96 protein-coding genes and 4 tRNA genes (2 of these 100 only partly in view) are annotated in these 114,064 nt (G+C 62.7%); 45 read left to right on the plus strand and 55 right to left on the minus strand.

Translation table 11 applies throughout. From position 1 onward, the window contains the following. On the minus strand, positions 1-463 hold the start of the coding sequence (locus ACQZAB_RS03070) for an AraC family transcriptional regulator (protein WP_428386973.1). 542 nt of this gene lie to the left of the window's left edge; 463 of the gene's 1,005 nt are visible here — the first part of the coding sequence; its start codon is at positions 461-463; its stop codon lies off the left edge, out of view. Between the two features lie 174 nt (positions 464-637). Here ACQZAB_RS03070 and ACQZAB_RS03075 point away from each other — a divergent pair, with 174 nt between their 5' ends. Together ACQZAB_RS03075 and ACQZAB_RS03080 are read left to right on the plus strand one after the other, a co-directional pair. Further along, positions 638-1,486 carry an NmrA family transcriptional regulator gene (locus ACQZAB_RS03075; protein ID WP_428386974.1) on the plus strand — a complete coding sequence of 283 codons (849 nt, stop codon included), beginning with the start codon at positions 638-640 and terminating at the stop codon, positions 1,484-1,486. Continuing rightward, positions 1,483-1,968, plus strand: coding sequence for a DUF1772 domain-containing protein (locus ACQZAB_RS03080; protein WP_428386975.1), 486 nt, complete (start codon positions 1,483-1,485; stop codon positions 1,966-1,968). Before ACQZAB_RS03075 ends, ACQZAB_RS03080 begins: the two co-directional genes overlap by 4 nt. A gap of 108 nt (positions 1,969-2,076) precedes the next feature. On the opposite strand, the gene ACQZAB_RS03085 is transcribed toward ACQZAB_RS03080, so the two are convergent. The 4 genes from ACQZAB_RS03085 to ACQZAB_RS03100 all read right to left on the minus strand — a co-directional run bounded on the left by ACQZAB_RS03085 (position 2,077) and on the right by ACQZAB_RS03100 (position 6,086). Then, positions 2,077-3,129, minus strand: a complete 1,053-nt coding sequence (locus ACQZAB_RS03085; protein ID WP_428386976.1) for a KpsF/GutQ family sugar-phosphate isomerase — start codon at positions 3,127-3,129, stop codon at positions 2,077-2,079. Between the two features lie 87 nt (positions 3,130-3,216). After that, on the minus strand, positions 3,217-3,759 hold the full coding sequence (gene nusB, locus ACQZAB_RS03090; protein WP_428386978.1) for a transcription antitermination factor NusB: 543 nt from the start codon (positions 3,757-3,759) through the stop codon (positions 3,217-3,219). 29 nt (positions 3,760-3,788) lie between these two features. After that, positions 3,789-4,274, minus strand: a complete 486-nt coding sequence (ribH, locus tag ACQZAB_RS03095) for a 6,7-dimethyl-8-ribityllumazine synthase (protein WP_428386980.1) — start codon at positions 4,272-4,274, stop codon at positions 3,789-3,791. Positions 4,275-4,385: 111 nt separating this feature from the next. After that, entirely contained in the window at positions 4,386-6,086 is a 1,701-nt protein-coding gene (locus ACQZAB_RS03100) for a methyl-accepting chemotaxis protein (RefSeq protein ID WP_428386981.1), read from the minus strand. Positions 6,087-6,399: 313 nt separating this feature from the next. Between ACQZAB_RS03100 and mdh the strand changes: the two genes are divergently transcribed. Both mdh and ACQZAB_RS03110 read left to right on the plus strand, forming a co-directional pair. Further along, on the plus strand, positions 6,400-7,353 hold the full coding sequence (gene mdh / locus ACQZAB_RS03105) for a malate dehydrogenase (RefSeq protein ID WP_428386982.1): 954 nt from the start codon (positions 6,400-6,402) through the stop codon (positions 7,351-7,353). A 430-nt stretch (positions 7,354-7,783) separates the two neighbouring features. Further along, positions 7,784-9,640: a hypothetical protein gene (locus tag ACQZAB_RS03110; protein ID WP_428386984.1), complete on the plus strand. Its 1,857-nt coding sequence runs from the start codon at positions 7,784-7,786 to the stop codon at positions 9,638-9,640. Between the two features lie 231 nt (positions 9,641-9,871). Here ACQZAB_RS03110 and ACQZAB_RS03115 read toward each other — a convergent pair whose 3' ends face one another. Beyond that, positions 9,872-10,363 carry a CbiX/SirB N-terminal domain-containing protein gene (locus ACQZAB_RS03115; RefSeq protein ID WP_428386985.1) on the minus strand — a complete coding sequence of 164 codons (492 nt, stop codon included), beginning with the start codon at positions 10,361-10,363 and terminating at the stop codon, positions 9,872-9,874. Positions 10,364-10,958: 595 nt separating this feature from the next. Between ACQZAB_RS03115 and ACQZAB_RS03120 the strand changes: the two genes are divergently transcribed. Together ACQZAB_RS03120 and ACQZAB_RS03125 are read left to right on the plus strand one after the other, a co-directional pair. Next, a complete protein-coding gene (locus tag ACQZAB_RS03120; RefSeq protein WP_428386987.1) occupies positions 10,959-11,735 on the plus strand; it encodes a hypothetical protein in 777 nt (258 codons plus the stop codon). Positions 11,736-12,189: 454 nt separating this feature from the next. Further along, positions 12,190-13,284 carry a 3-isopropylmalate dehydrogenase gene (locus tag ACQZAB_RS03125; protein WP_428386988.1) on the plus strand — a complete coding sequence of 365 codons (1,095 nt, stop codon included), beginning with the start codon at positions 12,190-12,192 and terminating at the stop codon, positions 13,282-13,284. A gap of 82 nt (positions 13,285-13,366) precedes the next feature. Here ACQZAB_RS03125 and ACQZAB_RS03130 read toward each other — a convergent pair whose 3' ends face one another. Then, a complete protein-coding gene (locus ACQZAB_RS03130; RefSeq protein ID WP_428386990.1) occupies positions 13,367-14,587 on the minus strand; it encodes a glycosyltransferase in 1,221 nt (406 codons plus the stop codon). A gap of 104 nt (positions 14,588-14,691) precedes the next feature. On the opposite strand from ACQZAB_RS03130, the gene ACQZAB_RS03135 reads away from it, so the two are divergent. Continuing rightward, positions 14,692-15,048: a hypothetical protein gene (locus ACQZAB_RS03135; protein WP_428386991.1), complete on the plus strand. Its 357-nt coding sequence runs from the start codon at positions 14,692-14,694 to the stop codon at positions 15,046-15,048. Positions 15,049-15,139: 91 nt separating this feature from the next. Here ACQZAB_RS03135 and ACQZAB_RS03140 read toward each other — a convergent pair whose 3' ends face one another. Then, on the minus strand, positions 15,140-15,577 hold the full coding sequence (locus tag ACQZAB_RS03140; protein ID WP_428386992.1) for a CBS domain-containing protein: 438 nt from the start codon (positions 15,575-15,577) through the stop codon (positions 15,140-15,142). A gap of 343 nt (positions 15,578-15,920) precedes the next feature. After that, the gene (gene nrdR / locus ACQZAB_RS03145) at positions 15,921-16,415 is read right to left on the minus strand and encodes a transcriptional regulator NrdR (protein WP_428386993.1); all 495 of its coding nucleotides are present in this window, start codon (positions 16,413-16,415) and stop codon (positions 15,921-15,923) included. A gap of 65 nt (positions 16,416-16,480) precedes the next feature. On the opposite strand from nrdR, the gene ACQZAB_RS03150 reads away from it, so the two are divergent. Further along, positions 16,481-17,362: a TIGR00282 family metallophosphoesterase gene (locus tag ACQZAB_RS03150; protein WP_428386995.1), complete on the plus strand. Its 882-nt coding sequence runs from the start codon at positions 16,481-16,483 to the stop codon at positions 17,360-17,362. A gap of 28 nt (positions 17,363-17,390) precedes the next feature. On the opposite strand, the gene ACQZAB_RS03155 is transcribed toward ACQZAB_RS03150, so the two are convergent. Continuing rightward, positions 17,391-19,244 carry a GH39 family glycosyl hydrolase gene (locus ACQZAB_RS03155; RefSeq protein WP_428386997.1) on the minus strand — a complete coding sequence of 618 codons (1,854 nt, stop codon included), beginning with the start codon at positions 19,242-19,244 and terminating at the stop codon, positions 17,391-17,393. Between the two features lie 158 nt (positions 19,245-19,402). Between ACQZAB_RS03155 and ACQZAB_RS03160 the strand changes: the two genes are divergently transcribed. Then, positions 19,403-20,452, plus strand: a complete 1,050-nt coding sequence (locus ACQZAB_RS03160; RefSeq protein ID WP_428386999.1) for a diguanylate cyclase — start codon at positions 19,403-19,405, stop codon at positions 20,450-20,452. 205 nt (positions 20,453-20,657) lie between these two features. Here ACQZAB_RS03160 and ACQZAB_RS03165 read toward each other — a convergent pair whose 3' ends face one another. Continuing rightward, positions 20,658-21,539, minus strand: a complete 882-nt coding sequence (locus ACQZAB_RS03165) for a formyltetrahydrofolate deformylase (RefSeq protein WP_428387001.1) — start codon at positions 21,537-21,539, stop codon at positions 20,658-20,660. Between the two features lie 162 nt (positions 21,540-21,701). Here ACQZAB_RS03165 and lpdA point away from each other — a divergent pair, with 162 nt between their 5' ends. Further along, positions 21,702-23,147 (plus strand): dihydrolipoyl dehydrogenase, encoded by a 1,446-nt coding sequence (lpdA, locus tag ACQZAB_RS03170; protein WP_428387002.1) that lies wholly within the window; start codon positions 21,702-21,704, stop codon positions 23,145-23,147. Between the two features lie 77 nt (positions 23,148-23,224). On the opposite strand, the gene ACQZAB_RS03175 is transcribed toward lpdA, so the two are convergent. The 3 genes from ACQZAB_RS03175 to ACQZAB_RS03185 form a co-directional block, all read right to left on the minus strand. Further along, on the minus strand, positions 23,225-24,256 hold the full coding sequence (locus ACQZAB_RS03175) for a type II secretion system protein (protein ID WP_428387004.1): 1,032 nt from the start codon (positions 24,254-24,256) through the stop codon (positions 23,225-23,227). 266 nt (positions 24,257-24,522) lie between these two features. Further along, positions 24,523-25,506, minus strand: a complete 984-nt coding sequence (locus ACQZAB_RS03180) for a type II secretion system protein (RefSeq protein ID WP_428387006.1) — start codon at positions 25,504-25,506, stop codon at positions 24,523-24,525. Between the two features lie 732 nt (positions 25,507-26,238). Continuing rightward, positions 26,239-27,357, minus strand: a complete 1,119-nt coding sequence (locus tag ACQZAB_RS03185) for a tyrosine recombinase (RefSeq protein WP_428387008.1) — start codon at positions 27,355-27,357, stop codon at positions 26,239-26,241. 229 nt (positions 27,358-27,586) lie between these two features. On the opposite strand from ACQZAB_RS03185, the gene ACQZAB_RS03190 reads away from it, so the two are divergent. Beyond that, a tRNA-Met gene (locus ACQZAB_RS03190) sits at positions 27,587-27,660 on the plus strand. Between the two features lie 112 nt (positions 27,661-27,772). On the opposite strand, the gene ACQZAB_RS03195 is transcribed toward ACQZAB_RS03190, so the two are convergent. From ACQZAB_RS03195 to ACQZAB_RS03235, 9 genes are all read right to left on the minus strand, one after another. Further along, complete coding sequence (locus tag ACQZAB_RS03195; protein WP_428387010.1) at positions 27,773-28,840, minus strand: family 16 glycosylhydrolase; 1,068 nt, start codon at positions 28,838-28,840, stop codon at positions 27,773-27,775. Then, complete coding sequence (locus tag ACQZAB_RS03200; RefSeq protein ID WP_428387011.1) at positions 28,837-30,840, minus strand: alkaline phosphatase family protein; 2,004 nt, start codon at positions 30,838-30,840, stop codon at positions 28,837-28,839. Before ACQZAB_RS03200 ends, ACQZAB_RS03195 begins: the two co-directional genes overlap by 4 nt. Before the next feature lie 42 nt (positions 30,841-30,882). Beyond that, a complete protein-coding gene (locus tag ACQZAB_RS03205) occupies positions 30,883-32,028 on the minus strand; it encodes a PEP-CTERM sorting domain-containing protein (RefSeq protein ID WP_428387013.1) in 1,146 nt (381 codons plus the stop codon). 107 nt (positions 32,029-32,135) lie between these two features. Continuing rightward, positions 32,136-32,747, minus strand: a complete 612-nt coding sequence (locus tag ACQZAB_RS03210) for a PEP-CTERM sorting domain-containing protein (protein ID WP_428387015.1) — start codon at positions 32,745-32,747, stop codon at positions 32,136-32,138. Between the two features lie 158 nt (positions 32,748-32,905). After that, a complete protein-coding gene (locus tag ACQZAB_RS03215; RefSeq protein ID WP_428387017.1) occupies positions 32,906-35,629 on the minus strand; it encodes a GH36-type glycosyl hydrolase domain-containing protein in 2,724 nt (907 codons plus the stop codon). Positions 35,630-35,650: 21 nt separating this feature from the next. Next, a complete protein-coding gene (locus ACQZAB_RS03220) occupies positions 35,651-36,793 on the minus strand; it encodes an ROK family protein (protein ID WP_428387019.1) in 1,143 nt (380 codons plus the stop codon). Between the two features lie 20 nt (positions 36,794-36,813). Then, positions 36,814-37,590 (minus strand): prepilin-type N-terminal cleavage/methylation domain-containing protein, encoded by a 777-nt coding sequence (locus ACQZAB_RS03225; RefSeq protein ID WP_428387020.1) that lies wholly within the window; start codon positions 37,588-37,590, stop codon positions 36,814-36,816. Positions 37,591-37,852: 262 nt separating this feature from the next. After that, a complete protein-coding gene (locus ACQZAB_RS03230; RefSeq protein WP_428387022.1) occupies positions 37,853-39,400 on the minus strand; it encodes a beta-N-acetylhexosaminidase in 1,548 nt (515 codons plus the stop codon). A gap of 10 nt (positions 39,401-39,410) precedes the next feature. Beyond that, on the minus strand, positions 39,411-40,559 hold the full coding sequence (locus tag ACQZAB_RS03235; RefSeq protein ID WP_428387024.1) for an ROK family protein: 1,149 nt from the start codon (positions 40,557-40,559) through the stop codon (positions 39,411-39,413). 294 nt (positions 40,560-40,853) lie between these two features. Between ACQZAB_RS03235 and ACQZAB_RS03240 the strand changes: the two genes are divergently transcribed. From ACQZAB_RS03240 to ACQZAB_RS03285, 10 genes are all read left to right on the plus strand, one after another. Beyond that, on the plus strand, positions 40,854-41,837 hold the full coding sequence (locus tag ACQZAB_RS03240) for a hypothetical protein (RefSeq protein WP_428387026.1): 984 nt from the start codon (positions 40,854-40,856) through the stop codon (positions 41,835-41,837). An 87-nt stretch (positions 41,838-41,924) separates the two neighbouring features. Beyond that, entirely contained in the window at positions 41,925-43,358 is a 1,434-nt protein-coding gene (locus tag ACQZAB_RS03245) for a family 20 glycosylhydrolase (RefSeq protein WP_428387027.1), read from the plus strand. Further along, positions 43,355-45,454, plus strand: coding sequence for a sodium:solute symporter family protein (locus tag ACQZAB_RS03250; protein ID WP_428387028.1), 2,100 nt, complete (start codon positions 43,355-43,357; stop codon positions 45,452-45,454). Before ACQZAB_RS03245 ends, ACQZAB_RS03250 begins: the two co-directional genes overlap by 4 nt. Beyond that, complete coding sequence (locus tag ACQZAB_RS03255; protein WP_428387030.1) at positions 45,435-46,187, plus strand: glucosamine-6-phosphate deaminase; 753 nt, start codon at positions 45,435-45,437, stop codon at positions 46,185-46,187. The genes ACQZAB_RS03250 and ACQZAB_RS03255 overlap by 20 nt, the downstream gene beginning before the upstream one ends. Beyond that, positions 46,184-47,116, plus strand: a complete 933-nt coding sequence (locus ACQZAB_RS03260) for an N-acetylglucosamine-6-phosphate deacetylase (RefSeq protein ID WP_428387031.1) — start codon at positions 46,184-46,186, stop codon at positions 47,114-47,116. The genes ACQZAB_RS03255 and ACQZAB_RS03260 overlap by 4 nt, the downstream gene beginning before the upstream one ends. A gap of 25 nt (positions 47,117-47,141) precedes the next feature. Continuing rightward, on the plus strand, positions 47,142-47,630 hold the full coding sequence (gene dut, locus ACQZAB_RS03265; protein WP_428387033.1) for a dUTP diphosphatase: 489 nt from the start codon (positions 47,142-47,144) through the stop codon (positions 47,628-47,630). 1 nt (position 47,631) lies between these two features. Next, a complete protein-coding gene (locus ACQZAB_RS03270; protein WP_428387035.1) occupies positions 47,632-47,979 on the plus strand; it encodes a hypothetical protein in 348 nt (115 codons plus the stop codon). A 133-nt stretch (positions 47,980-48,112) separates the two neighbouring features. Beyond that, positions 48,113-48,520, plus strand: coding sequence for a hypothetical protein (locus ACQZAB_RS03275; protein WP_428387037.1), 408 nt, complete (start codon positions 48,113-48,115; stop codon positions 48,518-48,520). 90 nt (positions 48,521-48,610) lie between these two features. After that, the gene (locus ACQZAB_RS03280) at positions 48,611-51,385 is read left to right on the plus strand and encodes a DNA translocase FtsK 4TM domain-containing protein (RefSeq protein ID WP_428387038.1); all 2,775 of its coding nucleotides are present in this window, start codon (positions 48,611-48,613) and stop codon (positions 51,383-51,385) included. 48 nt (positions 51,386-51,433) lie between these two features. Next, on the plus strand, positions 51,434-52,018 hold the full coding sequence (locus ACQZAB_RS03285; protein ID WP_428387040.1) for a hypothetical protein: 585 nt from the start codon (positions 51,434-51,436) through the stop codon (positions 52,016-52,018). Between the two features lie 14 nt (positions 52,019-52,032). Here ACQZAB_RS03285 and ACQZAB_RS03290 read toward each other — a convergent pair whose 3' ends face one another. The 7 genes from ACQZAB_RS03290 to hemC all read right to left on the minus strand — a co-directional run bounded on the left by ACQZAB_RS03290 (position 52,033) and on the right by hemC (position 57,296). Then, positions 52,033-52,659 carry a hypothetical protein gene (locus ACQZAB_RS03290; protein ID WP_428387042.1) on the minus strand — a complete coding sequence of 209 codons (627 nt, stop codon included), beginning with the start codon at positions 52,657-52,659 and terminating at the stop codon, positions 52,033-52,035. Further along, complete coding sequence (locus ACQZAB_RS03295; protein WP_428387044.1) at positions 52,656-53,210, minus strand: GbsR/MarR family transcriptional regulator; 555 nt, start codon at positions 53,208-53,210, stop codon at positions 52,656-52,658. Before ACQZAB_RS03295 ends, ACQZAB_RS03290 begins: the two co-directional genes overlap by 4 nt. A gap of 143 nt (positions 53,211-53,353) precedes the next feature. Continuing rightward, the gene (locus ACQZAB_RS03300) at positions 53,354-54,049 is read right to left on the minus strand and encodes a PDZ domain-containing protein (protein ID WP_428387046.1); all 696 of its coding nucleotides are present in this window, start codon (positions 54,047-54,049) and stop codon (positions 53,354-53,356) included. Positions 54,050-54,068: 19 nt separating this feature from the next. Beyond that, positions 54,069-54,962 (minus strand): YicC/YloC family endoribonuclease, encoded by an 894-nt coding sequence (locus ACQZAB_RS03305; RefSeq protein ID WP_428387048.1) that lies wholly within the window; start codon positions 54,960-54,962, stop codon positions 54,069-54,071. Next, complete coding sequence (secG, locus tag ACQZAB_RS03310) at positions 54,959-55,342, minus strand: preprotein translocase subunit SecG (RefSeq protein ID WP_428387050.1); 384 nt, start codon at positions 55,340-55,342, stop codon at positions 54,959-54,961. The genes ACQZAB_RS03305 and secG overlap by 4 nt, the downstream gene beginning before the upstream one ends. A gap of 104 nt (positions 55,343-55,446) precedes the next feature. After that, positions 55,447-56,214, minus strand: a complete 768-nt coding sequence (gene tpiA, locus ACQZAB_RS03315) for a triose-phosphate isomerase (protein ID WP_428387052.1) — start codon at positions 56,212-56,214, stop codon at positions 55,447-55,449. A 110-nt stretch (positions 56,215-56,324) separates the two neighbouring features. Further along, on the minus strand, positions 56,325-57,296 hold the full coding sequence (gene hemC / locus ACQZAB_RS03320; RefSeq protein ID WP_428387054.1) for a hydroxymethylbilane synthase: 972 nt from the start codon (positions 57,294-57,296) through the stop codon (positions 56,325-56,327). A 119-nt stretch (positions 57,297-57,415) separates the two neighbouring features. Between hemC and ACQZAB_RS03325 the strand changes: the two genes are divergently transcribed. Further along, complete coding sequence (locus ACQZAB_RS03325) at positions 57,416-57,631, plus strand: CDGSH iron-sulfur domain-containing protein (RefSeq protein WP_428387056.1); 216 nt, start codon at positions 57,416-57,418, stop codon at positions 57,629-57,631. A gap of 70 nt (positions 57,632-57,701) precedes the next feature. On the opposite strand, the gene dnaE is transcribed toward ACQZAB_RS03325, so the two are convergent. Both dnaE and ACQZAB_RS03335 read right to left on the minus strand, forming a co-directional pair. Then, positions 57,702-61,649, minus strand: coding sequence for a DNA polymerase III subunit alpha (dnaE, locus tag ACQZAB_RS03330; protein ID WP_428387057.1), 3,948 nt, complete (start codon positions 61,647-61,649; stop codon positions 57,702-57,704). 80 nt (positions 61,650-61,729) lie between these two features. Beyond that, on the minus strand, positions 61,730-62,680 hold the full coding sequence (locus ACQZAB_RS03335) for a DNA-methyltransferase (protein WP_428387059.1): 951 nt from the start codon (positions 62,678-62,680) through the stop codon (positions 61,730-61,732). A 165-nt stretch (positions 62,681-62,845) separates the two neighbouring features. On the opposite strand from ACQZAB_RS03335, the gene ACQZAB_RS03340 reads away from it, so the two are divergent. Continuing rightward, entirely contained in the window at positions 62,846-63,103 is a 258-nt protein-coding gene (locus ACQZAB_RS03340; RefSeq protein WP_428387061.1) for a 4Fe-4S dicluster domain-containing protein, read from the plus strand. Between the two features lie 94 nt (positions 63,104-63,197). Beyond that, positions 63,198-64,145 (plus strand): NAD(P)-dependent oxidoreductase, encoded by a 948-nt coding sequence (locus ACQZAB_RS03345; RefSeq protein ID WP_428387063.1) that lies wholly within the window; start codon positions 63,198-63,200, stop codon positions 64,143-64,145. Here ACQZAB_RS03345 and ACQZAB_RS03350 read toward each other — a convergent pair. The 6 genes from ACQZAB_RS03350 to ACQZAB_RS03375 all read right to left on the minus strand — a co-directional run bounded on the left by ACQZAB_RS03350 (position 64,124) and on the right by ACQZAB_RS03375 (position 69,891). Continuing rightward, positions 64,124-65,179, minus strand: coding sequence for a hypothetical protein (locus ACQZAB_RS03350; RefSeq protein ID WP_428387065.1), 1,056 nt, complete (start codon positions 65,177-65,179; stop codon positions 64,124-64,126). The genes ACQZAB_RS03345 and ACQZAB_RS03350 overlap by 22 nt on opposite strands. After that, a complete protein-coding gene (locus ACQZAB_RS03355; RefSeq protein ID WP_428387066.1) occupies positions 65,176-66,219 on the minus strand; it encodes a hypothetical protein in 1,044 nt (347 codons plus the stop codon). Before ACQZAB_RS03355 ends, ACQZAB_RS03350 begins: the two co-directional genes overlap by 4 nt. Beyond that, positions 66,216-66,983, minus strand: a complete 768-nt coding sequence (locus tag ACQZAB_RS03360; protein WP_428387067.1) for an ATP-binding cassette domain-containing protein — start codon at positions 66,981-66,983, stop codon at positions 66,216-66,218. The genes ACQZAB_RS03355 and ACQZAB_RS03360 overlap by 4 nt, the downstream gene beginning before the upstream one ends. Further along, on the minus strand, positions 66,983-67,720 hold the full coding sequence (locus ACQZAB_RS03365; RefSeq protein WP_428387069.1) for an ABC transporter permease: 738 nt from the start codon (positions 67,718-67,720) through the stop codon (positions 66,983-66,985). The genes ACQZAB_RS03360 and ACQZAB_RS03365 overlap by 1 nt, the downstream gene beginning before the upstream one ends. Positions 67,721-67,846: 126 nt before the next feature. Beyond that, on the minus strand, positions 67,847-69,574 hold the full coding sequence (locus ACQZAB_RS03370; RefSeq protein ID WP_428387071.1) for a mechanosensitive ion channel family protein: 1,728 nt from the start codon (positions 69,572-69,574) through the stop codon (positions 67,847-67,849). After that, the gene (locus tag ACQZAB_RS03375) at positions 69,571-69,891 is read right to left on the minus strand and encodes a hypothetical protein (protein ID WP_428387073.1); all 321 of its coding nucleotides are present in this window, start codon (positions 69,889-69,891) and stop codon (positions 69,571-69,573) included. Before ACQZAB_RS03375 ends, ACQZAB_RS03370 begins: the two co-directional genes overlap by 4 nt. A gap of 119 nt (positions 69,892-70,010) precedes the next feature. Here ACQZAB_RS03375 and ACQZAB_RS03380 point away from each other — a divergent pair, with 119 nt between their 5' ends. Together ACQZAB_RS03380 and ACQZAB_RS03385 are read left to right on the plus strand one after the other, a co-directional pair. Further along, positions 70,011-70,922 (plus strand): HDOD domain-containing protein, encoded by a 912-nt coding sequence (locus tag ACQZAB_RS03380; RefSeq protein ID WP_428387075.1) that lies wholly within the window; start codon positions 70,011-70,013, stop codon positions 70,920-70,922. A gap of 79 nt (positions 70,923-71,001) precedes the next feature. Beyond that, a complete protein-coding gene (locus ACQZAB_RS03385) occupies positions 71,002-71,238 on the plus strand; it encodes a hypothetical protein (RefSeq protein ID WP_428387076.1) in 237 nt (78 codons plus the stop codon). A gap of 81 nt (positions 71,239-71,319) precedes the next feature. Here the strand turns inward: ACQZAB_RS03385 and ACQZAB_RS03390 are convergent, their stop codons facing one another. The 5 genes from ACQZAB_RS03390 to ACQZAB_RS03410 all read right to left on the minus strand — a co-directional run bounded on the left by ACQZAB_RS03390 (position 71,320) and on the right by ACQZAB_RS03410 (position 75,793). Further along, positions 71,320-72,117 (minus strand): hypothetical protein, encoded by a 798-nt coding sequence (locus tag ACQZAB_RS03390; protein ID WP_428387078.1) that lies wholly within the window; start codon positions 72,115-72,117, stop codon positions 71,320-71,322. Positions 72,118-72,320: 203 nt separating this feature from the next. Beyond that, positions 72,321-73,130 carry a hypothetical protein gene (locus ACQZAB_RS03395; protein WP_428387079.1) on the minus strand — a complete coding sequence of 270 codons (810 nt, stop codon included), beginning with the start codon at positions 73,128-73,130 and terminating at the stop codon, positions 72,321-72,323. 96 nt (positions 73,131-73,226) lie between these two features. Further along, positions 73,227-73,427 (minus strand): hypothetical protein, encoded by a 201-nt coding sequence (locus ACQZAB_RS03400; protein WP_428387080.1) that lies wholly within the window; start codon positions 73,425-73,427, stop codon positions 73,227-73,229. A 16-nt stretch (positions 73,428-73,443) separates the two neighbouring features. Further along, positions 73,444-74,685, minus strand: coding sequence for an argininosuccinate synthase (locus tag ACQZAB_RS03405; protein ID WP_428387081.1), 1,242 nt, complete (start codon positions 74,683-74,685; stop codon positions 73,444-73,446). 91 nt (positions 74,686-74,776) lie between these two features. Continuing rightward, a complete protein-coding gene (locus tag ACQZAB_RS03410; protein WP_428387083.1) occupies positions 74,777-75,793 on the minus strand; it encodes a sigma-70 family RNA polymerase sigma factor in 1,017 nt (338 codons plus the stop codon). Between the two features lie 217 nt (positions 75,794-76,010). Here ACQZAB_RS03410 and ACQZAB_RS03415 point away from each other — a divergent pair, with 217 nt between their 5' ends. The 5 genes from ACQZAB_RS03415 to ACQZAB_RS03435 all read left to right on the plus strand — a co-directional run bounded on the left by ACQZAB_RS03415 (position 76,011) and on the right by ACQZAB_RS03435 (position 79,971). Beyond that, entirely contained in the window at positions 76,011-76,925 is a 915-nt protein-coding gene (locus ACQZAB_RS03415; RefSeq protein ID WP_428387084.1) for an excisionase family DNA-binding protein, read from the plus strand. A 101-nt stretch (positions 76,926-77,026) separates the two neighbouring features. Next, positions 77,027-78,139 carry a M42 family metallopeptidase gene (locus ACQZAB_RS03420; RefSeq protein ID WP_428387086.1) on the plus strand — a complete coding sequence of 371 codons (1,113 nt, stop codon included), beginning with the start codon at positions 77,027-77,029 and terminating at the stop codon, positions 78,137-78,139. A 28-nt stretch (positions 78,140-78,167) separates the two neighbouring features. Then, entirely contained in the window at positions 78,168-79,484 is a 1,317-nt protein-coding gene (locus ACQZAB_RS03425; protein WP_428387088.1) for an alpha-amylase family glycosyl hydrolase, read from the plus strand. Positions 79,485-79,531: 47 nt separating this feature from the next. Then, positions 79,532-79,605, plus strand: a tRNA-Pro gene (locus ACQZAB_RS03430). A gap of 123 nt (positions 79,606-79,728) precedes the next feature. After that, positions 79,729-79,971, plus strand: coding sequence for a GIY-YIG nuclease family protein (locus ACQZAB_RS03435; protein WP_428387090.1), 243 nt, complete (start codon positions 79,729-79,731; stop codon positions 79,969-79,971). A gap of 12 nt (positions 79,972-79,983) precedes the next feature. Here the strand turns inward: ACQZAB_RS03435 and ACQZAB_RS03440 are convergent, their stop codons facing one another. Further along, positions 79,984-83,010, minus strand: a complete 3,027-nt coding sequence (locus tag ACQZAB_RS03440; RefSeq protein WP_428387092.1) for an LEPR-XLL domain-containing protein — start codon at positions 83,008-83,010, stop codon at positions 79,984-79,986. Positions 83,011-83,245: 235 nt separating this feature from the next. Here ACQZAB_RS03440 and ACQZAB_RS03445 point away from each other — a divergent pair, with 235 nt between their 5' ends. The 3 genes from ACQZAB_RS03445 to ggt all read left to right on the plus strand — a co-directional run bounded on the left by ACQZAB_RS03445 (position 83,246) and on the right by ggt (position 88,327). Further along, positions 83,246-84,733 carry a UbiA family prenyltransferase gene (locus ACQZAB_RS03445; protein ID WP_428387094.1) on the plus strand — a complete coding sequence of 496 codons (1,488 nt, stop codon included), beginning with the start codon at positions 83,246-83,248 and terminating at the stop codon, positions 84,731-84,733. A gap of 107 nt (positions 84,734-84,840) precedes the next feature. After that, positions 84,841-86,595, plus strand: coding sequence for a Na+/H+ antiporter NhaC family protein (locus ACQZAB_RS03450; RefSeq protein WP_428387096.1), 1,755 nt, complete (start codon positions 84,841-84,843; stop codon positions 86,593-86,595). A gap of 22 nt (positions 86,596-86,617) precedes the next feature. Further along, positions 86,618-88,327, plus strand: a complete 1,710-nt coding sequence (gene ggt / locus ACQZAB_RS03455; protein ID WP_428390129.1) for a gamma-glutamyltransferase — start codon at positions 86,618-86,620, stop codon at positions 88,325-88,327. Positions 88,328-88,369: 42 nt separating this feature from the next. Here the strand turns inward: ggt and ACQZAB_RS03460 are convergent, their stop codons facing one another. From ACQZAB_RS03460 to ACQZAB_RS03470, 3 genes are all read right to left on the minus strand, one after another. Then, positions 88,370-89,992: an alkaline phosphatase gene (locus ACQZAB_RS03460; protein ID WP_428387098.1), complete on the minus strand. Its 1,623-nt coding sequence runs from the start codon at positions 89,990-89,992 to the stop codon at positions 88,370-88,372. 137 nt (positions 89,993-90,129) lie between these two features. Then, on the minus strand, positions 90,130-90,852 hold the full coding sequence (locus ACQZAB_RS03465) for a hypothetical protein (protein ID WP_428387100.1): 723 nt from the start codon (positions 90,850-90,852) through the stop codon (positions 90,130-90,132). 101 nt (positions 90,853-90,953) lie between these two features. Continuing rightward, positions 90,954-93,749: an autotransporter-associated beta strand repeat-containing protein gene (locus ACQZAB_RS03470; protein WP_428387102.1), complete on the minus strand. Its 2,796-nt coding sequence runs from the start codon at positions 93,747-93,749 to the stop codon at positions 90,954-90,956. Positions 93,750-94,130: 381 nt separating this feature from the next. On the opposite strand from ACQZAB_RS03470, the gene ACQZAB_RS03475 reads away from it, so the two are divergent. Further along, positions 94,131-96,452: an EAL domain-containing protein gene (locus ACQZAB_RS03475; protein WP_428387104.1), complete on the plus strand. Its 2,322-nt coding sequence runs from the start codon at positions 94,131-94,133 to the stop codon at positions 96,450-96,452. A 67-nt stretch (positions 96,453-96,519) separates the two neighbouring features. On the opposite strand, the gene ACQZAB_RS03480 is transcribed toward ACQZAB_RS03475, so the two are convergent. From ACQZAB_RS03480 to ACQZAB_RS03495, 4 genes are all read right to left on the minus strand, one after another. Next, a tRNA-Trp gene (locus ACQZAB_RS03480) sits at positions 96,520-96,592 on the minus strand. 14 nt (positions 96,593-96,606) lie between these two features. Next, on the minus strand, positions 96,607-96,786 hold the full coding sequence (rpmG, locus tag ACQZAB_RS03485; RefSeq protein ID WP_428387106.1) for a 50S ribosomal protein L33: 180 nt from the start codon (positions 96,784-96,786) through the stop codon (positions 96,607-96,609). 140 nt (positions 96,787-96,926) lie between these two features. Further along, positions 96,927-98,132: an elongation factor Tu gene (gene tuf / locus ACQZAB_RS03490; RefSeq protein WP_428387108.1), complete on the minus strand. Its 1,206-nt coding sequence runs from the start codon at positions 98,130-98,132 to the stop codon at positions 96,927-96,929. A gap of 180 nt (positions 98,133-98,312) precedes the next feature. Beyond that, a tRNA-Thr gene (locus ACQZAB_RS03495) sits at positions 98,313-98,385 on the minus strand. Between the two features lie 284 nt (positions 98,386-98,669). Here ACQZAB_RS03495 and ACQZAB_RS03500 point away from each other — a divergent pair. The 3 genes from ACQZAB_RS03500 to ACQZAB_RS03510 all read left to right on the plus strand — a co-directional run bounded on the left by ACQZAB_RS03500 (position 98,670) and on the right by ACQZAB_RS03510 (position 100,088). Beyond that, on the plus strand, positions 98,670-99,479 hold the full coding sequence (locus tag ACQZAB_RS03500; protein WP_428387110.1) for a hypothetical protein: 810 nt from the start codon (positions 98,670-98,672) through the stop codon (positions 99,477-99,479). A gap of 50 nt (positions 99,480-99,529) precedes the next feature. Beyond that, a complete protein-coding gene (locus tag ACQZAB_RS03505; protein WP_428387112.1) occupies positions 99,530-99,778 on the plus strand; it encodes a NifU family protein in 249 nt (82 codons plus the stop codon). A 118-nt stretch (positions 99,779-99,896) separates the two neighbouring features. Next, positions 99,897-100,088 carry a carbon storage regulator gene (locus tag ACQZAB_RS03510; RefSeq protein WP_428387114.1) on the plus strand — a complete coding sequence of 64 codons (192 nt, stop codon included), beginning with the start codon at positions 99,897-99,899 and terminating at the stop codon, positions 100,086-100,088. Positions 100,089-100,163: 75 nt separating this feature from the next. Here the strand turns inward: ACQZAB_RS03510 and mtnP are convergent, their stop codons facing one another. Then, the gene (gene mtnP / locus ACQZAB_RS03515) at positions 100,164-101,057 is read right to left on the minus strand and encodes an S-methyl-5'-thioadenosine phosphorylase (protein WP_428387116.1); all 894 of its coding nucleotides are present in this window, start codon (positions 101,055-101,057) and stop codon (positions 100,164-100,166) included. A 96-nt stretch (positions 101,058-101,153) separates the two neighbouring features. On the opposite strand from mtnP, the gene ACQZAB_RS03520 reads away from it, so the two are divergent. From ACQZAB_RS03520 to ACQZAB_RS03540, 5 genes are all read left to right on the plus strand, one after another. Continuing rightward, on the plus strand, positions 101,154-101,714 hold the full coding sequence (locus ACQZAB_RS03520) for a sigma-70 family RNA polymerase sigma factor (protein WP_428387118.1): 561 nt from the start codon (positions 101,154-101,156) through the stop codon (positions 101,712-101,714). 177 nt (positions 101,715-101,891) lie between these two features. Further along, positions 101,892-102,809, plus strand: coding sequence for a hypothetical protein (locus ACQZAB_RS03525; protein ID WP_428387120.1), 918 nt, complete (start codon positions 101,892-101,894; stop codon positions 102,807-102,809). A 317-nt stretch (positions 102,810-103,126) separates the two neighbouring features. Continuing rightward, positions 103,127-104,980 (plus strand): biosynthetic-type acetolactate synthase large subunit, encoded by a 1,854-nt coding sequence (gene ilvB / locus ACQZAB_RS03530; RefSeq protein WP_428387122.1) that lies wholly within the window; start codon positions 103,127-103,129, stop codon positions 104,978-104,980. 326 nt (positions 104,981-105,306) lie between these two features. Further along, positions 105,307-106,089: a hypothetical protein gene (locus ACQZAB_RS03535; RefSeq protein WP_428387124.1), complete on the plus strand. Its 783-nt coding sequence runs from the start codon at positions 105,307-105,309 to the stop codon at positions 106,087-106,089. A 672-nt stretch (positions 106,090-106,761) separates the two neighbouring features. Further along, positions 106,762-107,736 (plus strand): hypothetical protein, encoded by a 975-nt coding sequence (locus ACQZAB_RS03540; RefSeq protein ID WP_428387126.1) that lies wholly within the window; start codon positions 106,762-106,764, stop codon positions 107,734-107,736. A 56-nt stretch (positions 107,737-107,792) separates the two neighbouring features. On the opposite strand, the gene ACQZAB_RS03545 is transcribed toward ACQZAB_RS03540, so the two are convergent. After that, positions 107,793-109,040 carry a glycosyltransferase gene (locus ACQZAB_RS03545; protein ID WP_428387128.1) on the minus strand — a complete coding sequence of 416 codons (1,248 nt, stop codon included), beginning with the start codon at positions 109,038-109,040 and terminating at the stop codon, positions 107,793-107,795. Between the two features lie 10 nt (positions 109,041-109,050). Next, a complete protein-coding gene (locus ACQZAB_RS03550) occupies positions 109,051-109,812 on the minus strand; it encodes an N-acyl amino acid synthase FeeM domain-containing protein (protein ID WP_428387130.1) in 762 nt (253 codons plus the stop codon). 184 nt (positions 109,813-109,996) lie between these two features. Here ACQZAB_RS03550 and ACQZAB_RS03555 point away from each other — a divergent pair, with 184 nt between their 5' ends. Next, positions 109,997-111,643: an FAD-binding oxidoreductase gene (locus ACQZAB_RS03555; RefSeq protein ID WP_428387131.1), complete on the plus strand. Its 1,647-nt coding sequence runs from the start codon at positions 109,997-109,999 to the stop codon at positions 111,641-111,643. Here the strand turns inward: ACQZAB_RS03555 and recJ are convergent. Further along, entirely contained in the window at positions 111,640-113,457 is a 1,818-nt protein-coding gene (gene recJ, locus ACQZAB_RS03560) for a single-stranded-DNA-specific exonuclease RecJ (protein WP_428387133.1), read from the minus strand. The genes ACQZAB_RS03555 and recJ overlap by 4 nt on opposite strands. 129 nt (positions 113,458-113,586) lie before the next feature. On the opposite strand from recJ, the gene ACQZAB_RS03565 reads away from it, so the two are divergent. Then, on the plus strand, positions 113,587-114,064 hold the beginning of the coding sequence (locus ACQZAB_RS03565) for a SpoIID/LytB domain-containing protein (RefSeq protein ID WP_428387135.1). 893 nt of this gene lie beyond the right edge of the window; only the first 478 of its 1,371 coding nucleotides appear in the window; its start codon is at positions 113,587-113,589; its stop codon lies beyond the right edge, outside the window.

A 114,064-nucleotide genomic window follows, 5' to 3' on the forward strand; every position in this document is an offset into this window, starting at 1 on the left:
GGAGCATGGCGATGAGTTCGCGGGCGGCGGGGTGTTCGAAGCGGACGGCCCCGCAGATGAGGGTGGTTCTTTGGCCTGTGGGGTTGTGGGCGGTGAGGTCGAGGGTTTCGTAGTGGGGGGTGAGGCGTTGGACGGGGAGGTCGAAGTAGTTGGGGGCGGGCTGGCCGGGCTGGGAGAGGAGGGCGTGGCCCTGACCGTGGGGGACGAGTGCGAACTCGCCTGGGACGAGTTGGGTGGGCTGGCTGCCTGGGAGGTCGAGCCAGCATTGTCCGGCGGTGACGACGTGGTAGAGGAGGCAGTGGTCCATGGGTGGGAGGCTGAAGCCCCAGGGAGCGTGGAGGTGGGAGCGGGCGTAGACGACGGCGGTCATGCGGAGGGCGTGGAGGGTTTGGCCCAGGGGGTCGGTGTCGGTCCAGGCGTCTGGGGGCGGTCCGGTCTGGGTCTTGGTTTGGGTCTGAGTCATGTTGTCAGCGTAGCCGATCTCTGCTGATCGTCCACATAATTAGATTTTTGATCAACTAATAAGGCATATTTATCATTGTTTGTCCATTCGAATGAGCCCATACTGCTTTCGTTGTCATCGGGCGTGTGCCTTATGGCGTTGATGTGAGACGCGGAGCTAACGGAAGCGAGGCCCATGATGGATGCAGGAGCGATTGAGCGGATTCTGGTGACGGCGGCGACGGGGAAGACGGGTCGTCGGGTGGCGGATCGGTTGGAGGAGATGGGGTATGAGGTGCGGCGGGGGTCGCGTCGGGCGGGGGTGGCGTTTGACTGGCAGGACTCGGGGACGTGGGCGGCGGCGTTGGCGGGGATGGATGCGGCGTATGTGGTGTATTCGCCTGATCTGGCGGTGCCCGAGGCTCCGGAAGCGATGCGGCTGTTTGGTCGGATGGCGGCGGAGGCGGGGGTTCGTCGGCTGGTGCTGCTTTCGGGTCGGGGGGAGGCCGAGGCGCAGAAGTCGGAGCGGATCATCGCTGAGGCGGGGCCCGAATGGACGGTGGTGCGGGCGAGCTGGTTCAACCAGAACTTCAGCGAGGGGGCGTTTGTGGAGCAGGTGCTGGGCGGGACGGTGGCGCTGCCGGTGGGTGATGTGCGTGAGCCTTTTATCGATGTGGATGACATCGCGGATGTGGCGGTGGCGGCGCTGACCGAGGATGGACATGCGGGGAAGGTGTACGAGGTGACCGGTCCGGAGCTGCTGACGTTTGCGGAGGCGGTGGCGGTGATTGCGGAGGTGACGGGTCGGGACGTTGGGTTTGTGGAGATCAGCGGCGAGGCGTTTCGTGAAGGGTTGGAGGCGCAGCGGGTGCCGAGTGGGATGATCGGGTTGCTGGAATTTTTGTTTACCGAGGTGCTGGATGGTCGGAATGCCTCGGTGGCTCATGGCGTGCGGGAGGCTTTGGGTCGTGGGCCGGGTCGGTTTGAGGATTACGTGAAGCGGGTGGCGGCTGAAGGCGCCTGGGGAGAGGCGGTGGCGTCGTGATTGAGTTGACGAGCGTGCTTGTTTATGGCGGGCTGGTGGGATCGGGCCTGATGGCGGGGACGTTCTTTGCGTTCTCGACGTTTGTGATGCGGGGGCTGGCGGAGGTGCCGGCGTCGGAGGGGATTCGGGCGATGCAGCGGATCAACGTGACGGTGCTGAATCCCTGGTTTCTGGGGGTGTTTATGGGGACGGCGGGGGTCGGTCTGGCGTGTGTGGCGGTCGGGTTGTGGTGGATGGATGGTGCGCGTTCGGTGGCGTTGGTTGGGGCGGGTGGCTTCTATGTGATTGGGACTTTTGGTGTGACGGTCGTGTGCAACGTGCCGATGAACGAGGCGCTGGCTCGGTTGGAGGCGACGACGGCTGAGGCGGAGGCGTATTGGCAGCGTTACCTGAGGGATTGGGTGTTTTGGAATCACGTGCGGACGGTGGCGGCGTTGGTGTCGCTGGTGTTGTTTGGGGTGTTTTTGGGGGTGGGTGGGTGATGTTGTTCAGGCTGGCAGGGTTTTCGGTCTTCCGTCTTCCTTCGGCGGATTGACTTCGAAACCCTGACACCCGGAGCGGATGTTCTTTGGGCATTCCGGATGCCGGTTCTAGCCTTCGATGACTTTGAGGGCGACGAGGTCCTGGACGTCGATCATGCCCAGGGGGATTCTGGCTTCGTCGATGACGGGGATCTCGTCGATTCTCAGTTCGCGCATGATGCGGACGGCGTTTCGGACGGGTTCGTCGCGGTGGAGGGTTCGGGGGTCGCGGGTGATGACCTGGCCGAGGGGGAGGTTGAGTAGGTTTTCGCCTGAGCGTTCGGAGAGGAGTCGTCGAAGGTCGCCGTCGGTGAAGATGCCGGTGAGTCGTCCTTCGTTGTCGACGGCGAGGAGGGCTCCGGCGCGGCGGACGCCGGCTTTGGCGGCGGCGGCGGCGGTTTTGTGGAAGGCGTCGGCGAGGGTGGTGGTTTCGGGGAGGGCTGGGAGGTTGCCTTTGGGCCCGGCGGTGAAGCGCATCGCTTCGTGGACGGGCATGAGTTGGCGGCCGAGCCCGCCGCCTGGGTGGACGCGGTGGAAGTCTTCGGTGGAGAAGTCTCTGCGTTGGCTGACGGCGAGGGCGAGGGCGTCGCCCAAGGCGAGCATGGCGGTGGTTGAGGCGGTGGGTGCGAGTCCGTTGGGGCAGGCTTCGTTGATGTCGCCGACGTGGAGTGTGATGTCGCAGAGTCGTTCGAGGTCGGAGCCGGTGGGCCCGACGAGGGCGAGTGTGGGGACGCGGTCCTGTTTGAGGATGGCGGCGAGGGAGACGACTTCGTCGGTGTTGCCGGAGTAGGAGAGGAGGAGGACAGCGTCGTTGGCACGGACGCGGCCGAGGTCGCCATGCATGGCTTCGGCGGGGTGGAGGAAGTGGGAGGGTGTGCCGGTGGAGGCGAAGGTGGCGGAGAGTTTCTGGGCGATGAGTCCGGACTTGCCGAGTCCGGAGATGACCAGGGCCCCCCCGCTGGCGGTGTTGGCTCGTTGGGTTTGTCCGGAGAGGGTGTGGCATCGGCCGGCGATGAGTTCGACGGCGCGGGAGAAGGTGGCTTTGTTGAGGGGTATGGCGCGGATGGCATCGGCTTCGGCGGCGAGGACCTGCGCGGCAAGATCGGCGGGGGTTGCGGGCATGGGGTTATGGTAAGGAATGGAGGCGCGTGATTGTTGGTCCTGTGGCCAGTCGAGCTGACCACAGCCGCCGATGTCTGATCATGGCGTTCAAGACTTGGGGTTGAGGGCGTCCTCGAGCCAGGCGGATTCGGAGGGTGGGTTGGGGTTGGTGTCGGGTGTTGGGGTGGTGGGGTCTGTCGATGAAGCGGGGTCTGGGGTTGAGCGGGGCTTGGAGTCTGCGGTTGGCGTGGTTTTGTTGTGGGTGGCTTTGTCGAGTAGGGCGTTGATGAAGGCGGGGGATTCTTCGGTGCAGAAGTCTTTGGCGAGTTCGACGGCTTCGTTGATGGCGATGCGGTCGGAGACGCGGGCGGTGGTGATTTCGTGGTGGGCGAGTCGGAGGATGGCGCGGTCGACGGGTGGTTGTCGGTGGGTGGGCCAGTCTGGGGCGAGCTTTGTGAACTGTTCGTCGGCGGTTTGTTTGTTGTTCCAGGCGGCGACGGCGAGGTCGACGGCGGTGTGTTTCTCGTCGGCGCAGAGTTCGGTGTCGGCGATGCCTTCGTAGAGGGCTTCGGGGTCGAGCGTGCTGGTGACGTCGATCTGGTAGAGCAGTTGCATCGCGAGGCGACGGATGAGGCGGGCCTGTTGCTTCATGGGTTTAGTTTAGTCGATGGTTGCGGGGATCAGTCTTTGGGTTCTGCATCGAGGGTTCGGATGAGGTTGGCCATCTCGACGGCGGTGAGCATGGCGGATCGTCCGGCGTTGCCCATCTTGGCGCCGGCGCGGTGGATGGCCTGCTCGAGGGTTTCGCAGGTGAGGACGCCGAAGATACAGGGTTTGCCGGTGAGGGTGCCGGCCTGCTGGACGCCTTGGGCGGTCTGTTCGACGACGTGGTCGTAGTGGTCGGTTTCGCCTTTGATGACGCAGCCGAGACAGACGACGGCGGCGTTGTTCGGGTCTTCGGCGAGTTTGCGGGCGGTGACGGCGAGTTCGAAGGCGCCTGGGACGCGGGCGATGGTGACGTTGTCGGGGTGGCCGCCCAGCTGCTCCCATGTGTGGAGGGCGGCTGTGAGGAGGTGTTCGGTGATGTACTCGTTGAAGCGTGCGACGACGATGGCTATGTGGTGGTCGCCTGGCGTGAGTTTTCCGGTGATGTCCTTGGGTCGCATGGCGGTCTCGTGGGGTTGTTGGGGGAGTGGATGTTAGTGGGTGTGGGGCGCGTAGGACAGCACCCGCGGGATTGTGGCCGCGGGTGCTGTGGGCGTGGGGTTTGGGCTGGTTTAGTCGAGTTTGAAGCGTGCGATGGTCTGGCGTGCGGTGGCGGACTGCTGGGTGAGTCCTGAGACGGTGGCGGCCATGGCCTCGAAGGAGCCGGCGGTCTGTTCGGAGATTTGTCCGATCTCGGCGATATCTTTGGCCATGGTTTCGGTGACGCCGGCCTGCTGTTCGATGGTGGCGGAGATGGACTGGATCATGTTGGAGAGGTCGTCGGTGCCGGCGACGATTTTCTGGAGGCTGGTTCCGGCCTCGCTGGCCTGGTCGACGCCTGCTTCGACGCTGGCGGTTCCCTCGTTCATGCTTTCGACGGCCTGCTGGGTTTCGATCTGGATGCCTTCGATGGACTTGGCGATTTCCTCGGTGGCTTTGGTGGTTCGGTCGGCGAGTTTGCGGACTTCATCGGCGACGACGGCGAAGCCGCGGCCGTGTTCGCCGGCGCGGGCGGCTTCGATGGCTGCGTTGAGTGCGAGGAGGTTGGTCTGGTCGGCGATGTCGTTGATGACTTCGACGAGTTCGCCGATTTCCTGTCCGCGTTGGCCGAGCTTGGCGATGACGGTGCCGGCGGATTCGACGGCGGAGGCGATGGCGCGCATGCCCGTGATGGTCTGGCCGACGACTTCGCCGCCCTGGGAAGCGGTGGAGGAGGCGGACTGGCTGGCCCTGGCGGCCTGTCCGGTTTTGTCGGCGACTTCGGAGACGGAGGCGGCGAACTCTTCGACGGCGGCGGCGACCTGGGCGGCCTTGGTTGATTGATCACGGCTGTCGCGGGTGGTCTGCTCGGACCGGGACTCGATTTCTTGGGCGGTTTGGTCAAAGCCCTCGATGCAGGCTCTGGCATCGATGAGGGTGGATCTCATGGTTTCGATGAACCTGTTGAAGGCCTGGCTGAGTTGTCCGATCTCGTCGTTTCGACTGTCCTTGATCTTTCGGGTGAGATCACCCTTGCCGTTGGCGATGTCGCGGAACTCTGCGACGAGCTTCTGGATGGGGCTGGTGATTGATCGGGCTGTGAAGAAGCCGAGCGTGATGACGATGACCGAGGCAGCGGCGGCGGTGATGGCGAACCAGGTAATGGCCTGGCTGCTGAGCCCGCGGATGCTGAGTGTGCTGCTGAGCGCGACGGCTTTGGCTTCGGCAATGTGATGGCGGTTGGCTTCGAGTTTGGTTTCGAGGACGCCGACGGCCTGGTCGAGCTGGTCACGGAAGGCCTGGAAGCTGGTTCGCGAGGCGACGCGGAGGTCGGCGAGTTGCTGTGGGGTCTGACCGTTGCTTCTGGCTTCGAAGAGTTGTTCGGACTGGGCGGACCAGATTTCGAAGGCGGCGATGGCCTGATCGAGGGTTTCGATGGATTGCTGGTCGAAGGCGTCGATGGCCTGGGTGGCCCGCTCGCGGACCTGGTCGCGGTTTTCACGGGCGGTGTCGAGGGCCTGCTGCAGAGTATCGGGGTCGTTGGTTTTGAGGGCATCGGCTTCGGCGAGGATGGCCTGGTAGCCGTCGCGATCGGCGTTGAGGAGGAGCTCGATGGCTTTGGTGAACTGGCCGAGCTGGACGAAGTCTTCCTCGATGAGGGGTTTGAGTTCGTCGGCGAGACGGGTCTGCTCGGCGTTGATCCGGGCGAGGCTCTGCCAGCCGAGGCCAGCGACGGTCAGGATGGCGAGTGTGGGGATGAGGGCGAGGAGCAGTAGGCGTTGCTTGATGGACATGTTGCTGGTTCCCGAAGTGCCTGTTTCATGGATTTGCTTGTTGTGAGCATCGGCAGGCGTTGGGATGGGTTTCAGTGACACGGGCGAAAAAACGTTCAGAACGTTAACCCGCTGTGGGCGGGACGCGGGTCTGTGTTAACCGTTTGCGGTTTGGCGTGGTGTCTGAGGTGGTGGCCGCAGGGGGTGGTTGCGGCGCTTTGGGCGTGGGTTTAGGATGCCGATGTAAAGATTTTGGAGTCCCGTGATATGTGCTCGATCTGTCTGAGCAGGGGCTTGATTGGTTGCAAGTGGTATTCAAGCGGAAGGATCTGTTATGGCTCAGCGTCCAAAGATTGCGGTGATTGGTGGCGGGAACGTTGGCGCTTCGTGTGCGTTGTGGACGGCTTCGAAGGAGCTTGGGGATGTGGTGGTGTTGGACATTCCGCAGGCGGAGGGGATGGTGAAGGGGAAGATGCTGGACCTGGCGCAGTGTTCGCCGATTGAGTTGTTCGACGCGAAGATCACGGGGACGACGGACTACGCGGACATCGCGGGTGCGGAGGTGGTGGTCGTGACGGCGGGGTTGCCGCGTAAGCCGGGGATGTCGCGGGATGATCTGATCGAGACGAACGTGAAGATCGTGAGTGACGTGAGCAAGAACATCAAGGAGCATGCGCCGGGAGCGGTGGTGATCGTGGTGTCGAACCCGCTGGACGCGATGGTTTACACGGCGTGGAAGGTGACGGGTTTCCCGACGAATCAGATTGTCGGTCAGGCGGGCTGTCTGGACGTGGCCCGCTACAAGACGTTCATTGCGATGGAGACGGGCTTCTCGGTGGAGGACATCAATGCGCTGCTGCTTGGCGGGCATGGTGACGACATGGTGCCGTTGCCGCGTTTCACGAACATCGCGGGTATTCCGGTGACGCAGTTTATTTCGGAGGCGCGTCTTCAGGAATTGGTGGATCGCGCGAAGGTGGGTGGTGGTGAGATCGTGAAGCTGATGGGGACGTCGGCTTACTACGCGCCGGCGGCGGGTGTGGTTCAGATGGTGGAAGCGATCGTGAAGGACAAGAAGCGGATTCTGCCTTGTGCGTCTTTCTGCAGCGGGGAGTTTGGCATCAAGGATCTGTTTGTGGGTGTGCCGACGCTGCTGGGTGCGGGTGGTGTTGAGAAGGTGGTTGAGATTGATCTGAATGCGGATGAGCAGAAGCTGATGGATGAATCGGCGAGCCATGTGGGCGAGCTGGTGGGTGTGGTGAAGAAGATGTTCCCCGAGCTGGCATGAGCACCAGCGGGCGCCAGTGAATGAACAACGCCGGACCTGTTGGGGTCCGGCGTTTTTTTTTGTGATGAGCGGGGATGGCGGTCGCTTGGTTGGCCTAGCAGAGGGCGGCGAAGGTGAGGGCGGTGAGAAGGAGGATCTTCTTGCGGTAGGCGATCTGCTGGGCGTTCCATCCGAAGAGTGTGGCGGCTGCGATCATGGTGGGTCCTCCTGTCCGGGTTCACCAAGGTACCCTCAAGGGGTGTGCCAGTGGCCACTGGTTTTTGGATAAGGTGTTAAATTAATGTTTATTATGGACTTACGTCGTTTTTTGCGGCCGGGCAGGTGTTCGGGTGGTGCGGGCGTGTCTCTCGTGGGCGACAGGTGTCGCGGGCTGGTGTGGTTTTTGGGGGGCGCTGTGGTGTGGCTGGTTTGTGGGCTTGGGGGGTCTGGGTTGAGTGGGGGTCTGGTGGGTGGGGGCCTGGGGCCGGCGGTGGCGGCGGCTCAGTCGATGGATGGTGAGGGTGACGATCAGAGGCTGGGGTGGATCACGGGTTTCGAGGCGCACCGGATGGTGGGGACCTGGGTGTTTCGGGGTGAAATCACGGAAGTGCCGGTGCTGCGGGCGCGTGGGGTGTTGGCGGTGCGGGTGACGCTTCGCGATCGTGGTTACGCGGTGGCGTATGGGATGGCGGAGGTGACGGCGGCGGATACGCTGGCGGATGAGGTGGGGTCGGTGAATCTGGCGGCGTTGCTGGCACGGGCGACGGAGCTGGCGATCGGTCGGGCGCGGATTCGGCAGGCGCATCAGGCTCAGTCGCGTCGGGATGAACTGGGTGGCGTGGCGGGTGTGGACCCGGAGGGTCTGACGGCGGCGGAGGGTTTGTCGGGTTTGCAGGTGGATCTTCAGATCGCGCATGGGATGGAGGGGGTGGCGATCCGGGCGACGCGGCCGGGCGCGAGTCTGTTTGAGGTTTGGTCGCCTGGGTATCACGGTCTCAGGGTGACGAATCCGGAATCGAAGGAGGTGGGATGGTTGTGGCCGGGCACGGCGCTGGCGCAGAACCTGACGGTGGAAGGTCAGTTGGGGAGGGTGTTGCGGGATGCGGGTCGGGGATTGGGACGTTTTGATGCGGTGCAGTTGGTGGGGCTGGGTGTGGAGCGTTTTACGATCACGCATGTGGTGACGCAGCATCGCGGGGGTGGTCGGGCGGAGCTGGTTCGGGGTCAGACGGTGCTGCCGTTGGGAAGTCTGACGGAGGCGACGGTATCGCTTTTGACGCAGCGGCTGTCACGTCAGCTTGGGCGTCGGATAGAGGGTGAGCGTGGGTTGCCGGCGGCTGTTTATCTGCCGGCGGCGAATCGGTTCGAGGATGAGGCGACGTTGGAGGCGAGTGGGTTGGCTGCGTTGGCGGCGACGCGGTGGGAGCGTTGGCGTCTTGGGGGTGAACGTGTGCTGCCGTCGCGTGCGGCGAGGGATGGGTTGGCTTTGGCGCAGCGTGTGGGCGAGTTGGTGCTGGCGGGCGAGGAGGCTGGGGAAGGCTTCGATGTGCGTGCCGGATCGTTGGCGCTGTTGGTGATGGTGTCGTCGTCGGAGGCGGAGGTTCGTCTGCGGCTGCGGGATCGGTTGATGGATCGGTTGTCGATGTGGGTGGAGGCTTCGGGCGAGGGCGTGGATGGGCGGACGGAGCTGATGGCCTTGCAGGCGTTGTGGCGAGCGGGTGAGCGGACGGGGCGGGCGGTAGCGGGTGATTTGTCGTTGCGAACGGTGGCGGCGATCGAGGCGGTGCTGGCGCGTCCGGGTCTGGCTCGTCTGCCTTGGGCGGCGGAGCTGGTGCCGGCGGTTGAGGATCCGGTGGAGCGGATGTCGCTACGGAATCGGCTGGATGCGTTGGTGGATGAGTTGCAGCGTCTGCAGCGTGTGGAGTCGGTGGGTCCTGGTCCGGGGGATGTGATCGGGTCGCTGGCGCTGGCGCGTGGCGGGGCTCGTGGCGGGTCGGGGGGTGAGGTGCCTGACTGGCGCTCGGTGTACGGGCTGCGTTTTGTGTCGGCGTTGGCGGGGGTGGCGGATGTGCCGGATCGTCGGATTGATCGTCAGGTGTTTGCTTCGCTGGCGGCGCGCTATGTGGCTTATTTATCGATGACAGAGCCGGCGGCGTACTTCGCGCCGTACCCGGAGGGGGCGATCGGGGGGGTGCGGCGGTCGGTGGTCGATCACGAGATGGAGTTGGAGGCTTTGGCGGAGGCGTTGCTGGCGGTGGTGGGGTACGAGATGTGGCTGGATCGGTTGCGTGGGGAGGGGGAGGAGTGAAGGTTTCTGGTGCATGTGGGGGTTGTGGTCACGGCTCTTTCTGACTGCGTCAGAAAGAAACCGTGGCACCCGGCGGTGACTGGGGGTTGTTCTGATTCTCGGGTGGCTTGAGACGCAGAGCCCGGCCGCGTCGCGACCGGGTTAGGTCAGAGGATCTGTTGTTCCTGTGGCCCCGCCACAGCGGGACCACAGTCACCTGGGATTGCTGGTGATCGTTGATTGAGGCTGCGCTTAGTGGTGGGATGAAGTGGTGGTGGCGGTGGGGTCGGGGTTTTTGAATTGGCAGCGGCCGGTGCCGGCGCAGGACTCGCATTCTTCGGCGTTGCCGGCCATGTGGGAGAGGCAGTGTTCGATGCGGTTTTCGATGACCTTCTTCATCATGGGGTGGAGGCCGATGGGGGCGGTGACGACGAAGGGAACACCTGGGTGTCGGGCGGCGGCTTCGGCGGCGAGTTCGGGGATGTCCTGGTCCCAGTGTTTGCCGGGGAGGAGGAAGTAGGGGCAGATGAGGACTTTGGTGGCTCCACGGGTGACGCAGCGGTCGAAGGCGGTGCCGATGGAGGGCTCGGCGAGTTCCATGTGAGCGGGCTCGATGATGGGGAACTCGGCTTCGGTCTCGAAGTTGGCGACGAAGGCCTCGAGCATCTTGTTGGAGGCTTCGCGGCGGGAGCCGTGGTCAACGATGACGATGCCGAGGGTTTCGGTTTGGGTGTCGGTGGTCATGGTGCAAGTTTAGGCGTTGAGATCAGCCGGGGGCGTGTGGTCGGGTTTGTCGGTGCGTGTGGCTGAACGGGCACAAAAAAACCGCCCGGTGAGGGGCGGTTTGTGGGTTGCGGTTTCGAGGATTGGTCAGCGACGACGGAGGGAAAGCGTGGCGAGTCCGAGGAGGCCAGCGGCGAAGAGTTTGTCCTCGGTGAAGCAGGGTGAGACTTCGAGGCAACTGCGGTTTTCGTCGACCTCTGCGGAGCCTGTGGGGGCCTGGGGCGGGAAGCATTGGGCGTCCTGGTGGAGGGCGTATCGGTGAATCGGGCTCTGGGGGCTTTGGGGCGTATGTTCCAGACGCCATGGCTGACAATTTCAGGGGTCTGCATGAGGACGGCGGCGTCTAGGAGGGAGGGGGCTTGCGGCGATAAGGGCGGCTGAATCGTCCTGTTTGTAACGGGTGTGCGGCATATCCCGTGTGGCAGGCGTCCGCTGAGAACCCCGATGTCAAAATGGGCAAAGTTCACCATTTTTGAGATTTGCCTTGCTCAGGACCAGAACAAAGACTAAGCTAGTATCGCTTCAGAGATTCATGACTCACTTAGGGAGAGGATAAATGTTTAACCGTTTAATGATGTCTGCATTTATCGGTTTCTGTACGGCACATGCAGCCCTTGCAGGCCCTGTTCTCACGCCCAATGGCTCTGTCGCTGGCATCAATACCGGTTTCGGCGACGTCATCGGGCAAGGTGCCACCCTCAATGTCAACGTCGACGCCACTGGGCTTGTCAGCATGACTCTCAATCGCGGTGCCGGCGGGCTCTTCGATGCTGCCGTGATCTACTTCGATTCCATCGGAGGCGGCTTCACCTCGACCTCTGGGATGAACGACACCGGCGATCCCGGACGGCGAGCCATCAGCGGCACAAACGCCGCTGGTTCAGCCGACCTGACTTTTGCGCCCGGCTTCAGCGCCGACTTCGCCGTGACATTCGAGACCGCCTTCTCAGGCCTCTTTAGCCTGGACTCCTCCAGTCACGGCTTCGTTGCCGCGGTCAGTACGGATGGTACTCGTGACGCTTTGGATTCCAGCTTCAGCATCGCATTTCATCTATCCGACATCGGGCTGACGCTTGGCGAATCCTTCGACTTCGTCATGACCTACCTGAACCCAAACCCAGATGATGGAGGTGGCGCGTTCCGCTCCAATGAGTTCATTGGCGTCGCTTCGGGCAGCTTCTCCGCGGGGAACATTGGAACCAACTCGGCGTCGCTCGCCACGGACGACTTCGTCACCGTGCAGACATCACGGCCGGAGATTATCCCGACCCCCGCAGCCTTCGTCGCTGGGCTCCTCGGCATGGCCACCCTCCTCGGCCGCCGATCTCGCTAAACCGAGTGACAGCATGATTCCTGAGAGCCCGCTTCACGCGGGCTTTTTTGTTAGATCTCACTCGGAATCCACATTAAGGTCGCTTGCAACGTCAATAAGCCTGCGTCAATAGCTTGGAAACCCCTCGGTCGCCAAGGAAGCGATGAGCGAGGCGAGTGGAAGGGGGATTGTCACAGACAGTTCAGCTTCTGGAGGCATCCGACTTGGGTGCTAGCAGCTATATCTTCGGGTGGTGTGGGCAATGACTAGGAGGGTTGTGGCTACGGTGGGTTCGGGGATGGTGGCGGAGCGGCCGAGTTGGTGGCGAGCAGGGAGAGTGGGATGAGGTCTGGCGTGGGTTTGTCGTTGTAAATTTAGGATTTTTCTGGTTTTACGGTGTGCTTGACCGGGGTGTCGGGGGGCGTGAAACTACGGGGCTGGTTGTGATTGACGTTCTTTTTGCGGAGTTGATGCGATGTCGCTGAATCTGGCTGTGATCGGTGGTGACGGGACGGGACCTGAGGTGTGTGCGGAGGCGCTGCGGGTGCTGGATCGGGTGGCGGGGGATGCGGGGTTTGAGGTGAAGGTGACGGAGCTGCCTTACGGCGGGGATCGATACCTGAAGACGGGGACGGTGCTGACGGATGAGGAGGTGGAGGGTCTGAAGCAGTTCGATGCGATCCTGCTGGGGGCGGTGGGTCATCCGGAGGTGGCGCCGGGTGTGTTGGAGAAGGGGATTCTGTTGAAACTGCGTTTTGCGTTGGATCAGTACATCAACCTGCGGCCGGTGAAGCTGTATCCGGGGATCGAGACGCCACTGGCGGGCAAGGGGCCGGATGACATCGACATGGTGGTGGTGCGTGAGAATACCGAGGATCTGTATTGCGGGAATGGCGGGGTCGCGCGGGTCGGGACGGCGCAGGAGATCTCGACGCAGGAGATGATCGCGACGCGGTTCGGGGTGGAGCGGTGTGTGCGTTATGCGTTTGAGTTGGCGAGGAGCCGGAAGGCGGCGGGGTATCCGGGTCAGTTGACGCTGGTGCACAAGACGAACGTGCTGACGCATTGCGGGGGGACGTGGTTCCGGGCGTTCGAGGAGATCGGGCAGGCGGATTACGCGGAGATCGAGCGGGTATATCACCATGTGGATGCGTGTTGCATGTATCTGGCGACGAAGCCGGAGATCTATGATGTCGTCGTGGTGCCGAACATGTTTGGTGACATCATCACGGACCTGGGTGCGGCGATCGCTGGGGGGATGGGGATTGCGGCGTCGGGGAATCTGAATCCGGATCCGGCGTCGCCTAATCCTTCGATGTTCGAGCCGGTGCACGGGTCGTCGCCTGACATTGCGGGTCAGGACAAGGCGAACCCGTTGGCGTGTATTGATTCGATGGCGATGCTGCTTCGGGAGACGGGGCGGACGCAGGGCAAGCCGGAGCTGGTGACGGCGGGTGATCGCGTGAGTGCGGCGGTGCTGGCGGTGACGCCTAAGTTCACGGGGAAGAAGCTGGATCGTTCGGGGTATGGGACGAAGGAGATTGGGGAGATGGTTTTGGGGGCGTTGTGAGTTGATCGGGCGTTTTTTGATTTGGGCACCCTGGGCTTGCGCCCAGGGCTCGTGATGGATTCACGTTAACGAGGGACACTCGCTATCCGCGGGGTTTGGTTTCGGTGCCGTAGGTTCGGCCTTTCCAGGTGTTGCCGGCGGTGTAGTAGTCGCGGATGGAGGCGAGGATGATGGCGAGGTAGAGGATGGAGCCGGGGGCGAGGGAGAGGGCGTAGGGCCAGGGGAGTTCGGCGAATTTGCGGGAGGCGTTCATGGCGCGGACGCCCAGGAGTGTGGCGGCGAGGGCGAGGAGGGTGGGCCAGGTGTAGATGGGGTTGGCGGTGAGGGCCCAGGCGGTGGCGAAGAGGGGGAGGCTGAGGGCGGGGAGGATGTTGAAGAGGAGGGTGGCGGAGAGGACCAGGGTGGCGCGGATGGGGTTGTAGCGGAGCCCGCCGTAGGCGTTTTTGGTGAGGCCTTCCCACTGGTCCTGCCAGCCGTTGTACATGCGACACCAAAGGAGGTCGCGGGCGACGGCGAGGCGGACGCGGGCGCCGTTTTTCTTGAGCTTCTTGCCGAGGGCGAGGTCTTCGACGACGAGGTTTTTGACGGATTCGTGTCCGTGGATGGCGTCGTAGTGGGAGCGTCGGACGAGCATGAAGGCCCCGCCTGTGAGGGTGTCGGGGTGTTTGGGGTCCATGGCTTTGTCGAAGGGGTAGAGGACGCCTAGGGCGAGGACGAGCTGGACCTGGACGATGGCTTCGGCGACGGAGCCGAAGCGGAGGCCGGGGTAGAGGGCGATGAGGTCGGCGTTGTGCTGTTGGCCGAGGCGCATGGCGGAGCGGAGGCAATCGGGGTGCCAGTGGATGTCGGCGTCGGTGAAGCAGAGCCATTCGTCGCGTTGGTTGGTGGCCTGTTCGAGCTGGAGGAGGTGCTGGTAGCCGCGATAGATGGCGTGGGGTTTGCCGACCCAGCCTTCGGGGGGCGGGGTGGTGTTGTGGAGGACGTGGAGGTTGGGGTGTTCGTCGGTGAGGCGGGCGGTGATGGCGCGGGTGTCGTCGGTGGAGTCGTCGTCGATGAAGAGGCAGCGGTAGTCGGGGTAGTTCTGGCTGGCGAGGGAGGGGAGGGTTTGGGGGAGGTGTTCGGCTTCGTTGCGGCCTGGCGCGAGGAGGGCAACGGGCGGGAGGTTGGCGGTGGAGGGGTTGGTGTCGGGTTCGAGGGGGTGCTTGAGGGTGGAGCGGTGGGTGGCGGCGATGTTGATCCAGCCCCAGAGGAGGGTGGCCCCGGCGAGGGCGGCGGTCCAGAGGTAGAGGAGGGTGGTGAGCAAGGGTGGGTCCGGGGTGGGGTGCGCGGGAAAAGGGTAGGGGATGTGTGGGGTGGGGGCTGGGGATTAGGATGGGGGGGGGGGGTGGTTTACTGAGGAGTATGTTGATGCTTGAGGTTACACAACACTACATGTGGATTCTTGAACACGGGATCATAAGAGCAAGAGCGGCACTAGAGAGTGGTAATCATGCGTGGGCCTTGGCTGAGATTGAGATGCTGCACAACATTCCGGGCATCGTTGGCCGAGCAGGAATTCATCTTCAAATACACAAGTATTTTTTGGAGGTGAAGTACAGCGAGTTTCTAGAGACGGTGTCTCAGATCGATGATGAATTACTGCATAGCGAAGGTTTTAAATTCGACAGTCATATCAAGAGCATCATCTATCAGGTCTACTTTGATAATGAGGATGAGTGTAGTGCGATGATCAAGAAGCTCGTGAGAGAGCCGGATGACGAGTAGCTGGCTGTCGGATTAAATGTGGCACAAGAAGCACCCCGGACTTCCGTCCGGGGCTCGTTGGTTGGGATTAGGCGGATGGGTGGTTGGGGGTTTAGCCGACGCCGTGGAGGTATTGGTGGAGGTATTCGATCATGACGGCTTGGCCTTCGAGTCGGAAGGCGTTGAGGTCGCCTAGGGAGACGACGCCCAGGAGTTGTCCTTCGTTGCCGATGACGGGGAGGTGTCGGATGCGTCGGTCTTTGAAGACGTCGGAGAGGTCTTCGAGGGAGGTGTCGGGGGTGCAGGTCCAGACGTTGGCGGTCATGGCTTCGCGGACGGTGGTGGTGGCGGGGTCGAGTTGCTGGGCGATGACTTTTCGGAGGGTGTCTCGTTCGGTGATGATGCCGAGGAGTCCGTTGCGGCCGACGCAGAGGAGGGAGCCGATGTTGTGCTCGGTCATGGCCTGGGCGGCCCGGTCGATGGTGGTGTCGGGCGAGACGGTGTAGACTTGGTTGCCTTTGCGGTCGAGGATCTGCTGGACGGTGGACATCGGCGGCCTCCTGGCGGTGGGGTCAGAGTTGATTTCGAGGCGTGAGACAGAGACGCAGTACCGCTTAAGGCTACCACCGGATGGGGCGGATTCCCAAGGAAAAAAAGCGGTTTTGTCGCGGGTTTGGGTGGGTGCGTTCTATAAGTTTGAAGCTGGGTTTTTATGGGGCTTTGGGGTGGGGTTGGAGGCGGTTTATGTGGGTGGGTGATCTCACGTCTCTTGAGGGGAGGCACCCTGAAGCTGTAGGTTCTGTGGCCAGCAGAGCTGACCACAGCCACCCATGATTGTTGGTGGCGGTCGGGCTGGTGTTGCGGGTCAGCGGTTTATGTGAGTGAGTCGGGAATCAGCGGAAGAGTTTGCCCTGGCCTGGGGAGAGGCGGTCGGAGGTTTCGAGGACGACACGGACTTCGTCGAGGAGGTCGTCGAGGTCGCGGAACTGTTTGTAGACGGAGGCGAAGCGGACGTAGGCGACCTGGTCGATGGCGCGAAGATGGTCGGCGAGGCGGTGGCCGATCTCCATGGCGTCGACTTCTCGTTGTCCGGTGCGGCGGAGGTCTTCGGTGACCTGGTCGACGGCGGCCTGGAGTTTGGCGGTGGGGACGGGTCGTTTGTAGCAGGCGGCTTCGAGGCCGGAGCGCATCTTGTCTTTATCGAAGGGGACGCGGGAGCCGTCGCGTTTGACGACGACGAGCTTGGTGGTTTCTTCGATGGTCTCGTAGGTGGTGAAGCGTTTGGAGCAGGCTTCGCACTCGCGGCGTCGGCGGATGGCTCGTCCGTCCTCGGTGGGACGGGAGTCGATGACGCGGTCTTTGTTGGCCTCGCAGAAAGGGCATTTCATGGAAGGGCTATTATGCACGGGGACGGCGGATGCTGCCGACCGGGAAAGGGCTTAGAGGCTTTTGCATGTCGATACGGATTGCGTTGCTGGGTGATGTGGTGGGGACGGTGGGGCGTCAGGCGGTGACGCAGGCGGTGGGGGTGCTGCGGGGCGAGATGGGGGTGTCGCTGGTGATCGCGAATGCGGAGAACGCGGCGAACGGGTCGGGTTTGACGCCTGAGCTGCACGGGAAGCTGATCAAGGCGGGGGTGGACGGGATGACGCTTGGGGATCATGCGTATCGGAAGAAGCAGATCGTGAGCGTGCTGGAGCGCGAGGGGACGCTGATCCGGCCGGCGAATCTGTCGGCGAAGGCGAAGGGGAAGGTGTGCATGCGGCTGGTGGCGGAGGGTGAGGGCGGGGTGTCGCTGCCGGTGTATGTGTTCACGGTGGTGGGTCGGTTGTTCATGAACACGATGCAGGGGACGGACCCGTTTGGGGTGGCGGATGGGCTGCTGTCGCAGATTCACGAGCGGCCGGCGGCGATCTTTGTGGAGGTGCATGCGGAAGCGACGAGTGAGAAGGTCGCGATGGGGTGGTATCTGAATGAGCGGGTGACGGCGGTGTTTGGGACGCACACGCATATCCAGACGGCGGATGCTCGGGTGCTGCCCGGGGATGTGGCGGGCCCGCGGAGTTCGGCGACGGTGTTGGGGCTGGGGCCCGGGGGGACGGGGTACATCACGGATCTGGGGATGAGTGGCCCGCAGGATTCGGTGTTGGGTCGGCGGGTGGATCGGGTGGTGAGTCAGATGACGACCGGGATGCCGGCGGCGTTTGATGTGGCGGAGGGCAACCCGGAGGTGCGTGGGGTGATTGTGGAGGTCGATCCGAAGACGGGTCGGTCGGTAGGGATCGAGCCGTTGGTGATTAAGGCGGACCTGAGCAAGCCGCCTTTTTCGGCGTGAGGCTTGGTTTGGATGAACGAGGGCTGTCTCAGGGGGTCGATGCGGCGATGACGGATTCGCTGGTGCGTCCCCAGAGATCGATCGCTGTGATGCGGATGGCTTCGGTCTGGTCGGGGAGCGGACGGAGGAGGGTGGTCGCGATGGGTTTTGTCTCGTGGAGCGGGGTCCATCCGGTGGGTGTGAGGGCTTCGACCTGGTAGCCGGCGAGTTGTCTGGGGTTGCTGGCTTCGGACCAGGTGACGAGGGCTTCGGGACCGTGGAGACCTGGCGTGATGGTGAGGCGTGGTTGCGTCACGGGTTGTGGCTGACGGCCGGTGTCGGTGGTGAGGGTGATGAGAACGAGGCTGTGCGTGGGGAGATCCAGTTGGATCCGATCGGTGGTGAGGTCGGCGATGGTGGTGTGGATCTCGGCGGCTTCGCGCATGGCGTCGAGCTGGGTGGGCGTGGGCTGGTCGGGTGATCCGGCGGCGAGCCAGACCGCCATGGGGTTGGTGTGGTCGGGATCGATCCGGCGGGTGGCCATCTTCCATGGCGCTTCCGGTAAGTCGTTTAGTTGGAGCTCGACGGATGCGGAGGTCTGTGCCTCGGGGTCGTCGTGATGGTTCGCGAGGAGGATGACGATGTCGCCGGCGGGGCTTCTGGTGGCGAGGGCGTGGATGGTGTCGGTTGCTGTCTCGGACGTGATCTGGAGCGTGCGGTCGCCTAGCAGGGCGAGGGCGGTGGTTGCTTCGAGCACGGGCTTTTTGACCATCGAGAGGTTGGTGTCCGGCTGATTGGGGTCGGCGGCGAAGGGGACGAGCACGGAGCGGTGCGTCCAGTCGCCCAGGAAGGCGTAGTCGTGGCTGACGAGGGTGAGGTCGGCCTGCTGGCGTCGGATGGTTTCATCGAGTTGTCGCGTGACCATGTAGGCGAGCCAGGAGGCGTAGAAGGCATTGCCTCGCCAGTCGCGGGGTTCCCGCCAGCCGACGATGGGGTCGCACTCGTTGTTGATGAAGGGGAGCGTCGCGAGCCTGGGGTGGTGCTCGCGGAGGTAGGCGATTGTGGTGTTCTGTCGTTCGAAGATGAGGTTGGTATCGGGGTAGAGGCTCTGGGGAGTGCCCCCCTTCTCGTGGATGGAGATGAAGTCGCAGCGTGGCGGTGACTGGCCGGTCAGGTGGTTGGTGCCGGTGTCGAGGTGGCGCATGAGGTGCGTGAACATGTCGGACAGGGTGAGGGCTGTGCCGGGCCCGCCGAAGATGAGTTGGGGATCGGCGTCCATGAGGCCTGCGGAACTGGCGTCGTAGTAGCGGATGAGGCCGGCGGGGTCGTCGGCTTGCCAGGGGTGTCGGAAGTATTTGGGCCACTCGGGTTCGTTCCAGACCTCGAAGTACCAGGAGCGGACTTCTTCGGCTCCGTAGCGGTCGATGAGGTGTCGGGCGAGGTCGCGGACGAACCGACGCCAGGCGTTGACCTGTGCGTCGTCGTGCATGTCGGTGAAGGTGAAGCCTTGCGGGCTGCCCATGAGTTCGAAGAAGGGCCGGATGTTGCGTTGGAGCATTTGGTCGAGTGCACGATCGAGTCGGGACCAGTCGTAGGTGGGTGTTTCGGTGTCGAGGTCGGTGACGGTGACGAGTTCGAGGAGGAAGTGGACGCGGGCCCAGGCGATGCCTCTGTGGGGGACGCCGTCGAGGTGGGCGAGGGTGAGGTGCATGCGTGGGTCTTCGATCAGCGTGGCGGGGCTGAAGCCGGTGCTGCGCCAGAAGTGAGGCAGCGGTCCGGTGTCGTGGTTGAGGTCGATGGCGAAGCGGGCTTGCTGGGCGGTGAGATTGGAGCAGAGCAGGAGGCTCAGCAGCAGGCTCGTGAGAAGGAGTAGGTGGCCGGTGCGGAGGTGGTGATTGATCATGGGTGAGGTCCTTCGTGGGGCACCTTAGGGCATCGCTGGAGGTGGGAAGGGTTCAAGCTGGTGAGGCCGTAGGGGTTGTAGTGGGTGGCTGCGGGTTTTGGGTCTGTGTCGGCTGGGCTGTGGGCTCTCGCCGGGTGCTGGGGCCCGATAACATCGACATGTACGAGACACGCGGCCTTGGCATGGTGGGTGATGTGGTTCATGGGCTGGATTCGGCTATCGCTAGCGAGAGCGATGCTGGGGCTAGAGGCTGTGATGCGGAGGGTCGGTCGGAGGGCGAGCGGCTGCTGACAGAGCGGGCGTGGCCGGCGCTGGGGTTGGGGTTATCCATACGGGCCTGTGTGGCTGGGGCGGCGCTGCTGTCGGGGGTTGGCGGGTTGGTGCTGGGCGGGCTGTGGGGGCCGTTGGCGGGGGTTGGGGGCGTGCTGGTTGGGGGTGGTCTGGCTTCGCTGGCGGTGTCGCGGTGGGCGGTAAGGCCGTTGGAGCGGCTGATTGATCGGCTGGAGTTGACGGCGTGCAATCCGACGCCTGAGTTGGTGGAGCGGTTGCCGCTGGATCGTCGGGATGAGCTCGGGGAGTTGTCGCGGGCGATGGCGCGGGTGTGTCGGAATGCGATTCGCAAGGGCAACGAGGCGCAGCAGCTTCGGCGGACGATGGATCAGCGGGTGCGGACGGCGACGCGGAAGGCGACGAACCGTTTGCAGAAGCAGACGCTCCGGGACCCGATGACGGACCTGGGGAATCGGCGGTTCCTGGATGAGCAGGGCCCGACCCTGTTTGAGGCGACGGCTTCGGGTGAGACGCGGCTGTTGTGTCTGGCGCTGGACCTGGATCACTTCAAGCAACTCAATGACACGATGGGTCATGCGGCGGGTGATGACGTGCTGGTGTTTCTGGGGTCGCTGATTCGGGCGACGCTTCGGGATAGCGACATGGCGGTGCGGACGGGCGGGGATGAGTTTTTGATTCTGATGCCCGGGGCGCCGGCGGAGCGTGGCGTGAGTTATGCGACGCAGCTGCGGGCGCTGTTTACGCAGCAGACGGCGCTGCTGACGAAGGGTGGTCCGGAGGTGGGCCTGTCGGTGGGGATCGCGGAGCGGGTGGCGGACGGGGTGGAGGACTTCAAAGGATTGCTTGCGCTGGCGGATGAGCGGCTGTATGCGGCGAAGCGTGGGGGTCGGGGGCGGTCGGTTTCGGGGGCGGCGTGAGGGTGCCGTTGACGAATAGGTGACCTGTCGCGCAGCCGCGGTGATACACCGAGGCTCGCGTTGTTGGATGGTTGTTGTTCTTTAATGATGATCGTTGGTGGTGGTCCCGGCCGCGTCGCGACCGGGCTCAAGTGCGTGTTTTTTGGTTCTGTGGGCACGGGGCGTGCCCACAGCCATCCTTGGTTACTGGTCGCTGAGAAACAGTTCAGGTCTTGTCGAGCATGGAGCTGAGGCCGGGGCGGAAGACGACTTTGTCGTCGACGACGACGAGTTTCTGGTCGAGGTACATCTGGACGGCGTCGGCGAGGATGCGGCCTTCGAGTTTCTGGCCGTTGGAGCGGACGTTTTCGGCGGTGTCGCGGCCGACGTCGATGTGGAAGACGTCCTGGAGGATGATGGGGCCTTCGTCGAGGTCTTCGGTGACGAAGTGGGCGGTGCAGCCGGCGACACGGACGCCTGCTTCCCAGGCGGCGTGGTAGGGTCGGGCGCCGGGGAAGTGGGGCAGGAGCGAGGGGTGGATGTTGATGATCTTGTGGCGGTAGGCCTGGACCATCTCGGGCGGGACGATCTGCATGTAGCGGGCGAGGACGATGAGGTCGGGCTGGACCTCGGCGAGCTGTTGCATGAGCCAGTCGAAGTGGGCGGCCTTGTCGGGTTTGGCGGGGAAGTGGGCGAAGGGGAGGCCGGCTTCGCGGGCGATGGGTTCGAGGTCGGGGTGGTTGCCGAGGACGGTGACGAGGTCGCCGCGGTACTTGCCGGCTTTCCAGTCGTCGATGAGGATCTGGAGGCAGTGGGCTTCTTTGGAGACGAGGACGGCGACGCGTTTGGGTCGGGTGTCGTGGAGGGCGACGCGGACCTCCATCTGGATCTCGCGGCCGAGGTCGAGGAGGCCGGGGATGAGCTCGTCGAGGGTGGGCTTCATCTCGGCGAGGTCGACGAGCATGTCCATGATGAACTGGCCGTGGACGACCTGCTGCTCGAGATCGAGGATGTTGATGCCGAGGTCGGCGAGGTAGGTGGCGAAGCGGGCGACAACGCCTTTCTGGTCCTGGCCGATGACGGAGATAACGGCTTTGATTTCGGGCATGGGTTGATTCTCGGTCTTTGGATCGTTTGGGCGGGACATGATACGTCGTGAGGGAGTCGCCGACGCGTTGTGTGGGGGCTACTACAATTATCGGTGCAGGGGCTGGCCGGCTTTGGGCCGGGTGGCCTGACAGAACCCGATCTTCTTGGATGGACAGGTGCAATGGCTGATACGGCGTCGTTTGATCTGGTGGTGGTGGGTGGTGGCCCTGGGGGTTACGTGGCGGCAATCCGTGCGGCGCAGCTGGGGATGAAGGTGGCCTGCGTGGAGCGAGACAAGCTGGGCGGGGTGTGCCTGAACTGGGGTTGTATCCCGACGAAGGCGTTGCTGGCGGGGGCGGAGTTTTATCACCGGCTCAAGCACGAGGCGGACGACTGGGGGATCCGTGCCGAAGGGATCGGTCATGACTGGGAGAAGGTGATCGGGCGTTCGCGGGGCGTGGCGGGACAGTTGAACAAGGGGGTGGGGTTTCTGTTTAAGAAGAACAAGGTGACGCACGTCGAGGGTCATGCGTTTATCCCGAAGGCGGGTCGGGTTGAGGTGTATGAGGCGGGGGACACCGAGCGGAAGGGTGCGGTGAAGCAGGTGCTGGAGGCGGGGAAGATTCTGATTTCAACGGGGGCGCGACCGCGGCCGTTGCCCGGGGCGGACTTTGATGGCGAGCGGATCATTGCGGCGAAGGAGGCGATGACGCTCAGCGAGCAGCCGAAGCGGATGGTGATTGTGGGGGCGGGGGCGATCGGGATGGAGTTTGCGTATTTCTACAACGCGTTCGGGACCGAGTGCACGGTGATCGAGATGCAGGATCGGCTGCTGCCGATTGAGGACGCGGAGGTGTCGCAGGCGGTGGAGCGGTCGTTCGCGAAGAACGGGGTGGCGATTCGGAAGGCGCACAAGACGTTGTCGCTTGAGAAGACGGGCGATGGGGTGAAGGCGGTGATTGCGCCGGTGGATGATGAATCGAAGACCGAGACGATCGAGGCGGACGTGGCGCTGGTCGCGATCGGGGTGATGGGGCGTTACGACGGGTTGTTCGATGACTCGCTGGGGCTGGAGCTCTTCAAGGATCACATCAAGGTGGACTACCGGAAGGCGGGGGCGGACTACCAGACGTCGGTGCCGGGGGTCTATGCGATCGGTGATGTGATCGGCCCGCCTTGGTTAGCGCACGTGTCGTCGGAAGAGGGGATCGTGTGCGTGGAGCGGATGGCGGGGCATGACGTCGAGGACATTGATTACACCGGGATTCCCGGGTGCACGTATTGCCAGCCACAGGTGGCTTCGGTCGGGATGACGGAGCAGGCGGCGAGGGACGCGGGGCTGGATTATGTCGCGAGCAAGTTCCCGTTCCAGGCGTCGGGGAAAGCGCAGGCGCTGGGGGCGACGGAGGGCTTCTGCAAGCTGATCACCGGCAAGAAGCATGGCGAGATTCTGGGGGCGCACATGGTGGGCGAGGGCGTGACGGAGCTGATCGCGGAGATCGGCCTGGCGATGCGGCTGGAGGCGACGGCGGACGAGGTGATCGGCACGATTCACGCTCACCCGACGATGTCGGAGGCGACGCACGAGGCGGCGCTGGGGGCGCAGAATCGGATGATTCACTTTTAGGGCTAGCGACGAAAAGCAGGCATGAAAAAACCGCGAGCTTTTGGGCTCGCGGTTTTTTGTTCGCTGCTTTGGATACCTCAGAACCGGAGCTCTGTTTCGCCTGCTTCGAAGGGCGTGCCCGGATCCTGATAGATCCCGCTGGCGGGCTGGCCGGTGATGGTCCAGCGGTTGTTGACGTGGGTGCGGGCATCGGTCAGGAAGCCTTCGTACTCATCGGGCTGGAGGCCTGAGCTACCGCCACTGCTACCACCACCTCGTTGACCGCCTTGAGACGCGGAGCCCGGGTCGCCGTAGTAGCCTCGGAAGGCTTGTGTGGTGCTGCGTGATTCACCCGGATCGATGTTGGCACCCTTGAGCGCCATGTAACTCGCGTGGCCATCGGCGTAGACCATGGCGATGCTGCCGTTGTTACGGGCATCGGGGATGACGGCGCTGGGTGGCTGGCCGTAGTCCCAGACGAAGATGTTGCCGCGTCTGCGATCGGGATTGCCAGCAGGACCTGTTTCAGTCACGGCGGTGGTGTAGGCGATCATGCCCGAAGGATTACGGACATCAGTGCTCCGAGGGGTATAGGCCGTTTCATTGGGTGATGGCGGGGCGTAGGCAGAGAAACCTGTGGCTCGCTGCATGGACCCGATGTTGGACGTGTTCATCGAGAAGTGGGGGAACATCCAGTAGAGCTTGCGGAAGTCTTCGGGGCTGGATGAGGGTGCGTCGATGATGGGCGCAACCTGTCCGATTTCTTCGAGGAGCGGGTCCGTGAAGACTTCCGGTGTTCCGACATAGCCGCTGGACACCAAGTTGGCGGTCCACCATTGACCGGGGGACAGCCGTTCCGGGTCGCTTGCACCCAGCCCGGTTCCCCAGTCGCCAAAGCCGATGCTGTGATAGGGGATGTAGTGGTCGCGGTTGTCGAGGGTGTAGAGCCAGATGGCCTGGCCTAGGCTGCGGGCGTTGGCGAGGGCACCCATGGCTCGAGCGCTGTTGCGGGCGGCGCCGAGGGCGGGGAGGAGAATACCGATGAGCAGGGCGATGATCGAGATGACGACGAGGAGCTCGATCAGCGTGAACCCGCTTCGGCGGTTTGGTGTTTTGGTGGACTGGAACATCAGATAAGTCTCCTGATAAAGACTGGTTGGGTCGTGTCTATGGCGTGAGCGCGAGGGGGCTCAGCGTTGGGTTCGTGCTTAAATGTGAGTCGTGCGTCTTCCCGGACGCGTGATACGCAGACAACCTAAAGGATCATAACGGTCATGGTTCTGTAAGACAATGGATTTGGGTGTGAGAAATGTGGGTTTGGGGCGCAAAAAGAAGCCACGCGCCGGTGGTGGCCCGTGGCTGGGGATCAGGGGATGAAAGTATCGATGGGTGGGGATTAATCGATGATGGCGTCTGGCGTGAAGTTGGCCGTTGGACCGCGGTAGGTGCCTGGGATGGCGTTGCCTGAGAGGGTCCAGCGGTTCTGATCGTGGAAGCGGGCATCGGTGAGGTAACCGTCGTAGTCGCCTGGGCCGAAGCTGCTGCTGCCGCCGCCGCCACGCTGACCGCCGCCGGTGGAGCCTGCGGGGCCGTAGAGGCGTGAGGTGCCGGCTTCGGGTTCGGCGAACTGGAAGTAGCTGGCGTGGCCGTCGGCGTAGACGATGGGCATGGATCCGCGGAAGCGTGGGTCGGGGATACCGTTGTCGACGCCTCGGTCGTAGTCCCAGCAGAAGAGGCTGCCGTAGACGCTGGGCTCGCCGCCGCCGCGTTGCCCGCCGCCGCCCGGGACGTCCTGGCGTGCCGGGAGGAACCAGATGGTTTCGGAGGCCCGGCGTGCCTGGGAGATGCGTGGCGAGGGCAGGGGCTGATCCGGGTCGGCGCCGTAGGCGGTGAAGCCGGTGACGCGCTGGTAGGTCCCCATGTTGGAGGTGTTCATGCCGAAGTGGGGGTACTTGTAAGCGACGTCCTGGAAGTCATCGATGTCACCGGTCGCGGCGTCGAGGATGGGGTTGTTCTGGTTGATTTCCTCGAAGAGCGGATCGGTGAAGACTTCGCCGCCTGAGAGGTAGCCGATGCGGACGAGGCTGGCGGTCCACCAGGTGGCGACGTTGCTGTAGCTGGAGATGCCGACATCCCAGCCGCCGAAGCCGTGGGACTGGTAGTTGATGAAGTTGTCTTTGTTGTCGACGGTGTAGGTGGCGACGCCCTGACCGATGCTGCGTGCGTTGGTCATGCCGCCTAGGCCGCGGGCGGTTTCGCGGGCTGCGCCGAGGGCGGGGAGGAGGATGCCGATGAGCAGGGCGATGATGGAGATGACGACGAGGAGCTCGATGAGGGTGAAGCCCTTGACGGCTCCCGGGACGGTTCGTGGTTGGTTCATGGTCGGGTGGTGGTGCATAGGATGGCTCCGGGTGTCAGTGGGTCACGAACAGCCAGCGGACAGAGAAGCATGGGAGCGGTCCGATGGCGGATTTCTGGTCTTCTGCGACAGGCCTTATAAAACCATAACCAAAAGGTTCTGAAAGACAAACCAAAACCCCACTCTTGCCCGCGGAAAAATGGTTCTCGGGGTTTCTGGTGGGTCGGGGCGCGTTTGGTTCGGAAAAAAGTGAAGCCCACCCACACGTTGTGGATGGGCTCCGGGGAGGGAGAGGACGGTATTGGGCACGGGGAGAGCGTCTGAGAGCGCTTTCTCTGGTGCGCGCTTGGATACGCGGGGGTGCTGGGGGGTCTGCGCGGGGTTTTGGGTTTGGGGGGGTGATTTTTCAGGGATTGCCTGTAAGTGACGTTTTTGGAGGAGTTTGTGGCGGAAGTTTTTTTAGGGGTTTAGTGGGTATTTGTTGAGGGAGCGTGCTGCTGTTCTGTTGGTCAGGCTGGTGTTGGGGCCTCGGCCGCGTCGCGGCCGGGCTCCAGCGGGTTGTTACTGGGAGTCGGAGGATCCCGCCCTCTGAAGGCGCGAGGCACCCGAAGGGGAGGGGGTTGGTTGTGTGGGACGAGTCAGAAGCCCAGGCCCCTACGCCCGGCCGCGTCGCGACCGGGTTAAGTCATCGCTGTTTGGTTCTGTGGGGCCACGGTGGGACTGCGTTCACCCTTGTTCTTTGGGATTAGCGGCTCAGGGTCGGGGGTGGAAGGAGGTGATGACGTCTTTGAGTCGGCTGCGGTCGACGTGGGTGTAGATCTGGGTGGTGTTGAGGTCGGCGTGGCCGAGGAGTTCCTGGACGACGCGGAGGTCGGCCCCGCCGGCGAGGAGGTGGGTGGCGAAGGCGTGCCGGAGGACGTGGGGGTGGACGCGTCGGATGCCGGCGCGGGCGGCGTGGCGTTTGACGACCTGCCAGACGACGATGCGGGTGATGGGCAGGCCGGTGCGTGAGAGGAACACCCGTTGGGTGGGCTTGTCGGCTCGGACCAGGGTCGGGCGGACGTCGCTGAGGTAGGTGTCGAGGTGATCGAGGGCGGCTTTGGCGACGGGGACGATGCGTTCCTTGCTGCCTTTGCCCATGACGCGGATGACGCCGAGGTGCCGGTTGGTGCCCTGGACGGCTTTGAGGTCGAGGTTGGCGAGTTCGGAGGCGCGGAGCCCGCAGGCGTAGAGGAGTTCGAGGAGGGCTCGGTCGCGGAGGCCGAGGGGCTCGGAGGGGAGGGGTGTGCGGAGGAGTCGGTCGACGACCTCGAAGGAGGGGGCGTAGGGGAGCTTGCGGCCCAGCTTCGGCTGGATGAGGGACTCGGTCGGGTCTTTCTCGAAGAAGTCGATCGAGAGGAGGTAGCGGCAGAAGACGCGGATGGTGGCGAGGTGACGGGCGATGGAGGTGGCGGCGAGGCCGCGTTGGGAGAGGGTCTGGAGGTGTTCGCGGATGCGGGCGTCGCTGAGGTCGGCCCACCCCCTGCTCCCCCCTGTCCCCCCCACCCCCCCTGCTCCCCCTGCCAGCATCTTGGAGGCTGGCAGGTTCTGGGCTGCTTCGGCGGCGATCTGCTTGTTTTTCTCGACCATCCAGACCCAGAGGTCGCGGAGGTCGGCGGCGTAGGCGGCGACGGTGGCGGGTGCGAAGCCGCATTCGACTTTGCAGTAGCTGAGGAAGCCTTTGACAGGGGTTTCGAAGGCGGAAACGGGTTTTTGCGGTTTCTGGGGGGTGGCGAGGGGGTCGCCTGGGCGGACCGGGGTCGTTTGGGGGCGGGCTGTCGCCGGAATACGGTGTTTGGGGGGTGTGGTGGGCGCAGTCAAGGTATGGCTCATCTTCTCTCTCCAAGGGTGGGGAACAACTTAGACACCCCTGGTACAGAGGGCAGTCTTATATCGGGTAGATGGCGGGGGGCGGAGCAAAAAGAGGCCGATTTGGTTAGCCCGCCCTATGAACACCGTTTGGGCGAAGGATGGGCGGATTCTGCGGCGGTGCCGGGTTGCTGGCGTGGTGGGGGTGTTTATGATGTGGAGCTCGGCCCGGTTGGATGACGATCGGGCGGCCGCCGGCATAGCTCAGTTGGTTAGAGCGAGGGATTCATAAGCCCTAGGTCGCTGGTTCGAATCCAGCTGCCGGCATTGTTCAGGATTCACACACACCCGGGTTACCAGCAGACTGGTGCCCAACAGAAGTAGGTGAAGCCGGGAGCTAGGATTCACCAGTGTATGAGTCACTGGGGGATGATGTCAGCTATCGGAGGCGACGCGATACGACGCTGAGTGCGATCAAGGCGAGGGCCGCGGTGCCGGGTTCGGGGGTGGCGGCAGACTGGCCGAAGTTGGAGGCGAGGAGGGAGAGGTCGATGAGGTCGACGGTGCCTTCGCCTGAGAAGTCGCCTAAGGACCAGGCGGCCTCGTTGGAGCCGAAGTTGGTGGCGAGGAGGGAGAGGTCGGTGAGGTTGACGTTGCCGTCGGCGTTGGTGTCGCCGGGGAGGATGTTGGCGAGGGGTGTGATGGCGACGCGGTCGATCTCGAGGGTTCGGGTGACGAAGTCGGGCTGTCCGGCCCAGTTGAAGGGGAACCAGAGTCCGACGGTGAAGCGGCCGGGGATGGTGGGGACGAACTCGCGGCTGGTGTAGTGGTGGACGCCATCGACATAGAACTCGACGCGTGGGTGGGCGACGCCTTCGCCGGCGAACCAGTCGAAGCGATAGGTGTGGAAGGTGCCGGTGTCCTGTGGGGCGGGGTCATCGTTGATGTCGACGATGCTCAGGCGCTGGATGTTGGCGCGTGACGGGATTTCGCCGAGCCATGTGTTCATCAGTCCGTAATCGGAGCGGAATCCGGTGGGTGAGGGGGTCTGCCGGTTGATGAGCTCGATGTCGATTTCGTGATTGATGACATCGCCGCCGTTGAAGTCGTAGAAGAAAGTCCACATGGCGGTGACAACGCCGTCTTCGTAGACGGGCTTCATGCGGACTTCGAAGCGTCCCGGTCCTTGGGGTTCTCGGGTTCGGATGGCGCCGCCCGATCGGCGGCCGTGGTCTTCGCGGTAGCCGTTGGCGTTCCAGCCGCGTTTGGGTCCGGTATAGAGGTCGCCGTTGCCATCGATCGAGACGATGCCGTTGGCGATGGAGACGTTTTCTGGGATGACCCCGCCGTTGCGACCCGGCCCGCCCCATTGTGCGAGTTGGATCTCCCAGATGCCGGGGTTGATGCTGGTGCCGTTGAAGCCGTCAACGATGGTCTGCGCGGCCTGAAGTGGAGACGCGAAGAGCGTGAGTGTGGCGACGAGGATGAGACGGGTGATGGTTTTCATAGGTTGCTTCCACGGGTGAGGACGGTGCGCCCCATGAGATCGTGTTCCCGGGCTTTGGCCTGGTCGCGGTTGTCTCTGGCGTAGAGCTTAGCCAGCCACTGGTGGGCGATCTTGTTCTGCGGTGACATTCCAAGACAGACTTCAAGGGCCTGGATGGCGGCGTCGTTTCTGCCGGTTTCGGCGAGGGCGATCCCAAGGTTGAGGTGGGCGGAGGGGTAGTGGTGGGCGTAGCCGATGGTCTCGAGGGCGTGTTCGATGGCCTGGTCGTACTGCTGGAGCTTAAGGTGCGCCTGGGCAAGACCGTTGTGGACGACCGGGCTCTCGGGATCGAGCCTGAGGCTTTGTTCGAAGGCCTTGCGGGCGTTGTCATGTTGGTCGGCCCGAAGATAGATGCGTCCGAGGGCGTTGAGGATACGGAGGGAATCGGGCTCGGCTTCGTTGGCTCTGCGCACGCATTCGAGGGCGGGCTCCGTCTGATTGCGGACGAGATGGATCTCGGCCTCCAACAGCAGGATGGTGGGCGCGTTGGCGTGCTCGGGCTTAAGGGCTTCGAGTTGCTGCTGGCAGAGATCGAGTTCACCCACGACCAGCGCTGTTCTGGCGAGTTGGAGGCGATAGGCCTCTTCGTCGGGGTTTTCATCGATCAGCTGCTGCCAGAGCGGGAGGGCCTGGGCGGCGCGGCGGCTGTCGGCGAGGGCCGAGGCGCGGTTGGTGAGGAGGTCGCGGGTGGCGTTGCGGACGGCGGCGGTGGCGTCTTCGCCGGGGTCGTCGATGTAGCCGAGCGCCACGAGCTGGGCGACGGCTTCGGCGCTGGCGACGGGGTCGTCCTCTTCGGTGTTGGACGGGTGGAGGCCGGCGTCGCCTTCGATCTTGTCCCAACTGAAGACGCGGTCGGGCGTGACCGGTTGGCTGAAGATTTCGATCCAGGGTCGGCCGTCCATGTCTCCGCCTAGCGGGAGGTCGAAGAGCGAGAGGATGGTTGGGGTGACGTCGAGGAGCGTCGCGCCGTAGAGGGTTTCGTTCTGCTTGAAGCTGGGGCCGGCGGCGACGGCGATGCCGAAGGGCCGGTGCCACTGCTCGGGGTCTTCGGTGGCGTCGGTGCCGAGCCGGTCCTGGTCGTTGAAGAAGCCATGGTCGCTGACCAGGAGGATGTCGGTGTCGGGTCCGGCGAGTTGGACGAGGGTGCCGAGCATCATGTCGTGGAAGCGGTAGCAGCCTTCCATGACCGGCCCGTAGATGCGGGCGTCACGGTCGCTGATGCCCGGGACGGCCGGCGGGTGGTAGGGCATGAACTGGTGGCCGAAGTGATCGATAGCGTCGTAGTAGATCGCGGCGAAGTCCCAGTCGGTTTCCCGGAGCAGGTGGCAGCCGGCGGCATGGATGGTAGAGGCCTTGGCGATGAGGTGGGCGAGGGTCATCAGGCGATCGTCGTTGTCCTGATCGATCTCGGCGGCGGCCGGGATGAAGGGCAGGAGTGCCTGGGCGTCGAGCATGCGGGGATCGACGCGGTAGGGGTTGAGCTTCTCGCCGAGTTCGGGCGGGTGAAAGGTGCCGGGGCCGGGATCGATCTCGTGGTCGAGCACGGCGAGCAGGCGGGCGTACTGGTCGGTAACGATCGAACCGCGGATGGGTTCGGCGGGATGGGAAGCAAACCAGGAGCAGACGGCGCTGGTGTAGCCCTTCTGGTGGAGGATGTTCCAGATGGCCTTGGTGGATCTGCTGGTGCTGGTAACCGGGCGGATGCCGGTGCCGTCGGGTCGGGGTTCGGTGAAGCCGCAGATCCCGTGCTTGTCGGCACGCTTGCCGGTGGCGATGGAGGTCCAGAGCATCGGCGAGAGGATGGGGCGGATGGTGGCCAGGTTGCCACGGACGCCGCGATCGATGAGCGCCTTGAGATTCGGCATGGCTCCCGCTTGGAGGAGCGGATCGATCATCTGCCAGTCGGCGGCATCCCAGCCGATGAGCAGGACCTTCTTCTTCGTCGCAGGCGTGTCACTCATACGGATGCGACCTTATCGGTGGTGATGGCCGTGCCGAGGCGGTTAGCGCCGGCGCTTGCGTGCGGCGAGTGCGCCGGCACCGGCGGCGAGCAGCGCCAGCGAGGTGGGCTCGGGAACCGGTGCGGCGAAGCCGAAATTGGTGGCGAGGATGCTGAGGTCGATGAGATCGACGGTGGTGTCGCCGTTGTAATCGCCGGATGCCCAGCCGACGCCGGTGGCGTTGAAGCTGGAGGCGAGGGCGCTGAGGTCGATGAGATCGACGGCCTGGTCGAGATTGGCGTCACCGGCGACGGTGCCAAGGATGTCGCCGAGCAGGAAGTCGATGTCGTCCTGGTCGGAGTCGGAATCGCCGTCGAGGTCAAGGGCGGGGTCGCCCAGGTCGGCGAAGAGGATGTCGATGTCGGCGGCGTCGACGACGGAATCGCCGTTGAAGTCACCGGGGATACCGACAGGGATATCGCCCGCGACGATGGGCGTGTCGGGCGTGGACTCGTAGGCCCAACTCTTGAGGATGACCTGGGGTTCGGCATTGGTGTCGAAGACGATGTCGACTTCGAGCCATGCGTAGTGGGTGGTGCTCGCGCCGACGGGCAGGTCCTGGCCGACGCCATCGTTATCGAGGACATCGAGGGGGTTGTCGGGGATCTCGAACTGGAAACCGAGGAAGCCGCCGGTGTTGATGAAGTTGTAGGGCGTGCCGAAGAGGGCCCGTGCGGCGATGCCGTAGCCGCCTGAGGGGGGCTTGGGGTCCTTGAAGCCGGTGCGGTTCAGGGTGCCATCGATGACTGTTCCGCTGGGGAACGACTGTGCGTAGTAGGTGACATTGGGTCCGGCCGTCGCGGGACCATTGGAGAGGACCCAGTTCTGCTCGACCCACTCGCCGGGGATGTCGGAGGGGAGGATATCCGGGGCTGTGGGGTCATCGATGCGGTCGTAGCCGAAGGCTCGGAACTGGACGTTGTTGGAGAAGCTGTTGATGATGATGCGTAGGGCGAGGGCGTCGTCCACGCCGTCGGCGTTGAAGTCGATGGCAAAGTCATCGCTCTCCCCGGGAACGGTTCCCACCGTGATGTCGGGGACGAGATCGGTGTAGATGACGGCGGACTGGGCCGCCTGGCCGGTGCCGAAGGCTCCGAGACCGGCGGCGGTGGTGTATCCGAGGAGTCGCTTGCTGGTATCTGCCTTCATGGTATTGGCTCCGCCTTGTTGCAGTTTCTGGTTGGGCTGTTGCTTTGTTTCTGTGGAAAAGCCTTCGCCGGCCCGTTGAAGCCGGAGAAGGGTGCAGGTTTCTCGTATCAGGCAGCGCTACGGCGACGGAGACCGAGGGCACCGGCACCGGCTGCGAGCAGCGCGAGCGAGGTGGGCTCGGGGATCGCGCCGGCGACGATCCCGGTGTTGGGGGTCGACTCGTAGGCGTAGCCGGTGATAACGGCTTCCTGAGGCGTAAGCGTGACATCGACCTGGGCCCAGCCGTAGTGGGTGCTGCCGTCGATATCGAACTGGAAGCCGATGTAGCCACCCGTGCCGACGAAGTTGTAGCCGTAGGTGGGATTGATCATCAGATTGGCGCCGCCTGAGAAAGCAGCGTTGCCATCGATGAGTTCTCCTGCAGCGAAGGAGAAGACGTAGTAGCTGCCGGTCGAGGTGAGGGTGCGTGCGGGCGGGAAGGACCGGGCCTGCATGTTGACGCCGGTGTTGAGGATGGCGCTCTCGATGGTGCCATCATTGTTGAAATCGAGGTTGAAGTATGAGGGCGTACCGGGGTACTGCACCAGGGTGACCGCCGGATCGACGGGGGTGTAGACGATCCCCGCGGATGCGTCCTGGCCGAAAGCGAAGGCTCCCAGCCCGGCGGCGGCCAGGTAGGCCATCAGTCTCTGTTGGTCGTTCGTGTCACAAGTCTTCATGGGTCTCGCCTCCTCAGCGTGTAAGTGGGTCGTGAATCGTCTCAAGGCTTCATGAAATGAGTCAAAGGCTCGTCATGGTGGCTCTCGCAGGCCAGCGATTGCTTCGATGACTGATGCATTGTGACGCAGGGTGAGCGGCTTGGCAACTATTTTCTCCATCAATGAGCTAATAATTTTTCGATGTCATTTTGGGGGTCATCGAGGACGCAGATGGTGTTCGTGGTGGTCTTAAGCTGATCGTAGGGGAGCCAGAGCCGGCGGACGCCGGTGAGCGGATGGGGCTCGCCCGTCTGGACCCTGCCGTTGACGATGAAGGTGCGGGCTGTGCCGCTGCCTCGTCGCCAGACGAGCTCGATGGGCCGGTCTCGGAGCAACAGGTGGAGTCTGATCTCCGAGCAGGGTGCCCAGGTTGCCGGGTTGACCCAGATTCCGTCGTGGGCGGGCTGGATGCCGGCGGCATCGTGCACGAGGGTCTTGAGGACGACGTTGGAGCTGCCGGTCTGCCAGTCGTTCATGCTCTCGCCAAAGGCTCCGGCCTCGTCGATCAGGCTGTAGGAGTTGGGCATGACGAAGGGCGAGTGGGAGACGTGGCGCTCGGGCATGGCGAAGGGCAGGATTTTGAGCAGTTGCTGCCAGGCTCGCCGGGGTTGGCCGAGTCGGAAGAGAGCCATGATGCCGAAGGCTGTAGCGTGGACGTAGCACGCCCCGTTCTCAGCGGTGCCGAGCGGGAGGTTGCCGATACGCCCTGCCTGGCGGGTGTCTCTGCCGAAACCCGGGGCGAAGGTCTTGAGGCCGAAGGGGCCATCGAGGCGGTCGAAGGCCCGGAGGATGTCATCATTAAATGTAGGATCGCGCTGGGCCATGCCGGAGAGGACCCACATGGCGTTGGCGGCGAGTCCGTCGCGGGCCTGGCCGTCGAGATCGCAGAAGCCCCCGACTTCGTAGTGCTGGTTGTGTCCCCAGCCGTGGAGGATTCGGCGTGACCGATCATCGGCGGTGGTGATGGCGTGCTGCCTGAGTGCAGCGGCGAGCTGGCCGGTGGCCTGTCGGTAGCGGGAGCGGTGCTGATCGCTCTGCGGGTGATCGCCAAGGGCGAGCAGCTCTTCCATTTCGAGGCAGTTCTGATAGAGCTGCAGGGTGGCCATGACGCTGACGCCGTTGCCGTACGCCTGTCCGGGTTCGTCGGTGAGTCCGAGACCGTCGATGGCGTCGTTCCAGTCGCCATACATCGCGCGGAGACAGCCGGTGTTGGGGTCGCGGTGGTCGAGGAGGTACTCGGCGATACGGATGAGGTGGTCGAGGACGGTGTCGACCGCGTCAGTTTTGACGGCGTAGGGGGGGTCGCTTTCGACCAGGCGGTGGTAGCCAACGAGTTCACTGAGGATCTGCCGGTCGCCGGTGGCGCGCAGGTAGGTAGCGAGGGTGGAGATCACCCAGACGCCCTGGTCGATGAAGGGTCGGCTGTCGACACGGCCGGGTCGGCCGGCTTTGTCTGGCAGGGCGTACTGGCGGAGGCAGCGGCCATCGGGGCCGGTGTAGGCGAGGACTTCGAGGAGTTTGCTGCGTGCGGCCTGCGGACGCCAGAGCAGCTGGGCTTCGATGGCCTGGCAGACGTCGCGGACGCCGATGAGCGAGCTGGCGCTGACCTGCATGTAGCCGCGGAGTTCGGCGCAGACATCGACCTGTCTTTTGAGGTGCTCGAAGAAGGCGGCGAAGACCTCATCGCCAAAGCTCGCTTCGAAGCCTTGGGTTGTCAGGCCGAGGGTGTCGTGGCGGGCGGCTTCTGCTGCCCGGGATTGCTCGAGTTGCCGGTCGGCCTCGACGGGACTCAGCCTGTGCTTGAGCCAGCGTTCGGGCTGGGTGTCGTTCTGGGCGACGTTGAGCGTGGTTTCCTGACGGATCAGGCTGCCCGAGGGCAGAGCCAGCTTGAGCAGGTCGGCCGAGACGGCGGTGTCGGTGAACTCGGTGATGGCGGCGGTTTGATCGAGCGACCCGGTACTCACCGATCTGGGTGAGCGCGCGGAGTGCTGTGAGCCGCCGAGGTAGTTGAGTCTTGAGGTGGTGAGTGACTCGCTCAGTAGCGCGGCACCACGGCTCGCTTCGATGGTTCGTCCGATGACGCCATGGTTGACGACAGAGGTTTCGCGATCGATGTCCTCGTTGACCCGGATGAGGACATGCCGGCTGCCTTCCTCATCGGTGATAATCTCGCCGCGACGGAACCAGACATCCTCGGAGCTGGGATGCAGGCCGTGCCGGAGGAAGGGGTTGAGGTAGGTCGAGAGCACGACCTCGTGATCGTCGTCCGTCTCGTTCCAGACGGCGGTGCTCCAGCGCATTTCCTCATCCGGCGAGAGTGAGACGCGGACGACGGCGCAGATGCCGGCGATACGGGTGATGTACCAGGCGGCTTCGGGCGCCAGCACGGCGAACTGGCGTACCTGTGGACCGGGTTCGGGTTCGAGCGGCAGCAGCCGGACGGTCTGCCGCGGCGAGCCGTCCTTATTGAGCAGGCCGAGGAAACAGGCGGCGAAGGGCTCGCCACCCTCGGCGGGCTTGAGGAAGTAGGAGAACAGGCCCTTGTTGGCGTGAACCTGTCCCGAGGCGTAGAGCCAGAGATTGAAGCCCTCTCGGCCGAGGGCGTAGCGGCTGTCGCCACGCTCGCGGGGGAACTCGAGGACGTGGGTCTCGTCGATGCGGTAGGTGGTGTCGTGGAAGCGCTGATGGTTGGCGTCGTCGGCGTCGAGTTCGATGCGGTTCGCGGCGGCGATGAACCGCTTGGCCTGCTGGATGAGTGCGTCGCTATGCCTATCTGCTTGCGGCCTGGCCGTCGGGGCTGGGACTGTGCCGGTGTGTGTGGCGGGTGGCATCGTTGGTTTCATCAGGGGTCTCAACGATGCGGGTTAGCGGGGCATGAACAGCCGGTCGCTCGGCATCTGGTGGCCGACGCCGAGCATGACGGCATCGAGCACCCGGCAGGAGGCACCGACCGGGACGCCGTGCGTGGTGTAGCGGGAGCCTCGGACAACGATGTCGCGGCCTTTGATCGGGATGATGCCGGTGTTGATCGACTCGGCGATGCGTTCGATCACGACCTGGTTGGCGAGGTCGACGTTGCCGCCGATGATCAGCGCCTGCGGGTCGAGCAAGTCGACGACGATCGACATGGTGCGGGCCAGACGGGCGGCGATGGTTTCCAGCTCGGGGGTCAGCGGGGCCTTGGCGTCGGCGAGTTGCAGGAGTTGGCTGGCCGTCACCGCTTCGAGCGGGTCGTTGTCGAGCAGGGCATCGATCTCGCCCGATGCGAAGTGCTGGCCGCGGTACATCTTGCCGGCGAGATAGAGGGCGGAGCCGACGCCGGTGAGGGCGAAGCGGTCACCACTTTCGATGGCGTTGATGATGAAGAAGACGAAGCTGTTGAGGTCGGTGCCGTGACCGTCGCGGGCTTCGGCGATAGCGGCGCAGTTGACGTCGTTGTCGACGTGGACCGGGGCGTCGAGTTTGGCGGCTAGCATCTTGCCGATGGGGAACATCTTGCGTTTGAGCATGGTGGACTGGAGGACCAGTCCCTCGTCGGGGTTGACGACGCCGGGCACGCCGAGGCCGACGCCAAGCAGTCGATCGATCGGGCGGTCTTCGTTGCAGAGACTCTGGACGAGGTCGGCCATGCGGTCTTCGAGGCGGTCTTCCCGGGTATCGCAGGGGATGCGGTCCTTCAGCGTGACATTGCCAGCGGCATCCATGACGACGGCGAGCAGCGCTTCGGTCTCGACGCCGATGCCGACGGACCAGCCGACGTGCGGATTGATCTCCAGGAGCACCTGCTTCTTGCCGACCGACTTGGAGGCCCGCTTGCCGACGGTGCGGACGACCTCGTGTTCGAGGAGGTCACGCATGATGTAGGTGAGCGTGGAGCTGCGGAGGCCGGTGAGCTCACCCAGCTGACGGCGCGAGAGCTGGCCATACTCCCGGAGGAGCTGGATGGTGAGCCGGCGATTGTGGATCGCGGTGCTCGAGTGATTGGCTTTGCCTTGGGGGGTGGTCATGGGGCTGCGTGAATGACGGATTACTGCGGACCGAAGATGCGATTCTCGAAGTCGCTGTTGACGTTGTCCCAGCGGACGATTCTGTCGGTGATCTGGTCGGGCTGGTAGGACGAGGCGTGACCGTCAGCAAAGAGAAGGTTTCCGGAGCCCCGATGGCGTTCGGGGTCTGGCTTGAGGTTGTCCCTGGCGGGCTGGAAATCTGTCTGAGTGATCGGGAGGTAGTAATTGATTCGCTGGAGAAACCAGCCCTGAGTACTTCTATGAATAAGCGGGGCTGCAGAATCCCATAGCTGGGCATACTGCGAGGGGTTACGGATCTGAGACCAGCTTCGTCCATACGGGGCTCGGGCCAGCAAATCGGCTGAGCTAGGAGCCCCAGGGATCAAAGATACGTGGTCTTCTTCTCGGTTACCGTTAAGAAATAGATCACCGTTGTAGGCGAAGCTACCGCCGAAATCCGTTCTGGTTACACCCTGCGAAACCATGTCAGGATGCAGTTCGGAGAGATCTGCGGGACAGAAAATAATGGATTCTTCGTCATCAGCGATATAGCCGTTATCGCTTAGGAACGTGCTCCAACGAACATTGAAAGAGCTGGGAGAAATGACGGTGTCATCGTATTCCAAGGCGTAGACGCTCATGACCACACCGACCTGGCGGAGGTTGCTGAGGCAGGCCATCTGCCTGGCGGTTTCTCGGGCGGCGCCGAGGGCGGGGAGGAGGATGCCGATGAGCAGGGCGATGATCGAGATGACGACCAGCAGTTCGATGAGCGTGAAACCTCGGTTCTGGCGCATGGCGGATTCCTTCGGCGTGCGTGCGGGAGAGGATGGCTGAGGGGTCGGGTGATCCATAGGTCTGGGTCAAGACTAACGCGGAAAACCGCCGCGTCAATAGTTCACTCTAAAAGATAATTAAATAAATTCGGGTGGCCAGCATATCGCGGCTTACATCATTAATCACTTATGTCATTATTTTAAAATGTTTTATGAGCCCACACCACAATCGACAGCGTCTCATGCGATTCTGAGTAAACAGCAGCTGAGGGACAAATCCGGCTTAGACGGTTGTGGTCGCAGGGATGGGTGTTTTCGCGGGCTGGCAGGTGTGGGTGAGCGGACTGACCTCTGCCCAGCGGGCCAGGAAGCCGTCGAACGAGCGGCCCAGCCGGGGCGACCAGACGGCTTCGGCGAAGGCGGCCAGCCGGGGCATGATCTGCTTCTCAAGCGAGGCCTCATCGGGCGTGTACTCGGTCCACATCGGGGCCTCGCTGCCGAGAACGAGGTGGTGCAGGTTCGCTTCGAGGCCTTCGGGCAGCGGGTCGAAGTGGTAGACCTTTTCCAGCGGCAGGACGATCATCCAGTCCGGGCGGTAGCGGGCCGCCTCGCTGCTGATGGGGTAGTCGAGGTAGGTCCACTCGTGGTTGGAGTTGATCGTGGCACGGCCCAGACGTGCGGCGGCCGCGGCTTCGCCCGGGAACCAGGCGTGGGTGAGCTGGTCCTTCGGCAGGTCGTCGCGGACTTTCTCGGTCCAGGCGATCGTGGTCCGGTTGAGCTTCGTGCCGGCGATCTCGTGCACCCTGCGGAGAAAGTGGGTGCGCAGCTCATCGGTGGTGGTGTACCCCTGCTGCTTCATGAGTTCCTGACAACGCGGGCACTTCTGCCAGGCGACGCGCGGGGTTTCGTCCCCGCCGATGTGCAGGTAGGGCGCCTCAAAGATGTCGGCGAGTTCGGTGAGCACATCGGTGATGAGCCGGTAGACGTTCTCGTTGGCGGCGCAGAAGGCGCGTCGATCGGGACGCTCACTCATGGGCAGGCGTTCGAGGGGCGAGAGGATGGTGATGGCCTCGTCGGTGCAGGCGAGCCCGGGGTTGGCGGCGAGGGCGGCGTTGCAGTGGCCGGGCATCTCGATCTCGGGGATCACCTGGATGTGACGGGCCTTGGCATACGCCACGATCTCGCGCATCTGCTGCTGAGTGAAGTACCCGCCATAGCGAGAAGCCCCCTGCCCGCGCCAGGCACCGATGTCGGTGAGCTCCGGGTGCCTGCGAATCTCGGCGCGCCAGCCCTCATCGTCGGTCAGGTGCCAGTGGAACCGGTTGAGCTTGAGCGCCGCCATCCGGTCGAGAAAGCCCTTGATCCAGTCGATGCTCTGGAGATGCCGGGCCGAGTCGAGCATGGCCCCGCGCCAGGGAAAGCGTGGGTGGTCTTCGATCGTGCCGGTCGGCAGATCGGGGCGGGGCTGCTGCCAGACGGCTTCGACGGCTTGCCGGATGCTCTGGAAGGCGTAGAACAGCCCGGCGTCGCTGGCGGCTTCGGCGGTGATGCTGTCTGAGGTAATGCTGAGACGGTACGACTCATCGACCGCGTTCTTGCCGTTGCCGACCGGTCGCTCGACCCTCGAAAACCGCAACACCACCGGCGACGCCTGTGCATCGGGGCTCGAGCGGAATCTCGGTAACCAGTCTTCGATTTGCGCGGGGAGATGACCGGGCAGTCGGACATCGCTGCTGGTTGGCCAGTCGAGCCCCCCTGCCAGTCTGCAGACACCGTCCTCGGGCTCGAACGTGGCGACCTGCGGAACGATCGGGAGGTAGGGGATCATCATCTGCACGCGGTCAGTTCTTCAGGGCGGTCATCACCCGGCTGCTCTGGCGGAAGGCGGCCTCCGTGGCGGCCAGCGCGGCCCCGGTCGAAACGCCCTGCTCGACCAGCATGGAGGGGTACACGGTCACGCTGCGGTCGGGCACCGGCACGATGGCCTCGTTGATGAGGTCCTGGAGGTACGTGATCGCGGCCGGGTTGGTGATGTTGACGTTGCCGCCCAGGAGCACGGCGGGAAGGTCGAGCAGGTCGGTGGTGGCCACGAGAATCAGGCTTAGCTGGCGGAGCGTGCCTTGGAGCTTGTCGTCGAGTGGGGCATCGGGTGAACCCAGCGTCAGGATCTGCCTGGCAGACAGGCTCTCGATGTCGCCATGCTGGATGAGTTTGTCGATCTCCCCAGCGGCGAAGTGAGCACCCCGGTAGAGCTGCCCGCCAAGGAACAGCGACGACCCCAGACCCTCGAGGGTGTATCGGTCGCCTTCTTCTCGAGCGTTGATGAGGAAGTAGAGGAAGTCGCCGGCGTCCTTGCCGTGCCCCTGTCTGGCTTCGGCGAGCGCGGCGAAGTTCGAGTCGTTGTCGACGATGACCGGCACCTTGAATCGCTCCTGGAAGCGTTCGGCCATCGGCCAACTCGTGAGGCCGAAGACGGAAGAGCGCAGGACGACCCCGCGGTGGGGATCGATGACGCCGGGCATCCCGATGCCTAGGCCGAGGAGGCTGCCCGCGGGTTGTCCGCGCCGATCGATCCAGCTGTCGATGCGCTGCTTGAGCCGTTCGGGCAGCAGCTCGAAGGGCTCGATCATGGCGACGTGGTCGCGATCGATCACCCCGCCCTGGGCATCGAGCATCACCATCGAGAGCCAGTCGCCATCGACCCCGACGCCGATGACCCAGCCGTAGTCCGGGTTGATATCAAGCAGGACCTGTTTCTTGCCGACGCTGTTGCTGTCGAGCTTGCCCCGCTCGCGGATGATCTGGCCTTCGATCAGGTCGCGGGTGATGTAGGTGACGCTGGAGCTGCGGAGGCCGGTTTTCTCGGTGAGCTGTCGGCGGGACATCGGGCCGTTCTCGCGGATCAGCCCCAGGACCAGGGCGCGGTTCATGGCCGCCGCCGAGGCCTGGTTGATCTTCTTGAGTCCCTGCATGCTGTTCTTCAAGGTCATTCGCCTCTGCCATCGGGCACGAATCGGTCGGTCAGTCGGGTGGGTTGGTGATGATCGGCCCGCCTACAAGGGTTCACCGGCACACATTGGCTTGGTACCTTAGAGAATGTTGACAGATACAAGGTAATGCGCTCATTACTCAAGTCAATGAAATAATGGGCTGACATTAGCTCACTCGCCTTAAGTGCCGTGATGTAAAGCCATGATTCTGCTGGACAAGTGACGATCCAAATAATTGACTCATTTGATGAGTTTTTTCTTGGCGCTGCTGGGCTCGGACGCTACCCTGCCTGCATGAAAACGACATCCCTCGCTCTCACCGCGGCGCTCCTGCTGGTTCTTGTGTGTCTGACACCCTTAGCCGTGACGAAGGCAGAACCCGTGCAACGACCGATTCAAGGGCTCTGGGTCTGGCATCACGAGTGGTACGTGGATGACGCCTACCGGGCCGAGATGTTCCGGTTCGCGCAGGAGCACGGCTACAACCTGCTGATGGTGCAGGTGCACCTCGATGAATCCAGCGGCAGACCCGAGCTGGCCTACCCAAACGAGTTCCGGACGCTGATCATCGAAGCGGCCGAGTTGGGCATCTCGGTCGAAGCGCTCGATGGCGAGAAGGACATGGCGATGCAGCGGAACTGGCCGCGGACCTTCGCCATCCTCGACCTGATCCTCGACTTCAACGCCTCCCTCCCCGAGGGCTCGAAACTCGCGGGCATCCACTACGACATCGAGCCTTACATCAAACCCGAGTGGCGGGAGAGCCAGGCCGTGCGCGACCAGATCATGCTCGACCTGCTGGCCTACTTCGACCAGGCCAAGGCGCGCATCGAGGCCTCGCAGCAGAACCTGACCCTCGCCGCGGACATCCCCTTCTGGTACGACAGCAAGACCGAGGAAGGCGACAGCTGCATCATCACCTATCGCGGCGAAACCAAGAACCTCCACAAGCACATCCAGGATATCTGCGACTACATCGGGATCATGTCCTACCGGCAGCGTGCCGTCGGCCCGAACAGCGTGACCTCGGTGGTCGAAAACGAGCTTGCTTACGCCGAAGAAATCGGCAAGTTCATCCTCGCCTCGCTGGAGACCGTCGAATTGACGGACACGCCTCAGATCACGTTCTACGGCATGAGTCCGGAGGCGTTCTGGAACACGCATCACGAGGTGGTGCGCACGCTTGAAGGCCGGCCCGGATTCGGCGGGATGCTCTCACACAGCTACCGGGGCATGCGTGACCTCCACGGCATGAGCCCGTTCCAACGGCAACACTGAGTTCAGTCACCGAAGGTCCGCCCGACGGTCGCTGCCACCAGGGATTGGGCCCGTCTCTGCCAGACGCTCCAGCGTGAGTGAGTTTCCATGATCGGCTTCATGCTCGATAGCGCCAGGCTGCTGGAATCACGCAGCTATTACACGCGCTTCATCGACTTCATGGCCGAGTCGGGCTGCGATACGCTGCTCTGGCATTTCACGGACGATCAAGGCTGTTCACTGCGTTTTGATTCGCTTCCCGAAGCGGCCTCCAGAAACGCCTACAGCAAACAGCAACTGAGCGAGCTGCTGGCGCACGCAACGGCGCGTGGGATCAAAGTCATCCCCGAGTTGGAGACGCTCGGGCACACTCGCTATATCACCCGGGCGCGTGCCGATCTGGCCGAGCTGTCCGAGAATGATGAAGTGTTCACATCGCTGTGCCCGGTGCATCCGCAATCACGAGAGATCGTTGGAAGCCTGATCGATGAGGTCTGTGAACTGTTCGAGAGTGAACTCGTTCACGCCGGCCTGGACGAGGTGAACTTTGGCGGGCACCCGATGACGCAGGCCGCGCTGAAAACCTCAACCGCCAGCCAGCTGTTCATCGATTACATCGCGTTTGTTCATGACAGACTCGCGCAACACGGCAAGCGGATGATGATGTGGGGCGATCACCTGCTCAAGGATCCAGCGATCGCCGAAGCCATCCCCAAAGACATTCTCGTGGCCAACTGGCAGTACACGGCCAGGCTGCCGGATGAGACCACGCCGACACTGCAGGGCTACGGCTACGAGGTCGTGAACTGCCCCGCGATGATTTCCTACGACCAGCCCCTCGCGCCCGGTGAGAGCTTCGCGCTGGCGAACCTGCGTGACACGGCCAGGCATGCGCGGGCACACAAGAGCAGCGGCATCATCACGACGATCTGGACGCCCCAGCGGTTCATGCCCGACTCCCTCTGGCCCGCAGCGGCCTATGCGGCTGCGTTGATGGTCGATGGTCCCGACGCATCGATGGCTGATGCTGTTCAAGGCTTCTTCGAGAAGCGTTTAGGCTCTGAAGTATCCCCAGGATGGGTCAGTTCACTAAGGGAGTTGCACCGCGTGATCCCTATGCGCAAGCCCTGGGTCGCCGCGCTCCGTCTGGAACTCGGGGACCTGCCCGATGACCTGAACCTTTACAAAGCCGCGCAGAAGGCTCGAAGGATCTATCAGGACCTGCTAGATCACCGACCGGATACATGGCGTGACGACCGCTGCTGCCGATCCGTCCTGCTCATAGCCGAGCTCCATGCTCACGTCTGGGAGCGCGCCGAAGCAACGCAGACATCCCAGGTCAACGCATCCTTGCTGGCTGCGAGCGAGTCGCTTGTCGAACGGCTCTCGGTACGCTGGGATAGCGATCGTTTTGCCGACGACCCGCGGAAGTGGGAGCCTGTGTTCCCATTCGACCGTGATGATCATCTGCTCATTGCTTTCGAGCACGGCACACAGAAGCTTCGAGAGGCGCTAGCCACCATGACGAGAGGTTCGACTTGAATCTGCACCCGCTCGATCTGCTGATTATCTTCGGCCTGATGGCCCTTGTGCTGGGCGCAGCGCTCTACACCCGACGCTACACGCGCAGCGTCGCCGACTTCCTCTCGGCCAACCGGTGCGCCGGACGCTACATGCTGACGCTGGCAGGCGGGATCGCCGGGCTCGGTGCCATCACGATCGTGGCCATGTGGGAGCAGTACTACCAGGCCGGCTTCGCCGGGCTGCACTGGGGCTCGATGCTCGCCCCGCTCGGACTCATTCTCGCGCTCTCGGGCTGGGTGATCTACCGGTATCGCGAAACCCGAGCGCTGACGCTGGCGCAGTTCCTGGAGAGGCGCTACTCGCGTCGGTTCCGTGTCTTCGCCGGCACCCTGGCCTGGGTCGCCGGCGTCCTGAACTACGGCATCTTCCCCGCGGTCACCGGCCGATTCCTCATCTACTTCCTCGGACTGCCGAACTACATCGTCGAGGTGCCGGGCATCGGTCTCGAACTCAACCTCACCCTCGGGCTCGTGATGGCTGTCGTGCTCGGCATGGCGCTGCTGGTCACGCTCAACGGCGGGCAGATCGCCGTGATGGCCAGCGACTTCATCCAGGCGCAGGCCAGCAACATCGTGTTCCTGATCCTGCTGGGGGTGATGCTCTACCTCTTCCCGTGGTCGGTCATCATCGAAACACTCTCGCAGGCACCGAAGGGCGAGAGCAAGATCAACCCGTTCGATCAGGGCGAGCTGCCCGACTTCAACCCCTTCTTCTTCTTCATCCAGGGCTACCTCTACATCTACACGTTCATGGTCTGGCAGGGCAGCCAGGGCTACAACAGCTCGGCGCGATCGCCGCATGAGGCCAAGATGGCCGGCATCCTCGGCCAGTTCCGTGCCGGGGTGACCTTCATGCTGATCCCGCTGGCCGCGATCTGTGCCTACGTCCTCATGCACGCCCCGGCGTATGAAGCAGCGGCGGCATCCGCCCAAACGACGCTCGACGCCATCGGCGACCCGCAGATCGCCAAGCAGATGACGACCACGGTCGCGCTCGCCGAGGTACTTCCTGTCGGGATGATGGGCATGCTCGCCGCGGTGATGCTCATGGCCGCCCTCAGCACGGACTCGACCTACCTGCACTCCTGGGGATCGATCTTCGTCCAGGACGTCTACATGCCCTACCACCAGCTGCGCGAGGGCCGCGACGCCCGGCTGGAGACCGAGCGTCACCTCAAGCTGCTCCGCCGCAGCATCATCGGCATCGCCGTCTTCGCCTGGTGCTTCAGCATGGTCTTCCCGCTCCGCGAGTACATCTTCATGTACTTCGCCGTCACCGGCGCGATCTTCACCGGCGGGGCCGGAGCCGTGCTCATCGGCGGGCTCTACTGGGCACGCGGGACCGTCACCGGCGCCTGGGCCGCCATGTTCGTCGGCTGCGGCCTAGCGACAACCGGTGCGCTCACCGTGAACTTCTTCTGGCCGGAAGGCATCCCGCTGCTCAAAGAATCGTTCACGGACACGGCCTGGATCCAGGCACTGCCCGACACCTTCTGGCTCAACGGCATCCAGATGGCCTTCGCCGCCTCGGTCGCCGCCGTCGCGGCCTATGTCGTCGGCTCGCTCATGTCCAAAGATCCCGAGCTGAACATGGACAAGCTCCTGCACCGCGGCGACTACCAGGCCCAGGCCGCCGAAGGTGCCGACCACATCGCCCCGCCGGCACGCGGCTGGCGAGCCCTCGGCTTCACCCATGAATTCACCCCTGGCGACAAGGTGATCTACTGCATGCACCTGGCCTGGGTGCTCTTCTTCTTCCTCAGCTTCGTGATCTTCACCGTCTGGAATCTCTGGTCGCCCTGGGAAGACCAGAGCTGGGTCAATTGGTGGCAGTTCCAGGTGATCTTCATCGGCGTCGCCGGCGGCATCTGCACGGTCTGGTTCATCATCGGCGGGATCTTCGACTGGCGGAAGATGTTCCAGTTGCTCGCCTCGATCGAACGCAACGCCGATGACGACGGAACCGTCACCGAACACCTGGGACAGGCGCAGGCCGACCGGCCGCAAGTCGATGACACTCAAGCAGGAAACCGCGATGGACGTACTGATCCGTGAGGACAAAGCCACACTCGGCCGGGATGCCGCCGACGATGGCGCTGCAGTGATCCAGACCGCTCTGCGTGAACGTGGCCAGGCGAGCATCATCGTCGCGACCGGCGCCAGCCAGTTCGCGACCCTCGAAGCCCTCGTCCGAACCGAAAGCCTCGACTGGTCGCGGGTGACGGTCTTTCACCTGGATGAGTACCTGGGCCTGCCCATCACCCATCCAGCGTCCTTCCGGCTCTACCTCTGGGATCGCTTCCTGAGACAGCTACCGATGCCGGTCCGTGCCTTCCACGCCATCGACGGCAACGCCAACCCCGCGGCGGAGGTTGATCGGCTCGGCCGGATCATCGCGGAGCACACCATCGACGTCGCCTTCGTCGGCATCGGCGAAAACGCGCACTTGGCCTTCAACGACCCCCCTGCCGACCTCCAGACCCAAGCCGCTTTCATGCAGGTCGATCTCGACGAGGCCTGCCGGAAGCAGCAACTCGGCGAAGGCTGGTTCGAGACCCTCGAAGACGTGCCCAAGCAGGCGATCACGATGACCGTGCCCGAGATCATGCGCAGCCGACACATCATCTGCTCGGTGCCCGATGAGCGCAAAGCCCAGGCGGTGGCCGCCGCCGTCGAAGGCCCGGTCACCGAAACCGTGCCGGCGTCGATCCTCCAGCAGCACGGCGCCTGCAGGCTCTACCTCGATCCACCCGCGGCCTCCCGACTGACCGGAGCGGGTGTCGGATGAACGGCCTGAGCGACCTCCAGGTCAACGGGTACGCCGGCGTCGATTTCAACGCCGAGACGCTGTCCGCCGAAGACCTGCATCGGGCCTGCGAGACGCTGCAGCGCGACGGCATGACAGCGATGCTCGCCACAATCATCACCGACGACGTGCCCGCGATGGGGCGCAAGATCCAACGCATCACAGAACTCCGGGAGCACGATGCACTCGCCACATCGATCATCGCCGGCATACACATCGAAGGCCCCTTCATCAGTCCAGCAGATGGCTACCGGGGCGCTCACCCTTTGGCAGCCGTTAAGACAGCCAACCTCGACGAGGCCAAACAGCTCTTCGATGCAGCCAACGGCTTGCTACGTATCTTCACCCTCGCCCCCGAGCAGGACCCGGATGGCACCGTCACCCGTTGGCTCGCCGACCAGAACGTCATGGTCTCCGCCGGACACACGGATGCCTCGAATGACGACCTCGACCGAGCCATCGACGCCGGCCTGTCGATGGTCACCCACCTCGGCAACGGCTGCCCGACCGAACTGCCCCGACACGACAACATCATCCAGCGGCTGCTCGCCCGCGCCGACCACCTCGTCTTCGGCTTCATCGCCGATGGCATCCACGTCCCGGGGTTCGCCCTCAAGAACTACCTCGCCGCAGCCGGCCACGAGCGTTGCTTCGTCGTAAGTGATGCCAGCGCCCCCGCCGGGATGGGCCCGGGCCGTTACAGCCTCGGCCGTCTCTCTCTGGACGTCGGCGACGACCTCACCGTCCGACTCCCGGGCACCGGCCAACTCGCCGGATCGGCCCTGCCACTCCGGGGCGCGATAGAAGTCCTCCGTCAGCAGGTCGGCTTAACCGAAACCGCCATCGACTGGCTGGTCAAAGACCACCCACGCTCTTTGCTGGCCGGCATGACGCTGGGCAACCCCGATTAGCGACCGGATGCCGTATTCTGCCTGCATGCAACCCGACACAGCGATCACAAGCTCAAACCAGCAGGTCTTACAAGTGCCCCTCCGCTGGCTGGCCCACGGCGTCGGCCTCGACACGCCCGGCTACGGCAGCGAGCACGCCGCCGGCATGGACCTCCACGCCGCCCTACCCGCCGATGAACCCGTCACCATCGAGCCCGGCCGGATCGCGTTGATCCCCTGCGGGTTCGCGATGGCCGTGCCCATCGGCTTCGAAGCCCAGGTGCGCCCGCGCTCCGGCCTCGCGACCAAGTTCGGCATCTCCATGCCCAACGCCCCCGGCACCATCGACGCCGACTACCGCGGCGAGGTCCGCGTCCCACTCATCAACCACGGCGGCAAACCCTTCGTCGTCGAACGCGCGATGCGCATCGCCCAGATGCTCATCCTGCCGGTCCCCAGAGTCGCCTGGCAGGTCGTCGAAGACCTCGACAACACCGCCCGCGGCGGCGGGGGGTTTGGGCATACGGGGGTTTAGGATGAAGGCTGAATCCTCACGACCCGGGAGGATCAATAAGGCCATCTTTTATCTGGCCGCGGCATTTCTCTTTTTCTGCGCTTTCGCCACGATTACCAATCGCTGGTACGACTATGCCGCCAATCATTTGCTTTTGGAACTGGGAGCGGAGATCGCTCTGATTCATGAGACATCACACGGCGTTCTGCCGCACGATCTCGGTCTGGATGACGAAGTCGTGATGGAAGATATCTGGGGTCAGCCGCTTCGCTTAGATCGTGAGTCTCGGACCGTCACGTCGGCTGGCTGGGATGGCACCTTCGATACCTGGGACGACCAGCACCTTGCCATCGATTCCATAGAACCATGAAGCTTCTCGACCGCTTCCACCTTCTGTTCTACGGCTTGCTCTGGGGACTGATAGTCCTCAGCTTCTTGCTGTGGGTCTACGACTGGTTAAGGGAATAGCTGGGATCACAAAGACAGCGGATTAGAATACGTGCATGGAGTTGATCCGGCTGATTCACAAGAACACCCTACGGATCATTCAGCTTGTTCTCGTCTGTGTGACAGGTCTGGCTGTACTCGCGGGGCTTGAAGCCGTGCTGGTATCGTCTGGGTCCCTACCACCTCATGGCGGCATACGGCCCTCTCAGGTAACGACTCACCGGTTGAGCGAGATACATCAAGCAACAGCCGCCTACTACGAGCAGCATCAGGTTCCGTTGCCAGAAGAAAATTGGCAGGATGTACTGAGGCCGTACATGAGTGAATCCTCCAAAAACACCTTCTCGGATGGCTGGGGTCATCCGATCCAATCGAATGGTGACGGCACCTTCACCTCGCCTGGACCGGATGGACAGCTTGGCACGGGTGACGACTGGGGCAGACCGCTGCCCAATCACCCCTAACCCCGCGTATCCATGTATGGCGTTCATTCCCACCGGGTGCCGATAACCGGTGGGTGTGTTCCCGTTTTACCTCGAAGGACGTAACTGCTGATGGCTGCGAAGCGTAAGACAAAATCCGATGCGACCTCGACCGCCGGGTCGATCCCCTGGGGCGTGATCCTCTGGCTGGTCGGGGCCGGCCTGCTCGTGCTGCTGGTCGTGTCGCTGGGCAGCTACGACCCGATGGACCCCCCCGCCGCCGCAGAGGGCGTGCAGAACGCCGAAGTCAGCAACCTCGCCGGACCGATCGGTGCCTATCTCGCCGACAAGGCCTACCTCATGCTCGGTCCGGGCGTCTGGCTGCTGCTGATCGGCTTCGGCGTCTATCTCGGCATCCGGGCCTTCGGCCGCGAGGTCCCGCAGCTCGCCGTGCGCACCCTCGGCGTCGTCCTCATGGCCATCACCGGCAGCGCCCTCGTCGCCGCCGCCATGCCGGCCTCGGTCGCCGGCTCGGCCTCGTCGCCGGGCGTCGGCGGCCTGCTCGCCGCCGTCATCGAACTCGAACTCACCGAACGCTTCGCCGTCGCCGGCACCCTGCTCATCCTCGGCCTGGCCTTCTGGGTCGGAGCCATTCTGACCGAAGAAAAACTCGCCATCGAATGGCCGCTCCGGCTCCTCGGTCTGGGCTGGCGTGGCGCCCGGGCTGGCGTCCCCCTGGCCATGGGGGCCATCGGCACGCTTGGCGAGATGGCCAAGCCCAAGCCGCGAGCCAAATCGCCCTCGCCCTTCGCCCGTGTCGCCGGGGCCAGCAAGAAACGCCAGGAGCAAGCCAGGGCCCGCAAGGCCAGGGGTTACAACGACGTCGAGCCGATCGACGAAGACGCAGGCGGCTTCGCCGGCACCGAGTCCTTCGATCCAGATAGCGAAGACGGCGAGTACGAGTACGAATACGAAGAGGTCGATGAAGACGACACCGACGGCTATGAGGAAGTCGATGCCGACGATGACACCGATGAGGATGAGGACGACGCCGAACTCGAAGACGAGGCCGAAGTCGCCGAAGCCTACCTGTCGAGCAAGCAGAAGTTCGACCCCGACCAGCTCCGGGCCAAGATGGCCCAGCTGCCCATCAACTTCGCCCCCAAGCAGAAAAAGAGCACCGCGCCGCCTCGAGAGATCGACCTCTCGGGCTACCAGTTCCCGACGATGGACCTGCTCATGGAACCCGAAGGCGACTTCACCGCCGAGCAGGAGCGCATCGTCCGCGACCAGGCCGTCGAGCTCGAAAAAGCCCTCCAGCAGTACCGGATCAAGGGCGAGGTCGTCGGGATCGACTCCGGCCCGGTTATCACGCTCTTCGAGGTCCGGCTGGCACCCGGCACCAAGGTCTCGCGCATCCAGGCCGTCGACTCCGACCTCGCCCGCGCCCTTAAAGCCCAGAACATCCGCGTCGTCGCCAACATGGCCGGCAAGGACACCGTTGGCGTCGAGGTCCCCAACCTCAAGAAGGAACGCGTCCGCCTCAAGGAACTCATGCAGGGCTCCGAGGAATCGACCCGGAAGATGAAGCTCCCGATGTTCCTGGGCAAGGACGCCTCGGGCACCCCCCTGGTCTCCGACCTCGCCACCATGCCCCACCTGCTCATCGCCGGCACCACCGGCTCCGGCAAGTCGGTCTGCATGAACGCCATCATCATGTCGTTCCTCTACACCAAGAAGCCGGACGAGCTCAAGCTCGTGCTGGTCGATCCCAAGATGGTCGAAATGTCGATGTACCGCGACATCCCACACCTCATGTGTCCGGTCGTCACCGAGATGCCCAAGGCCGCCTCCATCCTCGAGTGGGCCGTCACCAAGATGGACGAGCGCTACGAGCTGCTCGCCGAGGCCGGCGTCCGCGACATCAACAGCTACAACGAGCTCGGCTGGGAAGAGATCAAGGAACGCATGGAGCCGGCCAACGAGTCGGAAGAAGCCCGGATCCCGAAGAAGCTGCCCTACATCGTCTTCGTAATCGACGAACTCGCCGACCTGATGATGACCAACAAGGAAGTCGAAGGCTCCATCGTCCGCATCGCCCAGAAAGCCCGGGCCGTCGGCATCCACCTCATCCTCGCGACCCAACGACCCCAGGCCAACGTCGTGACCGGCCTCATCAAATCGAACATGCCCTCGCGCATCGCCTTCAAGGTCGCCTCCGGCATGGACAGCCGGATCGTCCTCGACCAGAAGGGTGGCGAGTTGTTATTGGGCCATGGCGACATGCTGTTCCTCTCGCCCCGATCCAGCAAGCTAACCCGGGCTCAGGGGTCCCTCGTCGACGACAGCGAGGTCCGCGCTGCCTGCAAGTTCATCAAGACCCAGGCCCAGCAGAACTTCGAGCCCTCCCTCGTCCAGCTCAGGAGCGAGGAAATCGACGCCGACCTCTCGCAACGCGACGAGATGTTCGATGAGGCCGTCCGCGTCGTGATCGAGAGCCACCGCGGGTCGGTATCCCTGCTCCAGCGCCGTCTGGGCATTGGTTATGGGCGGGCCTCCCGGCTCATCGAGGAGATGGAGGCCGCTGGCATCCTCGGCGAGCACAAGACCGCCCAGGCCCGCGAGGTCAATATCTCCCTCGAAGAATGGGAAGCCATGACCGCCCAGGCCGCCGCCGATGCCGCCGCCGAAGAACAGGCCCTGGCCCTGGAGGCCGATGAGGCCGACGTCGAGGACGAAGAAGACGACGACGACGCAGCGTCCGAAGAGGGTTATTGGGAAGAGGACGATAGCGAGGAAGAAGACGACGCCGATACCGAGGATGAAGAGGCATGGTCCGAAGAGGCCGTCGACGAGGACGACACGGACGATGCCGAAGAGGATTCCCCGCCGAAGCGGTCGCTTTGAAAGTCGTGATCAGAGCTGCAGCAGGTGGGTGATAAGGCAATAGCCCGCATGCTGCTCTTGTGGCTCATCCTGGTCTTCACGGTCGCGCTGGTGACGTTCACCGGCGGGGTGTTTCTTGGCTTCCACCCACTCCACGGCTGGCATCAAGGCATGCGCCCGGCTGCACGCGCCTTATCGGTCGCGCTCTTCGTCGCCTTCGGTCTGAACTTCGCCGCCTGCTGGGTCGCTTCGCAAACCGTCCGGGCCTACTGGCGAACCCAGGCCGAACTGGTCTCCAGAGTTCTGCCCGAAGTCGAGACCTACGCCCGGAACAACCCCGGCGAAGTCATCCCGGCCCGCTGGGTCGGCGGCGGGATGGAACCCATGTTCGATGGTGGCATCACCGAAAGACCCTACACCTACGTCGAGGTCAAGAACTTCCGCGGCAGCTCCAACGACTACCAGTGGGTCGCCTACACCCCAGAACCCTTCTATCAGCCCGCATGGTCGCTCTGGCGTCCGCTCGGCGACCGCACACGCCTCGTCCTCCTCGCGTCCGGCCGATTGCTCTGGATCACCGAAGAGCAGTTCCAGTCGCTCCGTCCCGATATCGCCACGCCCCGAGGCGAACCGGTCGCGCAGGCCGTGCAGTAAGTAGCACGATCAACTCAGGCGAACATCGCCATGCTCGGCGTTTCCGCAGCAGCCCCCAACAGCGGCTTCCGGATAATCTCCTGCGTCCGGCTGATGCCCTCCAGCGTCAGGCAGGCTTCCAGCCGCGCCCCCTGTGCCACCGAACGGCTCAACCGTTCAGCCAGTTCCGGGGGCTGGTGCGACCAGCTGCCCGTCGCGTAATCGGGAGCGGGCAGCGACCGCTTGGCGATCAGGTGCTCATCACGGATCGAGAGCACACGGCTCCACACCGGCGTGCTAAGCCATTCCCGTAAATCGGTCGCGGTCGCAAACACAGTCTGCGCCGGCCGCTCAGGACCCAGCAGCGAAGACTGCAGGTGATCGGTCACGTCCTCTTCCAGCCCTGACGCTTCTGCAACGGGACACATCCCCCGGATAACGTCCGCGTCACGCGTCATCGCCTGTGTGAGCAGCAGCAGCCCGGGACCGGCTTTGCCCGTCTCAATCGCCCAGAAGCCCCGGCCGCCGAGACGCACCAATTCGAGCCCCTTTTCCAAGATCCCCGTCAGCGCCTCAAACGGAGCCGTCCCGATCCAGAGCGTCCGGGCGTAGTGACGGCCGCCATCGATGGGTGTCGGGATCTGTGTAGCTTGCTTAATCATCGGTCTCTCCCTTTCGGGTCGGTGCCTGCGGGCGTCAGCCATCGGCTGACCTGATCCCCCACCTGGAACATCCTGCGAACGCCCTGCAGCGGGAGCTTGCGCAGCCGGGTGTACCAGTCGTTCATCGACTCGACCATCCCCAACAACGACTCCAGCTGATCCTGAGTGTGCGACGACTCACGCCCCGCAATCCGAGCCTCTTCGACGCAGTCACGCAAGGCGGCAAGCGTCGGGTCGAGTTCACGCTTCTTGCGTTCGTCCATGATCGCCAGACACATCGCCCAGACATCCTGCACGGCGATGAAGTGATCCCGCCGGTCGCCCATCACGTGGACCACCTTGACCACGTCCCAGCCCTGAAGCTCCTTCAGCGAGTTACTCACGTTCGAGCGAGCCACCTTCAGCGTCGCGGCGATCTCATCCGCCGCAAGCGGGTGCTCCGAGACGAACAAAAGGGCGTGGATCTGGGCCACCGTCCGGTTGATGCCCCAACGCGAGCCCATTTCGCCCCAATGCAGGATGAATCGCTCGGTGGCAGGTGTCAGGTCCAAAACTTGCAGTCCTTTCTGTCTTGACAGAAATAACATACGATTAAGATCATCGGCTGTCCAGCCCAAACACCTGAACAGAGCCACCTTTCTTCTAAGTATTTGTCCTGATTTAAGTTAGCCCGGCTAGCCCGATAAGCCGCAGGCTACTCCTCAGCCGCCAAAGGCGTCACGCTGATCTCCGGCCCAGCCGCCGGGCCGGTCAACGCCACCAGCTCGGCCCGCTTGCCCTGCCAGAGCAACGCCGGCCCCTCCGTCAGCGTGTACTGAGGACCTGCATAGGTGAGCCGCAAAGCCTCAAGCGGCGCGGTCTCGATCGCGACATCCAGCGTCCGCCCCGCCCGCCACAGCCTGATACCGAGGCGCCCGCCCGGCGGCGTGGCCTGCGTCACAGTCTGAAACTGCTCAACCGGATTCGCCGCCGTCAGCGGCTCTCCATCAATCGCAATCAGCCGATCACCCGGACGCAGCCGCTGATGTGCCGGAAAGCCCGGCAACGTCTGGATCACCAGAATCGCCGGACGCACCACCCCATCCACCTCGATCGGATCGGCAGGCCGCTGAATGATGCCGATCGAACCCGGCCCCTGCCACGGATAATTTTCCCGGATCAGCTGTGCCACAAACCGATGCCTGGCCGCCGCCAGCAGCCGCTCCTGCTGCTCCAGATGCGGCGCCTCCGAAAGCAGCTCGGCAATCACCTCCAGATCGATCGCCGGGTCAGTCAGAAGCTGCCCGGAAGCCGCTTCACGGGTCGCATAGTCAGGATCGTTGAGCTGTTCGAGGATCGACGAGGCCTCGCCCTGAGCCCCCGCCGTGCTCGCCAGCAAAGCCACGAACACGCCAGCCAGCCCGAGCGCACTACTCGACGTTCTGAACCTGTTCCTTGATCCGATCGATCGCGCTCTTGATCTCCACCACCGCCCGGGCGATGGTCGCGTCGTTGGACTTACTGCCGATGGTGTTGGCCTCACGGAGGAGCTCCTGGGCAAGAAAATCGAGACGACGACCCGCGGGCTCGCCCTGATCTGAACGAACAATCGCCTCAAATTGTTCGAGGTGCCCGTTGATCCGGGTGATCTCCTCGGTGATATCGATCCGATCGGCGTACACCGCCACCTCACGAATCAGATCGGCCTGAGCCACCTCCAGCTCGGCCTTGGCCATCAGCTGAGCCACACGCCCCCGCAGCCGCTCGTGATACTCGTCAATCACCAGCGGGGCCCGGTTCTTCACGGTTTCGAGGTGCTGATTGATCTGCTGACGCAGCTCCAGCAGCTCGCGAGCCAACGCCTCCCCCTCGGTCTGCCGCATGGCTTCCAACCGATCCGCCGCCTGTCCAAGCAGCCGATCCACCACCGGCTTCGAACGCTCAACCAACTGCTCCTCCAGCTCCGAAGGCTGCAGCACACCAGGCAGCGTCAGCAGTTGCGTCAGATCCACCTGCACCGCCAACCCATCCACCTTGCTGCGCAGCGTTTCGAGATGCTGGATGTAACCCAGCAGTGCCTCATCGTTGATCCGCGACATCTCACCGGCTTCAGAAATGCGGTGCTTCACCGTCAGCGTCAGCGATCCGCGCGTGAACCGCTGCCGAAGCCCCGACTCGAGATCGCCCTCCAGCGAGACCAGTTCCTCAGGCAAACGGATCAGCGATTTGAAGTAACGATTGTTGACCGAACGGACTTCCACGGCGTAATGCACACCGTCTGCCTCTTCAGAGGCTCCGCCGAAACCGGTCATCGATCGGATCATTCGGTCGCCGTCGGGTCAGTGGAAGCGGGCGGAGTCGCCGCGGGCTGCTCGGGCATCGCCGCAGGCTCGGGTGAAGCCGCAGGAGCACTCACCGCGGGCGGGGGATCGGTCACCGCCGCAAGCTCCGCCGCAATCGCCCACTGCATGCCCATCGCCAGGAAAATCCAGACCACAAAAAACGCCACCGTCACCCAGGTCAGCACATCGCCGACAGAGGCACCAAACACAGCCGAAGCATCGGTCGACGAACCGCCAAACGCACCAGCCAGACCGCCCCCCTTCGGACGCTGAATAAGAACAACCATGGTCATCACGATGCCGATGAGCACAAAGGCAGTCATCAGCGTCGTCGTGAGGAAATTGGCGACTAGCAAAACCATCGCGTGGGCTCCATAAGGCGATCACGAGAGTATAGCTTCTAACGGCCGGCTCTTGCCGTCAGGCGTCCTAACAGCTTTAGATTGGCAATGTCCGCCCAGCCAGCCTACTTCGCCGCGGCGATGATCCCCGAGAAATCCTCGGCCTTGAGGGCAGCCCCGCCAATCAGCCCGCCATCGATGTCCGGCTGAGCAATCAACTCACCGGCGTTGCCCGGCTTCATGGACCCGCCGTACTGAATCCGCGTGGCTTCCGCCACACCGCTGTCGTACAGGAACCCAAGCGTCTCGCGGATCGCCTGATGAGCCTTCTGAGCGTCCTCAGGCGTCGCCGTCTTGCCGGTCCCAATCGCCCAGACCGGCTCGTAAGCGATCGTCACCTTGGCCATCTGCCCGGCCGAGACACCCGCCAGCCCATACGCCAGCTGACCGGCGTTGATCGCATCGGTCTTCCCGATTTCCCGCTCTTCCAGCTTCTCGCCGATGCACAGCACGACTTGAAGCCCGGCTTCCAGCCCCGCCAGCACCTTCTCGTTCACCAGCACATCGGACTCGCCGATCACGTGCCGACGCTCGGAGTGCCCAACCAGCAGCGTCCCCACACCCAGATCCTTGAGCATCGACAGCGAAACCTCACCCGTGAAGGCGCCGTTGGGCTGGGTGTAAGCATCCTGAGCCCCGAGTTCGATCTTCCCCCCGGCCGGCTCGAGCGCCTTGGCCACGGCCGCCAGATACGGAAACGCTGGAAACACCGTCACCTGTGCGTGGGCATACTCACCGGCTCGAGCAGCCAGCGCCCCCGCTAACTCGGTGGCCTCCTGCAGGTGGAGGTTCATTTTCCAGTTACCGCCAATCGTCGGCGTGCGTGATGCCACGGCCTTGCTCCTGTGATGGGTTGGAATGATGAGCGGGCAAGCTGCCCGCGACCAGAGTCTATCGGATTGCTCGGGCTTTTTTTGCCCCGCAGCCCGAGCCGGGACCGGTCTCAGTCCACCCGGTAAGCAGGGTCGTCCAGATTCGGCCGATGCCCCAGGATCTCGTCGGCCCCCTGATCCAGCAGCTTCTGCCCAGCCGCCCGCACCACCTTCCGCAGCGAACGCGCCGTCGCGGTCTCATCGATGGCGATGTGCCGACCGCCATCCGCCGAAAGCACTTCCGCACGCAGCCGGAAGCGATCAGGCTCGGTCTGCTCCGCAAAAACCGCCACAGGCGTGTGACAGTCAGCTCGCAGGATCCGAAGCAGTTGACGCTCAGCGTGCACCTCCGCCGCCGACACGCTGTGATTCAACGGCAGGCAACGCGTCAACGTCACGTGATCGTCTGACCGACAGACCAACGCCAGCGCCCCCTGACAGGCCGCTGGCAGAACCGTGTCCGTCGCAACCGGATGATCGAGATGCTCCTGCAGCTTCAGCCGCTTGAGCCCCGCCGCCGCCATGAGCGTCGCCTGATACGCGCTCTCGGGATCGAGCACCCGCTCGATCCGCGTCGGCACGTTGCCACGCAGCAACTCGATCTGAAGATCGGGACGCAACCGAAGCAGTTGCGCTTTGCGCCGGGGACTGCTCGTGCCGACCACCGCGCCCTCGGGCAGATCATGGATCGAGGCAAAACGCTCAGCAGAGACCAGCACGTCACGCGGATCATGACGCTTGGGAATCGCCGCGATCGCTAACCCGGGCGTATCCCCCGCCGGCAGGTCCTTCAGGCTGTGCACCGCCAGATCGGCCTTCTGATCCAGCAGCACCCTGTCGACTTCACGCGTGAACAAACCCTTGCCACCCACATCGTGAAGCGGCCGGTCCATCAAACGGTCACCCTGCGACTCGATCCAACGGAACTGCACGTTCAGCGTCGGATGGAGCTTGCCCAGCGCCGCACCTACCCGCTCCGCCTGAGCGCGCGCCAGGTCACTACGGCGGGAGGCAATCACAATGGGCTTACGGCTTCGACGCAAAAAAACAGCTCCGGGAAGAGGCGTACTATACAGAGCCGTGAGAATCTGTCGCGCGCTCGCGACTTTGATTTACCCCTGTTTTTATTGAACATGCGTCACCCTCGAGGAAAGGCAAACACATGGCACGACTCGTCCGACACGAAGCCACAGGACCCGTCGAAATCAAACCCTCTGACAAAAGCGTCTGGATATGCGCCTGCGGCCTCAGCCAGTCGATGCCAACCTGTGACGGCTCCCACAAGATTTGCCGACAGATCGAAGAAGAAACCGGCAAGCTCTACGTCTACGACAAAGAGCGCAAGAACATCATCCGCGTCGAAGACGAGCAGGGTTAACCAAGCTGACCCCGCGGACCCGATTCAGGCCGCCTGGAACAGGCCCTAAATGGGCAGACAGCCTGACGAATCAATACCGGTCAATGCTCGCGCAGGCTGCGTCCTGAACCGCCGAAGTCATCGCCAGCTTCGGGCCGTCATCCCGCTCCGCGTCATAGCGCAGATCCTGCTCCACCGAACTAGCCCTGAGCTTGCTCCCGCCCAGCAACTGAACCGAACCGGTCGCACACGGACAACGATGGAGGATCCCGTGCAGGGCACCCGTCAGGTGCTCATCCACCGACACCCGCAGCCCCGGCAGCCGCAACGCAACCGCCTTGCCACCCTCGATCAGGTGGAACTGCACCTCAGCCGCTTGGCCGTTGGCACGCTGCCCCGCCTGACGCAGCGCCTCACGCAGCTCCGCTAGCGTGCGCTTGTAATTCCCCGCCTGCCCGTTGCTGATCGATGCTTCCGGCCGCAGGGTGATCCGAACCGTCCGGGTCAGAGTCGCTTCGGCCAGATTCGCCGGGACCACCTTATCCACCACGATGTTCGGCTCCTCCCGCCGCCGATCAACCTTGCCGATCAGGTAGACGATCTCATCCGTCTCCAAAAGCGGGGCCGCCAGGTCATACGTCCTCGGGAAGCAGACCGCATCGATAGGGCCGGTGTGGTCCTCGATCGTCAGCATCGCCATCTTCTCCTGCTTGGCCCGCGTCACCGTCGTACGCACCCGGGTGAGCATCCCGCCAAGCGTCACCTCCACCCCTTCCGCCAGATCGGCGATGTCCGCCGCCGTCACCGTCCCGTACCGCGCAATCGCCTCCCGGTGCTCATCAAGCGGGTGACTCGACACATAAAACCCCAGCACTTCCTTCTCGAAGTTCAGGGTCTCCCGACGATTCCAGGCCGTCGTCTTCGGCAACACCGGAGCCGCCAACTCGTCCGGGATCGCCGCCGCCGCCCCGCCAAAGAAGTTCATCTGACCCGAAGCCAGATCCGCCGCCACACGCTTGCCCGCCTGCACCGCATCAGGCAGCGCCTCCAGCATCGCCGCCCGCTGCTCGATCCCGTGAACCTCATCAAACGCCCCGCACTTGATCAGCGCCTCGATGCACGTCTTGTTCACCGCATCCAACGGCACGCGCTCGCAGAAATCATGCAGCGACTTGAACAGCCCACCCTTCTCGCGCGCCTCAAGAATCGCCCGGATCGCCTTCTCACCCACCCCCTTCACCGCCGACAAGCCGAAGCGAATGTGCCCGTGCGCCCCCGTCCGCGCTTCGGGACCCGGCTCGTTCTCGTCGTACACCACCGTGAAGCCGATCTCCGACCGCTGGATGTCCGGCTGCTTCACCTCCACCCCGCGCCGACCGTCAGGCAGCGACAACCGCCGACAAGCATCGATGTACTCGACCACCTTGTCCGTGCTTACCGATTCATATGTCAGCACCGCCGCCATGTACTGAATCGGGAAGAACGTCTTCAAATACGCCGTCTGGTACGCCACGATCGCGTACCCGGTCGAGTGCGACTTGTTGAAGCCGTAACCCGCAAACTTCAGGATCAGATCGAACAGCTCCGCCGCCTTCGGCTTCGGCAGCCCCTTCTTCTCAGCACCCTCCAGGAAGGATTCCCGGTTGGCGTTGATGATCTTCTCTTTCTTCTTCGAGATCGCCTTGATCAGCGAGTAAGCCTGACGCAGGGGAATACCGCCCAGCTCGTGGACGATCTGCATCACCTGCTCCTGATAGACCATGATGCCGTAGGTCTCATCCGTGAACTTCTCGACGATCTCGTGCTGCTTCGGCACCTCCTCCCGACCATGCTTACGGTGGTTGTAGTTCGGGATCAGCTCCATCGGACCCGGCCGGTACAACGCGTTCGCCGCGATCAAATCCTCCAGCCGGTCGGGCTTCATCGACATCAGCAGGTTGCGCATCCCACCCGATTCAAACTGGAACACTGCCGCCGTCTCGCCCCGCGAAAACAGATCAAGCACCCGCTTATCGTCGTAATCCAGACGCTCCAGGTCCAACGGGTCCCACGCCGGGTCCTCCGCCTGCTCCGGCCTGTCAGGACGTAGTGTCGCCGCCCGGATCTGCTCCTCCGAGAAACACTGCGTGATCAGCAGCTTCGCCCGCTCGATGATCGACAGCGTCCGCAGACCCAGAAAGTCCATCTTCAGCAGTCCGACCTTCTCGCACGTCGGCCCGTCCCACTGCGTCACGATCTGATCGGTATTCGAGGGCTTGTACAACGGCACGATGTCATCCAGCGGCCGCGTCGCCAGCACCACCCCCGCCGCATGGACACCCGCATGACGCGCCATCCCTTCCAGCCGCCGCGCCGTGTCGATCATCTTCTTGTGCTGAGGCGATTCGTCGTACAGCTTCCGAAGGTCAGGCTCCTGATCCAGCGCCTTGTCCAGCGTCGTCCCCAACCCGTCACCCACCAGCTTGCAGACCTTGTCCACCTCGGCCAGCGAGATATCCAGCACCCGCCCCACATCCCGGATCGCCGCACGCGCCTTCAGCGTCCCGAACGTGATGATCTGCGCCACATGCCCGTACTTGTTCCGCACGTAATCGATGACCGCCTGCCGACCATCCTGGCACATGTCGATATCGATATCCGGATACTCCGACCGATCCGGATCGGTAAACCGCTCAAAAAGCAGCCCGTATTCAACCGGACACGCATTCGACAGACCCAGCACATACCCCACCATCGTCCCGACACCCGAGCCCCTCGCGTTCGAGGGAATCCCATTCGCCCGCGCGTAGTTCACGAAGTCCCAGACGATCAGGAAGTACGCCGAGATCGACTTGTCCGCCAGAATCCGAAGCTCACGATCCAGTCGCTCCCGGATCTCCGTTGTGATCCCGTCCTCCCCATACCGCCAGAGCAGCCCCGCCTCGCACAACTCCCGCAAAGCTTCATCACACTGCGCCTTCAGATCATCCGCCGACAGCTTCGCGTCCCGTGTCGCATCAAAAGGCAGCAACTCGTACTGCGCACAAAACTGCTTGAACCAAGCGCTCGACCCAACCGGCGGCGCCCCCTTCGCCTTCAGGCCCTTGTCCACCTTCCGATCGATATGCACCACCGGCGCATGATTCGCATCGAAATCCAGGTCAACATTGCACCGTTCCGCAATCGCCAGCGTGTTGTCCAGCGCCTCCGGCACATCCTCAAACAGCGCCCGCATCTCCGCAGGACTCTTGACGTAAAGCCCCTTCGGATAGTGCAGCCGGTTCTCATCGTTCTTGATCTTGCCCATCGAGATACAGCAAAGCGTGTCGTGGGCGTCGTAGTCTGAGTCCAGCAGGAAGTGCGCATCGTTGTCGCACACCAACGGGATATCCAGCTTCCGAGCAATCTTGATCGTGTACGGATTGATGTCGTCCTGCAGCTTCTCCTCGTGCCGCTGAAGCTCCAGATAAAAACGCGGTTCCCCCTTCCCGTTGACACCAAACACCTTCTTGTGCCACTCGGCCTCTTTCATCGCACGATCGAAGTGAGCCTTCTCCTTGGTCTGGTGATGCTTCACCAGCCAGTGCGCAATCGACGATCCCAGGTGCCCGTTGATCGCGATAATCCCCTCGGCCCGCTCCTCAAGCGTCGACTTGTCCATCCGCGGCTTGAAGTAAAAACCGTTGATGAACGCATCCGATGACAGCTTCAGCAGGTTGTGCCAACCGGTCTGATCCTCGGCCAGCATCACCAGGTGGAACCCGCCATCCGACACCCCCGTGAACGTCCGCGACGTCCGGTCCGAAGGCCCGTCCACATCCGGCGCGACATAAGCCTCGATCCCCAGAATCGGCTTGACCCCCACCTCCTTCGCCCGTGCATAAAACTCCACCGCCCCAAACAGATTCCCGTGATCCGTCACCGCCACCGCCGGCATCCCCAACTCCGCCACCCGCTTCACCAGCCGATCCAGCCGATTCCCCCCGTCCAGCAGCGAGTACTGGCTGTGCAGATGCAGATGAACAAAACTGTTGGACTCAGTGATCGGGGCGTCAGCCATCCCTGGCGGGCCTTTCAACAAAGGGAGGAAACCACCAGCTTACCACCCGTCCTAACCCAACCAAAGAACGACCCAAATCCTCAAACCGACGCCACCGCGCCCTTCTTCGGAGCCTCCACACCCGCCGCCTCGATCCTCTTCCGAGCTTGCTTCGCATACGCCGAACTCTGCTCACACCCCAGATACGCCCGCCCCAGCCGGTGAGCTACCGCCAGCGTCGTCCCCGAACCCGCAAACGGATCAAACACCAGATCCCCCGGATCCGACGACACCTTGATGATCCGCTCCAGAAGCGCCTCAGGCAGCTGACACGGATGAAACCCCGTCCGCTCCTTGAACGTCCCGCACAGCCGCGACTCGAACCACGTGTCCGCATCCGCCGCCAGGTACCCCCCCTCCGGGTCCGCCACCGCCTCCTGCGGACGGGTGTACCAGTGCTGCGTATCCGGATAACGCTTCAGATACCAGGTGTCGTCTGGCAGCTTCCCCCGCGGATTCGCCCGCTTGTCCGCATACGTCGTCTGTCGCGCCGAAGGCACCGCGATCGCATCCCCATTGAACGTGAACGTCCGCTTCTTGCCCAGATTCGCAAGCGGCTGACCCTTCGCATTCACCGACGCCGAACCCACCGCGTAAAACAAATGAGCATGCGATCGATTGAACTTCAGCTTGCACCGCTGACCAAATGTGTAATGCCACACAATCCAGTTCCGAAACAACAATCGACCCGCAGCCTGCAGCTTCTTGAGATGCAGTCTCACTTCCGCCGCGTACTCATCCCCGATCAGCACGTAAAAAGAGCCGGTGGGCTTCAACAGATGCGCACATCCATCAATCCAGCGATACGTCCAGTCGAGATACGCCTCATCGCTCAGTTTGTCGTGATACTGGCCGTCGTAATCGAAACCGATGTTGTAAGGCGGGTCGGCAAAAATCAGGTCCAGCGATGCCGCCGACCACGAAGACATCACCTCCAGACAATCGCCCTGGATCAGCTGTCGGTTTGGCGGCGTTGAAGGGGCTTTGGGCATGGTGCAGGGATCGTAACGACTGCTTTTAAGTCATGGGCCAAACCGTACCGATCTGATTGGCATTGCCGACAACCAAAACGTACCTATACTTCGGAATCACACTAAGTCCGACGTGCCGGAACGCCTGATAGCCACGGCCGCAAAGGACGTCTGGGAGTTTTGATTATGCCGCACATCATCGCCGAACCCTGCATCGGAACCAAGGACACCGCATGCGTCGCCGTCTGCCCGGTCGATTGCATCCACCCCACCTCCGATGAACCGGAGTTCGAGTCCGCCACCCAGCTCTACATCGAACCCGACACCTGCATCGACTGCGGCCTCTGCGTCGACGAGTGCCCCGTCAAAGCCATCTTCCCCGAAGAAGACCTTCCCGATGAGTGGTCCGCCTTCATCGAGAAGAACGCCGAATACTTCGCCTGATCGCACCCGCATCCAGCGAAACACACAACCAAGAACAGCCGCAAGGCCGGGTCCATCCCCGGCCTTGTTTTTTTGCCCGCGATAAGCTGCTGCCATGAAAGCCATCATCAGCGAAACCCTCAGCGAAGAACCCGCCGCCTGGCTCGCCGAACGCTGCGAAGTCCTCCGCTACCCCCACGACGCACCAGACTTCGACCACGCCCTCGCCGACGCCGATGCACTCATCGTCCGCACCTACACCCGGGTCAACGCCAAACTGCTCGACAAAGCCCCGCAACTCAAGGTCGTCGGCAGAGCAGGCGTCGGCCTCGACAACATCGACCGAGAAGCCTGCCGGGCACGGGGCATCGAAGTCGTCTACACCCCGGACGCCAACAGCCAGGCCGTCGTCGAGTACGTCCTCGGCCTCATCCTCGACGCCCTCCGCCCCCGCACCGACCTCCCCCCCGAAGCCACCGACGAAACTTACCACCTCATGCGCAAGCAGCACGTCGGCCAACAGCTCGACCGACTGACCCTCGGCATCCTCGGCTTCGGCCGCATCGGCCGCCGACTCGGCGCCGTCGCCCACGCCATCGGCATGAACCTCCACGTCTGCGACCTCCTGCCCGAAGCCGAAGTCCGCCGCGCCGTCGATTACCCCTTCCTCTATGTCGACCTCCATCACCTGCTCGCCGACGCCGACATCGTCACCGTCCACGTCGATGGCCGGCCCGAGAACCGCCACCTGCTCAACGCCCAAACCCTCCAATCCCTCCGCGACGACACCCTGCTCATCAACGCAGCCCGCGGCATGCTCGTCGATCAGCCCGCCCTCGCCGACTGGGCCCGGGCCCACCCCAAAGCCGCCATCATCCTCGACGTACTCGACCCAGAACCCCCTGCCGCCGACGACCCGATCCGCAGCCAGCCCAACATCCGCATCCTCCCCCACCTCGCCTCACGCACCGAAGAAGCCATGGCCAACATGTCCTGGGTCGTCCACGACGTCTGGGCCGTCCTCGAAGGCAGACAGCCAGCCTACTCGGCCCTGACCGACTGATCCTCAGCCCGCTCGGCCTCAACCCCGCCCGAAGCACCCGCCGAATCCATCTCGGCCGACACCCGCACCGGCCCGTGCAAACGCTCCCGAACCTCCGCCAGAGCCTGCCGGGCAAGCCGCTCCCGCGTCCGGTCCGCCGACTGATGCGCCGCCGCCAGAGCCAGATGCAGCGATTCCGCCGCCGCCCCGTCCTGCCGCTGTGCCCGCAGACTCAAACCCGCCCGAAGCGCCCGATCCGCCGCCCGGTCCGACGCTCCCAGCTCCGCATACACGTTCGCCGCCCGTGCCAGCGCCTGCGCCATCGGCAGATGCGCCTGAGCCTCCCGCCACCGCTCGGCTTCGAGGTCATAAGCCTCAGCTGCCAGCGACAGCTGCGAGGTCGCGTAAGCCAAACGGCCCTCCAGCCGAAGCGTCCGCGCCGCCGCAGAAGGCGTCCCGATCAACGAAGCCTCCCCGATCGCCACCCGCCACAACCCATCGGCCCGCTCGATCCGACCGAGATCAAGCTCTGCGTGCGCAGCCAGCGTCAACGCATCCAGCCTCTGACCCGCCGTCACCGACGACCCGTTCCCGATCAGAAACGCCAGCCGCTCCAGCACCACCTCCGCCTGACCATCTCTAAGCGCCGTCGCCGCACGAAGCAGAACCAGCTCCGCCGCCGATTGGCCCGTCCGCGCCGCCGCGATCTCCGCTTCATCAAGGATCAGCAACACCTCCCGCGCCCGACCCGACGCCAGTAACGCCCGCGCCGCACGCTCCGCCATCATCACCTGAAGCCCCGGATCATCCAGCCGACGCGCATGCTCCAGCGCACGCAGGTAAAGATCCGCCGCACGCCCCGGCTCACCCACCGCCATCGACTCGTCAGCCAGCTGCCCGATCTGAACCGCCTGCCGATACACCGCCGTCTCACGAACCTCAACATCTGGCTGCGACCGACACCCGATCAGACACAACGGCACCACAAGCAACCACGCACCAAACCACCTCGCGCGAGCAGAAACCAGAGACAAGGAGAACGGGTAACTAGTCATGGCCGCGGCCCCACCAGATCAACCGCACGCAGCGCCTCCTCGGCCGTAACCACACGACGAGACGCCGAACCATCCGGCCCATTCACCAGCCAGCTCTGACGCAGCGCCCGACTCAGGTCCTCCACCTCCCGTAGCGTCGAACGAACCTGCAGCAACGCCCCAGGCGCATCCTGCAACTCGTCGCTCAACGTGTGCGTGATCGACTGCAACGACCGAATCACATCCTTCAGCTCCGTCAGATTCCCCTGAACCAGCTCGATCGTCTCCGCCGAATCCTCAGCCAGCTCCGGCAGATACGCCAGTTGATCGTCGATCCCCCGCATCGTCGCCGTCGCGGTCCGCGCCCCCTCGGTCGCCACCGCCAGCAACTCATCCAGCCCGCTCACCATCCGCGTCACCCGGCCACGCAGGTCCACCAGTACGTTCGCCGCATCCGTCTCCTCAAGCGCCGAAGACAGCGTCTGCAGGTCCTGAGCCACCGTGTCCGCCGCCGCCAGAATCCGCTGATACCGACCACCCGGGTCCTGAAGGTCCTTGGCGATCTGCTCATACGCCCGCGCCGTCGCCGTGATCGTCGCAAGCGTGTTCTGAAGCTCCGCCGGCAGATTCTCAATTGGCGGGTCGGTCGTCGCCGTCAGCTTGATCGGCTCGTCAGCCCCGAACGTCACCCCCGATGCCCGACCAATCTCCAGATACGTGTCCCCACCAATCAACAAAGTCTTCTTGATGCGAACCGGCGCACGCACCGCCACCATCTGCGCGAGGTCCTCCCGAACCCAGCCGTGCGCCACGATCCGATCCTCCACCACCTGGATCGAGGTCACGTTCCCGATCACGATGCCCAGCGCCTGAATCTCAGCCCCCTGCCGCAAACCGAACGCTCCCTCCTCAGGCAGCGTGATCGTGATCGGCACCGTCGCCGCCAGCCAGCCACCCCGACTCCCCGCCACCAGCACGATCGCAAACAGCGTCAGCAGGATCCCCACCACGAACGCGCCCGTGATCGGCCCGGCGTATCGCTGCATCAGGGCATGATTCATCGCACAACTCCCAACTGACGAGGCCCCGGCTCAACCACCAGCCGCGTCCCCTCAACACGCGCCAGGTTGTCAGGCATCAGACCCGGACGATCAATCGGAACAGGCGTATCCGTGATCCACAGCACCGACGCACCCTGCTCGCGAAACTGCCCCACCGCCCTGCCCAGCACCGCCGCCTCACCCATCGGCAGATGACGAAGCGGCCGCTCCAGAATCAACAACCGACGCGTGCCCAGCAACGCTCGCACCCAAGCCAGCTTCTGACGAAGCGGCCGCGACACCTGCGCAACCGCCGTCGCCGGAATCCGGGGAATCCCAAACAGCCGACACAGCCGCTGCGCCTCATCCCGCAGCTGGTGCTCCCGCATCTGCCGATGATGACGCGGGGCCAGAAACAGATTCTCTTCCATCGACAACCGATGAACCCACCGGTCCGCCTCGAACACACGACCGATCTGACTCCGCAAACGACTCGCCGCCTGAGGCGACAAATCCGCCCACCGATGACCATCCACCCGCACGCTCCCCCACCTCGGCTCGATGATCCCAGCCAAAGCATCCGCGATCGGCAACCGCGGCTGATCCGGCTCGGTCTGAATCAGCGTCAACTGCCCGGGCACCAGCGACAGGTTCACGTCATACAACGGCGTGTCGTGATGAATCGTCGCCGGCAGATCCGCCCCACACATCTCCAGCCGATACACCGTGGCCTCCGACACCTCATCAGCCACGCAGCAGTCCCGATCCAGAGGTTCCACCACCATCAGCCACCCCCCAGATAAATCACCGCCGACACAAACACCGACACGATCAGCAGCGCCGCGATACTCCGCACAAACGCCGCCCGAGGCGCCGAAGTGACCGCACTCGCCTGCCCCACCGCATGCAGCCCCGTCACACAACAGATCGCCCCCGTCAGCATCCCGGTCAGCAACGTCTTCGCCAGGAAGTTAAACAGGTCAACCACCTCCAGCGATTTCAGCACCTGATCGGCAAACGTCACCAGAGGCGTCGGATCACTGCTGATCATCACCATCAGCAAACGCCCCGCCACAAAACTCGTCAGCAGCAGAATCACCGTCAGACACAACACCGCGATCCCCGTCCCCAACACCCGAGGCACCACCAGATACACAAACGGGTCCACCCCCTGAGCATCCAGCAGATTCACCTCACCCGAAGCCTTCATCGACGCCAACTCCGACGTCATCCCCGAACCCGATCGCCCGATAACCAGCAGATTCGTAATCAGCGGACCCAGCTCACGCACCACCGCCACCACCAGCAGAGGCCCCAGCAGCGAGGTATGCCCCAAACGATCCAGCCACTGCTGCGCCTGCAACACCACAAACACCGCGATCGCCAGCGCCGTCAGCAACGTAAACGGAATCGCATAAATCGCCGTCTGCAGAATCTGCTGCGCCAGCGCCTCGCGAACCGGCCGCGTCCAGGTCGACGGACGAACAACCAGCGACAACGTCGCCCCCACCACCGAAAACACAATCAGACCCCGTCGCGTCTGCCTCGCCAGAAACAACCACGGCCAGACGAGCCCTCGCAGCAGGTCCGCGAGCGTGCTCGGAAGCTTGACTGGGATAGATAACGACGCGGCGATCCGACACCCCTCCTAGGTGGTGGATTTGGAGCCTCCATCGTTATCGGTTCGCTGAGCAGAGGGGTTTGGTTCGGCCGGTGGTTCATCCCGTGTCGCTTCCTCGGATCCATCCCCCACCGATTCCTGACCGGTTTTATCCCGGACCTTCGGCTTCTCAATCGGATTACCCGCAGCGTCCAGCTCACCCTCAAGATCGTTATGCCCGTAATCAACCGGCGGCGGCACCTCGCTCCGCCACGGCTGATCCGCTATCAGCTGCCGCGCCGCACGCATCCCCGTAATCATCGCACGACGATCCGACATCCGACCCGGAGCCTCGTGCTGGCCATACCCAGGCGGGCCCTCCTCCTTGTACAAGTGCACCGTCGTCGTCGGAAACGCAAACGACACCCCGATCGTGTCCGCCAGCCGAACAATGTCCACCAGCAACCGCTCACGCTCCCGAAGCTCCGTCGACCAGTCCGGCACCTCGAAAAACAGGTAAAGCAGCGTGTCAATGCTCGAACTGTTGAACTCGTTCACCCAGACCTGGTAGTAGTCCTTCCGCGTATACGGATGATGACGAATCAGCTCCCGCACACCCTCCGCAAAAGCCAGCAGCTTGTCAGGCGGCGTGTCGTACTGAAGGCTCAACGTCGACTTCCATCGCCGATACTTCCGCCGACCGTAGTTGTCCACGATCGCCCGCACCAGGTTGGCATTCGGCACCGTGATCTGCGAGTTGTAAAACGTCCGGATCCGCGTCGACCGAAAACCCACCGACTCCACCATCCCCTCGTGCTGGTCCACCACCACCCAGTCGCCAATATCAAACGGACGATCCACCAGCACCGCCACCGAACCAAAGAAGTTCTCCACCGTGTCCTTCGCCGCAAACGCAAACGCCACACCCCCGATACCCAGCGAAGCAATCAGCGGCCAAACCTCGATCCCCAAAGTGTTCGCCCCGTAAAGCAAACCAATCGCGATCACAAAAATCTTCAGCGTCTTACGCACCAGCGGGATCACAATGTCATCCACCCGCGTCGTCGTTGCCTCAGCATGACGCGTTAACACACTCCCCACCAGGTCAATCAGCCGCAGCGCCGAAACCACGCCCGCCAGCACCGAGAAGACCGCCAACGCACCCTTCGCCACCTCATACACCACCCCCTCAAACTGCAGAAAATCCAACGCCAACTGGCAGAAGATCGCCGCCGCATACAAACCAAACGGACGCGTCGTCCGCCGAAGCTCCTCCCGCCTGGTCTTGGCCCCCTGCTCACGTATCTGACGGTGAATGATCAGCCGAAGCAGCGTCTGCACGCTGAAATCAATCAGCACCGCAATGAAGATAAACAGAAACAGCGCGATCCACTGCCAGTAAGCCAGACCCAACAGATCCTGCTGCACCAGATAAGCCGGCGCGAACGTCTCGATCCAGTCCTGCACGACCTGGTAACGCGGATCGCTAGGCGGACCATCAATCTCAATCGCCAGCCCACCCCCTGACGCCCCACCAGCCTGAGCCTCCTTCGCCGACGGCTCCGCAACCCCCATCTGCACCGGCACGCCGGTCAGCTGCGCAAGCGCCTCCTTCGTGGCCGACCCGCCAGTAGAACCGCCAGCTTCGACACCCTCCGTCTGAGCTCCCGCGCTCTCCGGCACAGAAGTGCTGTTCTGAATGGCCAGCCCCACAAACCCCACCACAGCGAGTATCACGCAGGCAGCAATGAACAGACGGTAGAGAAAAGTGGTCATCGAATGATTCGGACGTTGCGGCGGCCATCATCGTCGGTCTTCTCACCGGGCCGACCTGGGTGCTGGGTCCCGAGCAGGCCTGAAAGCGTATCCAGAACCAACGCAATGAGCGAGAACACCACATAACTCACCAGGCCCACCACCACGGCCAGCAGCAGCAACGCCAACAACGGCAGCAAAATCACCAGAACCGCCAGCAGGATCGCCACCGACAGCGCCCAGTTTGCCCGAGCGTTACGACCCCACGCATCGCGCCGGGCCCACACATGCGTGAAGCCCCGACCGCCTGCCTGATTGTCCTCAAACCCCCAAATCATCAGATCATGCTAGATGGCCTCAGCAACCCGTGCAACGAAAACGACCAAAAGAAACGCTGGAGAACACCGCCCCAACCGTCGATGCCCTGACAGACCTCATGTTCAGTAAGGGGAACGAGATGGGAATCGCGAGCAGCACGTCAACCAGTCAGCAGGCCCAGGGATCCATCAGCGACGCCGAGAAGGTCGTCGAACCAGCCATCCGCGAGATCGGCCACATCGCCACCCTCCCGGAAATCACCATCAAAATCATGGACCTGATCGATGACCCCGACGCCACCGCGCAGGACCTCAACCAGCTGATCGAAGGCGACCCCGCCCTCGGCGCCCGAATCCTCAAGGTCGTCAACTCCGCCTTCTATGGCGTGCCCGGACAGGTCGCCTCCATCAACCGCGCCATCGTCCTCCTCGGCCTCAACGCCATCAAGAACATCGCCATCGCCGCGAGCCTCACCAAACTCTTCCGAGGCGGAAAAATCGTCAAAGGCTTCAACGCCAAAGACCTCTGGCTGCACAGCACCGCCACCGCTGCCGCCTCCAAGCTCATCGTCAACGAACTCTCCATGGGCTACCTCGACGAAGCCTTCCTCGCCGGACTCATCCACGACCTCGGCCTCATGGTCGAAATCCAGTCCCGCCGACCCAAGTTCGTCAAGTGCATCGAGAAGGTCGAAGCCAACAACGGCCTCCTCCTCCGAGACGTCGAACGCGAGGTCTTCAAGGCCACCCACGAAGACTTTGGCCGCGTTCTCGCCCGAAACTGGAAGTTCCCGCCAGCCCTCGTCAACGTCGTCGGCGGACACCACGAACCCGAAAAGTACGACGGCGAAGAAGCCGTCCTGCCCACCATCGTCGCCGTCGCCGACACCCTCGCCGCCAAGGCCGGCTTCGGCTACACCCGAGGCGAAGAACGAACCGAACCCAAACCCGAATGGCTCGAGTCACTCGGACTCACCCAGGAACAAATCAACCGGATCGAAGAGGCCCTGCCCGACGCCGTCAACGAAGCCTCCGCCCTCATGAAGGCCTGATCCGGCTAACGATCTCTTTTCCCTCCGGGCGGCGGATCGTCAGGGTTCGTCGCCTTTTCCAGGCTCTCGGAGAGGCACCATGACCGAAGTCGTCCGCCAGTTCGAATTCGATGTCATCGACGGCCAAGGCGTCATGCGCCGAAGACTCAGAGTCATCGGCCGCGACCAGCGAAACGCCGAACACATCCTCAAACGCGGCATGCCTGGCTCCGTCATCCTCCGCTGCGACGAAATCGCCAAAGGCAAACTCGTCGCAGCCAGACCCGAACCAGCCAGGCCCACACCGCAGCAGTCCGACATCAGCGAAGCCGCCTGATCACCACCTCGTACAACCAAAAAAAACCACGCCGCCCACTCGAGGGACGGCGTGGCTTTGTTTTCTAAACCAACAGGTCAATCAGGCCTTCGCCTGACGACGGGCAGCCAGCAGACCCAGGCCGAGCAGACCAGCAGCAGCAGCCGTCGGCGTCGGGATGATGGGAGGCGGAGGCGGCGACTGCATGAAGTACATCTGGTCCTGACGTACAGCCGTCAGACCGCCACTCGGCGACGAAAGACCGCCGAGGCTGTAATCCAGAGGACCTGCGAAACCGACCGCCGCCGACAGCAGACTGTCCGCGTCGCTAAGCCAGGTCGCGTTACCGGAGGTCACACGGAAATTACCCGTGTCGATATCCACACCGGCCAGCGGGGTCACCTGCTCGTTCACAACCTCCCAGATCGCGATCTGGAAAGGAACGATCTGAGCCGTCGTCCAGCTGCCGATCGCCGCACCAAACGTATCGATCGCGTGGTTGGCCAGCTTGGTCAGCAGCGTCGCACGAGCGATGCCCATCGGGCTCGGGTTCGTCCCGCCGTTGTCCTTCGGTGCGTCCCAGATATCCACAACGTCGTAAGTCGCGTTGCTGCCCACCGTCTCGAACGCCTCGATGCAGAACGTGATCAGGTCCGAGGCCGGGGTCGTCACCGCACCCAGATCGGCAATATCAAGCGTGTCGCTCGCCGCACGATCCGACCAGGTGAACCGGCCGCCCGTAACGCTCTGATAGGAAGAGCCGCTATTGGTCGAGATGCTGACCGCCTGACCCGAAAAGCTCTCCCGGTGCAGGGCAATCGTGCCCGCCTGAGCCGCGATCGCACCAGCGCCAAGCAGCATCGCCGCAGCGCACAAAGTTCCAGTGACGTGGGTGTTCATGAGTTCCTCTCCGAACGGTTGTGTGTACTCCCAGCCACAAAAGTAACCCACGTCCCATAACAAGGCAAGCCTATCTAAACGACAATAAACTGAATTACAGGAAAATCCTAGCTTGTTAACAGCCCAGCTTAACAACCATGCAAAGAAAACCGCCGGCCTAGAACAGGCCGGCGGTCTCACGAAAATTAGAATCGAACCGAAACTCAGGCCTTGGCCCGACGACGAGCCACAAGAGCACCCAGACCCAGCAGGCCGGCACCCGCAGCCGTCGGCGTCGGAACCACGGGAGGCGGGCCAGAAGGCTTACGCACCGTGATCTGGTCCTGGATCCGAGCCGTCAGCGACTCGAAAGGCGAACCGAAACCGATCAGCTCCACACCAGCATCAGCCACCATCGCCTGATCCAGCAGGTTCTGAGCCGTCGTCGCGATCACATGGCTGCTGCCATACCGCGAGTAGAAATCGCCACGATCCGAGGTGTTGCTCTGCATGATGTTCAGGGTCTGCATGCCCTGCACCACCGCCTCGTTGACAACCTCCCAAACGGCCAGCTGGAAAGCCTTGATGTAGTTCACATCGAAGCTGCCATTGACCTTCCAGTCATCCTCATCCGTTCCCAGGAAGCCCACAGCGAACAGCTTGCCCAGGTTATCAGCACGGATCGCACCCATCGGGTTCGGGTTCGGACCGCCAACATTGTTGTTCGGCATCTGCTCAGCTTCGAGCACCGCGTACTGGCTCGGTGCCGTGTTCACGCTCTCGAAAGCCTCGATGCAGAACGCCAGGAAGCCCGAAACCGTGCCGTTACCCTTGGTGATGTCCGTGAAGTGAACATCGGGAACGGCCCCCGCATCCTGTGTCCAACGAATCAGACCAGCACTACGGTTGCCAAAGTTCGTCTTGATCGAACCACCGACGTAGCTCTCGTAGTCCAGCGTCACAATGCTGGTCGCCTGGGCCTGGCTGGTAAAGCCGGTCGTCAGTGCGGCCGCCACAGCGGCGGCAGTAGTCATCGACAAACGAGTCATCATCTCCCCAATCACGTAGCGTTCAGAAGAATGGCCAGCCCGCGGCCAGCACCCGGGAAAGATGCCATTCACGCCAACGATTCAAAGCCCCACCGTCCGAAAATCACCAGAATCAAAAAGCAACCGACCGCGCATCCGGAAGCCCATCTCGCAAACCCCGAAACCCCACAACCCACAAACCCCACGCAGCTTCACACACCCGCCAATCAGCCGCCGAAACACACCCCAGGCAGACAGACCGACAGCCAGCCCATCACCCCCGTCATGCCCAACAAAACTCACGCCGCGATACGAACGATTAACGGTCCTTACGGAGAGGCTGTTTCTGACCCGCCACCGTCATGGGCAGGCCATACAGATCAATAAACCCACGCGCCGCCGTGATGTCGTACCCGTGCATCGCGAAGCTCGCCAGGTCCTCGTCGTAAAGCGAGTTCGGGCTCGTCGCCTCCACCGCCATTGCCGAGCCCTTGTACAGCTTCACCTTCACCTCGCCACTCAACACCTGATTCGACTGGTCGATGAACGCCTGCATCGCATAACGAAGCGGGTGGAACCACTGGCCGTTGTAAACCAGCTCCGCATACCGCGACGCCAGCCGCAGCTTCTCGTGGAACAGATCCCGCTCCAGACAGATCTGCTCCAGCGCCTTATGCGCCTCATACAGAATCGTCCCGCCAGGCGTCTCATACACACCACGCGACTTCATCCCCACCAGCCGGTTCTCAACCAGAAGCGTCGTCCCCACCGCGTGCTTCCCACCAAGCGCATTAAGCTGCGCGATGATCTCGTGCCCGGCCAGCTTCTTCCCGTTGATCGCGACCGGATCACCCTTCTTAAAAGTGATCGTCACCGTCGCCGCCTTGTTCGGCGCCTTCTCAGGCGTCGTCGCCATCACCAGACAATCGTTCCACTTCGGCTCCGACCCAGGCGACTCGATCTCCGCACCCTCATGCGAGATGTGCCACAGGTTCCGGTCCCGCGAATAGATCTTCTTCTTGCTCTGATCAATCGGAATCTTGTGCTTCTTCGCATAGTCGATCGCCGTCTCACGATCCGTCAGACCCGACACAAGAAAACGCGGGTCCTTCCAGGGCGACACAATCTTCAGCTTCGGATTCAGCGCCTTGTACGTCAGCTCGAACCGAACCTGATCGTTCCCCTTGCCCGTCGCCCCATGCCCCACCGCGTCCGCCTTCGTCTGCTTCGCCACCATCACCTGATGCTTCGCAATCAAAGGCCGCGCAATGCTCGTCCCCAGCAGATAGTCCGACTCATACACCGCGTGCGCCCGCAGCATCGGGAAGCAGTATTCCTCCGCGAACTCCTTACGAAGATCCTTCACCACCACCTCATCCGCGCCCGAGGCGTAAGCCTTCTTCTCGATCCCCTTCAGCTCATCCCCCTGCCCCAGCTCCGCCGCGAACGCCACCAGCTTCACACCCGGATAACGGTCCTTCAACCAGGGCAGAATGACCGAGGTATCCAGCCCACCCGAGTAGGCCAGCACAATCTTCTTGGGATGCTTCTCAGCAGACATATCGCGACTCCTTCTTAAGAGCAGCGATCATAGAAAAAGCCCGCGGCATGTGTCGCCACGGGCTCACAACGGTCTCTGTTTTCAACCAGATTCAAAGAGCCAGCTCTTCGAGCTCCTCGGCCGCCTTCTCCAGATTCATCGAACTGTCCAGCAGCGTGTCCTCCAGCCCCTTGCGCAGCTTCCGAAGCGCCCGGTTTTGGATCTGCCGCACACGCTCCTTGGTCAGCCCGATCCGCTGCCCCACCTGCAGCAACGTCCGCGCCTTGTCGTCCGGGTCATCCTCTCCCAGACCAAACCGCTCCCGAATCACCGTGCGCTCGAGGTCCGTCAGACCCGCCGCGTGGTGATCCAGCAGCTGCGCCGCGTGCTCGGCACAATCCTGTTCCTGCTCCGCGGCCTTCCGCTGAGCATGGTCCGACCGCTCAAAGTCCGGGTTGGCTTCAACAGGAAACAGCTTCCGATACCGCGTCGTCTTCTCACCCAGACGGCTGAACGCCTTCAGGATCGAACGACACGCATACGTCGAAAACTTGAACCCACGCCCCGCATCAAACTTCTCAATCGACCGCACCAGCGCCAGGTTGCCCTCCGCGATCATCTCCGTGAACTCCAGCCGACTCCGCTCAAACTTCCGAGCCATCGCCAGCACCAGCGCCACGTTGTACTCCGCGATCATCTCACGCAGCTCAAGCGCCCGCGCATCCCACGCCAGCAACCGCTCCGCCTGACGGATACCCACCCGACGCGTCTGAATCGCCGAACGAGCCTCCTCCGCCTGAAAACGACAGTAGTTGTACGACGTGAAGATCACCCGCTCCTGCGCCGCCGTCAGCAACTGCGGGCTGTTGGACTGGGCAAGCTGGAGAACCGGGGTCTCCCGCTCGAGGTGGTAATACCAGTCAACCGACGGCCGCTTGATCGCTTCCGCCTCAGCCAACATCTCCTCCATCGCCAGCTCATCATTAAAAAGATCGCTTGCCATGAAGTCGATCGGGCCTTCCAGCAACTCAAGAAGACGCTCAACTCGCGCTTCACTAAGGTCGCTCGGCAGCGACCAGGAGGACTGCGATGACGGACGCTCGGACGCGTTGCTGATGTTTCCTACCACAGTGGGCCTCTCTATCCTTGAGGGTGCCTGAACGAAAATCGTCTAAAAAGTCCATAACGGTCATCGACAACTTAGTACTTTCCCCTAGAATTGTCTACCCTCCAAACCAACTTTCTGCCCCTTTTGACCGTTTTAGGGTAAATCTGGGTGGTTTTTGCCCCATTTAGGCCTAATCTGGCTTCGATAAAGCGCCTACGGTTGCACCAGAGGTTTCAGCATGCCAAAGACCTACCTGACAACCCGAGAAATGGCCCGAGCCATCGACGTCAGCCCATCCACCATGAAACGATGGGTCGATCTCGGCACCATCCGCGCTCCAAGAACCGCCGGCGGCCACCGACGCATCCCCCTCGATGAAGCCGTCCGCTTCATCCGCACCAGCGGCATGCCCGTCCGCGACCCCGCCGCCATGGGACTGCCCGAACTCGCCGCCGGCCTACGCGACCGCTTCGCCGCCTTCGAGCACTTCCCCGCCGAAGATGCCGAAACCCAACCCCCAACCACACACCCGCTCGCCGAAGCCCTCGCCCAAGGCGACGTCGTACGCTTCCGCGGCGTCCTCCTCGACCTCTACCTCCGAGGTACCTCCGTCGCCACCATCTGCGACGGCCCACTCGCCAACCTGCTCAACCCCCAACGCCCCACCAACAACACCACCAAACCCAGCGAACACGTCGCCCACGGCCACCGCGACGCCGACCTCTGCGTCCAGGGACTCAGCCACATCCGACAACTCCAACCCAGCGCCCCGGCCGGAGCCCCCCGAGCCGTCGGCGGCGCCGCACCCGACGACCGCTCGGAAGTCGGCACCGTCATGGCCGCCACACTCCTTGGCGACCTCGGCTGGGATGTCCTCAACCTCGGGGCCGCCACCCCCGCAGAAGTCCTCGCCTCCGCCGTCGCTCTCGAACAGGTCGATCTCGTCTGGATGATCGTCTCACGCACCTGCACCACCGACGAACTCAACAGTTGGATCAACACCCTCGCGACTGCCATTCAGGGCCGCTCCACCACCGCCGCCATCCTCGGCCACGACCTGCCCCACATCGATCGCCCCCTCCCCGAAAACCTCCACCTCTTCGATACCTGGGCCGCCTTCGAAACCACCATCAAAGACCGCACCGCCAGCTGATTCAGCCACCACCTCCGGGGACCCACCACCGTTCAACGACAACGACAGCGTTATAGTGCGGGCCTCTATTACGTCGCCCCCTCCACCAGAAAGAACGCCAAATGGCCAAAAAACAGCCAGCCCCATCCGGGAAAGCCAAAACCCCAAACACCTCGACACCCCCCAAACTCCTCGCCGCCCTCGCCACCACGCCAGGCGTCCCCGGCCGCGAGCATCGGGTCCGCGAACTCATCACCAGAGAAGTCAAACCCCTCGTCGACGACCTGCGAACCGACCGCCTCGGCTCGCTTATCGCCACCAAAAAACCCAAGCGACGATCCGGCAAGGCCATCGCCGACCCCACCCGCATCATGGTCGCCGCCCACATGGACCAGATCGGCTTCGTCGTCAAACACATCGACACCAAAGGCTTCCTCCGACTCAACGCCGTCGGCGGCTTCGACACCCGTAACCTCTTCGCAAGACTCGTCACCGTCTGCCCCGATGTCCGCGACCCGAAGAAAGACCTCCCCGGCGTCCTCAACCCAGGCGGCAAACCCGTCCACATCGCCACCCCCGAAGAACGCAAGAAAGTCCCCGAGATCGACGAACTCACCGTCGACCTCGGACTCCCCGCCGAAGAAGTCAACAAACGCGTCCGCATCGGCGACATGGTCGTCCTCGACGCTCCCGTCCGAACCATCGGCGGCTCCGTCGTCTCACAGTGCATGGACAACCGCGTCGCCTGCTACATCGCCATCGAAGCCCTCCGACGACTCCAGAAACACGAAGCCGAAATCAACGTCGTCTTCACCGTCCAGGAAGAAGTCGGCCTCCGCGGCGCAGGACCCGCCGCCTACGGACTCAAACCCGATGTCGGCATCGCCCTCGACACCACCCTCTGCTGCGACACGCCTGGCGTCCCCGACACCGAACGGGTCACCGAGCAGGGCAAAGGCGTCGGCCTCAACGTCATGGACGGCGCAGCCATCACCGACCTCGACCTCTACGAGCAGTTCGAGTCCCTCGCCAAAAAACGCAAAATCAAAGCCCAGCGAACCCTCCTCCACCGAGGCGGAACCGACGCCGGAACCATCCAACGCGCCGGCGAGGGCATCCCCGTCATGACCCTCCTCACACCCACACGCTACATCCACACCGTCACCGAAATGGTCCACCTCGACGATGTCGAAGCCGCCATCGCCCTCCTCACCGCCTACTTCGAGACCGCCTGATTCCTTGCACACAACAAAGGATCAACCCATGACAACCGGCTGGCTCCGCACATTCGCCGCAGCGATCATCGCCCTCGCGATCGCACCGATTGCCGGCGCCCTCCCCGCCACCGACGACGTCGTCATGTACGAGATCAACCCCCGCGCGTTCTCCGAGCAAGGCGACCTCGACAGCATCACCGCCAACCTCGACCGGCTCGAACGCCTCCACGTCAACGTCATCTGGCTCATGCCCATCCACCCCATCGGCGTCGAGCGCTCCGTCGGCGACCTCGGCTCGCCCTACGCCGTCCGCGACTACCGAGCCGTCCGACCCGAACTCGGAACCCTCGAAGACCTCCGCGAACTCATCGCCGAAGCCCACCGCCGCGACATGGCCGTCATCCTCGACTGGGTCGCCAACCACACCGCCTGGGACCACCCCTGGATCAACACCCAGCCCGACTGGTACACCCGCAACGACGCAGGCGACATCACCCACCCGCCTGGCACCAACTGGCTCGACGTCGCCGACCTCGACTTCGACAACCCCGAACTCCGCCAGGCCATGATCGACGCCATGATCTTCTGGGTCCGGGACGTAGGCGTCGATGGCTTCCGCTGCGATTACGCCGATGGCGTCCCCGTCGACTTCTGGGCCGAGGCCAACGCCGCCATCCGCGCCGCCGTCAACCGCCCTATCCTCATGCTCGCCGAAGGCGCCCGCAAAGAGAACCTCACCGAAGCCGGCTTCGACATCAACTTCGACTGGTCCTTCTACGACGGACTCAAACGAACCTTCACCCAGAACGAGACCGCCTCCAGCCTCCACCTCCGACATCTCGAGAACTACCGCGACCTCCGCCCCGATCAGCACTGGCTCCGCTGGATCACCAACCACGACCAGTACGCCTGGGACGGCTCCCTCATCGAACTCTTCGGCAGCGTCGACGCCTCCCTCGCCGCCTACGCCATCGCCCTCTACCAAGGCGGGGTCCCCCTCATCTACAACGGCCAGGAACTCGCCCACCCTGAACGCATCCCCTTCTTCAGCCAGCAACCCCTGGACTGGTCCCAAGGTCCCGAAGTCACCGCCCGCTACCAACAACTCATGCGGGTCTACCACCAAAACCCCGCCCTCCGCTCCGGCCGCCTCGCCGACCTCAGCAACGACGACGTCGCCGCCTTCCTCCGCTACGACGACCACAACACCCTCCTCATCCTCGTCAACGTCCGCAACCACCCCGCCAGCCTCACCCTGCCCTGGCCACAACCCGCCCGCGACCTCCTGACCGGCAAAAACCACCAAGTCACCCGACAGGTCACCCTCACCCCCTACGAAATCCGCGTCCTCGCCCTCGATTAACCAGCCCACGAGCCCCCGCCCGAACCGGGTATACTGCTAGCACGCTACGGGGCGTAGCTCAGCTTGGTAGAGCGCGGTCTTTGGGTGGCCGAGGTCGCACGTTCAAATCGTGTCGCCCCGATTCTTCGTAGCTCGTCGAGTGTCAACTCGGCGAGCGGAGAAGAATCGCCCTTCGTAGCTCTCCGAAGCTTTAGCGAAGGAGAGCTACGAAGGGCGAACTCCCTCCAACATAGGGCAAACGCCCATGAAATACGTCTACCTCCTACGCAGCCAGTCCCACCCCAACAAAACCTACATCGGCTGCACCCAAGACTTCCAGAACCGCCTCAAACAACACAACGACGGCGATTCAACCCACACCTCCCGCTTCACCCCCTGGCAACCCGAAGTCGTCGTCCGCTTCGAAGACGACAACAAAGCCCAATCCTTTGAGCGATACCTCAAATCCGGCTCCGGCCACGCCTTCGCCAAACGCCACTTCTGGTAGTGAGATGCGGGCTTAACCCGTCGCCAACAACGACAAATCCACCAGATCCACCACCCCGTCGCCGTTGAGGTCACTCGGCGTCGTTAAGTCTGATGGCTCGCTGGCTGACAGCAAACCCGCAAGCGTTTGCAGCTCGCCCCAGGACACATCACTCGGATCAAGCCCGGCAAGCGCGACGATCTCAGCAGTCAAAGTGACACCGTCAAGCACCAGCGTCGCTTCGGGCTCCATGGTGACCCGGCCATCCAGAGCTCCAAGCTCATCGATGGCAGTGACCTCCAGCCTTCCACCGAGATGAATGTCACCCAGCACAGTCGGCTGTCGCAACAGAAGCCTACCTTCAGTGAGAAGGGTCCCCGAACCGCTCTCTAGATAGGCCATCACCGAACCAGAGCTACCAACACTCGGCGGGTTGCCGCCGTTGTTACCGTTGTTACCAGGCAACTCACTAGCAGGAATGTACGTCGGGAAATTCGGGTTGTTGACCGGATGGCCGACGATCTGCAGCAGGCCCGAACCCGTATCGATCGTCCCGCCCTGCGTGTTCTGGCCGTTACCGGGCTGCGTGACCACCACCTGCCCGGGCTGACCGGTGTCCGGCTGGATGCCCGTACCGGTCCAGATGTTGCCCATGATCCGACTGCTGTAGTCAAACGTCTCAGAACTCGTGTGCGTCAGCGTCAGGTCCCACGGCGCCGCGTAGTAGTCGATCATCCGGATCTCGCCGACGTTCTCCGAGGTCTTCTCGTACACGTACAGCCCCGCCGTCACCGTCTCGTCGGGTGCGCCGGGCAGGAACACCCGATACGTCCCCGGCCGGTTGCCGCTCTGGCGACCAAACGCGATGTCATGCCGCGGAGCATCCGTGTAGAACGTCTGACCCGGTGCCGATTCGAAGTAGAGCTCCTCACGGCTGATGTTGTCAGGCGCCCAGCCAGGCGACGACTGAATGCCAAACACGGAGCTAGCTGACTGAACCGACTGCACGATCACCACACCCGACTCAGAGCTGTTGGAGATTACAACGCGCTCCGCTTGCTTCGCCAGGTAGCCACTAAGGTCACCGAATCTCGATGCCGCAACATTGTTGCTCACGTCATTGTCCTGCAGCCCGTCTAGCCGCACCCGCGCCGCGATCGTGTAGCCCGAGGTCACCTGCGTCAGATCGGCGTCGATCTGCAGCCGGGCGTTCCTCGAACGATCAACGCCCAGGTTCCGCAACTTCACCTGCTCGGAGCCGAGCGACACGTGCGTGCTGCCATCCTGCGCGATCGCGATCAGGTCCACCGTCGCCGTATCGTCGCGATCGAACTTGAGGTTGCCGTCGTTTGTCAGCGTCAGGTGAACCCGCCCTTTGGCCTCGACCATGCCAGAATCGTCGTGCGCCACCCGGGTCGGCAGCTGCACACGGGTGATGTGCGCGTGGAGGTCGATGTCCCGGGCATCGATCCTGAACAGGAAAGATCGGTCGGCGTCGTTGGCCGCATCACCGGGAGCCTCGGCGATCGGGCCGGTCGGCTGGAGCTCAACCGCTAGCCGGTTGTTGCCCGCTTCGGCGTTCGCCGGCAGCTCGACACGCAGCTGGAACCGCTTGGCCTTGCCGGGCTTGAGGTTGCTGATGTTCAGCGTCCGGGTCTCGATCGTCGTCGTGCCGGTCGGGCCGACGAGATTGATCGCGACCTCCACACGCTGGCCCCGGTCGTAGGCCACGTTGCCCTGATGCGTCACGATGATGGGGATGTTCACCCGGGGCGTCTGCCCCTGGATCACGCCCGCTGGCAGCCGGAACCGCTCGTGCCGGATCGCCAGCGCCAGGTCGCGGTGGATCGGCGTTGCGTTCAGGGTGTTCGGGACGTTGTCCGTGAAATTGGTCAGGGTGTACTGCGCTGTCCCGGCCGGGTCGGCCTCGTCCGCCGGGTTGATCGCGACCGAGAGGGTGTAGGTCGCCGGATCGTCGGGCAGGTCGGTGCGGACGTTGAAGTTCACGTTCCGCGTCTGCCCGGGCTTAAGCGCGCCCAGCCGCTGCTGACGCTCAGCGAGCACAACCGTCTCACCCGTCCCATCGGCCGTCGCCAGAAGGACAAAGCTGTGCCGCTCCCGCGGATCCAGATTCAGATTCCCCGCGTTCGTCACCGCCACCGACACCCGCCCCCGAACCTGCTGCCCCGCCACCGTCTCCGCCGGCAACGTATTCCGCGTCACCGTCCCGGTCATCTCATGATGCGCCGCTTCGATCGTGATGGGCTGAAGGGAGACATCCTCCCTCACGTGCCCCGAGGTTTTGCTCCGTACAGCGACGTAGTAACTGCCGGGCGTCAGATCATCCGGCAGGTCGATCTTGGTGTTGACGTTCTTTCCACCGCCCGGTCGGACGCCACGCAGACCGATCTCTTCCGGTGTCCCGATAGGGATCGCCGTATTCAAGTTCGATGATCTTTGGGTCGTCAGGAAATACTCGAGATCCGAGTGATACCCGGCTTTACCTGCGCCGCTGTTGGGCGTGTTGCTGTAGGCCATACGAAGCCGCAGCTCCAGCTCGGCATCCGGCGTCAGCACCAACGACTCGGCGAGCCGATCGTCATTAATCACGGGATGAATATATCCCGCCCTAAACGGCGGCGGCGCAGGCTTACGCGGCTTCGTGTTGGTGTTGGTATTTGTAACACTAGTCGCAGTTATCGAAACGCCTGTATTCGAGGTTGCAGCCGATCCAGAACTCGCGTGCTGAACAGCTCCAGAAGCAATAGAAGCAGATCCTCCTCCAAGGGCTGTCTCAGAAATCATGAGTGAGTACTCGACGGGGAAGGCGGAGACAAAGTCGTCGTCGAGCGTGAGGTCGCCGGGGGCATCGATGGTGACGAGCTTGGCGTCGTGGTCGATGGTGATGGTGGCGTCGGCGGGGTTGTCGTCGTAGAAGGCGGCGGTGAGCTCGTCGGCCCAGGGGGTGCCGGAGAGGAGCAGGCGCGGTTCGAGGGGTTCGAGCCGGGGTTGGCTGGGGGTGTTGTTGGGCGACTGGTTGTCCCGCGGAAGTGATGGCATGGCGAATCCTGTCCCTGATCCCGGCAAGCGGGGCGTTTTCCCGGCTGAGAGGCTGTCAGGCCGGAATCTTGCGATTTCAGTGTACCTAGGGGTGGTCGGAAACGAGGCGATTTGGGCTGAAATGGTCGAAAAAGGGTCGATTCCTGACCGTTTTAGGGGTGATTAAACCTGTGTGCGGAGCGGGTGGTGAGCCGATATGCGATAAATCTCAAGCGGCATGCGGCCCTCCTTAGATATGACCGAATCTTCGACCTCATCCCAGGCTTTCCGTTCGTCGTCGGCTGCGCCGGCGATGACGCCGTTGTTTGTGGATCTGGACGGGACGCTGATTACGACGGATTGCATGGCGGAGAGTCTGATCGGGGTGGTGCGGAAGTCGCCTCGGCGGGTGCCGGAGGTGGTGCGGGCGTGGCGGGCGGAGGGGCGGCCGGAGCTGAAGCGGTTGGCGGCGGAGATCTCGGGGCTGGACGTGGCGACGCTGCCTTACCGGCCGGAGACGCTTGATCTGATTCGGCAGGCGCGGGAGGCGGGGCGGCCGGTGGTGCTGGCGTCGGCTTCGCATCGGGATGTGGTGCGGGCGGTGGCGGATCATCTGGGGTTGTTTGATGACGTTCTGGCTTCGGCGGATGGGGTGAATCTGAAATCGGAGAAGAAGCTCGCGGCGATTCGGGCATGGTGTGCGGAGCGAGGGTACGAGCGGTTTGCGTATGCGGGGGATGCGCACGCGGACCTGGCGGTGTGGCCGGGGTGTCATGAGGTGATTGCGGTGGCGCCGTCCGGGCGACTGAAGCAGGCGATGGCGCGGGAGGGTTTGCGGCCGAGGGTGATCGGGGATGGTCGGCTGCGGTGGTCGGAGGTGTGGAAGCTGATTCGGCCTTATCAGTGGTCGAAGAACGTGCTGGTGTTTCTGCCGGCGGTGATCGCGCACGACTTCATGGATTGGGACGTGCTGCTGGCGGTGACGGTGGCGTTTGTGGCGATGTCGCTGTTGGCGTCGGCGGTATATGTGGTGAACGACCTGCTGGACGTGGAGGCGGATCGTCATCATCGATCGAAGAAGGAGCGGCCGTTTGCGGCGGGGACGGTGCCGTTGGCGGCGGGGTCGTGGATCGCGGGGTTGCTGGGTGTGCTTGGGTTGGGTCTGGCGGTGGCGTTTTTGCCGTGGGCGGCGGTGGGTGCGTTGCTGACGTATCTGGTGCTGACGCACCTCTATAGTTTCTGGCTGAAGCGCAAGCCGATGGTGGATGTGCTGGTTTTGGCGTCGCTTTATACGTTGCGGGTGCTGGTGGGGGCGTGGTCGTTTGATCACGAGCCGTCGAAGTGGCTGCTGGCGTTTTCGATGTTCTTCTTTTTATCGCTGGCATTCGCGAAGCGGTATACGGAGGTGCTGCGGCTGGAGAACGATGCGGACGCGGATGTGAGCGGGCGGGGTTACAAGCGGCCGGACATCGCGCTGATCCGGGCGATGGGGCCATCGACGGGTTTTTTATCGGTCTTGGTGCTGGCGATGTTCATCGCGGACGCGAGTCCGATCTGGTATCAGCGGCCGAGTCTGCTGTATCTGAATTGTGTGCTGCTGCTTTACTGGGTGGCGCGGGTGTGGCTGATTGCGCATCGGGATGAATTGCACGATGACCCGCTGGTGTTTGCGCTGCGGGACATGACGAGCCGGATGGTGGGTCTGGGGGCACTGGTCATCTTTGTTCTGGCGAGCGGGGCGTGATCGGCTAGTCTGTGGGGGTCCCGTGGCTCTGTCGGGTCTGCTTGCTTCTGGCCTGTCCATTTCACCCTCTATCGGGAGGGCGTTTGATGCCCGACTCTGATGTGCAAGTGTCCCGTTCGCTCGCGAAGCGTCTGATGCGTCCGGGGTTCTGGTTGTTCCTGATCTGCATTGTCAGTGCTTACTGGGTGGGGAGTGCGGTCCCGCCTAGCTGGATCAGCCAGAGCACGGTGCTGGATGCTTTCCAGAAGGAGGGTGGCGAGTGGGTGTATGTGTTCCGTGGGAACGAGGTGTCGCTGGCGGGGGCGGTGCCGATTGAGGACTCGCCGATTGCGGAGGCGAATCTGGCGGCGACAACAGCGGACGGGGCGCAGCCGGCGATCACGAGCCAGCTTGTTTACGAGGAGACCGAGGAGGGCTTGCGGTTCAAGGAGGTGCGGGTCTACAAGCACTGGTTCCTGTGGTCGTTGCTGCCGGCGTTTACGGCGATTCTGTTGTGTATCGCGACGCAGGAGCCGTTGACGTCGCTGGCGGGTGGGGCGATCGCCGGGGTGTTGCTTCTGGGTCAGTACAACCTGATCGATGAGGTGTTGATGCCGACGATCAGTTCGGAGTCGGTGGCGGAGGTGATTCTGCTTTACTGCGGTTTGCTTGGCGGGCTGGTGGGTATCTGGCAGCGTGGTGGGGCGGCGCTGGCGTTTGCGCACTGGGCGGCGAGTCATATCGTGACGGGTCCGCGGTCGGCGAAGTTTCTGACCTGGTTGCTGGGGGTGAGTTTCTTCCAGGGTGGGACGGTGTCGACGGTGATGGTGGGTGCGACGTCGCGGCCGATCAATGATCGCGAGAAGGTGAGTCATGAGGAGCTGAGTTACGTGGTGGATTCGACAGCGTCGCCTATTGCGGCATTGATCCCGCTGAATGCGTGGCCGGCTTATGTGCAGGCTTTGATTTTTGTGCCGGGCGTGGCTTTTCTGGCGACGCCTGAGGATCGGCTGGGGTTCTATTTCTCGTCGATCTTTCTGAGTTTTTATGCGTTGTTCGCGGTGATCGGGACGCTCTTGCTTTGTTTTGACAAGCTGCCGTTCATTGGTCGGAAGTTCAAAGCGGCGATGGTTCGGGCGCGGACGACGGGTGAGTTGAACCGGCCGGGTTCGACGCCTTTGTCTTCGAAGGAGTTGGAGGAGTCGGAGCCGCCCGTTGGGTTTGTGCCGAGTCTATGGAGCTTTGTGATTCCGCTGGGTTTGCTGATCACGACGGCGATCGGGACGTACGTGCAGACGGGTTCACCGAACGTGACCCTGGCGTTTCTGATTGCGTTTGTGGTGGCGATCGTGATGGAGATGATTCGGGGGATGACGGTGCACGAGGTGGTGGAGGGGATTGGTCTGGGGATCAAGGCGGTGGTGGTGGCTGCGCTGATTCTGGTGACGGCAATCATGGTGGGGAATCTGTCGAAAGATGCGGGCGGGGCGGCTTATCTGGTTTCGCTGCTGGGTGATCGGGTTCACTACGCGTTGCTGCCGGTGGCGTTGTTGTTTCTGACGATGATCATCTCGTTCTCGACGGGGACGAGTTGGGGGACGTATGCGGTGGCGTTCCCGCTGGGGATGCCGTTGGCGTGGGCGATTGCGCAGGGTCAGGAGCTTGGGAATCAGGAGCTGTACATGATGGTGTGCTTCGCGACGATCCTGAATGGTTCTCTTTACGGGGATCAGTGCTCGCCGATCTCGGACACGACGGTGCTGAGCGCGACGGTTTCGGGGGCGGACCTGATGGACCACGTGTGGACGCAGATTTATCCGGCTTCGGTCGCGATGGGGCTGGCGACGGTGTGCTGGACGGCGGTGGTGTTGTTGTTTGTGTGATTTACGAGAAGGAGTTGGTGTGATGCGTTGGATGGCGTTGTGTCTCGTGGTGTGCGCGGTGGTGGTGGGTGGTTGTTCCTCGACAGCGGAGTTGGCCGGCGCGGGTGCGAGGTCGCATGTGGATCAGTCCACGGGCGGGATGGTTGTCAGCAACAGCAGCGATGCTTCGGAGATTGGTGCGGCGATTCTGGGACGGGGCGGGAATGCGGTGGATGCGGCGATCGCGGTGCAGTTTGCGATGGCGGTGACGTGGCCGGAGGCGGGGAACATCGGGGGTGGGGGTTTCATGCTGGTGGCGCAGCCGGGCATGGACGCGGTGTGCATTGACTATCGGGAGGTGGCGCCGGGCGCAGCGACGGTGGATATGTATGCGTTTGGCGAGAATCGGCATCATCATCGGCATGTAGGTGTGCCGGGGACGGTGGCGGGGATGGCGATGGCGCATGGCCGGTATGGGCGGCTGCCGTGGCGGGAGTTGGTGTTGCCTGCGATGGCTCTGGCTCGGGATGGATTTGAGGTGGATGGTCATCTGGCGGCTTCGTTGAATCGGGTGTTGAATGATCCGAAGACGAAAGCAGCGGATAATCTGGCCGAGCTGCGGCGGGTTTATGGCAAGCCGGGTGGGGGCGACTGGGTGGATGGGGATGTGATGGTGCTGCCTGATCTGGCGGGGACGCTGGAGGTGATCGCGGAGATGGGGGCGATGGGGTTTTATCGGGGTGAGGTGGCGGAGCAGTTGGCGGCGAGTATGAGGCGTCACGGCGGGCTGATCACGGAGGATGATCTGGCGCTGTATCAGGCGAAGGCTCGGCTGGGGGTGCGGACGTCGTATCGGGGGTATGACGTTTATGGTGCGCCGCCTGCGAGTTCGGGTGGGATCACGATCGGTTTGATGCTCAACGTGCTGGAGACGTTTGAGGTGGGTGCGATGGATCGGTTTGGAGGCGAGCTGGTTCACCTGATGGCTGAAACGATGAAACGAGGTTTTCGGGATCGGGCTGCTTATCTGGGTGATACGGATTTTGTGGAGGTGCCGATGGAGCGGCTGACCTCGAAGCTGTATGCGCATGAGTTGGCGGCGGGGATCGGGCCGATGGCGACCAGTAGTGAGTCGTTAGCGCCGCCTATTGCGTTGGCGGATGAAGGGCCGAGCACGACGCATTTTTCGGTGATTGATGCGGAGGGGATGGCGGTTTCGAATACGACGACGCTTGAGCAGGCGTGGGGGAGCCGGGTGATTCCTGAGGGGCTGGGGTTTGTGCTGAACAACGAGATGGGGGATTTCAACTGGAAGCCGGGGTATACGGATCGGCGGGGTCGGATCGGTACGGAGGCGAACGTGATTGCGCCGGGCAAGCGGATGTTGAGTTCGATGTCGCCAACGATCGTGAAGAAGGATGGTGAGGCGGTGCTGGTGATCGGGTCGCCTGGCGGGCGGACGATCATCAACACGGTGCTGGGGATTGTGGTGAGCACGGTGGATCACGGGATGCCGTTGTGGGAGGCGATTGATGCGCCGCGGATGCATCATGCGTGGTTCCCGGATCGGATCACGCTGGAGGAGGGGTATGAGGCGGAGGTGATTGAGGCGCTCGAGGCGAAGGGGCACGAGGTGCGTGTGCGGGAGGGATCGCAGGGAGCGGCGCATGGGATCGCGATTGATCCCGAGACGGGTTTGCGGACGGGTGTGGCGGATTACCGGCGGGGTGGGTTGGCGGTGGGGGTGGAGTAGCCTGTTGTCCTTAGCCCCTTAGCGCCTGATTCACGATGACGATCAGCGTCGTCTTACGACGGCGAGTAGTCCGAGGAGAAGTGTGGCGGAGGCGGGCTCGGGGACGACGGTGCTCATGACGGTGTAGACGTCTGTGTTGTCGATGTAGGCTCCGCGGCGTGGGTCGATGCCGTCGGTGAGGTTGGCGAAGAGGTCGCTACCGACGCCCTGGGTCCAGAGAGGGACGAGTTCGTTGGTGTGGTTGGTGGACCACCAGATGGCTTCGGGGAGTTCGCCTGGGGCCTGGGCGATGGGGTCCTGCATGTAGATGGTTTCGGAGTCGGGTCCGAGGAGGAGGGCGTTGGCGTGATCGGTGGTGATGATGAGGAGGGTTTCGTCCCAGGAGCTTTCGGTTTCGACCCAGTCGATGACGGCGTCGATGGCTCGGTTGAAGGAGAGTTGTTCTTCGATGAGTCGCGGGAGGTCGTTGGCGTGGGCGGCTGAGTCGACGCTGGCTCCTTCGATCATGAGGAAGAAGCCGTCTTCGTCGGTTTTGAGGGTGTTGATGGCGGCCTGGCTGAGTTCGTCGAGGTCTGGCATGACGAAGGGGACGGCGCCGTTGGGGTTGGAGGCGTCGTAGACGGTGGGGTCGTAGGCATTGGTACGGCCTGTCGTGTCGCGGCTGTGGAGGCTGGAACTGACGGGGACGAGGCCGAAGAGGCGTTCGGGTGCGGGCTCGGAGCCTGCGGCGATGTTGGCGAGTTGGGTGGTGTTGTCGACGAACGACCAGCCGGCGGAGCCGTCGCGGAGGGCCTGGAGGTTGGCCTGGCTGACGGTGTCGTAGCTGGGTGTTCGGGGGACGCCTGCTGAGCCGAATTCGGGGTGTCCGGGGCTGATGATGACGTCGAGAAGGCCGTTGTGGATCATGTCGTGGCTGATGTTGGCCTCGTCGTTGCGGTCGATGTTGTTGGTGCCGAAGGCGGCGGGCGTGGCGTCGGTGAAGGGTTTGGTGGAGACGACGCCGGTCTTCTTTCCGAGTTTGGCGGCCTGCTCGGTGATGAGATCGAGCGGGTTCATGTTGAGGTCGACGGAGATGGCTGAGTTGTAGGTTTTGACGCCTGTGGCGAGAGCGGTGCCTGCGGCGGCGGAGTCGGTGATGCTGTTGGTGACGAGGTAGTCGTAAGCGGCGAAGCCCTGGGTCTCGACGATGTCGAGGGAGTTGGCGAAGTCGATGGCGAGTCCCTGGAGGGGTGCGGGGAGGGCGGGGTTGGGTGTGAGGGTGACCGGGGTGCCGCGGCCGAGGAGGCCGTTGTTATCGATGAGGCGGACGGTACCTGGTGTGTTGTCGTTGGCGGCGATGGGGTCGTATGAGCCGAAGCCGGGGAAGTTGGGGATTTCGTTGTAGAGTGATGGCAGGAGTCCGCCGGTGAGCACGGGGGCGATGGGCTGAGTGTGACCGGGGTAGGTGGTCATCCAGTGCTGGGTGAATTCGTTCTCCCAGGTCTGCTGGTACTGGAGTGCGGTGTTGGCATCGGTGCCGAACTGCCACTGGTTGGCTGCGCGCCAGGTGGTGTCGCCTGCGCCGTCGGAGATCATCAGGATGATGTTCTTGGCCTGTTGGGCCTGGGCCGTGGCGGGGATGAGGGCGAGTCCGAGGGCGGCGACGATGAGTTGGTTGGTTTTCATGGCGGGAACGTTACCGTTCCCGACGGGTTTGATTGCAAGGCTGGTGCGAGGTTCTTGTGAGGGTTTGGTAAAGCCGCCGAGTTATTTGAAGGTGTCGATGGTTGGGTTTTGGTGAGTCGATGGGCGTGCGCTTGGTGTCAATGCTTTTGCGTTCTGCGCTTGACGAAGGAGAGGCCGAGTGCGAGTGGCAGGAGGCTGGTGGGTTCGGGGATGTATCCAGCTGGCAGTGGTTTGCCGGGTATGGTTTCGAAGGCGTAGTCCTCGATGCGAACGTAGAAAGACTCTTCCTCACTGTCCTTGAAGAGTGCGGCTTCTATGCGTATCCAGCCATGCAGATCATCTGATAGATCCTCGTCGTGGGGGCCGTTCGGATCGATCGTGAAGCCGAGGTAATCGGCGTTCATGGAGTTCTCGCCGTTAAAGACCGTTCCAAATACGACGCCCCGGTGGTTGCGGAGCACCGTTGGGAATTCCGGCCTGAAGGGGATGTCGTCGAGTCCGTAGATTTCGGGGAGTTGACCTTCCTGTATACCAGCCACGTTCGGATAATCCGGGAACTGCCCGGTGTAATCACTGACTGCAAATCGGAGGTTGTCACCGATGGGCGTGAAGTCGACATCGACGATGTTGACATATCGGCGGCTGCCTTCGCCGAAATCGTAGAGCACGAGTTGATTGGTATACGACATGTTGATGCCGGCAGGGTCACCGGTGATCGCGGAAAGGTCCAGCGAGCGTGTGATGCTGCTCGTGGAGTAGAAGCTGTAATCGGGGTCGAGGTCGACGTAGGTAATGCCGGCTTGGAGGGAACTGATGGCGACCAGATTGATGCTTACAGCGCGTGCAAAACATCGATGCATCGAGTTTCTCCTCACAAGAGAATTGTGGGTCCTGTTATTGCCGAGCATAGTACAGGTTTCTTTCAACACAAGTGTTCTTCTGTTTGGTTTGGCTATTCGTTTTAAGAAGCTCTTCTGAGTAAGGCTCCCATGGTGGCAAGCAAGAAGCTGCTGGTAGGTTCGGGGATGGGGTTGGCGTTGAAGCCGAAGTTGGTGGCTAGGAGGGAGAGGTCGATGAGGTCGACGGTGGCGTCGGCGTTGAAGTCGCCTTGGGCGTTGCTGGTGGCGGGGGTGTTGAAGTTGGTGGCGAGGTTGGAGAGGTCGATGAGGTCGACGGTGAGGTCGAGGTTGGTGTCGCCTGGGGCGGTGCCGTAGAGGGTTTCGAGCCAGAAGATGGCGTCGGCGGTGTTGATGAGGGTGTCGTTGTTGAGGTCGAGGGTGGTGTCGTTGGTGGCGATGGCGGTGTGGAGGAGGTCGAGGTCGTTGAGGGTGAGATCGCCTGAGAGGTCGACGTCGCCTGGGATGGCGGCTTCGGCGGAGAAGAAGAGTTGGATTATGTCGCTAGTGGTGTCGTGGAGGATGGACCAGTTCTGATCGGGTGGGGGTAGGAGGGTAAACTCGTTGCCTGGATTGAGGCGGGCGGCGGCGAGGACGGTGATGGTTTGGTCTAAGAGAGGGTTGAAAGCAGGGAGCGTATCGATCTGTAGCGTCGCGTTGGCGATTTCGAGATTATCGAGGATGACGAGTTGGTCGAAGCCGAGGCCGGGTCCGAGGGTGGTGTCGCCGACTTCGATGATGAGTTTGCTGCCGGTGCGGAAGTTGGCTTTGTTGAGGGTGAGTTGGCCGATGGATTCGCCGGGGCTGATGGTGGCGGCGTCGATGGAGACGGAGCCGGCGATGGAGCCGTTGCCGCCCAGGGTGGTGCCGGGTTCGAGGTTGACGTCGGCTGAGCCGGTGGCGGAACCTGTGGTGTTGCTGACGATGAGGGTGCCGTTGGTGATGCGGGTCCCGCCCAAGTAGGTGTTGTTGTCGGTGAGTTTAAGGGTGCCGTTGCCGGATTTGATGAGTTCGCCGTCGCCGGTGATGGGGCCGTCGTGGGTGAGTTGCCAGAACTGGTTGCTGATGTTGATGTCGAGTGACTCATGGATGTGGTAGTGGCGGGTGGTGGTGTCGTCGTTTCTGATTTCGAGTCTGCCATCGGTGGTGATGAGCATGCCGTTGCCAAGGGCGGACTCTTGACTTACTTGGATGGTGCCCTCTACGAGGCGTGTGGGGCCGGCATGGCTGTTGTTAGCGTCGTCGAGTTGAAGATTGCCGGGGCCGTACTTGTAGAGCGGGCCGTTGTGGGTCAGTTGCTGGCTCCAGCGGAAGATCTGGTTGTTGTTTCTGACGTCGATGCCGCCGCCTTTGTCGGTGAAAGTGGGGCCGCCGTTGATGAGTCCGCTTGAGGTGAAGGAGAAGATGGGTTCGACGGCGAGGGTTCCGCCGTCGATGACGACGGGGCCAGCACCGAGTCCGAAGCTGCTGTTGGTGACGAGTGTGCCGTTCTCGATGAAGGTTCCACCGGTGTAGTTGTTGCCGATGCCTGTGATGCGGTGGTCGGCGTTGCCGGCGATGTGGACGGCGCCGGAGCCGGTGATTCTGGTGTCGAACTCGGTGTTGGTGTTGGCGTCGAGCCAGAGTGTGGCGTTGGTTTCGAGGTTGATGCGGGTTGGGTTTTCGGGGAGTGGTTTTTCGAGGAAGAGGTTTGCGTCGTTTTGGAGGGTGACTTCGTAGCTGAGGTTGTCTTTGAGGGGGACCCCGCCGAAGCCGGTGGTGTTGGCGCGGAGGGTTTGGAACTGGCCAGCGGGGATGGTGTAGGTGTTGAACTCGAGTGTGGCGCTGCCGTTGGAGGCTGGGTTGTGGAACTGGTCTTCGGTGTCGCCGAGGCCTGCCTGGACGGTGGTGGAGAGTTGTTGTCCGCGGTAGTCGTTGAGTCGGATGGTGATTTTGCCGCCGTCGCCGGCCATGCCCGGGGAGGGATCGGCTTGGGTGAAGCCGCCGCCGTTGCCGCCTTCGGCGAAGAGTGATCCCTGGAGGTTGAGGGTGTTGGCGTGGAGTCGGATGGTGCCGCCTGCGCCGCCATCTCCCCCCTCGCTGTTGTCGATGAAGGGGTTGTCTTCGCCGTCGCGTCCGTGGCCGCCATTGGCGATGACGTTGGCGATCGAGAGGTGGCCGAGGGCACCGATTTCGATGGCTCCACCACCTGCCCCGCCGCCGCCGGTGTTGGAGCCGACGCGACCTCTCAGTCCGCCGGTGCCGCCGGCGAGGAAGAAGTGGGGCTGGGCTTCGTTGCTACCTGATGCGACGAAGCCGGAAGGCGAGACGACGATCTCGTAGCTCTGGTTGATGTCGGAGCTGCCGTTGCCGCCGCCTGCGATGCCTGTGCCGCCTGTTCCTCGGTTGTTGATGCCGCCGTTGCCGCCGATGACGTTGACCGTTACGTTCGAGAGATCGGCGTCACCATACGAAAGGATGGCGAGGGGGTTATCACCAACGACGCGGAGCTGGCGGCTGCGGAGGTTGATGTGGTTGAAAGTAAAGACCTTGACGGGTCGGACGCCGGTGAAGCTGGGAAAGCCGGATGAGGACTGCTGGGTGGTGACGGTGGCGGCGACGTTGTTGTAGATCGCGATGGGCGCCAGGCCGGTGTTGAGGACGGTGAGGGAGCCGGTGGTGGTGTTGAACTCGTAGCCGCCGATGTTGGAGCCGAAGGCGGACTGGTTGGGGTCGAGGATGCTGTTGATGGCGAAGGGATCGACGGTGGAGAGGTCGATGGGGTTGTAGTTGTTTGGATCGAAGTAGGGCTGGGCGTGGCTCAGCGACGGAGCGACCAGGGAAGACACGATCGCGGCGAACGCGAAGCACTTGCAAGACATCTGGCCTCTCCTGGACGAGCGTGAGTGAGGGTGAAACCGAAGGGCTGCTTGCACCTTCGCGGCGTGGCTCGCTGGTGTCAAGGATCTGGCGTGTGAATGTGAAGATGGGGTGGCCGCGCGTCGCTGATACGATTGTGCAGACTCAGGCGGCGATCCATCCTGCGCTCACGAAGAGAAGACCCCGTCAAGAAGCCAGGTCTGCGTCAGATGCGACCGATAATCACGGTCCTTGTGATCTCTTGCTCAGGGCCGAGCTAGCCTGTGCGTGTGATAGCTTGTCGATATCCATGGGCTGGTCGGTTCTTGGGGAATCTGACCTAACAAGGCACCGATATCTTGTGTGGCAGCGCGATATGAGTTGGCTTCGTTAGGGAGAATGTTGTGCGTGGCAAGAATCCTCTGCGGTGGTTCCGGGCACGGTACATCCTGGGTCTGGCATGTATTGCACTGCTGACGCTCACAACGCATGGCCTAATTCAGACGCTGATTCTGAGTGAATCGAAGCGATCACACATCATCAATCTCGCCGGCCGTCAGCGGATGCTGAGTCAGAAGATCGCCAAGGAGGCGCTGGCGAGGGATGACGAGGGGCTTCGCGAGACTGTCGTGACCTGGTCGGCGGCGCACGACGGCCTGATTCACGGGAGCGAGGAGTTGGGTCTCCCTGCAACACGGGATGACGCGATCCTGAAGCTGTACGAGGGGATCGGGCCGGCGTACGAGGCGATGCTCGGAGCCGCGCTACGGTTGCTCAACGCGGAAGTGGCCTCAGATCGAGACGCGGCGCTGGCGGTCCTGCTCGCATCCGAGGGCGAGTATCTGCGGAAGATGAACGCGATCGTTTATGCGAAGTCAGATATGGGTCAGGCGCACGTCAAGCTGCTGCAGCGACTGGAGTTGGTGGCGGGTCTGGCGACGCTGGTGATTCTCCTGCTGGAGGCCTTCCTGATCTTCGAGCCTCTGTCGCGCCAGTTGCAGCGGAGTTGGCAGGCGCTCGCCGGAGAGGAGGAGCGTTTCCGCCTGGCGACGCTGGGATCGCGGGACGTGATCTGGGACTGGGACCTGGCTGCGGATCGGATGTATCTTTCGCCACGGCTGCTGGAGATCCTCGGTGAGTCGAGTGATCAATTGACTGGGGCGTCGGACGATCTGTTTCGGCGTATCGCATCGAGTCATCTGCCGGGATTCCAGGCGGAGCTGACGCGGGTGCTCCATGATGCGTCAAGGTCGTTGGAGACTGAGATCACGATGAACCACGTCGATGGTTCGACGCGTTGGTTCCTCTGTCGTGCGGCCGAGGCGCGTGATGATGAGGGTCGTGCGGTGCGTCTGTCGGGATCGCTAACGGACATCACGGCGTTCAAGCAGACTCAGGTCGAGCTGAAGCGCATCGCCGAGCGTGACGGGCTGACCGGATTGGCGAATCGCAAGTTCTTCACCGATCGACTCGATCTGGCGATCACACGCCATCGTCGTGGTGTGGGTGAGGCCTTCGCGGTGCTGTTTCTGGACTTCGACCGTTTCAAGCTGATCAATGACAGTCTGGGTCACGGCGTCGGGGATCAGTTGTTGATCAGCATCTCCCGGCGGCTGGAGGATGTGCTTCCGAAGAGCGCCCAGGCAGCACGCTTTGGTGGTGACGAGTTCGCTGTCCTGCTTCGGGGATCGCATGAGGATGTCGCATCAGTCTGCGATGGGTTGCTTGACAGCCTGGCGGCGCCGCATCAACTGGGGGTTCACAGCATCGTCTCCACGGCGAGCATCGGCGTGGTGTGCAGCAGTGAGGAGTATGTCGAGGCCGACGAGATGCTGCGAGACGCAGACACCGCGATGTACGAAGCCAAGTCTCACGGTCGCTGCCGTGTCACGCACTTCGATCTGGCGATGCGGGAGCAGGCGATCCAGCGTCAGGACCTCGATCGTGAGCTGCGGCAGCCGGACGTGACCGACCAGATGCAGCTGGTGTATCAGCCAATCGTCTCTCTGGCTGACGGAACGATCAGCGGCTTTGAGGCTCTGATCCGTTGGCAGCATCCGCAGCGTGGCGTCGTGAGTCCGGAGGCATTCATCCCAATCGCGGAGGAATCTGGTGCCATCGTCGAGCTCGGGGCGTGGTTGTTCGACGAGGTGACGCGGCAGCTGGAAGCATGGGATCGAGCGTTCGGTCGGGAAGACCTGACCATCGCGGTGAACGTCTCACGCAAGCAGGTACTCCGGGACGAGTTCACAAACAGGCTTGCCGAGTACGCCTCGGATCATCGGCAACGGGCGGGTCGAGTGATCATCGAGATCACCGAGACGGCGATCATGGATGAGCGGGTCGATATCGTGCCGACACTCCGGCGGATCCGGTCGATGGGCTACCAGCTCGCGATGGACGACTTCGGTACGGGCTACTCGTCGCTGAGCTGCCTGAACCAGTACCCGATCGATATCCTGAAGATCGATCGGAGCTTCACAATGGGGATGGAGTTGCAGAGAGAGTTCACGGCGGTGGTCTCGGCGATCATCGGCCTGGCTCATGTGCTCGACCTGAGGCTAGTCGCCGAGGGTGTTGAGACTCAGGGACAACTCGCGCAACTCCAGGCGTTGGATTGCGACAAGGCGCAGGGCCACCTGTTCTCCAAGGGGGTCTCGGCAGAGGAGGCTGAGGCGCTGGTTAAGCGTCAGGGTCAGGAGGATGCTATCGGGCGAGCGGCCTGAGGATAGCTGCCTAGTACAGAATGTTTGTATCGGTAAGCAGCAGATACGTCGAGGGGGGATGAATCAACACGCCAGGGAGGACTCGAACCCCCAACCTGCGGATTTGGAATCCGCTGCTCTGCCAATTGAGCTACTGGCGTAGGTGGGCGCTGTTTTACTTGCGCTTGATCTTGTGGAGGGTGTGTTTGCGGAGACGGGGGCTGTATTTTTTGAGGCCCTCTTTGAGTTTTTCGGGGAGTCCGCCTTTGACGTTGACGGGGGTGCGGTAGTTGAGATCGTTGGTCTCGGTGCACTGGAGCCAGACGTATTCGACGGCGTCTTTTGACTTGGCCATGGTTTTGATCCGTTTCGTGGTTTGGTTTGGTTGGCGTTGTCTGCCAGAAAAAACGGGCGGCGGAGGTTGTCCGCCGCCCGATCAGGATACATCAGAGGGTCGTCCGGGCGAAGTGTATGTTGCCCGTTATGTGGAGATTCCTACTCGAGGATCTTGGTGACGACGCCTGCGCCGACGGTTCGTCCGCCTTCACGGACGGCGAATCGGAGGCCTTCTTCCATGGCGATGGGTTTTTCGCCGAGGTCGACGGTCATCTCGATGTTGTCGCCGGGCATGCACATTTCGGCGCCACCCTTGAGGGTGATGCCGCCGGTGACGTCGGTGGTGCGGAAGTAGAACTGCGGCTTGTAGCCGTTAAAGAACGGCGAGTGGCGGCCGCCTTCTTCCTTGGTGAGGACGTAGACCTCGGCGTCGAACTTGACGTGGGGGGTGATGGACTTGGGCGCGGCGAGGACCTGACCGCGCTGGATCTGGTCTTTTTCGACGCCACGGAGGAGGGCCCCGACGTTGTCGCCGGCCTGTCCCTGGTCGAGGGTCTTGTTGAACATTTCGACGCCGGTGACGGTGGTCTTCTGGGTGTCGCCGAGGCCGATGATTTCGACTTCGTCGCCGACCTTCATGACGCCACGCTCGATACGGCCGGTGGCGACGGTGCCGCGGCCCTTGATGGAGAAGACGTCTTCGATGGACATGAGGACGGGCTTGTCGGTTTCGCGTTCGGGCTCGGGGATCCAGGTGTCGATGGCTTCCATGAGGTCGCCGATGCACTTGGAGGCTTCGGCGTCATCCGGCTTCTGGAGGGCGGGGAAAGCGGCACCGCGGACGATGGGGGTGTCTTCCTCGAAGTCGTACTTGGTGAGGAGTTCCTGGACTTCGAGTTCGACGAGGTCGAGGAGCTCTTCGTCGTCGACGAGGTCGACCTTGTTGAGGAAGACGACGAGCTTGGGCACGTTCACCTGACGGGCGAGCAGCACGTGCTCACGGGTCTGGGGCATCGGGCCGTCGGCGGCGGAGACGACGAGGATGGCGCCGTCCATCTGGGCGGCCCCGGTGATCATGTTCTTGACGAAGTCGGCGTGCCCGGGGCAGTCGACGTGGGCGTAGTGGCGATTCTCGGTTTCGTATTCGACGTGTGACGTGGCGATCGTGACGATCTTGGTGGCGTCACGACGGCCGTCGGCGGCGGACGCCTTGGCGACGTCGTCGTAGGACGTGAACTCTGCGAGTCCCTTGGCAGCCTGGACGGCGGTGATCGCCGCGGTTGTGGTGGTTTTGCCGTGGTCGACGTGACCGATCGTGCCGACGTTGACGTGTGGCTTTGTACGCTCGAAAACACCCTTGGCCATCGCTAATTAACCTCCGCCACTTGCCCGTGGCCTGGGAACGAATCGGGTCCCGAATCCTGTTTACGTTATGAAGGCCTGAGGTTTCGGGTGGCCTCGGCCTCCCCGGCACGCTGCCGGGTTGGTTAGTTTATCCGTTTTTGTGTCTATCCGTTGAGCCGGGCCTGACCGTCTCTCCGGTGAAGCCACCCATGGGACTCGAACCCACGACCTCACCCTTACCAAGGGTGTGCTCTACCAACTGAGCTAGGGTGGCGTCTGCCGCCGGGGCGACTGTTTGGGTCGCTGGACGTTGGCATCGGCCCGAGCCGTTTCGGGCTCGACTGATCCGCGTTTGAGACCTGTTTTTTGGCGGTGGTCGATCGGTATAACCGGTCGATGCGTGCCGTCTCTCTGCGTATCGGAACGCGAAAAGGTAACCAAGGCTCACGGAGGCGTCAAACTTTCGGTGCGGTGGGGGTGTGCACAGGCGGTGAAGTAGGCGTTGGCGGTCGGATTGTGTCAACAGATTCTCAAGTCCTGTGTTATGATTGCGGGCTCATGTCTGGTTTACTGCGATCTTTGGGCATTCATGGGGTTGGGGTGTGTGCGGGGCTGTATTTTGCCGTGACCTGTTTTTTTGGGGCTCCGGCGGCGGCTTCGCCGGTGTTGTCGGAGATCATTCCTGCCCATACGGGGCGGTCGGTGTCGTGGCGGCTGGCTTTCGAGGTGGATCAGCTGGCGGTTGGGAAGGCGTATCAGTTGGTGCTGGTTCACAGCGGGCAGAACGTGATCGATCGGGGGATGGTGGTGGGGTACGGGCAGATTGCGGCGAGTAATGCCTCGACGACGCGGCTGTTGGCGGCTTCGGGCTGGGATGAGGACTGGCGGGTGCTGGGTGCGGATCGGGGGCCGGATGCACCGGAGCTGTTGTTGCGGATGCTGCCAAGGCTGCCTGAGGCCGTGACCGCCCTGCTGCTTGAAGGTGAGGGGCTGTGGACGCTTGGCTCGGTGATTCCTGATGGATCGTTATCGGACCCGGGCTGGTCTTACCCGTTGGTGGATGCGGTCACGTTTGGGGCCGATCTTGAGGGGGTGGTGCCCTTCGCTGAGGGTGCGATGCTGGAGATGGTTTCGGGTGAGCTGGGGATTCGGCCGTGGTCGCTGGCTGCGGGGACGCTGGATGACTGGGGGGTTGGCCCTGTGGTTGGGGGTCTGGTGGAGACGGCGGCGTGGGGTCTGAAGGCGTCGCCGGGTGTGGCGAATCCGATCCCGCATCGGGTCAACCCGGAGCCGGGGACGGGGGCTGGGTTGGCGGGTCTGGGCCTGGGTTTGCTTTGTGGGCGTCGTCGGGGTGGTCAATCGGGCTGATGTGTCTAGGATAGGTGGCCGTCAGAAACCCATGACTTCAGGAACTTTTCTTGGCTTCTACTTCTGAAACAGCCTTGTTTGAGCGTGTGTCTGAGGTTCTGGATCAGATCCGTCCGGCGATTCAGTCGGACGGGGGTGATGTGGAGCTGGTGGGGGTGTCGGAGGCGGGCGAGGTACGGGTGCGGCTGCATGGGGCGTGTGTGGGGTGCCCTTCGAGCTCGATGACGCTGAAGATGGGCATTGAGACCAATCTGAAGCAGCATATTCCGGGGATCACGGCGGTGAACCAGGTCCCGTAAGGCTATGGGTGCTTGATCTAGGCGTGGCGAGGGTATACACCCGATAGGAGATGGACGAAGGAACGGGTCCCGCGAGTCGGTGGGACCGGTCTTAAGGCCGCCACACGGAGTCCAGGCCATGCTTGCATTAACACGACGCGCTGGCGAAGAGGTGGTTATCGGCGATCCGAAGAACCCGTTGGGGGTGATTCGGGTGGTGGACATTCATGGGGACAAGGTGCGACTGGCGTTTGATTTTCCTCGTGAGACGCAGGTGAACCGTCGGGAGTTGGCGGAGCAGAAGGCACGGGGGGATGAGGGGAAGGGTTGAGGGGAGGACAGATCCGGAAGCACTCAGTTTTTTGCGTTCAGTCCTGAAAGATTCAAACCATCGTTTAAATCCCGATTACTTCTCGAAGTGGCGGCCCCAGAGGGTGCTTAGGCGTTGGACTTCTTCGGGGTCGATTTTGGTTTTGTCGGACCAGATGCCGAGGGCGAGGGCGTTGTGGGCGGGGCTGGGGTTGTGGGTGAGGTAGGCGGGGTCGTAAAGGGCTTCGCGGATGAGGGTGAGGCTGGAGGCGGTGGCTTTCTGGAGGTTGCCGATGATTTCCTGGAGGAGGTCGTTGGGGCTGTGGCCGGGGAGGTGGGGACGCCAGGCGTCGAAGTCGGTGGGGAGGGCGACGAGGGCGTAGGCGATCTCGGCTTCACGGGCGAGTTTGGCTTCGGGCATGACGGTCATGCCGATGAGGTCGCCGCCCCACTGGCGGTGGAGGTGTGACTCGGCGCGGGTGGAGAAGGCTGGGCCTTCCATGCAGACGTAGGTGCCGGACTGGACGACGCGGATGTCGGTGAGTCTTTCGGCGGTCTGGATGAGCCAGCTGCGCATGACGGGGCAGAAGGGGTCGGCCATCTCGACGTGGACGGCGGCGTTTTCGTAGAAGGTGTTGGGTCGTTTGTGGGTTTTGTCGATGATCTGGTCGGGGATCATGAGGTCGCCTGGCGCGACGGATTCACGGAGGGAGCCGACGGCCCCGGAGGCGATGATGTGGGTGACGCCGAGGGATTTGAGGGCGTAGATGTTGGCTCGGTAGGGGACGGCGGTGGGGTTGAAACGGTGGCCGGGGCCGTGTCGCTGGATGAGGTAGACGGGTGTGCCGGACCATTCGGTTTCGATGATGGGACCGGAGGGTGGTCCGAAGGGGGTATCGATGTTGTGGCTGCGGCCGTTTTCGCCGGCGAGGGCGTCGCCCAGGCCTGAACCGCCGATGACTGCGAGTTTGATGGGGGGTGTCTGGCTCATGGCTGAGATGCTACCTGTTCGGAGCCGGCTCTTGCGGCGGGTGATTCCTTATATAGTTGTGAGACCTGTTCCCGCGTGACATTGAGTGAGTGTGTTTTGGACCGTGAAGCATTCCGACAGCTGGCTCTTGACGAGATGGATTCGCTGTATCGGATGGCGATGCACCTGAGCCGTCATCCGGATGAGGCGTCGGATCTGGTTCAGGAAACATATCTGAAGGCGTTGAAGGCTGAGGATCGGTTTGAGCTTCGGGAGCAGGGGATCCGGCCGTGGCTGTTCAAGATCCTGCACAACAATTTCTACACGCGGGTTGGGAAGCGGAAGCGGGAACCGACGATCGCGGATGACCTGATGCCGCAGCAGTCGGATGGCGAGGTGGTGGGGGAGACGCCGGCCTGGGACCTTGAGCATCTGGACTGGGAGCAGGTGGACGACCGGCTTAAGCACGCGATCGCGGAGTTGCCCGAGCACTACCGGGAGGTGCTGCTGTACTGGGCGGTGGAGGGGCTGAAGTATCGGGAGATTGCTGAGATTCTGGAAGTCCCGCTTGGGACGGTGATGAGTCGGCTTTATCGGGCACGGGGGATCCTGAGTGAGTCGCTGACGGAGCTGGCGAGCGAGCACGGCATCCGTCCCGGTAAGCAGGACGAGGACTAGTGAAGATAGGCAGGATGAAATCTGGTTCTTTTTGCCGATTGGCAGGAAGGAAAACAGCCCGGATGAGGTTGTTCTGACTGGGAAGCCGTGACAGGTCTGCGGTGCGATCGCTTCCCGCCCTAGTTTGATGGCTTTACGAGCAAAGCGCCGGATAGGTTCATTGGTATGAAGACTGATATGGAACGACAGCTATCGCTGATGGCTCACGCGGATGGTGAGCTTGATGTTGAACAGACGATTCGGCTGCTGGGTTCGGCCGATCTGACGGAGGCTGAGAAACGGCTGCTCAGGGAGCACGCCCAGGTGCGTCGGGCGTGCTCGGACTGTTTGTGTCCCAAGGGGCAGCCTTTGGCTCCGGCTGAGTTGCGGGCCTGTATTGAAGAGGCCTTTGATTCGTTTGACAGGGATGCGAGCGGGGAGGTGGGGGAGCGTCAGAGAGCTGAGACAACCGGGGTGCTCGCCGTGATTGGGCGGTGGTCGCCTGCTGCATTGGCGGCGGCTTTTCTGATCGGGTCGCTGGCGGTCTGGACCACGGCACTGAATACGGGGGGAGGGTCGGCGGGTGTGAATCCCGGGGGATTGGTGCTGGCGGGGTCGGGTTCGGCGGCGGTGGCGCATGTGGCTGATGCGTTTGATCCGTTTGGGGGTCGTCACGTGCAGTGTTCGCGGGACACCACGGCGATGGTGAAGAACGTGAAGCTGCCGAATCGGTTGACGGAGCTTCCGGGGGCGCTGGCGGACTACTTCGGGGAGTCGTTTGACCAGACGCTGCCGATGAGCCTGGACGTGCTGGGGTACGCGTTTGTGCAAGCGGGTAACTGCCGGCTGCCCTCTGAGGGGGCGATCCACGTGCTTTACAAGCCGGTGGATGGCAGTGAGCGGGAGGGTGGCCTGAGTCTGTGGATCAGTCAGGATCCGGGGCCGGTGGCGGCCTCGCTGCCTGCTGATCGGCTGTTTTCGGCGACCACGAGCACGGGCAAGCCGGTGTTTGTCTGGCGTCAGAACGGGTTGAATTACTTCCTGGTGGGTGATGAGACGGAGACTGTGCGGAAGGCTGCCCAGATTCTCAGCCCGTGTGCGCCGGCGTCAAAATAGGTTTTGCCCCTTAAATGCCAGTGGGTGCATCACTTGGCCCGATCTATTTGGGCAAAAAACCTTGAACTCAGGGCGATCCGGGATGTATACTTCCGGTCATGAACCAAGGGTATCCCTGCATTCAGGCTTATTCAGCGACCCGCATGAGCGTCGTCGTTAGCTGAGCGGACGACCCGCGACCGCCCTGCCAACGAGCCCGCAGGCTCTTCTTCGTTACCCGGTGTTTCTTCAATCGTTTACGAGAAGTCTTGTTTCTGACCCGTTATCCGTCCGCGAGCCTTGCCGCCGCGTTGACTTTCTGACCCGGAGTTTTTGTGATGAGCAGCAGCAGTCCAGCCCACCTCAGTGCCTCGAACATCACCCATTTTGGCCAGCATGGACCGACGACCGATCGTTTCGCCGGAAAGACCGGTGCTCAGATTTTCCATGACATGATGGTTGAGCATGGTGTCGAGGTGATTTTTGGTTATCCGGGCGGGGCGATCCTGCCGGTGTTTGATGCGATCTTCGAGAGTGAGAGGTTCAAGTTCATCCTGACGCGTCACGAGCAGGGAGCCGGGCACATGGCCGAGGGTTATGCCCGGGTGACCGGCAAGCCGGGTGTGGTGCTGGTGACTTCGGGGCCGGGTGCGACGAACACGGTGACGCCTCTGCAGGACGCGCTGATGGACGGTACGCCGCTGGTGGTGTTCGCGGGGCAGGTGGCGACGGGTGCCATTGGCACCGATGCGTTTCAGGAAGCGGACATGACGGGCATCACGCGTCCGTGCACCAAGTGGAACACGCTGGTGAAGCGGGTGGAGGACATTCCGCGTGCGATCAACACGGCTTTCCATGTGGCGATGAGCGGGCGGCCGGGGCCGGTGTTTGTGGACCTGCCCAAGGATGTGACGGCGTCGATCATGGCTGGCAGCTGTCATCCGGACCCGTATCTGCCGGGTTATGCGATCCGTGAGGCGGGGACGTCGTCGGAGATCGAGCGGGCGGCGGCGCTGATCAACAAGGCGAAGAAGCCGGTGTTTTATGCCGGCCAGGGGGCGATTCTGTCGGGTGCGACCGAGATTTTGAAGCAGTGTGCGGAGAAGGCGAGCATCCCGGTGACGACGACGCTTCAGGGTTTGGGGGCGTTTGATGAGAACCACGATTTGTCGCTTCACATGCTGGGGATGCATGGGGCTGCTTATGCCAACTGGGCGATGCGTGATGCGGACCTGATTATCTCGGTCGGGGCTAGGTTTGATGATCGGGTGACCGGGAAGATCAGTGCGTTTGCGCCGGGTGCCCGTGCGGCGGAGGCCGAGGGGCGGGGCGGGATCATCCACTTCGATATCGCGCCGGAGCAGATCAACAAGGCGGTGAGTGTGACGATCGGCGTGGAGGGGGATGCGCGGAAGAACCTTGAGCTGCTGCTCCCTCACCTTGAGAGCGTGGATCGCAAGCCGTGGCTCGACCAGCTGCAGGCCTGGAAGAGGGATCACCCGTTTGCTTACGGGCACGATGAGCGCGAGTTTCACCTCAAGCCGCAGGCGGTGATCGAGGAGCTGAACAAGCAGACGGATGGCAACGCGATTGTCACGACGGGTGTGGGTCAGCATCAGATGTGGGCGGCTCAGTTTTACAAGTACCGGACGCCTCGGCAGTGGCTGACATCGGGCGGCCTAGGAACGATGGGCTTTGGTGTGCCTTCGTCGGTGGGTGCTGCTTTGGCGGAGAAGTTGCTGGCCGAGAAGGAGGGGCGTCCGGCGCGTCCGACGATCAACATCGACGGGGACGGTTCGTTCTCGATGACGGCGATGGAGATGGTGACGGCGGCGCAGTACGACATCCCTGCGAAGACGATCATCCTGAACAACGACTTTCAGGGCATGGTGAAGCAGTGGCAGGACCTGTTCTACGAGGAGCGTTACAGCCATACCGAGATGCACAACCCGGATTTTGTGGCTCTCACCGATGCAATGAACTGCAAGGGCTTCCGGGTGACCAAGCTCGAAGACCTGCCCCGGGTGATGGAGGCCTTTTTGGCGCACGATGGGCCGGCGGTGCTGGATGCGTTGGTCGAGAAGCACGAGCACGTGTATCCGATGGTGCCGGCGGGCAAGACGGTGGATGACATGGTGCTTGGTCCGGCGGACGGCTCGGGGGGCGGGTGTGAGGTGAAGGCCCCGCGGTAAGCGCTAGCGTCGTTGCGAGAATCTGAAACTTTGAAGCGCCGCCTCGTCGATCTGATGGGGCGGTGTTTTTTTGCGCGGCATCGTTAGGGGTTGGTCGCCATCGGCAAGATGCTTAGGGGGAAATAGGTCTGGTTTGCGGGCGGAGAGGTCTTATTCTCTATGAACCGGGGCGTGAATCTACGGGGGATAGGTGGAAAGGGGGAGATTTGCTTAGGGAATCACATCATGGTGGGAAGGCCGCTGATGCGGGCGTGACCGCACGGTCGCCCACGTATTCGAACTTGGTGTTCGAGGAGAGGTAAGTCATGATCATGCAGAGATTTCTGTTGGCCTCGGCGGCTGGATGTCTGGCCTTTGGTGGAACTGTACGAGCGGATTCGGTCACCGACGTGATGTATACCCTGGCGGCCAACAACGGCTACCTGGGTGTGCCAGCGATCTACGACTTCAACGACATCAGCATCTCCAGCGATGTGACGCCCTTGACGCCTGTGCTCCCGGGCGACGTGATCGAGGGCATCTTCACGATCGGATCGATCTCGCTGGAGACTACTGGTATGTCGTTCGTCGATTCGATCGATCTGTCCACCCGTGATGTCGAGGTGTTCGGGCGCTTCACTCTGACCATTGGGACTGTCAGCCCGACGCTTTGGACCACGACGGTCGCCAACTTCGAGGTGTTTGAGGACGATCGCGCCGATGGCGTTCGCAGTGTAACGGTGCCCAGCGGCCTGACTGGCAGTGTTGGCTACAACAGCACGTCATGGGGCGGTGGGGCAGGGATCGGCGCCAGCGTTCAGGGGGGTTCGCTGTTCGCGTCGCTGGATATCCTATCTGGCGGGTCCTACAGCTTCGTTCCGCTTCCCAACGGTGACCTATCGATCCTTCCCAACCTGGATGTCGCAGGGGGTCCGGTGCTCAACCCGATCCTGGGTGTGACAGGTCGCGTTGGTGGGACAGGCACGGTCAGTGCCACGTCGGTGCCGGGTGAGTTCACCGACCGGGCCAGCTTCTCGTTCAACGCCACGGTGGTTCCCAACCCAACCGCTGCGGCCGGTGGACTGGTTCTGGCGGCGTTGGCCTACGCCCGTCGGCGTCGTCCGGCATGATGATCGTTGCTCAGCGGCTGGACCCGCTGGGTGTGTTGTGTCTTTTATGGCTGCGGTCGGTCCGGAGAAACCGACCGCAGCTTTGGTGGGGCCGTTTTGTGTTTTGGTGGGTCCTTCACTGGCCGTTCGGATTGATTTGATTGGGGGCAACCTTTATTTTTCTTAGCAACTGGTCGTCTACGTGGGTCAGGGACGCCAGACGGGTGGCGGGTGCGTGTTAAAGGCTCGTGGTCAACCCAGATTGGGCAGATTGCCCGATTTTGCGGTTGAGTCGGTGAAGACAAGGCATGGAGCGCCAGATGTGCCCTGTGTTTTTCCCGTAGTTGCTGGGATCCGGCTGAGTGACAGCCGGATCCGGGCACAGCCAATAGTGCTGCAAGTGTTTTATTTGCAATCCATTAACAGGATATCGATCTCAATCCCATTGCTTATGTGAGCTAGCCATTAAAATTAGATCTGGGGACATTGGGAGCTTGACAGGGGGCGTCTGAAGAGTACTTTATAGATGCAACAAGAGGCGATCGGGTTCGCAAGACCCGTTGCATCTTCTGTGGAGAGGTTTGTCGACGTGACATGCCGCCCGGATGGGATTTGAGGAAACCGACTGCCTGCAAGCTGGTGCTGGCCTGCACTGACTTGGCAGATAACGCATCTCGATAGAGGAGAGGTTTGATGAAGACGACGAAGCTTTTGACTGGAGCGATGGTTGCTGGGCTGGCGTTTGCCGGGTCGGCTGGTGCAGGCACCATCGGTGACGCTTTCGTTAGCGTGGCCACAGACGCAAACAGGATCGGTCTCCCTGCCGACTATGAATTCACAGGGTTCAGCGATGGTGCGCTGATCGACCTTGATCAGTCTTCTGCGACAGGCTCGGTCAACACCATCACCGCAGGCGACATCATCATCAGTGTTTTCCAGCTCAACGTCCTGCGTGCTGTTGGTACGGCTGGTATTGATACGCTGCCCGGTAGTGTGGACGTAACAGTTGTTGGACGCAGTGCTTTTAAGGTCGCCAACGTTACAACGGACATCGATGGCACAGTTTCATCTTTTGAAGTTGATGCACTGACCAGTAATGATTTCGATGCTCTCGAAACATTTACTTTCAATGGTGGCACTTCTCTACTGGGTACCGATTTGAATTTTGCGAGTGCCGGGACGCTCATCGAAGTTTATGAAACAACTGGACTGCCCAATGACGGCGTTCAGTCTATTCATGATTTTGAGGACTACGGTTTAGGCTCTCTCTTTGTTGAACTGTCCGAGGACGTGACAGGGCTTAGCTTTACGACGGCAGATACTGGTGTCGATGCTGGTGACGGGGATCCAGCACAACAGCTAACCGCGAACTTTGAAAACCTGCTCATCAGTGGTGGTTCGGCGACCGTTGATCCTTATCTTTCGCTGCTTAACATCTTCCCAGAGCTAGTTAGCGTCAGCAACACGATCGTTGGTCCTGCAGACGCGAACCCAAGTGATGGCTTCCAAGATGGTCTGCTCACCGATACTCTGATCCCGGTTGGCCTAGGCACTGACACAACTACCGTGACTGTCGAAGCCGTCGTTCTTCCCACCCCAACCGCTGCTCTTGGCGGTCTGCTGCTCGGAAGCCTGGCTATCGCCCGTCGGCGTCGGGTGACCAGCTAATTCGCTGACTCTGCTTTTAACTGTTGACCGGCGAGCCCTTGGGCTCGCCGGTTTTATTATGCGGCCAGGCTGGCTTGTGCTCCCTGGATTTGTGACTCGATAGCATCGCAGGCCGCGGTCACACTGGCTTGCAGGTTGATTCTGCTGCTGATGTGATTCAGGCGGCCTGCGAGGTCTTCTGAACTGAGGAGGGCAAGCCATCGTTTGATGGCTTGCGGCAGATCCCCGGCTGCCGACACGCATTCGCCTAGCCGGAGCCGTTCCAGTTGATCGGTCTGGATTTCCTGGTCGAAGAAGGTCGGCATGGTGAGAACGGGCAGGCCGTGCGAGAGGGCCTGATAGATGCTGCCGTTGCCGCCATGGCAGAGCACCAGGCTGGCTCGTTCGAGTACGTGCGAGGCGGAGACGAAGGGGGTGCAGTGGACGTTGGGCGGCAAGTCACCGGTTGATGCCTCCGTGCCCGAGATCAGCACCTGGCTGTTAAGGGTGCCGAGGCTCGTCATCAGATCGGGGTCATTGATGCCGGTGCTTCCAAGGGTCACGTAGATCAGCGGTTGACCGCTGGGTATCTTCTCCAAGACCTTTCGCGTTGTAGCTTCATGGTTGAGGTCGTCGGGCCAGAACAGCGGGCCTGTGTAAGCCGCCGCTGGGGGCAGGTTGCTAGTCGGCATGAACTCCGGCAGGTCGGCGATCAGATTGATGTCGGGGGAGATAAACACTTCACGAAGATCACGTGTTCTGGTGCTCAGGCCATACTCGGCCTGGACGGTCGCAAAGGGACCGGCCAGCCGCTTGCAGACCAGCTTCTCTCCCAAAGGTCCGATCCAGGGCATGAGGTAACGATCGACACGCTCGCGACCGATGAGTGCATTGAGCGGGAAACCTTGCGGGCTGCGGATGGGGGCGTCGAGCCATGGGCCGCAGTTGCCGTTGGTGATGGCAGCGTAGCGTGTTCTGGTGATTTCGGTTGCGATGCGCAGGCTGTTGCGGCAGTCGCCCAGGACTAGGTCTGGCTGGAACTCACGAATGAGGTCTAGATCATCGCGGACGCTCTCGCGGAGTTCGTCGGCCAGGTACATGGGCTTGAGCTGTCTGAGTCTTTCGTAAAGACCGTGCGGGTCTGACGTGGCGACCACCACGGGCTGAAACCCTCGATCCCTGACCCAGCTGGCATACTTCGGGCCGGTCGCGAAAAGCACCTGATGGCCCCGGATCCTCAGCTCTTTCGCCAGGAGCAGCGGCCGGGTCACGTGCGCCAGGCTGATGCCCTCGCCGAAGATCAGGATGCGCTTTGATGCTGACATCAGCACTGTCTCACATGGAGGAGACGGCGGCCAGGTTGCGGTCGAGATAGCGCTGGATGGGTGTTCCGTTGATGGCTTGTGGCGTCATGCATACACGATTGGCATAGAAGTCCGGTCCGATGGCGGGTGAGGCCAGGTGAGCCAGTCCACGCGGGAGCTTGTCGGCCGAGGTCTTCAGCCGCCAGTCGAGGTGCAGCAGCATCACAGGGAAGCCGTTGACGGTTTCATAGCTTTTCTCTTCGGCGATAACCTCGAAACCGAGTAGGCGGGTGTAAAAGGCTACGTGCCGTGGATTGACGCCTACGACGGCATCGACTGCCTCATTGTTCACGGCGTAGTGGCAGCAGTGCCGCATGAGTTCCAGAATCGCATCGATCGAGCGGAACAAGTGCTCGCGCCTGTCGGCAAACAGCCCGAGTTCGACGAGTGTTCTCCCCTCGTCTCGGAGCTGATTGAGTTTATCCCGGTAGACTGTATCGAGTGGTAAGCCCTGAGGTCCGTCGATATAGACACTCATGGTGCTGACAGCTGTCTCTCTGATTCTGCCGAGCACGACTAGCGTTTGCTCATTGACCGCTTGACGAACGCTGTGGATCTCCTCGGGATTGGCTTCGATCAGTCCGGCACGGCGGTAGCATTGATAGACCAGTGACCACGACTCGATCACATCATCGATGGTTTCGGCGATGTCGAAATTGAGCCCCGAGACAGACATCGAAGCCTCTAGTTCTTCGATTTGAGCGTTCCCTGTGGCTTTCTCTAGCTCAGGCATATCCACCCACTCCTTTCGAGTGTCCCACCTAGCTATCGGTCGATGACGCGGCGACTTGAATCGTGTGAAGTCGTGCCAGCTAAGGGGGATTTAGTCTCTTTTTACTTTCAGGCCTTGTTGGGAAGAGCCGATATTCCCCTAGAGAAGGCTCGCCGGGCTGGCGGGCCGGGTGGAGGCAGTGATGATGAGCAGTTCTGAAGCTGGTCTGGCGGCGTTTATCGAGCAGATCACGGGTTGTCTGGACGCGGAGCGGATCGATGCCGGTCAGTCGGCACGCGATCGTTACGGGCGGTCGACGCTGGGCCGAGCGCGGAAGCCGGGGGCTGTGCTGTACCCGACCTCGACGGAGGAGGTGGTTGCGATTGTGAAGGCGGCGGGTCGTCATGGCGTGTCGCTTCACACGATCTCACGCGGGAAGAACTGGGGTTACGGTGATGCGGGCCCTGTGTCGAGCGGGCAGGTGCTGCTCGACCTGTCGAAGATGAACCGGGTGGTCGAACTGAATCGCGAGTTGGCTTATGCGGTGATCGAGCCTGGGGTTTCGCAGGGACAGCTCAGCGACCATCTCGCCGAGCATGCACCAGAGTTGTGGGTGGATGCGACGGGTGCCGGACGTGATGCGAGCCTTGTTGGGAACACGCTGGATCGTGGTTTCGGGCACACCCGCTACGGTGATCACTTCCTGACCTGTTGCGGGATGGAGGTGGTGCTGCCTGACGGGCGTGTGATTCAGACGGGGTATGGTCATTTTGACAAGGCCCGGAGTGACAAGGTTTATCCCTATGGCGTCGGGCCGATGCTTGATGGCCTGTTTGTGCAGTCGAACATGGGGATTGTGACGCGGATCACGACCTGGCTGATGCCCAAGCCGGAGGACTTCTGCGCGTACTTCTTCTTTGCTGAAGATGACAGCGCGCTTGAGGACATTGTCGATCGTCTGGCGCCGCTGCGTATGCAGGGCCTGCTGCAGAGCACGATTCATATCGCGAATGATCTGCGTGTGCTGTCGGCGCGGACCCGTTATCCGTTCGACCGAACCAACGGCGAGACCCCCCTTCCCGAGGATGTGCGAGCGCAGCTTCGGAAGGAAGGCGGCATCGGTGCCTGGAACGGCTGTGGAGCCATCTATGGCAGCAAGGGCACGGTGAAGGCGGTGCGGAAAGAGCTCGCAAAAGTTCTGCGTCCCTACAAGGTGAAGTTCATCAACGATCAGCGGCTGGCACTGGCCGAGCGCATCCAGCAGGGCCTGGCCTGCGTCGGGCTTGGGGGCTGGCTGGGCGAGATGCTTGCGATCCTGAAGCCGGTGTATGGTTTGCTCAAGGGTGTTCCCTCGGACGAGCCGCTGCGTGGGGCGGCCTGGCGGGTTCGTGATCCTGAGCCTGAGGCGCCTACGAACCCGTTGGATATTCATGCGGGGCTGGCCTGGGTTTCGCCGGTCGTGCCGAATCGCGGAACGGACGCCCGGGACCTGATGAATCTGATCGATCCGATCTACCGCCAGCATGGCTTTGAGACGCTGGCGACCTTCACGATGATTACCGAGCGCGCGATGGTTTGTGTGACGAACGTGGCCTTCGACAAGCGGGATGCCGAGGAGGCTAAGCGAGCCAAGGCGTGCTACGAGGAACTCATGGCCGCGCTGATGGACGCAGGCTTTATCCCGTATCGGAGCGGGCCGAGCGGGTATGCCAAGCTCAGGCAGCCGGGTGATCCGTATTGGGAGCTTGCGGAGCAGATCAAGCGCACGCTGGACCCGGATGACATCATCAGCCCGGGACGGTATCTGCCTGCTCTGAAGAAGTCGCCGGCTGGCTTGCGGAAGGCTGGCTAGATCGCGGCGGTGTCATCGGCGGCGCGGACACGCAGGTCGTCGATCTCGATCTCAACGCGGGTGACGCCTTGCCAGGTCGAGAGTTTGGGAACGCCGGCGATATCGACCCGCACGCCTGTTGCGAGGTGATTGGCCAGATCGCCCATGCGCCAGGCGACGGCTCGGATGCGTTGCCTGCTGGCGAGGTCGGCCAGTCGCAGTGCGAGGTGGCTGCCGTCGCGGCCGATCTGACGCGGGGCGTCATCGATGACTAGGTTCTCGAAGGTCCATCGGGGAGTCGGGTTGCCACGGCCGAAGGGTGCGAGTTGGTCGATCTGTTCGCAGATCGTTTGCTGGCAGGCTGTTAGTTCGAGGGTCTGGTCGATGCTCAGGGTTGGCTTGAGCTCGTCGGTTTGCAGGTGTTCGTTGACGAAGGCCACCAGCCGTTCACGTAGTTCGGGCACCCTGTCTGCGTTGAGGGTCATGCCAGCGGCCATGTCGTGACCGCCGAATCGCACGAAGCAGTCGGCGCAGGCGTGGAGGCCGTCGAGTATCGAGACGCCATCGACCGAGCGGGCTGAGCCCGTGGCGTGGCCTTCGGCGTCTTTGGTCAGGACGATGGTGGGTCGGCCGTAGGTTTCGACCAATCGGCTGGCAACGATGCCGAGCACGCCTGGATGCCAGTCGTCGCCAAGGATGACGAGTGCGCGTTTGTCGTCGCTGGCCCAGTTCTCGGTTTTGATCTGGGCTTTGGCCTGTTCGAGGATCTGTTTCTCGGTGGTGCGTCGCTGGTTGTTGACGGCGGTGAGTTGCTCGGCGATCACTTCGACTTCGTTTTGCTCTGCGTCGGTCAGCAAGCGGAGCGCGTCGCCTGCGTGGCCCATGCGCCCGCAGGCGTTGAGCCGGGGCCCGAGCACAAAGCCGACGTGGTGGGTGTTGACGTTGTCCTTGTCGAGGCCGGCGGCGCGGATCATCGCGGTGAGACCGTCGAAGCGTGTGCGTTTGATGTGGCGGAGACCGATGGAGGTCAGGACCCGGTTTTCATCGAGCAGGGGTACGACATCGGCGACCGTGCCCAGGGCTGCCAGGCTGACGAGGTCGAGCATCAGTTCACGCAGCTCGGGTTGGAGCCTGGGCTGGGCCGTGTGCGTGCGTGCCAGGGCCCAGGCGACCTTGAGGGCCACGCCGGCGCCGCAGAGGTCTCGCCAGGGATAGGGTTTGCCCTGCAAATTCGGGAGTCCGGGGTGAACCAGGGTGTCGGCATCGGGCAGGGCCTGCTCATCGAAGCCGTGGTGATCGGTGATGATGATTTCGGCTCCGGCCTGTTTGCCGGCGGCGACGGCTTCGACGGCGGTGATCCCGCAGTCGACGGAGACAATCAGCGGCGGGCCGGCGTCGGATGCGTGCGATCGGGCCAAGCCGGCCAGGGCTTCGGCGTTGAGTCCGTAGCCCTCTTCGAGTCGGTGGGGGATATAGGTGTGGGCCTGGCCGCCGAGTTGGCGGATCATGTGCCAGAGAATGGCGCTGGCGGTGACGCCATCGACGTCATAGTCGCCATAGATCACGATGGAACGGTGGTCGCGTATAGCGCGGCTTAATCGGTCGGCGGCCTCTTCGGCCCCGGCGAGCAGGGCTGGATCGTGGAGGTCCGTCAGGCGTGGGTGGAGGAATCGGTTGGCCTGCTCGGCGTTCTCGACGCCTCGGCGGACCAGAAGGCTCGCCACCAGCGGGTGCAGGCCGGCCTGCCGGATCAGTTCCTGCTCCAGATCGGGGTGATTGGCTTCCCGGGTGCGATATCGCCAACGCTTCCGTGCGTCGAGGATGGCTGTGGTCATGGTGTCAGCGTACTCGATCGGCTGGCGAAGAAAGTTGTTGACGGCCGATAATGCCCTGTAGCTGAGTGCCTCAAGCCGCTTTTTCGAGTCAGCAGGACGAAAGGTCTCTGGATGAATTGGAGCCTGTGGATGAATCGGCCGACGCTCGCCGTCGCCGGAATGAGCCTGTTGGGCATGGTCCTTGTGATGTTGGCCGCCGGCTGTGAGGGTTGGGAGCCGCTGAGTCCGGAGGACATGCGGCCGCTGGAGCCGACGCATGCCGAGCCTGTAGCCCCTAACCGGGCGCTTGCTGTCCCGCAGCAGCGGCATGGCCCGCAGGTGGGTGCGCTGGTGCGGGAGCCTGTTCTGCGGGTTCGGGTGGTGCGCGGCGCTGAGAGCATCCGTCTGCCGGATCGGGTCGGCTTCGAGGTAGGCATGGTGGATGGTGGGGGGTCGCTGCGTGTCAGTCGTGTGCTAACGGGCCCGCTTGTGATTCGGCGGTCGTCGCAGGGGATCACGGTTGTTGATGGTTCTGGTCTGAGTACCGGGTTGATGGGCAGCAAGATCGGTGTGCGGTCTGCCAACGGACAGCCGGTGACGCTGGGGACCCGGAGCTATCCGGGGCTGA

The sequence above is a fragment of the Mucisphaera sp. genome, assembly GCF_965279675.1.
In the GTDB taxonomy this organism is placed as follows: Bacteria; Planctomycetota; Phycisphaerae; order Phycisphaerales; family Phycisphaeraceae; genus Mucisphaera.

What these genes read in the sequence shown, in the direction of transcription:
- ACQZAB_RS03225 (WP_428387020.1), bottom strand. Translation starts at nt 37,590, where the DNA reads ATGCGCCAGAACCGAGGTTTCACGCTCATCGAACTGCTGGTCGTCATC.
- ACQZAB_RS03305 (WP_428387048.1), bottom strand. Translation starts at nt 54,962, where the DNA reads ATGATCCGATCGATGACCGGTTTCGGCGGAGCCTCTGAAGAGGCAGAC.
- ACQZAB_RS03240 (WP_428387026.1), top strand. Translation starts at nt 40,854, where the DNA reads ATGAAAACGACATCCCTCGCTCTCACCGCGGCGCTCCTGCTGGTTCTT.
- mtnP (WP_428387116.1), bottom strand. Translation starts at nt 101,057, where the DNA reads ATGAGCCAGACACCCCCCATCAAACTCGCAGTCATCGGCGGTTCAGGC.
- ACQZAB_RS03525 (WP_428387120.1), top strand. Translation starts at nt 101,892, where the DNA reads ATGGAACGACAGCTATCGCTGATGGCTCACGCGGATGGTGAGCTTGAT.
- mdh (WP_428386982.1), top strand. Translation starts at nt 6,400, where the DNA reads ATGGCTCAGCGTCCAAAGATTGCGGTGATTGGTGGCGGGAACGTTGGC.
- ACQZAB_RS03545 (WP_428387128.1), bottom strand. Translation starts at nt 109,040, where the DNA reads ATGTCAGCATCAAAGCGCATCCTGATCTTCGGCGAGGGCATCAGCCTG.
- ACQZAB_RS03085 (WP_428386976.1), bottom strand. Translation starts at nt 3,129, where the DNA reads ATGCCCGCAACCCCCGCCGATCTTGCCGCGCAGGTCCTCGCCGCCGAA.
- lpdA (WP_428387002.1), top strand. Translation starts at nt 21,702, where the DNA reads ATGGCTGATACGGCGTCGTTTGATCTGGTGGTGGTGGGTGGTGGCCCT.
- nrdR (WP_428386993.1), bottom strand. Translation starts at nt 16,415, where the DNA reads ATGAAATGCCCTTTCTGCGAGGCCAACAAAGACCGCGTCATCGACTCC.
- ACQZAB_RS03550 (WP_428387130.1), bottom strand. Translation starts at nt 109,812, where the DNA reads ATGCCTGAGCTAGAGAAAGCCACAGGGAACGCTCAAATCGAAGAACTA.
- ACQZAB_RS03435 (WP_428387090.1), top strand. Translation starts at nt 79,729, where the DNA reads ATGAAATACGTCTACCTCCTACGCAGCCAGTCCCACCCCAACAAAACC.
- ACQZAB_RS03390 (WP_428387078.1), bottom strand. Translation starts at nt 72,117, where the DNA reads ATGAACACCCACGTCACTGGAACTTTGTGCGCTGCGGCGATGCTGCTT.
- ACQZAB_RS03160 (WP_428386999.1), top strand. Translation starts at nt 19,403, where the DNA reads ATGTACGAGACACGCGGCCTTGGCATGGTGGGTGATGTGGTTCATGGG.
- ACQZAB_RS03245 (WP_428387027.1), top strand. Translation starts at nt 41,925, where the DNA reads ATGATCGGCTTCATGCTCGATAGCGCCAGGCTGCTGGAATCACGCAGC.
- ACQZAB_RS03185 (WP_428387008.1), bottom strand. Translation starts at nt 27,357, where the DNA reads ATGAGCCATACCTTGACTGCGCCCACCACACCCCCCAAACACCGTATT.
- ACQZAB_RS03360 (WP_428387067.1), bottom strand. Translation starts at nt 66,983, where the DNA reads ATGGTGGTGGAACCTCTGGATCGGGACTGCTGCGTGGCTGATGAGGTG.
- ACQZAB_RS03540 (WP_428387126.1), top strand. Translation starts at nt 106,762, where the DNA reads ATGAAGACGACGAAGCTTTTGACTGGAGCGATGGTTGCTGGGCTGGCG.
- ACQZAB_RS03340 (WP_428387061.1), top strand. Translation starts at nt 62,846, where the DNA reads ATGCCGCACATCATCGCCGAACCCTGCATCGGAACCAAGGACACCGCA.
- ACQZAB_RS03355 (WP_428387066.1), bottom strand. Translation starts at nt 66,219, where the DNA reads ATGAATCATGCCCTGATGCAGCGATACGCCGGGCCGATCACGGGCGCG.
- ACQZAB_RS03440 (WP_428387092.1), bottom strand. Translation starts at nt 83,010, where the DNA reads ATGCCATCACTTCCGCGGGACAACCAGTCGCCCAACAACACCCCCAGC.
- ACQZAB_RS03345 (WP_428387063.1), top strand. Translation starts at nt 63,198, where the DNA reads ATGAAAGCCATCATCAGCGAAACCCTCAGCGAAGAACCCGCCGCCTGG.
- ACQZAB_RS03210 (WP_428387015.1), bottom strand. Translation starts at nt 32,747, where the DNA reads ATGAAGACTTGTGACACGAACGACCAACAGAGACTGATGGCCTACCTG.
- ACQZAB_RS03425 (WP_428387088.1), top strand. Translation starts at nt 78,168, where the DNA reads ATGACAACCGGCTGGCTCCGCACATTCGCCGCAGCGATCATCGCCCTC.
- ACQZAB_RS03510 (WP_428387114.1), top strand. Translation starts at nt 99,897, where the DNA reads ATGCTTGCATTAACACGACGCGCTGGCGAAGAGGTGGTTATCGGCGAT.
- ACQZAB_RS03135 (WP_428386991.1), top strand. Translation starts at nt 14,692, where the DNA reads ATGCTTGAGGTTACACAACACTACATGTGGATTCTTGAACACGGGATC.
- ACQZAB_RS03285 (WP_428387040.1), top strand. Translation starts at nt 51,434, where the DNA reads ATGCTGCTCTTGTGGCTCATCCTGGTCTTCACGGTCGCGCTGGTGACG.
- ACQZAB_RS03120 (WP_428386987.1), top strand. Translation starts at nt 10,959, where the DNA reads ATGTTTAACCGTTTAATGATGTCTGCATTTATCGGTTTCTGTACGGCA.
- tuf (WP_428387108.1), bottom strand. Translation starts at nt 98,132, where the DNA reads ATGGCCAAGGGTGTTTTCGAGCGTACAAAGCCACACGTCAACGTCGGC.
- ACQZAB_RS03100 (WP_428386981.1), bottom strand. Translation starts at nt 6,086, where the DNA reads ATGTCCATCAAGCAACGCCTACTGCTCCTCGCCCTCATCCCCACACTC.
- ACQZAB_RS03260 (WP_428387031.1), top strand. Translation starts at nt 46,184, where the DNA reads ATGAACGGCCTGAGCGACCTCCAGGTCAACGGGTACGCCGGCGTCGAT.
- ggt (WP_428390129.1), top strand. Translation starts at nt 86,618, where the DNA reads ATGCGTTGGATGGCGTTGTGTCTCGTGGTGTGCGCGGTGGTGGTGGGT.
- ACQZAB_RS03155 (WP_428386997.1), bottom strand. Translation starts at nt 19,244, where the DNA reads ATGATCAATCACCACCTCCGCACCGGCCACCTACTCCTTCTCACGAGC.
- ACQZAB_RS03200 (WP_428387011.1), bottom strand. Translation starts at nt 30,840, where the DNA reads ATGAGTGACACGCCTGCGACGAAGAAGAAGGTCCTGCTCATCGGCTGG.
- ACQZAB_RS03270 (WP_428387035.1), top strand. Translation starts at nt 47,632, where the DNA reads ATGAAGGCTGAATCCTCACGACCCGGGAGGATCAATAAGGCCATCTTT.
- dnaE (WP_428387057.1), bottom strand. Translation starts at nt 61,649, where the DNA reads ATGGCTGACGCCCCGATCACTGAGTCCAACAGTTTTGTTCATCTGCAT.
- ACQZAB_RS03230 (WP_428387022.1), bottom strand. Translation starts at nt 39,400, where the DNA reads ATGATGATCCCCTACCTCCCGATCGTTCCGCAGGTCGCCACGTTCGAG.
- ACQZAB_RS03125 (WP_428386988.1), top strand. Translation starts at nt 12,190, where the DNA reads ATGTCGCTGAATCTGGCTGTGATCGGTGGTGACGGGACGGGACCTGAG.
- ACQZAB_RS03275 (WP_428387037.1), top strand. Translation starts at nt 48,113, where the DNA reads ATGGAGTTGATCCGGCTGATTCACAAGAACACCCTACGGATCATTCAG.
- ACQZAB_RS03165 (WP_428387001.1), bottom strand. Translation starts at nt 21,539, where the DNA reads ATGCCCGAAATCAAAGCCGTTATCTCCGTCATCGGCCAGGACCAGAAA.
- recJ (WP_428387133.1), bottom strand. Translation starts at nt 113,457, where the DNA reads ATGACCACAGCCATCCTCGACGCACGGAAGCGTTGGCGATATCGCACC.
- ACQZAB_RS03395 (WP_428387079.1), bottom strand. Translation starts at nt 73,130, where the DNA reads ATGACTACTGCCGCCGCTGTGGCGGCCGCACTGACGACCGGCTTTACC.
- ACQZAB_RS03415 (WP_428387084.1), top strand. Translation starts at nt 76,011, where the DNA reads ATGCCAAAGACCTACCTGACAACCCGAGAAATGGCCCGAGCCATCGAC.
- ACQZAB_RS03215 (WP_428387017.1), bottom strand. Translation starts at nt 35,629, where the DNA reads ATGAAACCAACGATGCCACCCGCCACACACACCGGCACAGTCCCAGCC.
- ACQZAB_RS03220 (WP_428387019.1), bottom strand. Translation starts at nt 36,793, where the DNA reads ATGACCACCCCCCAAGGCAAAGCCAATCACTCGAGCACCGCGATCCAC.
- rpmG (WP_428387106.1), bottom strand. Translation starts at nt 96,786, where the DNA reads ATGGCCAAGTCAAAAGACGCCGTCGAATACGTCTGGCTCCAGTGCACC.
- ACQZAB_RS03140 (WP_428386992.1), bottom strand. Translation starts at nt 15,577, where the DNA reads ATGTCCACCGTCCAGCAGATCCTCGACCGCAAAGGCAACCAAGTCTAC.
- ACQZAB_RS03175 (WP_428387004.1), bottom strand. Translation starts at nt 24,256, where the DNA reads ATGTTCCAGTCCACCAAAACACCAAACCGCCGAAGCGGGTTCACGCTG.
- ACQZAB_RS03115 (WP_428386985.1), bottom strand. Translation starts at nt 10,363, where the DNA reads ATGACCACCGACACCCAAACCGAAACCCTCGGCATCGTCATCGTTGAC.
- ACQZAB_RS03420 (WP_428387086.1), top strand. Translation starts at nt 77,027, where the DNA reads ATGGCCAAAAAACAGCCAGCCCCATCCGGGAAAGCCAAAACCCCAAAC.
- ACQZAB_RS03375 (WP_428387073.1), bottom strand. Translation starts at nt 69,891, where the DNA reads ATGATTTGGGGGTTTGAGGACAATCAGGCAGGCGGTCGGGGCTTCACG.
- ACQZAB_RS03445 (WP_428387094.1), top strand. Translation starts at nt 83,246, where the DNA reads ATGACCGAATCTTCGACCTCATCCCAGGCTTTCCGTTCGTCGTCGGCT.
- ACQZAB_RS03255 (WP_428387030.1), top strand. Translation starts at nt 45,435, where the DNA reads ATGGACGTACTGATCCGTGAGGACAAAGCCACACTCGGCCGGGATGCC.
- dut (WP_428387033.1), top strand. Translation starts at nt 47,142, where the DNA reads ATGCAACCCGACACAGCGATCACAAGCTCAAACCAGCAGGTCTTACAA.
- ACQZAB_RS03325 (WP_428387056.1), top strand. Translation starts at nt 57,416, where the DNA reads ATGGCACGACTCGTCCGACACGAAGCCACAGGACCCGTCGAAATCAAA.
- ACQZAB_RS03470 (WP_428387102.1), bottom strand. Translation starts at nt 93,749, where the DNA reads ATGTCTTGCAAGTGCTTCGCGTTCGCCGCGATCGTGTCTTCCCTGGTC.
- nusB (WP_428386978.1), bottom strand. Translation starts at nt 3,759, where the DNA reads ATGAAGCAACAGGCCCGCCTCATCCGTCGCCTCGCGATGCAACTGCTC.
- ACQZAB_RS03205 (WP_428387013.1), bottom strand. Translation starts at nt 32,028, where the DNA reads ATGAAGGCAGATACCAGCAAGCGACTCCTCGGATACACCACCGCCGCC.
- ACQZAB_RS03465 (WP_428387100.1), bottom strand. Translation starts at nt 90,852, where the DNA reads ATGCATCGATGTTTTGCACGCGCTGTAAGCATCAATCTGGTCGCCATC.
- ACQZAB_RS03195 (WP_428387010.1), bottom strand. Translation starts at nt 28,840, where the DNA reads ATGAAAACCATCACCCGTCTCATCCTCGTCGCCACACTCACGCTCTTC.
- ACQZAB_RS03180 (WP_428387006.1), bottom strand. Translation starts at nt 25,506, where the DNA reads ATGAACCAACCACGAACCGTCCCGGGAGCCGTCAAGGGCTTCACCCTC.
- ACQZAB_RS03370 (WP_428387071.1), bottom strand. Translation starts at nt 69,574, where the DNA reads ATGACCACTTTTCTCTACCGTCTGTTCATTGCTGCCTGCGTGATACTC.
- ACQZAB_RS03235 (WP_428387024.1), bottom strand. Translation starts at nt 40,559, where the DNA reads ATGACCTTGAAGAACAGCATGCAGGGACTCAAGAAGATCAACCAGGCC.
- ACQZAB_RS03075 (WP_428386974.1), top strand. Translation starts at nt 638, where the DNA reads ATGATGGATGCAGGAGCGATTGAGCGGATTCTGGTGACGGCGGCGACG.
- ACQZAB_RS03555 (WP_428387131.1), top strand. Translation starts at nt 109,997, where the DNA reads ATGAGCAGTTCTGAAGCTGGTCTGGCGGCGTTTATCGAGCAGATCACG.
- ACQZAB_RS03150 (WP_428386995.1), top strand. Translation starts at nt 16,481, where the DNA reads ATGTCGATACGGATTGCGTTGCTGGGTGATGTGGTGGGGACGGTGGGG.
- ACQZAB_RS03290 (WP_428387042.1), bottom strand. Translation starts at nt 52,659, where the DNA reads ATGATTAAGCAAGCTACACAGATCCCGACACCCATCGATGGCGGCCGT.
- ACQZAB_RS03405 (WP_428387081.1), bottom strand. Translation starts at nt 74,685, where the DNA reads ATGTCTGCTGAGAAGCATCCCAAGAAGATTGTGCTGGCCTACTCGGGT.
- ilvB (WP_428387122.1), top strand. Translation starts at nt 103,127, where the DNA reads ATGAGCAGCAGCAGTCCAGCCCACCTCAGTGCCTCGAACATCACCCAT.
- ACQZAB_RS03335 (WP_428387059.1), bottom strand. Translation starts at nt 62,680, where the DNA reads ATGCCCAAAGCCCCTTCAACGCCGCCAAACCGACAGCTGATCCAGGGC.
- ribH (WP_428386980.1), bottom strand. Translation starts at nt 4,274, where the DNA reads ATGCGACCCAAGGACATCACCGGAAAACTCACGCCAGGCGACCACCAC.
- ACQZAB_RS03380 (WP_428387075.1), top strand. Translation starts at nt 70,011, where the DNA reads ATGGGAATCGCGAGCAGCACGTCAACCAGTCAGCAGGCCCAGGGATCC.
- ACQZAB_RS03280 (WP_428387038.1), top strand. Translation starts at nt 48,611, where the DNA reads ATGGCTGCGAAGCGTAAGACAAAATCCGATGCGACCTCGACCGCCGGG.
- ACQZAB_RS03460 (WP_428387098.1), bottom strand. Translation starts at nt 89,992, where the DNA reads ATGAAAACCAACCAACTCATCGTCGCCGCCCTCGGACTCGCCCTCATC.
- ACQZAB_RS03350 (WP_428387065.1), bottom strand. Translation starts at nt 65,179, where the DNA reads ATGACTAGTTACCCGTTCTCCTTGTCTCTGGTTTCTGCTCGCGCGAGG.
- ACQZAB_RS03500 (WP_428387110.1), top strand. Translation starts at nt 98,670, where the DNA reads ATGTCTGGTTTACTGCGATCTTTGGGCATTCATGGGGTTGGGGTGTGT.
- ACQZAB_RS03385 (WP_428387076.1), top strand. Translation starts at nt 71,002, where the DNA reads ATGACCGAAGTCGTCCGCCAGTTCGAATTCGATGTCATCGACGGCCAA.
- secG (WP_428387050.1), bottom strand. Translation starts at nt 55,342, where the DNA reads ATGGTTTTGCTAGTCGCCAATTTCCTCACGACGACGCTGATGACTGCC.